Source organism: Brevundimonas sp., assembly GCF_041648115.1.
Lineage (GTDB): Bacteria > Pseudomonadota > Alphaproteobacteria > Caulobacterales > Caulobacteraceae > Brevundimonas.
On sequence record NZ_JBAZPR010000011.1, the window covers coordinates 1 to 109,089 of the forward strand.

The 109,089-nt window shown below is 66.6% G+C and carries 124 protein-coding genes, 1 tRNA gene and 1 pseudogene (1 of these 126 only partly in view); 70 read left to right on the plus strand and 56 right to left on the minus strand.

The window, feature by feature from the left end; genetic code table 11:
- Window positions 1–297: 297 nt before the first annotated feature.
- The 3 genes from WC597_RS11100 (at window position 298) to WC597_RS11110 (ending at window position 1,859) form a co-directional block, all read left to right on the plus strand.
- Entirely contained in the window at window positions 298–648 is a 351-nt protein-coding gene (locus WC597_RS11100) for a hypothetical protein (protein WP_372693370.1), read from the plus strand.
- 91 nt (window positions 649–739) lie between these two features.
- Entirely contained in the window at window positions 740–1,171 is a 432-nt protein-coding gene (locus WC597_RS11105) for a hypothetical protein (protein WP_372693371.1), read from the plus strand.
- 52 nt (window positions 1,172–1,223) lie between these two features.
- Window positions 1,224–1,859, plus strand: coding sequence for a helix-turn-helix transcriptional regulator (locus WC597_RS11110; RefSeq protein WP_372693372.1), 636 nt, complete (start codon window positions 1,224–1,226; stop codon window positions 1,857–1,859).
- 63 nt (window positions 1,860–1,922) lie between these two features.
- On the opposite strand, the gene WC597_RS11115 is transcribed toward WC597_RS11110, so the two are convergent.
- The 6 genes from WC597_RS11115 to WC597_RS11140 all read right to left on the minus strand — a co-directional run bounded on the left by WC597_RS11115 (window position 1,923) and on the right by WC597_RS11140 (window position 6,021).
- On the minus strand, window positions 1,923–2,396 hold the full coding sequence (locus WC597_RS11115; RefSeq protein ID WP_372693373.1) for an SH3 domain-containing protein: 474 nt from the start codon (window positions 2,394–2,396) through the stop codon (window positions 1,923–1,925).
- An 88-nt stretch (window positions 2,397–2,484) separates the two neighbouring features.
- Window positions 2,485–2,862 carry a hypothetical protein gene (locus WC597_RS11120; RefSeq protein WP_372693374.1) on the minus strand — a complete coding sequence of 126 codons (378 nt, stop codon included), beginning with the start codon at window positions 2,860–2,862 and terminating at the stop codon, window positions 2,485–2,487.
- 61 nt (window positions 2,863–2,923) lie between these two features.
- Window positions 2,924–4,606, minus strand: a complete 1,683-nt coding sequence (locus tag WC597_RS11125; protein WP_372693375.1) for a lysine--tRNA ligase — start codon at window positions 4,604–4,606, stop codon at window positions 2,924–2,926.
- Between the two features lie 52 nt (window positions 4,607–4,658).
- Complete coding sequence (locus tag WC597_RS11130; RefSeq protein WP_372693376.1) at window positions 4,659–5,003, minus strand: RidA family protein; 345 nt, start codon at window positions 5,001–5,003, stop codon at window positions 4,659–4,661.
- A gap of 61 nt (window positions 5,004–5,064) precedes the next feature.
- Window positions 5,065–5,541, minus strand: coding sequence for a hypothetical protein (locus WC597_RS11135; protein ID WP_372693377.1), 477 nt, complete (start codon window positions 5,539–5,541; stop codon window positions 5,065–5,067).
- Between the two features lie 30 nt (window positions 5,542–5,571).
- Window positions 5,572–6,021 carry an Lrp/AsnC family transcriptional regulator gene (locus tag WC597_RS11140; RefSeq protein ID WP_372693378.1) on the minus strand — a complete coding sequence of 150 codons (450 nt, stop codon included), beginning with the start codon at window positions 6,019–6,021 and terminating at the stop codon, window positions 5,572–5,574.
- 57 nt (window positions 6,022–6,078) lie between these two features.
- Between WC597_RS11140 and WC597_RS11145 the strand changes: the two genes are divergently transcribed.
- Window positions 6,079–7,443 carry a D-amino acid dehydrogenase gene (locus WC597_RS11145; protein ID WP_372693379.1) on the plus strand — a complete coding sequence of 455 codons (1,365 nt, stop codon included), beginning with the start codon at window positions 6,079–6,081 and terminating at the stop codon, window positions 7,441–7,443.
- A gap of 341 nt (window positions 7,444–7,784) precedes the next feature.
- Here the strand turns inward: WC597_RS11145 and WC597_RS11150 are convergent, their stop codons facing one another.
- Entirely contained in the window at window positions 7,785–8,030 is a 246-nt protein-coding gene (locus WC597_RS11150) for a hypothetical protein (RefSeq protein ID WP_372693380.1), read from the minus strand.
- A 71-nt stretch (window positions 8,031–8,101) separates the two neighbouring features.
- On the opposite strand from WC597_RS11150, the gene queA reads away from it, so the two are divergent.
- Window positions 8,102–9,307 carry a tRNA preQ1(34) S-adenosylmethionine ribosyltransferase-isomerase QueA gene (gene queA / locus WC597_RS11155; protein ID WP_372693381.1) on the plus strand — a complete coding sequence of 402 codons (1,206 nt, stop codon included), beginning with the start codon at window positions 8,102–8,104 and terminating at the stop codon, window positions 9,305–9,307.
- A 248-nt stretch (window positions 9,308–9,555) separates the two neighbouring features.
- On the opposite strand, the gene pdxH is transcribed toward queA, so the two are convergent.
- Complete coding sequence (pdxH, locus tag WC597_RS11160; protein ID WP_372693382.1) at window positions 9,556–10,230, minus strand: pyridoxamine 5'-phosphate oxidase; 675 nt, start codon at window positions 10,228–10,230, stop codon at window positions 9,556–9,558.
- A 110-nt stretch (window positions 10,231–10,340) separates the two neighbouring features.
- On the opposite strand from pdxH, the gene WC597_RS11165 reads away from it, so the two are divergent.
- Entirely contained in the window at window positions 10,341–11,075 is a 735-nt protein-coding gene (locus WC597_RS11165) for a DnaJ C-terminal domain-containing protein (RefSeq protein WP_372693383.1), read from the plus strand.
- Window positions 11,076–11,083: 8 nt separating this feature from the next.
- A complete protein-coding gene (gene aroC / locus WC597_RS11170) occupies window positions 11,084–12,169 on the plus strand; it encodes a chorismate synthase (RefSeq protein ID WP_372693384.1) in 1,086 nt (361 codons plus the stop codon).
- A gap of 3 nt (window positions 12,170–12,172) precedes the next feature.
- On the opposite strand, the gene WC597_RS11175 is transcribed toward aroC, so the two are convergent.
- Window positions 12,173–12,319, minus strand: coding sequence for a hypothetical protein (locus tag WC597_RS11175; protein WP_372693385.1), 147 nt, complete (start codon window positions 12,317–12,319; stop codon window positions 12,173–12,175).
- 99 nt (window positions 12,320–12,418) lie between these two features.
- On the opposite strand from WC597_RS11175, the gene WC597_RS11180 reads away from it, so the two are divergent.
- Window positions 12,419–12,760 carry a VOC family protein gene (locus WC597_RS11180; RefSeq protein ID WP_372693386.1) on the plus strand — a complete coding sequence of 114 codons (342 nt, stop codon included), beginning with the start codon at window positions 12,419–12,421 and terminating at the stop codon, window positions 12,758–12,760.
- Between the two features lie 4 nt (window positions 12,761–12,764).
- On the opposite strand, the gene WC597_RS11185 is transcribed toward WC597_RS11180, so the two are convergent.
- The 3 genes from WC597_RS11185 to thiE all read right to left on the minus strand — a co-directional run bounded on the left by WC597_RS11185 (window position 12,765) and on the right by thiE (window position 16,098).
- A complete protein-coding gene (locus WC597_RS11185) occupies window positions 12,765–13,646 on the minus strand; it encodes a hypothetical protein (protein ID WP_372693387.1) in 882 nt (293 codons plus the stop codon).
- 49 nt (window positions 13,647–13,695) lie between these two features.
- On the minus strand, window positions 13,696–15,381 hold the full coding sequence (locus WC597_RS11190; protein WP_372693388.1) for an ATP-binding protein: 1,686 nt from the start codon (window positions 15,379–15,381) through the stop codon (window positions 13,696–13,698).
- A gap of 63 nt (window positions 15,382–15,444) precedes the next feature.
- On the minus strand, window positions 15,445–16,098 hold the full coding sequence (gene thiE / locus WC597_RS11195; protein ID WP_372693389.1) for a thiamine phosphate synthase: 654 nt from the start codon (window positions 16,096–16,098) through the stop codon (window positions 15,445–15,447).
- 119 nt (window positions 16,099–16,217) lie between these two features.
- Between thiE and WC597_RS11200 the strand changes: the two genes are divergently transcribed.
- From WC597_RS11200 to WC597_RS11225, 6 genes are all read left to right on the plus strand, one after another.
- Window positions 16,218–16,403 (plus strand): bacterioferritin-associated ferredoxin, encoded by a 186-nt coding sequence (locus tag WC597_RS11200; RefSeq protein WP_135195182.1) that lies wholly within the window; start codon window positions 16,218–16,220, stop codon window positions 16,401–16,403.
- 144 nt (window positions 16,404–16,547) lie between these two features.
- Window positions 16,548–17,057, plus strand: a complete 510-nt coding sequence (bfr, locus tag WC597_RS11205; protein ID WP_372693390.1) for a bacterioferritin — start codon at window positions 16,548–16,550, stop codon at window positions 17,055–17,057.
- Window positions 17,058–17,112: 55 nt separating this feature from the next.
- Window positions 17,113–17,673 (plus strand): tryptophan-rich sensory protein, encoded by a 561-nt coding sequence (locus WC597_RS11210; RefSeq protein ID WP_372693391.1) that lies wholly within the window; start codon window positions 17,113–17,115, stop codon window positions 17,671–17,673.
- A 99-nt stretch (window positions 17,674–17,772) separates the two neighbouring features.
- Window positions 17,773–18,339: an elongation factor P gene (gene efp / locus WC597_RS11215; protein ID WP_159845246.1), complete on the plus strand. Its 567-nt coding sequence runs from the start codon at window positions 17,773–17,775 to the stop codon at window positions 18,337–18,339.
- Window positions 18,340–18,443: 104 nt separating this feature from the next.
- Complete coding sequence (locus WC597_RS11220) at window positions 18,444–19,247, plus strand: inositol monophosphatase family protein (protein ID WP_372693392.1); 804 nt, start codon at window positions 18,444–18,446, stop codon at window positions 19,245–19,247.
- A gap of 53 nt (window positions 19,248–19,300) precedes the next feature.
- Window positions 19,301–20,329 (plus strand): glycerophosphodiester phosphodiesterase family protein, encoded by a 1,029-nt coding sequence (locus tag WC597_RS11225; RefSeq protein WP_372693393.1) that lies wholly within the window; start codon window positions 19,301–19,303, stop codon window positions 20,327–20,329.
- Between the two features lie 13 nt (window positions 20,330–20,342).
- Here the strand turns inward: WC597_RS11225 and WC597_RS11230 are convergent, their stop codons facing one another.
- Entirely contained in the window at window positions 20,343–22,214 is a 1,872-nt protein-coding gene (locus WC597_RS11230) for an ABC transporter transmembrane domain-containing protein (RefSeq protein ID WP_372693394.1), read from the minus strand.
- Window positions 22,215–22,365: 151 nt separating this feature from the next.
- Between WC597_RS11230 and rpmE the strand changes: the two genes are divergently transcribed.
- Entirely contained in the window at window positions 22,366–22,590 is a 225-nt protein-coding gene (gene rpmE, locus WC597_RS11235) for a 50S ribosomal protein L31 (protein WP_159845257.1), read from the plus strand.
- 160 nt (window positions 22,591–22,750) lie between these two features.
- The gene (locus WC597_RS11240) at window positions 22,751–24,313 is read left to right on the plus strand and encodes a murein L,D-transpeptidase (protein WP_372693395.1); all 1,563 of its coding nucleotides are present in this window, start codon (window positions 22,751–22,753) and stop codon (window positions 24,311–24,313) included.
- A 9-nt stretch (window positions 24,314–24,322) separates the two neighbouring features.
- Here the strand turns inward: WC597_RS11240 and WC597_RS11245 are convergent, their stop codons facing one another.
- Together WC597_RS11245 and WC597_RS11250 are read right to left on the minus strand one after the other, a co-directional pair.
- Window positions 24,323–24,823 carry a DUF1465 family protein gene (locus WC597_RS11245; protein WP_372693396.1) on the minus strand — a complete coding sequence of 167 codons (501 nt, stop codon included), beginning with the start codon at window positions 24,821–24,823 and terminating at the stop codon, window positions 24,323–24,325.
- 109 nt (window positions 24,824–24,932) lie between these two features.
- Window positions 24,933–25,136: a DUF1192 domain-containing protein gene (locus tag WC597_RS11250; protein WP_372693397.1), complete on the minus strand. Its 204-nt coding sequence runs from the start codon at window positions 25,134–25,136 to the stop codon at window positions 24,933–24,935.
- Between the two features lie 88 nt (window positions 25,137–25,224).
- Here WC597_RS11250 and WC597_RS11255 point away from each other — a divergent pair, with 88 nt between their 5' ends.
- Window positions 25,225–26,196, plus strand: coding sequence for an NAD(P)H-quinone oxidoreductase (locus WC597_RS11255; RefSeq protein WP_372693398.1), 972 nt, complete (start codon window positions 25,225–25,227; stop codon window positions 26,194–26,196).
- On the opposite strand, the gene WC597_RS11260 is transcribed toward WC597_RS11255, so the two are convergent.
- On the minus strand, window positions 26,193–26,801 hold the full coding sequence (locus tag WC597_RS11260; protein ID WP_372693399.1) for a beta/gamma crystallin-related protein: 609 nt from the start codon (window positions 26,799–26,801) through the stop codon (window positions 26,193–26,195). The two genes, WC597_RS11255 and WC597_RS11260, sit on opposite strands and share 4 nt — an antisense overlap.
- Before the next feature lie 220 nt (window positions 26,802–27,021).
- Between WC597_RS11260 and WC597_RS11265 the strand changes: the two genes are divergently transcribed.
- Window positions 27,022–27,687 (plus strand): DUF1013 domain-containing protein, encoded by a 666-nt coding sequence (locus WC597_RS11265; RefSeq protein WP_135195170.1) that lies wholly within the window; start codon window positions 27,022–27,024, stop codon window positions 27,685–27,687.
- A 74-nt stretch (window positions 27,688–27,761) separates the two neighbouring features.
- Here the strand turns inward: WC597_RS11265 and WC597_RS11270 are convergent, their stop codons facing one another.
- Complete coding sequence (locus WC597_RS11270; RefSeq protein WP_159845273.1) at window positions 27,762–27,935, minus strand: YdcH family protein; 174 nt, start codon at window positions 27,933–27,935, stop codon at window positions 27,762–27,764.
- Between the two features lie 116 nt (window positions 27,936–28,051).
- Here WC597_RS11270 and WC597_RS11275 point away from each other — a divergent pair, with 116 nt between their 5' ends.
- The 6 genes from WC597_RS11275 to WC597_RS11300 all read left to right on the plus strand — a co-directional run bounded on the left by WC597_RS11275 (window position 28,052) and on the right by WC597_RS11300 (window position 32,585).
- Window positions 28,052–28,651, plus strand: a complete 600-nt coding sequence (locus WC597_RS11275; RefSeq protein WP_372693400.1) for a UbiX family flavin prenyltransferase — start codon at window positions 28,052–28,054, stop codon at window positions 28,649–28,651.
- Entirely contained in the window at window positions 28,651–29,115 is a 465-nt protein-coding gene (locus tag WC597_RS11280; RefSeq protein WP_372693401.1) for a TIGR02444 family protein, read from the plus strand. Before WC597_RS11275 ends, WC597_RS11280 begins: the two co-directional genes overlap by 1 nt.
- 35 nt (window positions 29,116–29,150) lie before the next feature.
- Window positions 29,151–29,375, plus strand: a complete 225-nt coding sequence (locus tag WC597_RS11285; protein WP_159845282.1) for a YdcH family protein — start codon at window positions 29,151–29,153, stop codon at window positions 29,373–29,375.
- Between the two features lie 179 nt (window positions 29,376–29,554).
- The gene (locus WC597_RS11290) at window positions 29,555–30,196 is read left to right on the plus strand and encodes a M23 family metallopeptidase (RefSeq protein WP_372693402.1); all 642 of its coding nucleotides are present in this window, start codon (window positions 29,555–29,557) and stop codon (window positions 30,194–30,196) included.
- A gap of 86 nt (window positions 30,197–30,282) precedes the next feature.
- Window positions 30,283–31,230: an ABC transporter ATP-binding protein gene (locus tag WC597_RS11295; protein ID WP_372693403.1), complete on the plus strand. Its 948-nt coding sequence runs from the start codon at window positions 30,283–30,285 to the stop codon at window positions 31,228–31,230.
- Complete coding sequence (locus tag WC597_RS11300) at window positions 31,227–32,585, plus strand: ABC transporter permease (RefSeq protein WP_372693404.1); 1,359 nt, start codon at window positions 31,227–31,229, stop codon at window positions 32,583–32,585. The genes WC597_RS11295 and WC597_RS11300 overlap by 4 nt, the downstream gene beginning before the upstream one ends.
- A 229-nt stretch (window positions 32,586–32,814) precedes the next feature.
- Here WC597_RS11300 and rpsU read toward each other — a convergent pair whose 3' ends face one another.
- Window positions 32,815–33,075 carry a 30S ribosomal protein S21 gene (gene rpsU / locus WC597_RS11305; protein WP_135195633.1) on the minus strand — a complete coding sequence of 87 codons (261 nt, stop codon included), beginning with the start codon at window positions 33,073–33,075 and terminating at the stop codon, window positions 32,815–32,817.
- A gap of 201 nt (window positions 33,076–33,276) precedes the next feature.
- On the opposite strand from rpsU, the gene WC597_RS11310 reads away from it, so the two are divergent.
- The gene (locus WC597_RS11310) at window positions 33,277–33,924 is read left to right on the plus strand and encodes a COQ9 family protein (RefSeq protein WP_372693405.1); all 648 of its coding nucleotides are present in this window, start codon (window positions 33,277–33,279) and stop codon (window positions 33,922–33,924) included.
- Between the two features lie 189 nt (window positions 33,925–34,113).
- On the opposite strand, the gene WC597_RS11315 is transcribed toward WC597_RS11310, so the two are convergent.
- Together WC597_RS11315 and purE are read right to left on the minus strand one after the other, a co-directional pair.
- Window positions 34,114–35,196 carry a 5-(carboxyamino)imidazole ribonucleotide synthase gene (locus WC597_RS11315; protein WP_372693406.1) on the minus strand — a complete coding sequence of 361 codons (1,083 nt, stop codon included), beginning with the start codon at window positions 35,194–35,196 and terminating at the stop codon, window positions 34,114–34,116.
- A complete protein-coding gene (purE, locus tag WC597_RS11320) occupies window positions 35,197–35,688 on the minus strand; it encodes a 5-(carboxyamino)imidazole ribonucleotide mutase (protein ID WP_372693407.1) in 492 nt (163 codons plus the stop codon).
- A 183-nt stretch (window positions 35,689–35,871) separates the two neighbouring features.
- Between purE and WC597_RS11325 the strand changes: the two genes are divergently transcribed.
- On the plus strand, window positions 35,872–36,435 hold the full coding sequence (locus WC597_RS11325) for a GGDEF domain-containing protein (protein ID WP_372693408.1): 564 nt from the start codon (window positions 35,872–35,874) through the stop codon (window positions 36,433–36,435).
- A gap of 22 nt (window positions 36,436–36,457) precedes the next feature.
- Here WC597_RS11325 and WC597_RS11330 read toward each other — a convergent pair whose 3' ends face one another.
- The 4 genes and pseudogenes from WC597_RS11330 to WC597_RS11345 all read right to left on the minus strand — a co-directional run bounded on the left by WC597_RS11330 (window position 36,458) and on the right by WC597_RS11345 (window position 41,045).
- Window positions 36,458–38,260, minus strand: a complete 1,803-nt coding sequence (locus WC597_RS11330) for an autotransporter domain-containing protein (protein WP_372693409.1) — start codon at window positions 38,258–38,260, stop codon at window positions 36,458–36,460.
- Window positions 38,261–38,491: 231 nt separating this feature from the next.
- Complete coding sequence (serA, locus tag WC597_RS11335) at window positions 38,492–39,721, minus strand: phosphoglycerate dehydrogenase (protein ID WP_372693529.1); 1,230 nt, start codon at window positions 39,719–39,721, stop codon at window positions 38,492–38,494.
- Window positions 39,722–39,856: 135 nt separating this feature from the next.
- Window positions 39,857–40,384: pseudogene (locus tag WC597_RS11340) on the minus strand (HAD-IB family phosphatase); the annotation flags it as partial.
- Between the two features lie 121 nt (window positions 40,385–40,505).
- Window positions 40,506–41,045 carry a hypothetical protein gene (locus WC597_RS11345; protein ID WP_372693410.1) on the minus strand — a complete coding sequence of 180 codons (540 nt, stop codon included), beginning with the start codon at window positions 41,043–41,045 and terminating at the stop codon, window positions 40,506–40,508.
- Window positions 41,046–41,272: 227 nt separating this feature from the next.
- On the opposite strand from WC597_RS11345, the gene WC597_RS11350 reads away from it, so the two are divergent.
- Genes WC597_RS11350 through WC597_RS11360 form a run of 3 tightly spaced genes read left to right on the plus strand, consistent with a single transcriptional unit; the run spans window position 41,273 to window position 42,814 of the window.
- Window positions 41,273–42,196, plus strand: a complete 924-nt coding sequence (locus WC597_RS11350; protein ID WP_372693530.1) for an Hsp33 family molecular chaperone — start codon at window positions 41,273–41,275, stop codon at window positions 42,194–42,196.
- Between the two features lie 40 nt (window positions 42,197–42,236).
- Entirely contained in the window at window positions 42,237–42,518 is a 282-nt protein-coding gene (locus WC597_RS11355) for a type II toxin-antitoxin system ParD family antitoxin (RefSeq protein WP_372693411.1), read from the plus strand.
- Window positions 42,515–42,814, plus strand: a complete 300-nt coding sequence (locus WC597_RS11360) for a type II toxin-antitoxin system RelE/ParE family toxin (protein WP_372693412.1) — start codon at window positions 42,515–42,517, stop codon at window positions 42,812–42,814. The genes WC597_RS11355 and WC597_RS11360 overlap by 4 nt, the downstream gene beginning before the upstream one ends.
- 4 nt (window positions 42,815–42,818) lie before the next feature.
- Here the strand turns inward: WC597_RS11360 and phoB are convergent, their stop codons facing one another.
- The 6 genes from phoB to WC597_RS11390 form a co-directional block, all read right to left on the minus strand.
- A complete protein-coding gene (phoB, locus tag WC597_RS11365; protein WP_135195153.1) occupies window positions 42,819–43,511 on the minus strand; it encodes a phosphate regulon transcriptional regulator PhoB in 693 nt (230 codons plus the stop codon).
- A 20-nt stretch (window positions 43,512–43,531) separates the two neighbouring features.
- Complete coding sequence (gene phoU, locus WC597_RS11370; protein WP_346496427.1) at window positions 43,532–44,257, minus strand: phosphate signaling complex protein PhoU; 726 nt, start codon at window positions 44,255–44,257, stop codon at window positions 43,532–43,534.
- Between the two features lie 4 nt (window positions 44,258–44,261).
- Window positions 44,262–45,212 carry a phosphate ABC transporter ATP-binding protein PstB gene (gene pstB, locus WC597_RS11375; protein ID WP_372693413.1) on the minus strand — a complete coding sequence of 317 codons (951 nt, stop codon included), beginning with the start codon at window positions 45,210–45,212 and terminating at the stop codon, window positions 44,262–44,264.
- A 4-nt stretch (window positions 45,213–45,216) separates the two neighbouring features.
- Window positions 45,217–46,521: a phosphate ABC transporter permease PstA gene (gene pstA / locus WC597_RS11380; RefSeq protein ID WP_372693414.1), complete on the minus strand. Its 1,305-nt coding sequence runs from the start codon at window positions 46,519–46,521 to the stop codon at window positions 45,217–45,219.
- Window positions 46,514–47,944 (minus strand): phosphate ABC transporter permease subunit PstC, encoded by a 1,431-nt coding sequence (pstC, locus tag WC597_RS11385; RefSeq protein ID WP_372693415.1) that lies wholly within the window; start codon window positions 47,942–47,944, stop codon window positions 46,514–46,516. Before pstC ends, pstA begins: the two co-directional genes overlap by 8 nt.
- A 139-nt stretch (window positions 47,945–48,083) precedes the next feature.
- Window positions 48,084–49,481, minus strand: a complete 1,398-nt coding sequence (locus WC597_RS11390; protein ID WP_372693416.1) for an ATP-binding protein — start codon at window positions 49,479–49,481, stop codon at window positions 48,084–48,086.
- Window positions 49,482–49,627: 146 nt separating this feature from the next.
- Here WC597_RS11390 and WC597_RS11395 point away from each other — a divergent pair, with 146 nt between their 5' ends.
- The 7 genes from WC597_RS11395 to ychF all read left to right on the plus strand — a co-directional run bounded on the left by WC597_RS11395 (window position 49,628) and on the right by ychF (window position 55,693).
- The gene (locus WC597_RS11395; protein WP_372693417.1) at window positions 49,628–51,916 is read left to right on the plus strand and encodes an ATP-binding protein; all 2,289 of its coding nucleotides are present in this window, start codon (window positions 49,628–49,630) and stop codon (window positions 51,914–51,916) included.
- Window positions 51,917–52,050: 134 nt separating this feature from the next.
- Window positions 52,051–52,692 carry a 50S ribosomal protein L25/general stress protein Ctc gene (locus WC597_RS11400; protein ID WP_372693418.1) on the plus strand — a complete coding sequence of 214 codons (642 nt, stop codon included), beginning with the start codon at window positions 52,051–52,053 and terminating at the stop codon, window positions 52,690–52,692.
- 82 nt (window positions 52,693–52,774) lie between these two features.
- Window positions 52,775–53,035 carry an antitoxin MazE-like protein gene (locus WC597_RS11405; RefSeq protein ID WP_372693419.1) on the plus strand — a complete coding sequence of 87 codons (261 nt, stop codon included), beginning with the start codon at window positions 52,775–52,777 and terminating at the stop codon, window positions 53,033–53,035.
- Window positions 53,032–53,358, plus strand: a complete 327-nt coding sequence (locus WC597_RS11410) for a type II toxin-antitoxin system PemK/MazF family toxin (RefSeq protein WP_372693420.1) — start codon at window positions 53,032–53,034, stop codon at window positions 53,356–53,358. The genes WC597_RS11405 and WC597_RS11410 overlap by 4 nt, the downstream gene beginning before the upstream one ends.
- Complete coding sequence (pth, locus tag WC597_RS11415) at window positions 53,355–53,975, plus strand: aminoacyl-tRNA hydrolase (protein ID WP_372693421.1); 621 nt, start codon at window positions 53,355–53,357, stop codon at window positions 53,973–53,975. Before WC597_RS11410 ends, pth begins: the two co-directional genes overlap by 4 nt.
- A gap of 52 nt (window positions 53,976–54,027) precedes the next feature.
- Window positions 54,028–54,528 (plus strand): copper chaperone PCu(A)C, encoded by a 501-nt coding sequence (locus WC597_RS11420; RefSeq protein WP_372693422.1) that lies wholly within the window; start codon window positions 54,028–54,030, stop codon window positions 54,526–54,528.
- 70 nt (window positions 54,529–54,598) lie between these two features.
- Window positions 54,599–55,693, plus strand: a complete 1,095-nt coding sequence (gene ychF / locus WC597_RS11425; RefSeq protein ID WP_372693423.1) for a redox-regulated ATPase YchF — start codon at window positions 54,599–54,601, stop codon at window positions 55,691–55,693.
- Here the strand turns inward: ychF and WC597_RS11430 are convergent.
- On the minus strand, window positions 55,686–56,225 hold the full coding sequence (locus WC597_RS11430; RefSeq protein ID WP_372693424.1) for a hypothetical protein: 540 nt from the start codon (window positions 56,223–56,225) through the stop codon (window positions 55,686–55,688). The genes ychF and WC597_RS11430 overlap by 8 nt on opposite strands.
- A 111-nt stretch (window positions 56,226–56,336) precedes the next feature.
- Between WC597_RS11430 and WC597_RS11435 the strand changes: the two genes are divergently transcribed.
- Both WC597_RS11435 and WC597_RS11440 read left to right on the plus strand, forming a co-directional pair.
- A complete protein-coding gene (locus tag WC597_RS11435; protein WP_372693425.1) occupies window positions 56,337–58,547 on the plus strand; it encodes a TonB-dependent hemoglobin/transferrin/lactoferrin family receptor in 2,211 nt (736 codons plus the stop codon).
- Window positions 58,548–58,586: 39 nt separating this feature from the next.
- Window positions 58,587–59,570, plus strand: coding sequence for a DUF6607 family protein (locus WC597_RS11440; RefSeq protein WP_372693426.1), 984 nt, complete (start codon window positions 58,587–58,589; stop codon window positions 59,568–59,570).
- 60 nt (window positions 59,571–59,630) lie between these two features.
- Here the strand turns inward: WC597_RS11440 and WC597_RS11445 are convergent, their stop codons facing one another.
- Window positions 59,631–61,064 carry a hypothetical protein gene (locus WC597_RS11445; RefSeq protein ID WP_372693427.1) on the minus strand — a complete coding sequence of 478 codons (1,434 nt, stop codon included), beginning with the start codon at window positions 61,062–61,064 and terminating at the stop codon, window positions 59,631–59,633.
- 72 nt (window positions 61,065–61,136) lie between these two features.
- The gene (locus WC597_RS11450; protein ID WP_372693428.1) at window positions 61,137–62,126 is read right to left on the minus strand and encodes a helix-turn-helix transcriptional regulator; all 990 of its coding nucleotides are present in this window, start codon (window positions 62,124–62,126) and stop codon (window positions 61,137–61,139) included.
- Between the two features lie 91 nt (window positions 62,127–62,217).
- On the opposite strand from WC597_RS11450, the gene WC597_RS11455 reads away from it, so the two are divergent.
- Window positions 62,218–62,442, plus strand: coding sequence for a hypothetical protein (locus tag WC597_RS11455; protein WP_372693429.1), 225 nt, complete (start codon window positions 62,218–62,220; stop codon window positions 62,440–62,442).
- Window positions 62,443–62,446: 4 nt separating this feature from the next.
- Here WC597_RS11455 and WC597_RS11460 read toward each other — a convergent pair whose 3' ends face one another.
- From WC597_RS11460 to WC597_RS11495, 8 genes are all read right to left on the minus strand, one after another.
- Window positions 62,447–63,553, minus strand: coding sequence for an acyltransferase family protein (locus tag WC597_RS11460; RefSeq protein ID WP_372693430.1), 1,107 nt, complete (start codon window positions 63,551–63,553; stop codon window positions 62,447–62,449).
- 51 nt (window positions 63,554–63,604) lie between these two features.
- A complete protein-coding gene (locus WC597_RS11465) occupies window positions 63,605–64,009 on the minus strand; it encodes a DUF1801 domain-containing protein (RefSeq protein WP_372693431.1) in 405 nt (134 codons plus the stop codon).
- A 5-nt stretch (window positions 64,010–64,014) separates the two neighbouring features.
- Window positions 64,015–65,448, minus strand: coding sequence for an NAD(P)(+) transhydrogenase (Re/Si-specific) subunit beta (locus WC597_RS11470; RefSeq protein ID WP_372693432.1), 1,434 nt, complete (start codon window positions 65,446–65,448; stop codon window positions 64,015–64,017).
- A gap of 13 nt (window positions 65,449–65,461) precedes the next feature.
- Window positions 65,462–65,728 (minus strand): hypothetical protein, encoded by a 267-nt coding sequence (locus tag WC597_RS11475; RefSeq protein ID WP_372693433.1) that lies wholly within the window; start codon window positions 65,726–65,728, stop codon window positions 65,462–65,464.
- Window positions 65,725–66,072 carry an NAD(P) transhydrogenase subunit alpha gene (locus WC597_RS11480; protein WP_372693434.1) on the minus strand — a complete coding sequence of 116 codons (348 nt, stop codon included), beginning with the start codon at window positions 66,070–66,072 and terminating at the stop codon, window positions 65,725–65,727. Before WC597_RS11480 ends, WC597_RS11475 begins: the two co-directional genes overlap by 4 nt.
- On the minus strand, window positions 66,072–67,211 hold the full coding sequence (locus WC597_RS11485; protein ID WP_372693435.1) for a Re/Si-specific NAD(P)(+) transhydrogenase subunit alpha: 1,140 nt from the start codon (window positions 67,209–67,211) through the stop codon (window positions 66,072–66,074). Before WC597_RS11485 ends, WC597_RS11480 begins: the two co-directional genes overlap by 1 nt.
- Window positions 67,212–67,350: 139 nt before the next feature.
- Window positions 67,351–67,623: an aa3-type cytochrome c oxidase subunit IV gene (locus WC597_RS11490; RefSeq protein WP_372693436.1), complete on the minus strand. Its 273-nt coding sequence runs from the start codon at window positions 67,621–67,623 to the stop codon at window positions 67,351–67,353.
- A 77-nt stretch (window positions 67,624–67,700) separates the two neighbouring features.
- Window positions 67,701–69,494, minus strand: a complete 1,794-nt coding sequence (locus WC597_RS11495) for a M3 family oligoendopeptidase (protein WP_372693437.1) — start codon at window positions 69,492–69,494, stop codon at window positions 67,701–67,703.
- Between the two features lie 97 nt (window positions 69,495–69,591).
- Between WC597_RS11495 and WC597_RS11500 the strand changes: the two genes are divergently transcribed.
- Both WC597_RS11500 and WC597_RS11505 read left to right on the plus strand, forming a co-directional pair.
- The gene (locus WC597_RS11500; protein WP_372693438.1) at window positions 69,592–71,361 is read left to right on the plus strand and encodes a DUF4153 domain-containing protein; all 1,770 of its coding nucleotides are present in this window, start codon (window positions 69,592–69,594) and stop codon (window positions 71,359–71,361) included.
- Between the two features lie 106 nt (window positions 71,362–71,467).
- Window positions 71,468–72,919, plus strand: coding sequence for a sigma-54-dependent transcriptional regulator (locus tag WC597_RS11505; RefSeq protein WP_372693439.1), 1,452 nt, complete (start codon window positions 71,468–71,470; stop codon window positions 72,917–72,919).
- A gap of 14 nt (window positions 72,920–72,933) precedes the next feature.
- Here the strand turns inward: WC597_RS11505 and WC597_RS11510 are convergent, their stop codons facing one another.
- From WC597_RS11510 to WC597_RS11530, 5 genes are all read right to left on the minus strand, one after another.
- A complete protein-coding gene (locus WC597_RS11510) occupies window positions 72,934–73,419 on the minus strand; it encodes a DUF805 domain-containing protein (protein WP_372693440.1) in 486 nt (161 codons plus the stop codon).
- Between the two features lie 52 nt (window positions 73,420–73,471).
- Window positions 73,472–73,858: a hypothetical protein gene (locus tag WC597_RS11515; protein WP_372693441.1), complete on the minus strand. Its 387-nt coding sequence runs from the start codon at window positions 73,856–73,858 to the stop codon at window positions 73,472–73,474.
- Window positions 73,859–73,870: 12 nt separating this feature from the next.
- A complete protein-coding gene (locus WC597_RS11520) occupies window positions 73,871–74,146 on the minus strand; it encodes a DUF2312 domain-containing protein (RefSeq protein ID WP_135195123.1) in 276 nt (91 codons plus the stop codon).
- Between the two features lie 195 nt (window positions 74,147–74,341).
- Window positions 74,342–74,467, minus strand: coding sequence for a type B 50S ribosomal protein L36 (gene ykgO / locus WC597_RS11525; protein WP_008263184.1), 126 nt, complete (start codon window positions 74,465–74,467; stop codon window positions 74,342–74,344).
- A gap of 203 nt (window positions 74,468–74,670) precedes the next feature.
- Window positions 74,671–74,747, minus strand: a tRNA-Ala gene (locus WC597_RS11530).
- Window positions 74,748–74,939: 192 nt separating this feature from the next.
- Here WC597_RS11530 and WC597_RS11535 point away from each other — a divergent pair.
- On the plus strand, window positions 74,940–76,223 hold the full coding sequence (locus WC597_RS11535; protein WP_372693442.1) for a lytic murein transglycosylase: 1,284 nt from the start codon (window positions 74,940–74,942) through the stop codon (window positions 76,221–76,223).
- 659 nt (window positions 76,224–76,882) lie between these two features.
- Here the strand turns inward: WC597_RS11535 and cysS are convergent.
- On the minus strand, window positions 76,883–78,334 hold the full coding sequence (gene cysS / locus WC597_RS11540; protein WP_372693443.1) for a cysteine--tRNA ligase: 1,452 nt from the start codon (window positions 78,332–78,334) through the stop codon (window positions 76,883–76,885).
- Between the two features lie 107 nt (window positions 78,335–78,441).
- Here cysS and folE point away from each other — a divergent pair, with 107 nt between their 5' ends.
- From folE to WC597_RS11575, 7 genes are all read left to right on the plus strand, one after another.
- On the plus strand, window positions 78,442–79,056 hold the full coding sequence (gene folE, locus WC597_RS11545) for a GTP cyclohydrolase I FolE (protein ID WP_372693444.1): 615 nt from the start codon (window positions 78,442–78,444) through the stop codon (window positions 79,054–79,056).
- 168 nt (window positions 79,057–79,224) lie between these two features.
- Window positions 79,225–79,659: a biopolymer transporter ExbD gene (locus tag WC597_RS11550; RefSeq protein WP_372693445.1), complete on the plus strand. Its 435-nt coding sequence runs from the start codon at window positions 79,225–79,227 to the stop codon at window positions 79,657–79,659.
- Window positions 79,660–79,802: 143 nt separating this feature from the next.
- Entirely contained in the window at window positions 79,803–81,620 is a 1,818-nt protein-coding gene (locus tag WC597_RS11555) for a gamma-glutamyltransferase family protein (protein ID WP_372693446.1), read from the plus strand.
- 233 nt (window positions 81,621–81,853) lie between these two features.
- Window positions 81,854–82,180 (plus strand): hypothetical protein, encoded by a 327-nt coding sequence (locus WC597_RS11560; protein WP_372693447.1) that lies wholly within the window; start codon window positions 81,854–81,856, stop codon window positions 82,178–82,180.
- On the plus strand, window positions 82,155–82,382 hold the full coding sequence (locus WC597_RS11565; protein ID WP_372693448.1) for a hypothetical protein: 228 nt from the start codon (window positions 82,155–82,157) through the stop codon (window positions 82,380–82,382). The genes WC597_RS11560 and WC597_RS11565 overlap by 26 nt, the downstream gene beginning before the upstream one ends.
- Before the next feature lie 35 nt (window positions 82,383–82,417).
- Window positions 82,418–83,272, plus strand: a complete 855-nt coding sequence (locus tag WC597_RS11570; RefSeq protein ID WP_372693449.1) for an aldo/keto reductase — start codon at window positions 82,418–82,420, stop codon at window positions 83,270–83,272.
- A gap of 18 nt (window positions 83,273–83,290) precedes the next feature.
- Window positions 83,291–83,947: a Pr6Pr family membrane protein gene (locus WC597_RS11575; RefSeq protein ID WP_372693450.1), complete on the plus strand. Its 657-nt coding sequence runs from the start codon at window positions 83,291–83,293 to the stop codon at window positions 83,945–83,947.
- Here the strand turns inward: WC597_RS11575 and WC597_RS11580 are convergent.
- Complete coding sequence (locus WC597_RS11580; protein WP_372693451.1) at window positions 83,944–84,318, minus strand: retroviral-like aspartic protease family protein; 375 nt, start codon at window positions 84,316–84,318, stop codon at window positions 83,944–83,946. The two genes, WC597_RS11575 and WC597_RS11580, sit on opposite strands and share 4 nt — an antisense overlap.
- 55 nt (window positions 84,319–84,373) lie before the next feature.
- Complete coding sequence (locus WC597_RS11585) at window positions 84,374–84,637, minus strand: hypothetical protein (protein WP_372693452.1); 264 nt, start codon at window positions 84,635–84,637, stop codon at window positions 84,374–84,376.
- 175 nt (window positions 84,638–84,812) lie between these two features.
- On the opposite strand from WC597_RS11585, the gene WC597_RS11590 reads away from it, so the two are divergent.
- Window positions 84,813–86,342, plus strand: a complete 1,530-nt coding sequence (locus tag WC597_RS11590; protein WP_372693453.1) for a UbiD family decarboxylase — start codon at window positions 84,813–84,815, stop codon at window positions 86,340–86,342.
- A 1-nt stretch (window position 86,343) separates the two neighbouring features.
- On the opposite strand, the gene WC597_RS11595 is transcribed toward WC597_RS11590, so the two are convergent.
- Window positions 86,344–86,628: a hypothetical protein gene (locus WC597_RS11595; protein WP_372693454.1), complete on the minus strand. Its 285-nt coding sequence runs from the start codon at window positions 86,626–86,628 to the stop codon at window positions 86,344–86,346.
- A 227-nt stretch (window positions 86,629–86,855) separates the two neighbouring features.
- On the opposite strand from WC597_RS11595, the gene WC597_RS11600 reads away from it, so the two are divergent.
- From WC597_RS11600 to WC597_RS11640, 9 genes are all read left to right on the plus strand, one after another.
- Window positions 86,856–87,788 (plus strand): DUF3829 domain-containing protein, encoded by a 933-nt coding sequence (locus tag WC597_RS11600; protein ID WP_372693455.1) that lies wholly within the window; start codon window positions 86,856–86,858, stop codon window positions 87,786–87,788.
- A gap of 100 nt (window positions 87,789–87,888) precedes the next feature.
- Entirely contained in the window at window positions 87,889–88,521 is a 633-nt protein-coding gene (locus WC597_RS11605; protein ID WP_372693456.1) for a hypothetical protein, read from the plus strand.
- Window positions 88,522–88,622: 101 nt separating this feature from the next.
- On the plus strand, window positions 88,623–90,392 hold the full coding sequence (locus tag WC597_RS11610; protein ID WP_372693457.1) for a M14 family metallopeptidase: 1,770 nt from the start codon (window positions 88,623–88,625) through the stop codon (window positions 90,390–90,392).
- A 3-nt stretch (window positions 90,393–90,395) separates the two neighbouring features.
- Complete coding sequence (locus WC597_RS11615; RefSeq protein WP_346496343.1) at window positions 90,396–90,803, plus strand: MAPEG family protein; 408 nt, start codon at window positions 90,396–90,398, stop codon at window positions 90,801–90,803.
- A 52-nt stretch (window positions 90,804–90,855) separates the two neighbouring features.
- Complete coding sequence (locus WC597_RS11620; protein WP_372693458.1) at window positions 90,856–92,202, plus strand: TldD/PmbA family protein; 1,347 nt, start codon at window positions 90,856–90,858, stop codon at window positions 92,200–92,202.
- Window positions 92,199–92,993, plus strand: coding sequence for a 3'(2'),5'-bisphosphate nucleotidase CysQ (locus tag WC597_RS11625; RefSeq protein WP_372693459.1), 795 nt, complete (start codon window positions 92,199–92,201; stop codon window positions 92,991–92,993). Before WC597_RS11620 ends, WC597_RS11625 begins: the two co-directional genes overlap by 4 nt.
- A gap of 95 nt (window positions 92,994–93,088) precedes the next feature.
- The gene (locus WC597_RS11630; protein ID WP_017505336.1) at window positions 93,089–93,334 is read left to right on the plus strand and encodes a DUF4170 domain-containing protein; all 246 of its coding nucleotides are present in this window, start codon (window positions 93,089–93,091) and stop codon (window positions 93,332–93,334) included.
- A 67-nt stretch (window positions 93,335–93,401) separates the two neighbouring features.
- Window positions 93,402–93,614 carry a hypothetical protein gene (locus tag WC597_RS11635; RefSeq protein WP_372693460.1) on the plus strand — a complete coding sequence of 71 codons (213 nt, stop codon included), beginning with the start codon at window positions 93,402–93,404 and terminating at the stop codon, window positions 93,612–93,614.
- A gap of 169 nt (window positions 93,615–93,783) precedes the next feature.
- The gene (locus WC597_RS11640) at window positions 93,784–94,203 is read left to right on the plus strand and encodes a hypothetical protein (RefSeq protein WP_372693461.1); all 420 of its coding nucleotides are present in this window, start codon (window positions 93,784–93,786) and stop codon (window positions 94,201–94,203) included.
- A 41-nt stretch (window positions 94,204–94,244) separates the two neighbouring features.
- Here the strand turns inward: WC597_RS11640 and WC597_RS11645 are convergent, their stop codons facing one another.
- Window positions 94,245–94,910: a tyrosine-protein phosphatase gene (locus tag WC597_RS11645; protein WP_372693462.1), complete on the minus strand. Its 666-nt coding sequence runs from the start codon at window positions 94,908–94,910 to the stop codon at window positions 94,245–94,247.
- Window positions 94,911–94,990: 80 nt separating this feature from the next.
- Between WC597_RS11645 and WC597_RS11650 the strand changes: the two genes are divergently transcribed.
- Genes WC597_RS11650 through lpxK form a run of 4 tightly spaced genes read left to right on the plus strand, consistent with a single transcriptional unit; the run spans window position 94,991 to window position 99,802 of the window.
- Window positions 94,991–96,820, plus strand: a complete 1,830-nt coding sequence (locus WC597_RS11650) for an ABC transporter ATP-binding protein (RefSeq protein WP_372693463.1) — start codon at window positions 94,991–94,993, stop codon at window positions 96,818–96,820.
- On the plus strand, window positions 96,817–97,500 hold the full coding sequence (locus WC597_RS11655; RefSeq protein WP_372693464.1) for a lysophospholipid acyltransferase family protein: 684 nt from the start codon (window positions 96,817–96,819) through the stop codon (window positions 97,498–97,500). Before WC597_RS11650 ends, WC597_RS11655 begins: the two co-directional genes overlap by 4 nt.
- On the plus strand, window positions 97,497–98,789 hold the full coding sequence (locus tag WC597_RS11660; protein ID WP_372693465.1) for a 3-deoxy-D-manno-octulosonic acid transferase: 1,293 nt from the start codon (window positions 97,497–97,499) through the stop codon (window positions 98,787–98,789). The genes WC597_RS11655 and WC597_RS11660 overlap by 4 nt, the downstream gene beginning before the upstream one ends.
- Window positions 98,786–99,802 carry a tetraacyldisaccharide 4'-kinase gene (gene lpxK, locus WC597_RS11665; protein ID WP_372693466.1) on the plus strand — a complete coding sequence of 339 codons (1,017 nt, stop codon included), beginning with the start codon at window positions 98,786–98,788 and terminating at the stop codon, window positions 99,800–99,802. Before WC597_RS11660 ends, lpxK begins: the two co-directional genes overlap by 4 nt.
- Here lpxK and WC597_RS11670 read toward each other — a convergent pair.
- Window positions 99,787–101,112, minus strand: a complete 1,326-nt coding sequence (locus WC597_RS11670) for an amidohydrolase family protein (protein WP_372693467.1) — start codon at window positions 101,110–101,112, stop codon at window positions 99,787–99,789. The genes lpxK and WC597_RS11670 overlap by 16 nt on opposite strands.
- A 114-nt stretch (window positions 101,113–101,226) precedes the next feature.
- On the opposite strand from WC597_RS11670, the gene WC597_RS11675 reads away from it, so the two are divergent.
- Window positions 101,227–101,919, plus strand: a complete 693-nt coding sequence (locus tag WC597_RS11675; protein WP_372693468.1) for a murein L,D-transpeptidase catalytic domain family protein — start codon at window positions 101,227–101,229, stop codon at window positions 101,917–101,919.
- Between the two features lie 3 nt (window positions 101,920–101,922).
- On the opposite strand, the gene WC597_RS11680 is transcribed toward WC597_RS11675, so the two are convergent.
- From WC597_RS11680 to WC597_RS11695, 4 genes are all read right to left on the minus strand, one after another.
- A complete protein-coding gene (locus WC597_RS11680; RefSeq protein WP_372693469.1) occupies window positions 101,923–102,243 on the minus strand; it encodes a type II toxin-antitoxin system RelE/ParE family toxin in 321 nt (106 codons plus the stop codon).
- A gap of 169 nt (window positions 102,244–102,412) precedes the next feature.
- Window positions 102,413–103,687, minus strand: a complete 1,275-nt coding sequence (gene purD / locus WC597_RS11685) for a phosphoribosylamine--glycine ligase (protein WP_372693470.1) — start codon at window positions 103,685–103,687, stop codon at window positions 102,413–102,415.
- A gap of 62 nt (window positions 103,688–103,749) precedes the next feature.
- Entirely contained in the window at window positions 103,750–104,181 is a 432-nt protein-coding gene (locus WC597_RS11690; RefSeq protein ID WP_372693471.1) for a hypothetical protein, read from the minus strand.
- A gap of 15 nt (window positions 104,182–104,196) precedes the next feature.
- On the minus strand, window positions 104,197–104,358 hold the full coding sequence (locus WC597_RS11695) for a hypothetical protein (RefSeq protein WP_372693472.1): 162 nt from the start codon (window positions 104,356–104,358) through the stop codon (window positions 104,197–104,199).
- A 64-nt stretch (window positions 104,359–104,422) separates the two neighbouring features.
- Between WC597_RS11695 and xseA the strand changes: the two genes are divergently transcribed.
- From xseA to argS, 6 genes are all read left to right on the plus strand, one after another.
- Entirely contained in the window at window positions 104,423–106,018 is a 1,596-nt protein-coding gene (gene xseA / locus WC597_RS11700) for an exodeoxyribonuclease VII large subunit (protein ID WP_372693473.1), read from the plus strand.
- 65 nt (window positions 106,019–106,083) lie between these two features.
- Window positions 106,084–106,569, plus strand: coding sequence for a signal peptidase II (gene lspA / locus WC597_RS11705; protein ID WP_372693474.1), 486 nt, complete (start codon window positions 106,084–106,086; stop codon window positions 106,567–106,569).
- Window positions 106,570–106,739: 170 nt separating this feature from the next.
- Window positions 106,740–107,306 (plus strand): DUF3035 domain-containing protein, encoded by a 567-nt coding sequence (locus WC597_RS11710; RefSeq protein ID WP_159849999.1) that lies wholly within the window; start codon window positions 106,740–106,742, stop codon window positions 107,304–107,306.
- Window positions 107,307–107,381: 75 nt separating this feature from the next.
- On the plus strand, window positions 107,382–107,825 hold the full coding sequence (locus tag WC597_RS11715) for a PaaI family thioesterase (RefSeq protein ID WP_372693475.1): 444 nt from the start codon (window positions 107,382–107,384) through the stop codon (window positions 107,823–107,825).
- A 108-nt stretch (window positions 107,826–107,933) separates the two neighbouring features.
- Window positions 107,934–108,614 carry a Tat pathway signal sequence domain protein gene (locus WC597_RS11720; RefSeq protein WP_372693476.1) on the plus strand — a complete coding sequence of 227 codons (681 nt, stop codon included), beginning with the start codon at window positions 107,934–107,936 and terminating at the stop codon, window positions 108,612–108,614.
- Window positions 108,615–109,089, plus strand: partial view of an arginine--tRNA ligase gene (gene argS, locus WC597_RS11725; RefSeq protein WP_372693477.1) — the start only. 1,328 nt of this gene lie beyond the right edge of the window; only the first 475 of its 1,803 coding nucleotides appear in the window; the start codon lies at window positions 108,615–108,617; the stop codon falls past the right edge of the window.

Below are 109,089 nucleotides of genomic sequence, written 5' to 3' on the forward strand. Positions count from 1 at the left end.
CGATCCCACTGCGCATCGTCGAGTTCGTAACGCTTCACACCCATCAAAGACCTCCGCCAACACGGAGACCTATGAATCACGCATCAGGACGCTCGGGAATCACTGAATGTCGATTGGGCCTAGGCGCCGGCCGCCTGCGCACCGATTCGGCCGGGATCCCCACAAATGCTGAACTTCACCGCCATCCGTATGGCGGCGCTTCAACGCGCGATTGCCGCACTTATGAAGATACCTCTACCAAGCATGGTTAAGACGTGATAACCATAAGTCTCTCGTAACCTTATCTGAGGGGCTTTCATGGACCGCACTGAAGTCGTCACCAGCGTTGCTGGCGACCTGCACGCTACCGAACTCGCGATCGACGCCGCGATCACCCAGGCGACGACGCTGGTTCAATCCTTCATCGGCGCCCGCGCCGCGCTTTCGCTGTCGCCCGTCAGCGGCACGGTCGCCCAGGCCAAGGCCATGGAAACGATCGCCGCCCTGTCGGCTGCGCGCGAGTCCATCGTCGCCTGCCACGCCGAACTGCAAAAAGACCACCGCCGCCTCGGCTACGGCACCTACGCTGCTGGTCCTGTGGCGAAGCCGGACGACTGGCTGGACCCCAAGTCCGCCCTCACGCCGACGCATCTGCACCGCGTCGCGTGAATTCTTGGTAAGCTTGGCTTACCGAGATTTCAGTTTGATCTGACTTCGGTCATTATCGCCCCTGCGCATTTCTGCGTGGGGGCGATTTGTCATGCTCAATATCGCTTATGCGATCATTGGCGCGGTCTTCATGGTCGGCATGGCGCTGTTTGCCTTTCTCAAAGGCGGTTCAGCCGAACGCGCAGGCGCAGGCGCTTATTTGTTCGCCTGGTTTGCGACCATCGTGATGCAGGAAAACAGCGGCTTTCGTGGCGTTCCCGTGGGAATGTTCCTCATCGACCTGGCGCTATTGGTCGTCTTCATCGGAATAAGCTGGCGGTATCGCCAATCCTGGCCAGTATGGGCAAGCGGCCTGCAACTGATTGCGGTCATGTCGCACATCATGATCCTTACCGGACAACCGATCATGGTGGGATCGCTTTATACAGTCGTGAATCTGATCGGCTATCTGATCATCATCTGCATTATCATCGGCACATTCTACGCTTGGCAGGAACGCCGAGCGGCTGCGATGAATAGGTAGAAATTCCTAACTCCCCATCGTATCCTGTGGGCGAATCGGTCGCCGGGACGCCATGCCGCTATCACACGCCAAACTGTGGAAGGCCGTCGACAGCCTGGCGCGGCGCGAGGGCCTAACGCCGTCTGGCCTCGCCCGCCGCGCCGGTCTGGACGCCACCAGCTTCAACCCCTCCAAACGCTTTGGCCCCGGCGATCCACCGCGTCCTCGCTGGCCATCGACCGAAAGCATGACCTTGGTGCTCCAGGCGACCGGGGTGTCGCTCTCCGACTTCGCGATCCTGGCCGATGATGCACCGGATAGACCCACCACCGTTCCGCTTCTCGGTTTGGCCAAGGCGGGACAGGACGGATTTTTCGACGATGCCGGCCTGCCGATGGGGGAAGGCTGGGACCAGACCGACTTGCCCCGCGCCAAGGACACCCTGTTCAGCCTGAAGATCACCGGCGAGTCCATGTCGCCGCTCTATCGCGAGGGCGACCGGGTCATCGTCGATCAGGAGGCGACGCGCGTACGACGCGGCGACCGGGTTGTGGCCCGGCTGACGACCGGCGAGACCGTCGCCAAGGAGGTGACCAGCCTGACCAGCCGTGCGGTCACCCTGTCATCAATCAATCCAGAATATCCGCCCCGCGTCGTGCCGCGTCGCGAAATCGAATGGATGGCCCGCATCCTGTGGGTCAGTCAGTAAGCGCCAGCAGAAAGCCCCGCCCGGCGAACCGGACAGAGCTTTCGATGATCTTGGGTGAAGAGACTAGTTGGCCGAGACGTAGTTGGCGTTCACCCAACCGCCGCCGGCGATCTGAACCCACTCGCCTTGCGAACCGATGGCGGTGAAGGGCTGGCCTGCCGACAGGGTGCCCGCCTGGCGATAGTTGGTGCCGGGACCGCTGCGGATACGCAGGTTGGACGAGGCGCGATATTGCGAGCCGTTCGACGTGGCCGCGGCACGCGTCCGCTGCTGGTTACAGCCGATGTATGAACCGGCCGCGGCGCCAGCGCCCGCACCGACGATGGTGCCGGCGGTGCGCTCGTTACGCGCCAGGTTGGAACCCACCACGCCGCCGACGACGGCGCCGATCAGGGCGCCCGCACGCTGGCGACCACCGGGGGCGTCGCAGTTGGTCACGCCATTGGCTTGAGCCTGGGCGGCCATAGGTGCGGCCGTCACCATGGCGGCCAGAGCAGCAGCCGTAGCCAGACCGGTCTTGAAAATCTTGTTCGACATAACTCTTCTCCTGTCAGCGCGTTTGCCGATGAGGGGAGAATGCCTGGACGAACCTGAAGGCTCCCGGAGCTTCGCCGTTATTTTCGGTTCATCTTTGCGAGCGCGCGCTCCTGCGTCGCTCGATCAACCGACGCGCCGCATTCGTGTCCCGCTCGATCAGGTGTTTGCGCCTTGCGAATTGAAAGTCCAGCACGCGCGCCCACAGATGCAGCAACCGATCGTGGGTGACAAAGACCGTCACCGCCTCCACCTCGGGCGGCGTTCCCCAAGCCTGCGCCAATTTCGCCAGATGCTGGACAGTGGCATCGTCGGTCATGGGCTCGCATTCGACGATCCAATCCCAGGCGCAGAGGTCGGGTCGCTCGGTGACCAGGCCAACCGTCGCCTCCAACACCTTGTCGGCCGACCCGGCAGAAACCAGGTCCAACCACAGGATCCGCGCTTGCTCGTCGATCTCGTAACTCAACTCGCCTCCCCGGCTAAGCCGTCGATCCCAAAGCCTACGAGTTACCAATCCTGACCAAACGTCAAGATTGCGCCAGTTCTCCGTTCGCCCCGGCCTCGATCAGTGCGATGGTCTGCGGCAACCCGTAGATGGCCGCGAACGAGCCGAAGCGCGGCCCCTGGCTTGCGCCCAGCAAGACCTCGTAAAGCGCCCCGAACCAGGCCCGCAGCGGCTCGAACTCATGCGCCTTGCCCACGGCGTAGACCTCGTTCTGGATCAGCTCGCCATCGGTCGTGTCCGACGGCAGGGCCCTAAGCCGCCCAGCGAGGTCCAGCAGCGCCGCCTTCTCCTTGTCGTCCGGCAGGCGGTAAGACTTCGAGGGCTTCACGAAGTCCTCGTAATAATTCAGTGCCGACCCCATCAGCCGGTCCAGCAACGGCTCGTTCTGCGGCGTCGCCTCGGGCAGGTATTTGGCGAAATAGGCCCACAGGTGGTCCTTGGTCGAGGCGTTGGCCACGCCGACCAGGTTCAGCAGCAGGGCGAACGACACCGGCGAGGTGTGGGTCGGCGGATCGCCCGCATGGATCGACCAGACGGCGTTGTCGATTCGCTTGGCCGGCTCCTGGGTCTTGTAGCTCTCGATGAAGGCCAGATAGTCGTCGATCGCGCGCGGGATGACGTTGAAGTGCAGGCTCTTGGCCGACTTCGGCGACTGGAACATGTACCAGCTCAGGCTCTCCGGCGTGCCGTAGCGCAGCCACTCGTCCATCGTCAGGCCGTTGCCCTTTGATTTAGAGATTTTGCGGCCCTCGATGTCGAGGAACAGCTCGTAGTTGAACCCTTCCGGCGGCGTGCCGCCCAAGGCGCGGCACAGCTTGGAGCTTTCGCGCACGCTTTCGATCAGGTCCTTGCCCGACATCTCGTAATCGACGTCCAGTGCGACCCAGCGCATGGCCCAGTCGGGCTTCCATTGCAGCTTCACATGGCCGCCGGTGACCGGAACCTCGGTGCGGTTACCCGGCTCGCCTGCGGGGTCTTCGAAGGTGATCGTCCCCTTCTCGACGTCGCGCGCCAGCGTCGGCACCTGCAGCACATGGCCAGTGATCGGGCTGACGGGCAGGAAGGGCGAATAGGTGGCGCGGCGCTCCTCGCCCAGGGTCGGCAGCATGATGGCCTGGACCGCGTCGAACCGTTCCAGAAGGGTCAGCAGCGTCGCGTCGAACCGGCCCGATTTATAGGTCTCGGTCGAGGACATGAACTCATAGTCAAAGCCGAAGCTGTCGAGGAAGGCGCGCAGGCGGGCGTTGTTGTGCGCGCCGAAGCTGTCGTGGGTGCCGAAGGGGTCGCGCACACGCGTCAGGGAGAGATGCAGATCCTCTCGCAGCATCTCGGGGTTCGGCACGCCCTCCGGCACCTTGCGCAGGCCGTCCATGTCGTCGGAGAAAGCGATAAGGCGCGTGGGCCAATGGTCGCCGGTCAGGGCGCGAAAGGCGTTGCGCACCATGGTCGTGCGCGCCACCTCGCCGAAGGTGCCCATGTGCGGCAGGCCCGACGGGCCATAGCCGGTCTCCAGGATCACCGGACGCTGCAAAGCGGGAAAAGCCGCCAGAGCTTCATCCGCCTTGCCCGCGTCGATCAGCAGTTTCGCCGCATCCCGCTCGGCGTCGGTCAGACGCTTCTTCAGCACATGGGCCAGCAGATTGCGGGCTTGTTCGAACGGCCAGGACTTGGCCTCGCGGGCGAGGGTTTCGAGGTTCTGCAACATGTTGGCGGTTTGCAGTCTGCATACCGCCCGGTCAACCGCTTAGCCGCAGGGATCAGCCCTTGGCGGCGATCACGATCACTTCGACCAGATAGTCCGGCGACGCCAGTCGGTTCTCGCCCGTGGCGCGGGCGGGGGGATTGGCGGTGTCGACCCAAGCGTCCCAGACGCTGTTCATCGCGTCGAAATCTCCGATGTCGGCCAGCCAGATCTGGGCCATCAGGATTTTCGACTTGTCGCTACCGGCCTCCGCCAGCAAGGCCTCGACCTCGGCCAGAGCCGTCTTCGTCTGGGCGATCACGTCGTCGCCGGGCTCCCCGACCTGGCCGGCCAGATAGATGGTGTCGCCGTGAATGACGGCTTCGCTCATGCGGGCGCCGGGTTGGATACGGGTGATCATGACGGGTTCCTCTGGAGATGCTGTCGCACCTATCGCCGCCAGTTCCTCGCCTGTCGAGCGCTTAGCGGCGGCTGAACCGCGCGACCGTCAGGCCGACGACCAGCGCGCCCGCCCCGACGATCACGGCGTCCTCGATCAGACCGCTGCGGGTCTGGCCGATGCGGGCCATGGCCTTCTTGCGACCGGCCAGCGTCAGATAGGCCAGCGGCACGGCGGTCGCGACGGCGACGCCGGCGCCCAGCTTCTCCTTGCCACGCGGCGCCAGGGCCGATCCCGCGATGCCGGCGCTCATCACCCGCGCCAGCAGGCCCAGGAAGACCGTGCGGTCGGGCGCCGACTTCATCTTGTCGCCGAACAGCTCGCCTACGCCCATCAACAGCGCACCGAACTTGAACAGGGGTTGGTTCAGCAGGAAGACCCGCCCCGGCGTCGGCTTGTGCGCCAACTCGGCCGCCGCGATGGCCGCCATCGGGGTCATGGATCGGGCGCTGGCGACAGCGCCGATGAGAGCGGAGGGCAACAGTTCGGTGATTTTCATCCGGTCTGAACACCGAAAGGCGGCTGGGGTTCAGCCGCGCGCCGCCAGGACGTTTCGGATCGCCAGGCTGGAGTGGATGCGCGACACCCCCGGCAGGCGCGACAGCACGTCCTTGTGGATCACCTCATAGGCGGCGATGTCGGGCGCCACGGCGCGCACGATATAGTCGGCCTCGCCCGCCATAAGATAGCAGTCGCGGATTTCCGGGTGGTTGCGCACCGCCGCCTCGAAACGGCGCATATGGTCGTCGGTCTGTTTCTCCAGCGTGATCTCCACATAGGCCACCACCCCGTCGTCGGCGTCATTGGCCAGGACGGCGGCATAGCCCCGGATCACGCCGCGCTCCTCAAGCCGTCGCACCCGGCGCAGGCAGGCCGACGGCGAAAGGCCAATTTCAGCAGCCAAGTCCGCATTGCTCACCCGACCATCGGCGCGAAGCCGCTGAAGAATGCGCTGATCGATGGGATCAAGCAGGGTCACAAGTTTCCGCCTTTCGGCCGCAGATAATTGCGCGCAAACCTTATCAGTCGCAGATCATTGCGCAAACAGACAGGATCATCGAACGACGCGAGGGTAACTTACGCGGCGAACAAGAGATTTGCTCGGGGTCTTCATATGCGCGTTCTGGTGCTCGGAGCCGGCGTCATCGGCGTCACCACCGCCTGGTATCTCAGCCAGGCCGGGCATGAGGTCACGGTCGTGGATCGGCAGGCCGGTCCGGCGCTGGAGACCAGCTTCGCCAACGCCGCGCAGATTTCGCCGGGCTATTCCGCGCCTTGGGCCGCGCCGTCGATCCCGGCTAAGGCGATGAAGTGGCTGCTGATGCGCCATGCCCCGCTGATCGTGCGGCCTCGATTGGACATGGCCATGGTGCGCTGGACGGTCGCCATGCTGCGCAACTGCACCCATGATCGCTATGGGCTGAACAAGAGCCGGATGGTGCGTCTGGCCGAATACAGCCGCGACCAGATCGACCTGCTGCGCCGCGAGACCGGCATCACCTATGACGGCCGCCAGCAAGGCACGCTGCAGCTGTTCCGTACCGAAAAACAGCTGGCCGACGTGCACAAGGACGTGGACGTGCTGAAGGCCGCCGGCGTCCCGTGCGAGGTTTTGGACCGCGCCGGCTGCATCGCCGCCGAGCCGGGTCTGGCCGCCTCCGATGTCGATTTCGTCGGGGGGCTGCGCCTGCCGCATGACGAGACCGGCGACTGTTTCCTGTTCACCAACGCCCTGGCGAAGCTGGCGGCGGAGCGCGGCGTGCTCTTCCATACCGGGACCGACATCCAGTCGATCACGACGACGGACGGTCGCGCGACCGGCGCCCTGACCAGTAAGGGCGCCATAACGGCGGATCTGGTGATCCTGGCGCTCGGCTCCTATTCGCCGATGATGGCCAGGCCGCTGGGTCTCGACCTGCCGGTCTATCCGGTCAAGGGCTATTCGATCACGGCCAAGATTTTGGATGCCGACCGCGCGCCCGTCTCCACCGTCATGGACGAAAGCTACAAGGTGGCGATCACCCGCCTGGGCGACCGCATCCGCGTCGGCGGCATGGCCGAGCTGTCGGGCTACAACAACACCCTGCCCGCGCTGCGTCGCGAGACCCTGGCCCATTCGGTCGGCAGCCTGTTCCCCGGCGGTGGTGATCTGGCGGGCGCGAGCTACTGGTCCGGCCTGCGTCCGATGACGCCCGACGGCACGCCCGTGATCGGGGCGACCAAGATCCCCGGCCTGTATCTCAACACCGGCCACGGCACCCTGGGCTGGACGATGGCGTGCGGCTCGGCCCGCGTGTTGGCCGATATGGTCGACGGCCGGTCGCCGGAGATCGAGACACGCGACCTGTCCCTGAATCGCTACGGCGCCTGGGCCGGGGCGTTTGCGCCGGGATACACCTGACATCAGACGCCAGCCGGGCATTTTTACCGTCTACAGTGTCTAATTCGTCTGATCTCTCGGCGTCGGCACCCTGAGGCGCGGACGAGAATTCACCGTCTAGAGTATCTAATCGTCTAATCTGCCGGTGTGGTCGCCGTGAGACGCAGGCGGGAATTGGCCGTGTGGGTTGCCTGAACTTACGCTGTCAAAGACCGGCGGCCATTCTAACGCATGTATAGGGCGCGTTAGGGTAGAGGCCGTTCGGGCGACAAATCCTTTTGGAAATCAAGGACCGGCTCGAGCGACATGCGCTGGTAGCGCGTTCTCAGCCCATCTCGCCTGACAGGACGAACGGAAGTTAGTCAGGAAGCGTCCGGATATTTCCGCCGCATTATCCGGATGCGCGCAGCGCGCACTGATGGTGTCAAAGTAATCCCGGCAGAGATGAGGGACGCGACGACCGCAACGGCGCCAGCGATAATCAGATCGCGAGATATGGCGATCGCCAAACCAAACCCGAACACAGCGGGGAACGCGGCTGCCGAGACGATGAGACGGTCGCGAATGATCATCCCAGCATTTTGTTCTGGGTCGATGAACAAGTTCATAAGGCTCAACTCCGCATTTCACCCACCTTACGTCGTGGCGCACTGCGAACGACGCTCGTATAGAGCGGCCGATGAAGACCGCCGATTTCGATTTCGACCTGCCCGAAGACCGGATTGCGCTGCGCCCGGCCGATCCGCGCGATTCCGCGCGTCTGCTGGTCGTGAAGGGCGACGTGCTGGAGGACCGGGTCATTCGCGACCTGCCGGACTTTCTGCGCCCCGGCGACGCGCTGGTGTTCAACGACACGCGGGTGATCCCGGCGCGTCTGTCGGGCGTGCGGCAGCGGGTCGGACCCGAGGGCGAGACCCTGACGGTCGAGGTGGAGGCGACGCTGCATCACCGCGACGCGCCCGACGTCTGGTCCGCCTTCATGAAGCCGGGCAAGCGGATCAAGCCGGGGGATCGGATCGTCTTCTCATCCCTTCCCCCCTCGGGGGAGAAGGTGGATCGCGAAGCGAGACGGATGAGGGGGTTGCCCGACGCGGGCACGACCTCAATCGCCGAGATCGCGGACATAGCCCCGTCATCCGAGCCCTCCGGGCCCACCTTCTCCCCCGAGGGGAGAAGGATGTTGGAGGCGACAGTCGTTTCAAAGGGTGACGACGGTCTGATCACCTTGACGTTCGACCTGTCCGGCCCGGCGCTGGATGACGCCATCCGCGAGGTAGGCGTCATGCCCCTGCCGCCCTATATCGCCGCGAAACGGCCCGAGGACGACCGCGACCGGTCGGACTATCAGACCGTCTTCGCCGAGCATGACGGGTCGGTCGCCGCCCCGACCGCCGGCCTGCATTTCACCCCTGCCCTGCTCGACGCCATCCGCGCCAAGAGCGTCTCGACCCACGCCGTGACCCTGCACGTCGGCGCCGGCACCTTCCTGCCGGTCAAGGCCGACGACCTGGCCGATCACAAGATGCACAGCGAATGGGGCGAGGTGTCGCCTGAAACCGCCGCCGCGCTGAATGCGGTTCATGCGAACGGCGGCCGCATCGTCTGCGTCGGCACCACTTCCCTGCGTCTGCTGGAGAGCGCGACGGCCGAGGACGGCGAAATCAAACCCTTCCACGGCGACACGGCCATCTTCATCACGCCGGGCTATCGGTTCCGGGCGGTGGATGTGCTGATGACCAACTTCCACCTGCCAAAGTCGACGCTGTTCATGCTGGTCAGCGCCTTTGCGGGCAGCGAGACGATGAAGGCGGCCTACGCCCACGCCATCGCGGACGGCTATCGATTCTATTCCTACGGCGACGGATCGCTGCTGTTCCGCGCCTAGAGCCATCGACGCTTGAGTTGATGCGGGCCTGCAAGGCGTTCATCATAACGGGCACAACGAGGTCACAGCGAACACGACGAGACCGAACGCGCGTCGGCTCGTCTCAACTCCATGTCCAGGCCGTAGATCGATCTGCGGCTTCGCCGCCGCAGGCCATCAAGACGTTCCGAACCGGGCACAGCTCCGTCGTGTTCGCTGTGACCTCGCCGTGACCTTTGTGACGAACCTTGTTCTGAACTGCACTAGCGTCAGGGCCACAGGCGGCCCGACCGCCAGGCCTCGCCGTCGCGCTTGAACCGCAGCCGGTCGTGCAGGCGGAACGGCCGGTCGCGCCAGAACTCGACCGAGCGCGGTACGACGCGCCAGCCGGTCCAGTGGGACGGGCGCGGCACGTCCTGACTATCGAAGCGCGCGGTTTCGCGGCCCACGGCCTCTTCCAGCACGGTGCGATCCGACAGCGGGCGGGACTGGTCCGAGGCCCAGGCGCCGATCCGGCTTTCGCGGGCGCGGCTGGCGAAATAGGCGTCGGCCTCGGCCGCCGAGACCGGCTGGACCGCGCCGCGCACCCGCACCTGGCGACGCAGGGATTTCCAGTGGAAGGTCAGGGCGGCGGCGGCGCAGGCCGCCAGTTCGACGCCCTTGGCGCTCTCGCTGTTCGAATAGAAGGTGAAGCCGCGCGCATCGACATCCTTGAGCAGGACGATCCGCGCATCGGGCAGGCCATCCGCATCGACCGTGGACAGGGTCATGGCGTTGGCGTCGTTCGGCTCGTGCGCGCGCGCATCGGCCAACCATTCGACGAACAGACCGATGGGTTCGGCGCGCGTGAAGATGGTCTCGTCGCCATTAGCGGCCAGGGCGGCGGCGTAGTCGCGGGCGTAGTCCTCACGCGACGGGCTGGGCGGGATCACGGATGCGGTCATGCCGATGATCTAGCCCCTGTGGGTCGTGCTGGGAATGATCGAGGTCAAAAACGGCTGTTTGAGCATCACGGTTAACCGCCCATTGACCCTGATGGGCGAACGGTGACGGCATGAGCGCGCATGGTCACCCCTCCGATGTTTCCGGCGTCCGCGAGGCCCTTTCGACGCTGGGTCTCAGCGGCGATGTCGACGCCGCCGCGCTGAAGACGGCCTTCCGCGCGGCGGTCAAGGCGGCGCGCCCCGACCAGGCCGGCGGCGACGCCGAGCGGTTCCGGCGCGTGATCGCCGCCTATCGCCTGATCCAGGCGCATCAGCCTGCCCGCCCGGCTCTGTCCGCCCCCAAGCAGCGTCCCGCGCCTGCGCCGGTCCTGGTGCTCAGCCCGATGCAGGCCATTGCCGGCGCGCGCGTCGAACTGCAGCTGGGAGATCGGGTGGTGCGGGTCACGGCCCCGAAAGGCCTGCGAAGCGGCGATCATTTGCGGCTGCGGCGCGGCGCGGCGGATGGCGGCGACCTGTATCTGTCGGTTCTGATCCGGCCCGAGGACGGATTGTCGGTCGTCGGCGACGACATCTTCATGACCTGGCCCACGGAACAACGCCTGATGGCCGACGGCGGTCGGGTCGAGATCGAGACCTATGCCGGAACGCGTTCGGCCTGGATAACGGCGGACATGGCCGCGCCGGTGCGGGTTCGCCTGAAAGGCCTGGGCCTGCCGGCGCGCGGATCGCGCGAGGCCGGGCATCTGTTCGTGACGCTGACGCCGTCGTCGGATGTGCCTTCGGCGGCGGAAGACCTGCTGCTGCGGTTCACGCGGGTCTGGACGCAGGAGCGTCTGGCGGCATAAGTCACCGCATGTCGCACAATACCTTCGGCCATCTGTTTCGCGTGACCACCTGGGGCGAGAGCCACGGGCCGGCCATCGGCTGCGTCGTGGACGGTTGCCCGCCGCTGATCCCGATGACCGAGGCGGACATCCAGCCGTGGCTGGACCAGCGCAAGCCCGGCGGCAGCCGCTTTGTGACCCAGCGCAAGGAAAGCGATACGGCGCGCATCCTGTCGGGCGTGTTCGACGACGGCGACGGCCCGGTCACGACGGGCACGCCGATCTCGATCCTGATCGAAAACGAGGACCAGCGGTCCAAGGACTATGGCGAGATCGCCCGCGCCTATCGGCCGGGCCACGCCGACTATGCCTACCAGACCAAATACGGCGTGCGCGATCACCGGGGCGGCGGACGGTCCTCGGCGCGCGAGACCGCCAGCCGCGTGGCGGCCGGCGCCGTGGCCCGCAAGGTGCTGGGCGAAGGCGTCAGGATTCGTGCGGGCGTGGTGCAGATCGGGGCCCACCGGATCGCCCCGGATCAGGTCGATTTCGACGCCGTATCCGGCAATCCGCTGTTCGCCGCCTCGGCCGAGGTCGTGCCCGCCTGGGAGGCCTATCTGGACGGTGTTCGCAAGGCCGGGTCGTCGGTCGGCGCCGTCGTCGCTCTGGAGGTCACGGGCGTTCCGGCCGGCTGGGGCGCGCCGATCTATGGCAAGCTGGATTCCGAACTGGCGGCGGCCCTGATGTCGATCAACGCCGCCAAGGGGGTCGAGATCGGCGCCGGCTTCGAGGCGGCCGAACTGACGGGCGAAGAGAACGCCGACGAGATGCGGCTGGACCTGAACAAGCAGCCGGTCTTCCTGTCGAACAAGGCGGGCGGCGTGCTGGGCGGGATTTCGACGGGCCAGCCGGTGACGGCGCGGGTGGCGTTCAAGCCCACATCGTCGATCCTGACCCTGCGCCAGACGGTTACGCGCGACGGCGAGGAGACGGACCTGCGCACCAAGGGACGCCATGATCCCTGTGTCGCGCTGCGCGCCGTGCCGGTGGTGGAAGCCATGGCCGCCTGCGTCCTGGCCGACGCCTTCCTGAGGCACCGCGCCCAGGTCGGTTAGGCGTCAGCGGGGCGGTCGGGGCGTCGTAGCGATCATCGACTGAAGGGCTGGCGTGCGGCTTGCGGCGGCTTTCAACGGTCGGCCGACCGGCCGCTCGTCCTGCCGCATCAAGGCCATGAGGCCCGTCATTCCCGTCGTCATCACGATCATCGCTCGACTCCTGCAACTGCGAACCGTTTGCAGGTTTGCGCATGTTCGGGCGTCGTGCAAGAGGGATCGGTCGGTGGCGTCGAACTGAGGAGATCAACCGTGCGTGAAGACGGAAAGCTGGACTATCTCGAACTGCCCGCCGCAGACCTGCCCGCGACAAAGGAATTCTACAGCCAGGCGTTCGGCTGGACCTTCGTGGATTACGGCCCGACCTATGCGGCCTTCGATCAGGGGCTGGACGGTGGGTTCGACGCCGACCAGGCCGAACGGACCAAGACGCCCCTGCCCGTCCTGTACGCCCATGACCTGGAAGCCATGCTGGCCAAGGTCGAGGCGGCCGGCGGCCAAATCCTGAAGCCGATCTACGCCTTCCCCGGCGGTCGCCGATTCCACTTCGCCGATCCCGCCGGGACCGAAATGGCGGTCTGGTCCGAGGGCTGACGGCTCAGTGGGCGTCGATGGACTGGCCGATCCGTTCGGCCAGATCCCGGTCGGCGCCGGTGACGCTGGCGATCCAGGCGTGGATTTCCTTTGGGGCGGTCGATCGCTGGAACAGATGTTCCATGGCCAGGCGCCGCCCGCCCTCCGTCACCACCACCGAAGCCCGGCCGCCGGCGCGCACCATCTCGCCGTCATAGATCGGAAACTGCGACGACGGCCCGGCGTAGATCATCAGCAGTGTCTGATCGCCGCGCTGGACCCGATAGATGCGGGCGTCGGCGCCCGCGCGCGCAGGCGTGATCGTCAGGCCGGCCGGCAGTTCGATGCTGAACGGCAAAGCGGCGATGGCTGCGGCGTCGAGCGCGGCAGGCGCAGGCGCAGGCGCTGCGGGTGGCGGCGTCGCTGTGACGGGTGCGGGCGTCGTGGCTTGTGGTGCAGCGGTGGTCGGCGCCGGGCGCGGGGTGGTTGTTGAGGCGGCGGGCGGTTGCGACGTGGCGGGCGCCGTCGTCGCTCGGCCAGGCGTCTGCGTCGAACGTGGCGCCGATGGTGTCGTCGGCGCCGAGCGCGGCGTCGCAGCCGGACTCTGACCGATGGGAGGCAGGGTTTGCGTCGTCGCCCCGCTGGGCGTCTGGGCCGGTCGTTGCGCCGGAGATGTCGTCGGCGCCGGGCGAGGCGTCGCCGCTGGACTTTGACCAATCGGCGGCAAGGTCTGGGTCGTGGTGCGGGCCGGGGCCTGAATCGGCGTCGAACTTGCGCTGGACGAGGCTGGCGGCGTCACGGCCGACGGTGGGGCGCTGTTCAGACCGCGCGTCAGATCGGAAGACGAGCGTTGAGGCGGCGTCGTCGCCTGTCCTGAAATCAACAGAGCAGCGGCAAGGGCGATCATGGGCATGTCCCGACAATCGCGCGGCCGGGGGCCGACCGCAAGCGCGACCTCACGCCTTGGGCAACAGAGCCCAGAAGGTGGCGCCTTCACCCGGCGCCGAGATCACGCCGATGGACCCGCCCTGCAACTCTACCAGCCGCTTGGCCAGCGCCAGACCCACGCCGTGACCCTCGACCGTCGAACGCTCCAGGCCCAGGCGGTTGAAGGGTTCGAACAGTTGGGCCTGCTTCTGGACGGACAGGCCGGGGCCGAAGTCGGTGACCTCGATCCGCACACAGTCGTCCTCACGCAGCGCACGAAGAATGACGCGCCCGCCGGAACTGCCGTATTTCAAGGCGTTGATCGTCAGATTTGTCACCACCTGCGCCAGACGCTGGGAATCGGCGATGGCGATCAGGCCGTCGCCTTCGCACATCACTTCTATGGCGACCTTGTAGGCATCCGGTCGCAAGAGGCAGGTGCGACGCACATCCTCCAGCAGACCCGGAATGTCGGTCGGGCGCAGTTCCACCCTGACGGCGCCGGATTCGGCTCGCGCTACGTCCAGCAAATCATGGGCCAGGGTTTCGACCTGACGGGCGGTCGCGACCAGCATTTCGGACATTTCAGCCTGCTGGGGCGTGATCGGCCCCAGTTGCCCCTGACGCCAGAGGTCGCCGATGCCGATGATGCCGGCGACCGGGCTCTTGATCTCGTGCGCGACGTTGGCGAGCAGACGGGACTTGGCCTCGGACGCCTTTTCCGCACGCTCGCGACCGAGACGCGCGCGCTCGGCCAGCAAATCGCGTTCTTCCAGAAGTGAAGCCACCAGCAGAACCGGCATATAGCCGACCAGCACCAGCATCTGCGCCATCATCACCTGTTCGGGAAGCGATCCTTGACTATAGGGGCCGTGGCCGATCATCGCCCCGCCCACCAACAAGAAGCTGACGACGACGAGGGTGAAGGCTATGCCCGCCACGCCCAACCGCACGGCAATGGCCAGCAACAAGGGCAGCAGCATGAACCCCATGGGAGTGCTGCCCGCAAAGGCGACATACCAGAAGACGGGAATGAGCCCCACCAGGACGGCGGCCTCGACCATTTTCGCCGGTCGAAGAAGTTTTTTGAGCGTGGTGCGCGTCAGCGATAGCCCCATGGAGCCGAGCACGGCGATGCCAAGCGCATGACCGAACCACCAGGTCTGAAACCCCTGCCAGATCTCCCCCTGTCCCATCTGATTCAGGATGACCAAACTGGCCAGCGCCGCCGGGATGGGCGCGATGACGGCGGCGACGAACAGGAAGCTGACGGCGCCATTCAGGCTAGACAGGTTCAGCGTCGGCGAGAACCGCCGCGCCAGTAGGACCGCAGCCACGATCTCGATCATATTGACGATGGTGAAGGCCAGCGCCAGCGCCGGATTGTTGCCTGCTATGATCTCACCGATCAGGATGCTGACGGTCAGAACCCCCGCAAACGTCAGGTCGCTGTTGCGGCCGCGGCTGGTCCGCAACCATACAGCGACCGCGACGCCGCTGGCGCCCCACAGACCTGCGACCAGTCCCGCCGAACGACCATAGGCGATGGCCAGGGCGACGAGGATCGCGACCGCCACTCCGGTCAGCACAGGCACAAGAGGCTGGAAGGGGTGGTGGCCGTCGTTCAGGTCAATCGGCTGCTGGCCAACCTCCGGCGTCGTCGTCGAAGACGAGATAGGCGGGTCGTCGCTGTTGAGCGCGCGGCTCATGATCATGGAACCGTCCCGACCGAATAGAGGCGGGGTAAAAGACCACAGGGTTCCTAATATCCCCTGAAGTCAGAACTTCAACCTTTGATTGAACAACTTGACCGCTTCGGCTGCGCCTTCTCCGTAACCCCAGACGCCGTTGCTGACGGCGACGAAGTCCGCGCCTGCACGCGCCAGCTCAGCGGCATTATCGACGGTGACGCCGCCGATGGCGACGCAAGGGGTCTCGACCGTGTCCTGCCAAACCGTCAGGATTTCCAGATCCGGACGATAGACCGTCTCTTTTGTGTCCGTGGGATAAAAAGCGCCGAAGGCGACATAGTCCGCCCCGCCCTCGGCCGCGTCCCAGGCCAGGTCGCGGTCGTCGTGGCAGGTGACGCCGATCATGGCGTCCGACCCCAGGATGCGCCGCGCCTCGGTGAGCGAGCCGTCCTCCTGACCGATGTGAACACCGTCGCACCCTGTTTCGCGGGCCAGGTCCGGTCGGTCGTTCAACAGGACGGCCACGTCATGGCGACGGGCGATGGGGGCCAGCGCCGCGACCGCCGCGCGGATCGTGGCGTCGTCCGCAGGCTTCAGCCTGATCTGCAGGGCCGCGACATCGCCGGCCGCCAGGGCCTGATCCAAGGTCTCGGCGAAGGCGCTCAGGTCCGCGATCGCGGGCGGCGTGATCAGATACAGCCGGCAAGGTGGTCGGGCGGGGACGGTGGGTGTTCTGGCCATGCCCGTCCTTGCCTCCCCCCGCGACGATCCGTCAATGTTCGAGCCATGCGAACGACTTGCAATCGCCTTATCTCGTGCTATAGCGAACCATTCTCAGTCGATGGAACGTGTAGCGCCTCGTGTACGTCTGTAACTGTAACGGTCTTCGCCAACGTGATGTCGCCCAAGCCATAGAGGCCGGGGCCTGCCGTCCGCGCGACATCTTCGCGCGCAACCAGTGCCAGGCCCAGTGCGCCAAATGCGTCTGCGAGATGCGCCAGATGATCCAGGACAGCCGCGAAGCGTTCGCACTCGCAGCCGAATAGTCCTCAGCCCTTCTCGCGGCCGAAAATCACTCGCACTATCAATGTAGTGATAAAAACTCGCAAATAAACAACGCGCGTTTTACTGTGGTATTGCCTCGCTCGACAGACGGCGAACGCGCCGTGGCGAGACCAAGGACCATGGCCATGAAGGGCGACCCCGCAATCCTGCGCACGCTGAACGCAGTGCTCACCAACGAACTGACGGCAGTGAACCAGTATTTCCTGCATGCGCGCATGTTCGAAAGCTGGGGCCTGTCGCACCTCGGCAACGTAATCTACGAAGAATCGATCGGCGAAATGAAGCACGCCGATATGCTGATCAAACGCATCCTCTTCTTGGATGGCCTGCCGAACCTTCAGGACCTGCACAAGCTGAAGGTCGGCGAGGATCCGATCGAATGCCTGGGCGCCGATCTTCAGCTGGAGCTGGACAGCCGCGCCACGACCGCCGCCGCCGTGACCCAGTGCGAGGAGACCCGCGACTACGTCAGCCGCGATCTGCTGATGAAGATCCTGGCGGATACCGAGGAGCACATCGACTTCCTCGAAAACCAGCACAAGCTGATCGAACTGATGGGCGCGCAGAACTATCTGCAATCGGCCATGAAAGAGATCGTCACCGACAGCGCCGCGACCGGCAACTCTGCCTTCTGACGGAACTCCGGTCCGCTCCGGTCATTAGCCTTTCAGGGCCAAGCTGGAGCGGACCATGACCGATATCGACGACGCCATCGACGACGTTCGCGACGCCGCCAAGGATCTGCTGAACAGCGAGGGACGCAGCGCCGGCCATGTCGTCGCCGGCATCGCCCTGACGGTTGGTTTCGCCCTTCTCGCGCACGGGATCGCGTCGGGGGCGCTGACGCCCAAGCGCAATCTGAAACAGGTCCGCAAGAAGGATCTGCCGATCACCGAAAAGCCGCGCGGCGCCTTCAGCCTGATCCTGCCTGCCGTTTTTTCCGCCACCACCCTGTCGGCGGTGCGGGTGTGGAACGCCCCGTCACGGCCCGAACGGACCCATGCCCTGGGTCTCTGGCTGGCCGCCCAGACAGTAAACGCCATCTGGCTGGGCCTGCGGCCGTCGTCGATGTGGCGTCAGGTGATCGCCGCCATGTCGTCGGCAGGCCTGGCCGCCGCCTTCGCCCACGAGGCGCGCAAGCTGGACGAGGGCGCCGGCAAGATGGCGGCTCCGACCGGATCAGGCGTGCGCTTCGGCAACTTCCTGCATCGCAAGGTGGACGACGCGTCGCGCGAGCGCACGCTGCATTAGGCCCGGCTTGCCCTTTATCGGGGCTTCCTCTAGGGATCGCGCCCTATTCGCCTCGCCCCGACCGGCGCGAGAGCGCAACCCTATTCCCGATGTGACCCCATGAAGATCAACGGCAACACCATCAAGCCCGGCATGGTCCTGCAAGTGAACAACGGCCTGTGGGTCGTCACGAAAGCCAGCCACGTCAAGCCCGGCAAGGGCGGCGCCTTCGCCAACGTCGAGGCCAAGAACCTGGAAACCGGCAACAAGCTGAACGAACGCTTCCGTTCGGAAGACAAGGTCGAGCGCGTGACGCTGGAACAGAAGGACTTCTCCTATCTGTTCGACAACGGCGACAGCCTGGTCTTCATGGACGACGGCACCTACGAGCAGATCGAACTGCAGAAGACCTGGGTCGGCGACGACCGCATCCCCTATCTGCAAGAGGGCATGAAGGTCGTCATCGAGATGCACGAAGAGCGTCCGATCGGCCTGTCGCTGCCGGATCAGGTCGTGCTGGAGGTCGCCGAGACCGAGCCGACGGTTAAGGGCCAGACGGCCTCGTCGTCCTACAAGCCAGCGCTGGCGTCGAACGGCGTCCGCATCATGATCCCGCCCTATATGTCGGCCGGCGAGCGCATCGTCGTCGACACCGAGACCGGCGAATACGTCCGCCGCGCGGACTGACACCGACTGCCGGCCTCATTCGGGGCCGTTCCCTTCCTTGAACTTCTCCGCATGTCCGGGCCAACCAGCGCCTTTTCAGGATATGCGGACCAGGAGATCCGCCGATGGCCCTCGCTTCCGCCCTGCTCCAAGTCATGCTCGACGCGGTGCGCAAGACCGCCCGCCCCATGCTCCGCGACTTCGGCGAGGTCTCGCAGTTGCAGGTCTCGCGCAAAGGCCCCGGCGACTTCGTCACGGCCGCCGACCTGAAGGCCGAGGACACCCTCTACGAACTGCTGATGAAGGCCCGCCCCGGCTACGGCTTCCTGGGCGAGGAGCGCGGCATGATGGAAGGGACCGACAAGTCCCACACCTGGATCGTCGATCCCATCGACGGCACCACCAACTTCATGCACGCCATGCCCCATTTCGCCATCACGGTGGGTCTGGAGCGTCGCGCGCCCGACGGCTCGTCCGAGATCGTCGCCGGCGTGACCTACAACCCCGTCATGAACGAGCTGTTCTGGGCCGAAAAGGGCAAAGGCTGCTATCTGAACGATCACCGCATCCGCGTCGCCGGTCGTCGCGACCTGTCGGAAAGCCTGATCGCCACCGGCCTGCCCTTCATCGGCAAGTCAGGCCACGCCCAGGCCATCAAGGACATCCACGCCGTGGGCCAGCGCGTCGCCGGCATGCGCCGTCTGGGCTCGGCTGCGCTGGATTTCGCCTGGGTCGCGGCCGGCCGCTATGACGCTTTCTATGAGCGCAACCTGAGACCCTGGGACGTGGCGGCGGGCATCCTGTTCGTCACCGAGGCCGGCGGCAAGGTGACGACCATCGAGAACGACGGCGATCCCAAGACGGGCGTGTCCGTTTTGGCCAGCAACAGCGAACTGCACCCGCAGCTGCGCAAGGTGCTGCAGGGCTAAGACCTCAGTCTGGTCGTCATGGGGCTGTCACGCCCCTGCCCTATCCATCGGGCATGATCCGCGCCATCGTCACCGCCCTCGCCCTCCTTGTCGGAACGCCCGCCCTGGCCCAGCCCCTGATCATCGCCCACCGCGGCGCGTCCGGCGAGCGGCCGGAGCATACGCGCGCGGCCTATGAGTTGGCGGTCGAACAGGGCGCGGACGTGATCGAGCCGGATCTGGTGCTGACCAGGGACGGCGTCTTCGTGGATCGGCACGAGAACGAGATCGGCGGCACGACCGACGTCGGCGACCGGCCCGAGTTCGCAGACCGCAAGACGACCAAGACCATCGACGGCGTCCCGACTACCGGCTGGTTTACCGAAGACTTCACCCTGGCCGAACTGAAGACCCTACGGACCAAGGAACGGTTGCCCGCCTTCCGCCCCGGCAGCGCGACCTTCGACGGACAGGAGCCGATCCTGACCTTCGACGAGGTGGTCGCCATCGCCCGCGCGGCCTCAGCGCGAACCGGCCGGACCATCGCCGTAGCGCCGGAGCTGAAGCATCCGACCTATTTCGCCGGGATCGGCCTGCCGATGGAGGACGCCTTCGTCGCCGAACTGGAACGGCTGGACCTGAAGGGCGCGGACGCACCCGTAATCATCCAGTGTTTCGAGGTCGGGCCGCTGGAGCGTCTGGCCCAGCGGATCGACACGCCCCTGGCCCAGTTGGTCAACAGCAGAGGATCCCCGGCGGACCGACCGGACATGACCTATGCCCAGATGATTACGGCCGAAGGTTTGCAGGCCATGGCCGCCTATGCCGCGTGGGTCGCGCCGGAGATGACCCTGGTCCTGCCGCGCGACGCGGAGGGCCGCACGACCACGCCCAGCGCCCTGGTCGGCGACGCCCATGCGGCGGGGCTGAAGGTCGTGATCTGGACCCTGCGAGCCGAGAACGCCTTCCTGCCGGCCGAGCGGCGGCGGGGCGAAGGCCTGGCCGAGCACGGCGACATGGCGGGCTATGCCGCCGCCTTTGCCGAAGCGGGGGTAGATGCGATCTTCAGCGACTTCCCGGCGCTGGCGCTCGCAGGCCTTTAGCCCAAGCGTAGGCCTAACCTGCCCGGAACTGCAGTTCGGCCAGACGCGCATAGAGGCCGCCCTTGGCCACCAGTTGGTCGTGCGTGCCTTCTTCAACCACGCGGCCATCGTCCATGACGACGATGCGATCGGCCCGAAGGACGGTGGCCAGGCGGTGGGCGATGACGATGGTGGTGCGCTCTTCCATGGCCTGGTCGAGGGCGACCTGGACCAGGCGTTCGCTTTCGGCGTCCAGGGCGCTGGTGGCCTCGTCCAGCAGCAGGATGGGCGCGTCGCGGACCAGGGCGCGGGCGATGGCCAGACGCTGGCGCTGGCCGCCGGACAGGCTCTTGCCGCGTTCGCCGAGCGGGGTGTCGAAGCCTTGAGGCAGGGCGTCGATAAAGCCCAGGGCCTGGGCCTTGTCGGCGACGATCCGGGCTTCTTCCAGGGTGGTCGCTTCGCGACCGAAACGGATGTTCTCCAAGGCCGAACCCGAGAACAGCGGCGTTTCCTGGGACACCCAGGCAAAGCGGTCGCGCACGGCGACGGGATCGGCCTGGCGCACATCGACGCCATCGACCGAGACCATGCCGGTCTGCGGATCATAGAAGCGTAGGAGCAGGCGGAAGACGGTGGACTTGCCCGCGCCCGATGGACCGACCAGGGCGACGGTCTCGCCCGGCCGCACGGTCAGGCTGAACCCCTTCAGGGCCGGCAGGTCGGGACGGCCCGGATAGGAGAAGCCGACGGCCGACATCGACACCTCGCCGCGCGGGGGCGTAGGCAAGGCCGTGGCATGGGCCGGGGGCGCGATGCCGGCGACGGCCCGCATCAGCTCCTCGATCCGCTCCATGGCGCCGGCCGCCTTTTGCACGTCGCCCCAGCTTTCACCGAGGGCGCCCACGGCCCCGGCGGCGAACACTGACAGCAGCACGAACTGAAGCAGGGCGCCCGGCGACATGACGCCGGCGACCACGTCCTGAGCGCCCAGCCACAGCACCAGGGTTACGCCCCCGAACATGACGACGATGATCAGAGCGGTCATCCAGGCCCGCGCCCGCATCCGGGTCAGCGAGGCGGAGAAGGCGTCCTCGACCGCCGCGCCGAAGCGGGCGATGGCGCTCTGTTCGCGACCGAAGGCCTGAACCGTCTCGATGGCGTCCACACTCTCGCCGGCGAAGCCGACGGCGTTGGCGAACCGATCCTGGGACGTGACGGTCAGCTTCCTGACCTTACGGCCGAAGATAAAGATCGGCCCCAGCAGGAAGGGCACGATCAGCAGGACGAAGCCGGTCAGCTTGGGGCTGACGAAGAACAGCAAGGCCACGCCACCGATCAGGGTCAGGAAGTTGCGCAGCGCATAGGAGATAGACGTCGTCATCAACGTCTCGACCAGGGCGATGTCCGTGGTCAGGCGCGACAGCACCTCGCCGGTGCGCATATGGGCATAGAAGGACGGGTCCAGCGTCAGGATGCGGCCGAACAGGCCCTTCCTCACATCGGCGATGACGCGCTCACCCGTGCGGGTGACGAAATAGTATCGGGCGGCCGTCGCCAGCCCCAGGAACAGAGCGTTGGCGCCCAGCAGCAGGAACCAGATGTTCAGATTGGCGCCACCGGCCTCGAACCCATGGTCGATGGCCCCGCGCGCAAGGGCGGTCAGACCCAGGGAGGCGGCGGTGGACAGCAGCAGCCAGAAGACCGCCATCAGGGCATGACCCTTGTGCCGCATCGCAAAGGGAATCAGCCGCGCCAGAGGACGGATGTCGCGGCGCTTGGCGCGCTTGGCGCCCGCCTCCGACATCTGGTCAGCCAGCAGGGCGCCGGCGCTGGGCCGCCCTTCTACAGTCGCCACGCCCGAAGCGCGGTTGGCGGAGTGGGCGGATGCGGCGGTGTGATCGGTCATTTCGCCCGCCTCTTGCCCCGGAACGCCCCCCGGTGTAAACGCCGCCCCTCATTCCCGCCGGCCCTTTCCCTAAAAAGGAGTGGGGGCGGGTTTCTCATTTCACGCGCACCGACGGTCGGCATCGTCATCGCGCAGAGACCGGACGACGACCATGAAAGCGGATACGCACCCCGACTATCACTTCATCACCGTGGTGATGACCGATGGCAGCTCCTACCAGACCCGTTCGACCTACGGTAAGGAAGGCGACACGCTGAACCTGGACATCGATCCGTCGACCCACCCGGCCTGGACCGGCGGCAACGCCCACCTGCTGGACCGTGGCGGCCGCGTCTCGCGCTTCAACAACAAGTTCGCCGGCTTCATCAAGAAGTAAGCGCGTCTTGGCTGCGACATGTCGCAGCAAACAGCCTACCAAGGGCGTCGGTCGCAAGGCCGGCGCTTTTTGTTTGGCCGGAACACCGATAATGTGGCGGCGTTCGGGTACCAGGGGCGTCGGCCACGCTGGCCGAAGCGATCGAAGAAGCGGACTGGATATGAATAGACGGCAACTGGGTCTGGGCGTCGCCACGGCGGCCATGACCCTCGGCTCGGCGGCGCGCGCGCAGCAGGTCTTCGTGCAGCGTGGGCCGGAGGCGACCGCCTTCTACAACAGCTTCAACGAACAGATCTCGCGCCTGCCCGCGACCCAGCAGGCGGACGTGCGCGCCTTCTATGAGATGAACGGCTGGCGGCCCGTCTGGAACGCCGAACGGATGCGCGCCCTGAACGCCGCCGCGGCTCGCGCCGATCGCCACGGCCTGTCGGGTGCCGATTATTTCGATTTCGTGGGACTGGCGGCCGATCCGGCCAGCGCCGACCTGCGCACCACCACGGCGGCCATCGGCTATGCACGCGTCCTGGCCGAGGGCAAGGTGCGGCCCGAGACGGTCGAAGACCTGTGGGAGATGCAGAAGAACCGCGTGGACCTGCCACGCGGCCTCAGCGACGCCCTGAGCCGCAATGTGCTGGTCAACTGGTACGACGGCCTGGCGCCCACCGACATCGGCTATCAGAACCTGTCGGCCGGCTATGTCCGCTATCGCCGTCTGGCGGAGCAGGGCGGCTGGCCCGCGTTCGCGCCGGGCGCCACCATCGAACCGGGCAACAGCGATCGCCGCATCCCCGCCCTGATCGACCGGCTGACGGCCGAGGGCGACCTGTCAGCCGCCGACGGCGCACGGCTTAAGGCGCAGGGTCTGACCTACAACGCCGAACTTCAGCGCGCGGTGCAGGGCTTCCAGAACCGCCACGGCCTGGGCGCCGACGGCCGCATCGGCACGGGAACGCAGCGTTCGCTGGGTGCATCGGCCGAGGACCGCGCTCGCCAGATCGCCCTGAACCTGGAACGCCGTCGCTGGCTGAAGCGCGACGTCGCGCCCGAGCGGATCGAGGTCAACACCGCCGCCGCCATCATGGTATATTGGAAGGACGGCAAGCCCGTTCACTCCAACCGCGTCGTCGTCGGATCTGCCGAGAACCAGACGCCCAGCCTGGAGAAGCCGTTCGCCTCGGTCGTGGCCAATCCGCCGTGGTATGTGCCGGCCGGCATCGCGCGCCGTGAAATCCTGCCCAAGGGTCCAGGCTATCTGGCCGCCAACGACATGTATGTGAAGGACGGCACGGTCATCCAGCGCGCCGGCCCGCGTTCGGCCCTGGGCTATGTGAAGTTCGAGCTGCGCGACAGCTACGCCATCTTCCTGCATGACACGCCGTCGAAGGCCGCCTTCAACCTGTCCACGCGTCAGCGCAGCCACGGCTGTGTGCGGGTTCAGAATGCGGTCGAGTTCGCGCGCCTGCTGCTGTCGCCCGATCCGACCAAGCTGGGCCAGTTCGACGCCGCGCAAGACAGCCGAGAGACGACGCGCGTCACCACCGGGCGCGAGATCTCGGTGCGGCTGCTGTACTGGACCGCCTTCGTGGATGGTCAGGGACGCGTGGCCTTCCGCGAGGACGTTTATGGCCGCGACGACAAGCTGGCTCAGGCGCTGGGCATAGGCGTCAACCTGCCCAAGCCGGTCGATGACGGCCGCGCCGACGCCAACGACGTCGGGCCGTAACAGGGGCGATTAGCCTCGGAAGGCGGCTTCCAGCAGGCCCATCTGGCTGAGGACGGCGTTTTCGGGCGCCGTCTCCTGGGCGTCCGCATACATGCGGCGGTCCAGATACAGGGTGCGGTCGAACAGCTTTTCGGAGCGCACCAGATATTCGATCAGGGCGATCGGCAGTTCGGCGTGGCTGGGCTCGGCCTCGATGCGACGCTCGTTCAGGCGATAACGCGGCTCGCAGGCCGTCTCCGGCGTCATGTCGTCCTCGCGCACGGCCCGCTGGACCAGCAGCCACGAGGCGATCTGCATCAGGCGCGTCGTCAGCTTCATGCTCTCGGCCGCATAGGCCAGGGCGGCGGCGCGCGACAGCATCTTGGAATCGCGACGACCCTCTCCGTCCAGATAGGCGGCGGTCTCCTCGACCAGTTCCATGCCTTCGCGGAAGGTGCGGTCGAACAGCTCCGAACGGGCGAAATCGCGCACGGTGCGGCTGCGGTCAGCGAAGGACGGAGCGGAGGTCATTTGAGCTTTGATCATTAGGGAAATGCGATTCCGTCCTGCAATCGGCCCCTGACGGAACCGTTCGCACGAAAGATGCAACGCTCATGCCATGCCAGCGTGCCATTCGCGATCAGGAACCGAAGTTGAAAAGGGCGTCGGCGGCGTTTTTCTTGGAGCGTTTGGCCTCGATGGCGCGGCGAGCGCGGCCCACCTCGTCGTCCAGGGCAGCGATCCGCTCTTCCAGATCCTCGATGGAATAGACGTCCAAGTCCTCGCGCGACAGGGCGCGCAGGGGTTCGCCGCGTTGCGGGCGGGGTTCAATATCCTCGAACATCGTCGTCGCCTTTCCGCGCTGTCATGGCCAAGGCGGCCCAGGACCCTTATCTGAACGCCCGGATACGGACGAATGCAAGGGAAGTGCGATGCGCGTGATCGAGATCGAAGGCGGTTCAGGCCCGGCCGAGGCGTTGAAGATCGCCGAACATCCCGATCCCGTCGCCGGGCCGGGACAGGTGCTGATCCGGGTGCGGGCGGCGGGCGTCAACCGGCCCGACCTGTTGCAGCGTAGCGGCGGATACCCCCCTCCCCCCGGCGCGTCGGACGTGCTGGGCCTTGAGATCGCGGGTGAGATTGCTGACGTCGGCGACGGCGTGACGCGCTGGCGAGTCGGCGACCGGGTCTGCGCCTTGCTGGGCGGCGGCGGCTATGCCGAACAGGCAATGGTGGACGCGCGGCATGTCCTGCCGATCCCTAAGGGTCTCGATTTCATCCAGGCGGCGGTGCTGCCCGAGACCGTCTTCACCGTCTTCGCCAATGTGTTCGAGGGCGGCGGGCTGAAGGCTGGCGAGACCCTGCTGATCCACGGCGCGACCAGCGGCATCGGCGTGACGGCGATCCAGATGGCCAAGGCAGCGGGCGCAAAGGTGATCGCCACCTCGCGCGGGGCGGACAAGGCCAGCGCAGCGAAAGCGTTGGGCGCCGACATCAGCCTGGACGCCTCGGCCGACGATCTTGAAGTCCAGATCAAGGCGGCGGGCGGCGCCGACGTCGTTCTGGATATGGTGGGGCGCGACTACGCCGACCTGAACCTGAACAGCCTGAACGCCGGCGGGCGGTGGGTCGTCATCGCCTCGCTGACCGGGGCCAAGGTCAAGATGGATTTGCAGCGGATCATGCTGAAGCGATTGACGCTGATGGGATCGACGCTGCGCAGCCGTCCCGCTGACGAAAAGGCTCGACTGGCCGCCGCTGTCGAGGCGACGGCCTGGCCGTGGGTGGCGTCACGCCAAGTCAGACCGCCGGTTCAGGCGGTCTTCTCGTTGGAGCAGGCCGCCGATGCACACGCCGAACTGGAAGCCGGCGGGCACATCGGCAAGATCGTCCTGAGCGTCTAGTAGCGCCCGTCGCCACGTACGGGGCGCATGGACGAGATGTTGTCATTGAAGCCGCCGCTCAGGTTGCGGATGTCGCCTTCGACGACGCGGCAACGGCCCCGGAACTCGGCGTCGGTGCAGACTTCCCAGCGACCCTCGACGCGGATCGAGCTGATCCGATCGTTGAAGGGGGTGCGGCCCAGGTTGCGATCCTCGCTGGTGAACTCGCGCGAGGCGCCGCGGAAGTTGGAGTTTTCATAGACGGTGATGGACGAACGGCCCCAGCCGCCGCCATTGCCGCCGCCCCAGCCGGGGCCGCCGTTTCCGGGTCCGCCGCCGTTCCCCGGCCGACCAGGCTGGCTGTCCTCATAGTCGCCACGGAAACGGCCGCAGACCAGAAGCCCGTCGTCGTTGTTGATCTCTTCGTTGCCGCAGCGCGCCAGTTCGATGGACGTGCCGCGAATCTGGCCGCGAACGGTGCGACAGTCGGCATAGAGCCGACCGCGATTGGTGTAGGCCTCGGTGCAGGACTGGGCGTAACTGCCGCGCGGCGCGACGCGTTGCGCGCTGTAATCTTGGCCCGAAGCCATGGCGGCCATCATCGCCGCCCCAAGCAGAATGGACATGGTGTTTCTCCTCTCCCGAAGCTGAAAAGCTTCATTACCGTAGAGGTTGCGTCAAGGCGGATGAACCGTTGCTGTATAGGATTGTCGGGCGGCGTTTTCTTTTCGGGCGAATAGGCCTATATCGACATCATACGCGCCCGGTCGAAAGGCCGGGCGCCGTCGTATCCAACGCCAGCCGAAGCCCCATTCGGCGGCTTAACAACACCGGGACGAACGCCCCATGAGCGACATTCTGATGCCGAAGGCCACTGCGGTCTGGCTGGTCGACAACACTTCCCTCAGCTTCGAGCAGATCGCCGATTTCTGCGGCCTGCACCCGCTTGAAGTCCGCGGCATCGCCGACGGCGACGTGGCGCGCGACATCCGTGGCGTCGATCCCGTCACGGGCGGCCAACTGACGCGCGAAGAACTGGACAAGGCCCAGGGCGACGAAAACTACCGGATGAAGGCCATCGTCAGCCGTCACGCCGAACTGATGAAGTCGGCCAAGCCGGCCCCGAAATATACGCCGGTCTCGCGTCGCCAGGACCGCCCGGACGCCATCGCCTGGTTCGTGCGCAATCACCCGGAAGTGACCGACGCCCAAATCGCCAAGATGCTGGGCACCACCAAGTCCACCATCGAGAGCGTGCGCAACCGCACCCACTGGAACAGCGCCAACATCAAGCCGGTCGATCCCGTCACCCTGGGCCTGGTCGGCCAGCTGGCCCTGGACGAAATCGTCAAGAAGGCCGCTGACAAGAAGACCAAGGACGACCTCAAAAAGGGCGGCGGCACCATCCAACCCGTCGAACAGGTCGAGGCCGAGCCCGAGTTCGTGCCGGAAGCTCGTCAGCGTCCGACCGCAGAACCGACCGCAGCCTCGGTGTTCGGCACCAAGGACTGATCCTCGCTTCACGAAACGAAAACGGCCCCGGAGAGCGATCTCCGGGGCCGTCGTCGTTTTCGGGAGGTGGGACGCTAGTGCGCACGTGCCTCCAGACTGGTGATTTCTTCCTTCAGCCGAAGCTTCTTCTGCTTCAGCGCCCTGACCTGCAACGGATCCGTGGACGGGCGGGTAAGCTCCTTCTGGATGGTCTCATCCAGACTACGATGACGATTACCCAGTTCGCGAATACGAGCCTCGATGGTCATGGCTTGCGCCTCCTCAGGTTAGGGACCAGTAGAGTGAGCGCCCGGTTTGGCAGGCTGTGGAATCACTTTCCAGTGACAGCCCGTCTCGCCGGACCCCACGGAGGCTGACCCCAAAAATGGTCGATGATGTGAACGGAGCCATACGGAACCCGCCCGCCCGGATGGTGGTCGGAATTTCAGGGGCTTCCGGAGCGATCTACGGCGCGCGCATGCTGGATGCGCTGAACGACCTGGGCGTCGAAAGCCATCTGGTGGTGACCAAGGCCGCCCTGCTCACATTGTCGCAGGAGACGGATCTGTCGCCCGACGACCTGACGTCAAAGGCGTCCGTCGTTCACAAACTGGCCGATGTGGGCGCGACCATCGCCTCCGGCTCGTTCCGTACACTGGGCATGATCGTGGCGCCCTGCTCGGTCAAGACGATGAGCGAGATCGCCACGGGCGTGACCTCCAGCCTGCTGACGCGCGCGGCTGATGTGACGCTGAAGGAGCGGCGGCCGCTGGTGCTGATGGTGCGCGAGACGCCGTTCCACCTGGGCCACCTGCGCACCATGACGGCCCTGACAGAGATGGGGGCCATCATCGCCCCGCCCCTGCCCGCCCTCTACGCCAGGCCCGCGTCGATCCTGGAGATGGTGGATCAGTCGGTCGGGCGGACGCTGGATCTGTTCGGCCTGGACTGGGGCGCGGTAAGGCGCTGGGAAGGCCTGAAATAATGCGTCTGTGGGATTGGGCGGTGACGGCCTATGCCGCGCCGGGCGTTGGAGAGGCTTGCCTGGCGCTACAGGACAACAGCGAACAGAATGTGCCCGTCCTGCTGTGGTCCGCCTGGGTCGCAGTGACCGGCCGCAAGCCGGATGCAGAGACCATCGAGGCCGCCTGCGACACCGCCCGCGCCTGGGACAGCGTCGTCGTCGCGCCCCTGCGTTCGGTGCGCCGCACGCTGAAGGCCCCCATCCCCGACATCGACGACGGTCCGCGCGAGGCGGTTCGAAACCGCATCAAGGCGCTGGAGCTTGAGGCGGAAAGACACTTGCTGGAGGCGTTGGACGCGCTGGCGCCCGAACCCTCAGGTCCGGCCCGGCCGGCCATTGAGGCCCTGATCGCCACGGCGCGGGTCTGGGCCTCCGTCACGCCACGACCGGCGCTGATCCGTCTTGCCGACGCCCTTCCGGCTTGACGACGGCTTGGCTATAAGCGTCCGGGGATGACACGATGAACGACGACCTTCCAGACATCAGCGAAGAGGAAGCGGCGCTACACGCCCGCGTCAAACTGCTGCGCCAGGAACACGCCGATCTGGACGCATCCATCGACGCCCTGAGCCTGGCCGCTGTTCCCGACCAGCTGATGCTGGCCCGGCTGAAGCGCAAGAAGCTGGCGCTGAAGGACGAGATCGTGAAAATCGAAGACGAGATTCTGCCCGACATCATCGCCTGATCGGGCCTGATCCAGGACGGCAAGGCGCGGGTTCCCCCGTGCGACCATCCGCCGCCCCGCCACAGCCCCAAAGTCGCCCCAGCCGATAGGCATAAGCCGGCCTTTCCACGGAACGCCGTGCGCCGTCGGGCGCCGCGTGCCTTCATTCCAGAGCGTAAAGACGCTGGAGACGCCGCCGAATGCGACGCCTGCTTACCAACGCGCCATTGGCGCTGTGCAAGACCCTTTTGATCCACTCCGGCCAGACGGCCGCCTTCGCCGCCGTGGCCGTCTTCGCCGCCGCCGCCGCCCCCAATGCGGCCCGTGAAGCCGCCCCCCCGCCGCCCGCCCAGATCGCCATCCCCGTCGCCCCGCCGGTCAAGGCCGAGGTCGAAAAGGCCGGTCCGATCACGCGCCAGATCGCCTTTTCCGCCCCCGTACGCGGCTATGCAATCAACTCTGCCTTCGGCCTGCGCAAACTGGCCATCGAGGCCAGGGCCCGCGCGCACAAGGGCGTCGACATCGCTGCGCCGAAAGGCACGACCGTCTTCACCGCCGCCGAAGGCGAAGTCGTCCGCACAGGTTTCGACCCTGAGGGCTATGGCAACTTCATCGAGGTGCGCCACCCCAACGGCATGAGCACCCTGTATGGCCACCTCAGCCGCATCGACGTGGCGAACGGCGACGCCGTGACGATGGGCCAGCGCATCGGCCTGGTCGGATCCACCGGCTATTCCACCGGGCCGCACCTGCATTTCGAAGTCCGTCGAGACGGCGCCCAGGTGAACCCGACCAAGGTCGTCGATCGCCATTTCGAAGTCACGGTCAAGCCCAAGGCCTGACGGGCGACTTGGACGAACTTTCCGATTGCCGCTGGCCTCCGCGCCGCCTCGCTTGCTAGGCTGACCGTCACAGGACGGGGGGCGACATGGCGGCGTTGACGCTGGACGGCGTAGGCAAGCGGTACGGCGATTTCGACGCCGTGCGCGATCTGAGCTTTCAGGTCGAGAAGGGGTCGATCTGCGGCTTTCTGGGGCCGAACGGGGCGGGCAAGACCTCGACCCTGCGGATGATCCTGGGCCTGCAGCCGGCGACGTCGGGACGGATCGAGATCCTGGGCGCCGACGACGGGCGCAAGGTGCGCGACCGGATCGGTTTCCTGCCCGAGGAACGCGGCCTCTACAAGAAGATGACCCCCGTCGAGGCCATCAGCTTCTTCGGCGCCCTGAAGGGCCTGCCGGTCGCCGAGGGCAAAAAGCGCGCGAAGGCCATGCTGGAGCAGCAGGGCCTGGGCGAGGCGCAAAAGAAGAAGATGAAGGAGCTGTCCAAGGGGATGGCGCAGAAGGTGCAGCTGATCGCGTCGGTCGTGCATCAGCCCGAGTTCGTGATCCTGGACGAACCCTTCTCGGGCCTGGACCCGATGAACCAGCAAGGGCTGGAGGCCATGATCCGCGACTTGGCCGCCAACGGCGCCACGGTCCTGTTCTCGACGCATGTGATGCAGCACGCCGAACGGCTGTGCGACAAGGTCGTGCTGCTGGCGCGCGGGCGAAAGGCGTTCGAGGGTACGGTGGATCAGGCCAAGGCCACCTCGCCCCGCTTTCTCGATCTGGACGGCGCCATCAGCGCGGATGCCGCCGCCGCCCTGCCCGGGGTGGCGGGGGTCGAGACACTGTCTGACGAAGACGGCGTGCGCCGGCTGAAGATCGCCCTGTCGCCCGGCGCAGGCGGCCAGGAGACGTTGAAGACGGCCTTCCTGAACGGGCTGGACGTGCGCGGCTTTGCGTTGAAGGAGCCGACGCTGCACGACGCCTTCATCGGCCTGACCGGCGACCATCCCGATCAACCCGTCGTTCCCGCAGAGGCCGTCCGATGAACCGCACCCTGCTGATCGCGCGACGCGAATATATCGCCTATGCCAAGACCGTCGGTTTCTGGCTGTCGCTGCTGGCGTTTCCGCTGTTCGCCGTTCTGGGCGGCGGCATTCCCCTGCTGATCCGTTCGGCCGAGCCGATCAAGGCGGTGGCGGTGATCGAGGAAGGGCCGGCCGCGACGGGCCTGGCCGCCGCCGTCCGCGCCTCGTTGCAATCCGATCTGGATCGCCAGAACGAACGCCTGCGCGAGGCCGCCGAAAAGGGTCAGGCCGGCGCCGGGCGCGCCGTCGCATCCATCAGTGGGCCCAAGATCCGTCTGGTCGCCGCGCCGCCCGCCATCGCCGATGCGACCGGCCCGGCGCGCGACGCCGCCATCAAGGCCGCGCTGGACAAGACGGCGCCCAAGGACCGCCGTCTGGACGCCGTGGTCTTCCTGAACCGCGTGGACGGCAAGCCCGCCGCCCAGGTCTGGACCGCCCGCGCCACCGACAACGACGTGTCCAGTTTCGTTCGCACCGCTTTGCGAGACGCAAGACGCACCGAACTTCTGACCGCCGCCGGTGTGGCACCGGCTGTGGCTCAGGAGGTTCAGACCTTTCGGCCCGAGGTGAAGGCGTTTTCGCCCAACGCCGCCAGCGGGGGCGAGGTCTCGATGCGCGACCGCATCCCCTCCTTCATCGGCCTGGGCGCCGGGTTCCTGCTGTGGTCGCTGGTCATCACCGGCGCCTCAATCCTGCTGAACAGCGTGATGGAGGAGAAGTCGAACAAAATCCTGGAGGTGCTGCTGTCCTCCGCCTCGGCGACCGAGATCCTGACGGGCAAGGTGCTGGGCGTGGCGCTGCTGACCCTGACCGTCATGGGGGTTTGGGGCGGGATCGGGACGTTCAGCCTGCTGTCGGCCTCGCCCGAGACGGCGGCGACCATCGGCGAAGTGCTGCTGCACGACGGCCTGATCTTCTACTTCATCGCCTATATGGTCGGCGGATACCTGATGTATGCGGTGCTGTTCGCGGCCATCGGCGCCTTCTGCGAGACGCCGCGCGACGCCCAGACGCTGATGGGGCCGATCATGATGATTCTGGTCGTGCCGATCCTGGTCATGCAGATGGCGCTAACCAGCCCGGACGCGCCGGTGGTCAAGGTGCTGTCGTGGATCCCCTTCTTCACCCCCTTCCTGATGAGCGCCCGCGCGCCCAGCGATCCGCCGCTGATCGAGATCATCCTGACCCTGATCGGCATGTTCGCGACCGCCGCCTTGATGGTCTGGATCGCCGGGCGGGCCTTCCGCGCAGGCGCGTTGTCGGACGTGAAGCTGAGTTGGAAGAGCTTCGGAAGAGCGATCACCGGGCGGACGTAGGGGGCCAATCCGTCTCCTCCCTATCGCGCAGCGATGGGGAGGTGGCGCGGCGCGTCTTCGCGCCGTGACGGAGGGGCTCTTCTTACCGCATCACAGGCGCCAGTGGGACTTCAAGAGCCCCTCCACCACGCTACGCGCGGTCCCCCTCCCCGCTTCGCAGGGAGGAGACAAAGAAAAAGGCCGCTTCCCGAAGGAGGCGGCCTCAAATCTTTTGGCTTACGCCAGAGTCTTACCGGCTGCCGCCACCGGCGCCAGCGCCGGGAACGCGCGGCTTCGGCGCTGGCAGCAGGCCCTCGCGCTGCATGCGCTTGCGGGCCAGCTTGCGAGCGCGACGGATCGCCTCGGCCTTTTGACGGGCGCGCTTTTCCGACGGCTTTTCATAATGCACGTGGCGCTTCATTTCACGGAAGCTGCCTTCGCGTTGCATCTTCTTCTTCAGGGCTTTGAGCGCTTGATCGACGTTATTATCGCGAACGAAAATCTGTACCAGGTTGAACTCTCCTTTGGCCGCCCGCCGCGTCCTGTGAGGGAGACGGGCGAACAAAATAAAATCGTCTTCCGAAAGTTAAGGCTCTCGGATGAAGGCGCGCTGATACACGAGCCGCCCCATTCTGTCCAGATCGCCTGTCCAGTTCGTCGCGACCATTCTTCAAGGCTCGAAACGCCGCAACGACAGGCGTATGATCGCCACATGACCGAGCCGACAGACTGGGCCGACCGGACCGAACAGACCGTGCTGGACGCCGCCATCGCCCGCGCGCCGGCGCTGGGTTGGAACGCGCGTCTGGTGCGGGAAGCGTGCGAGGCGTGCGGCCTGTCGCGCGGCGACGAAGAACTGCTGCTGCCCAACGGCGCGCGCGATCTCGCCGCTTTGCTGTCGCGCCGCCACGACGCGCGAGCGCTGGCGGCCTTGGGCCAGATCGACGCCAAGTCGCTGAAGATTCGCGAGCGAATCGCCCGCGCCGTGTCCGAACGAATGGAGGCCGGCGCCGCCGACCTGGAGGCCACGCGCCGCTGCGCCGCCTTCCTGGCTTTGCCCATCAACGCCGACCTGGGGCTGAAACTGGCGTGGGAAAGCGCGGACCACCTGTGGCGCTGGGCCGGGGACGAGGCGACCGACTGGAACCACTATTCGAAGCGCACGATCCTGTCGGGGATATTGATCCCGGCACTGACAATGCGCTGGTTCGACGGCCGCGAGGCGGCGGAAGCCTTCGTCGCGCGGCGGATCGAAAACGTCATGGCGTTCGAGAAGTGGAAGGCCGGCAAGGACTTCGACGCGCCGTTCCGCCGGGTGAGCGATGCGCTGAGCCGGATGCGATACGGGGCGCGGACTTAGTTCTCTCTTCTTTCGTCATCCTCCGACGAGCGCAGCGAGATCGGGGGACCCAGCGGCGCGCGTGAGCGCGAACCTGTCGCGGACAGGGTTGTCAAACAGGAAGCAGCGGACGCATCGCCTTCGGCGCCGCTGGGTCCCCCGGTCTGCGCCGCGAAGACGCGGCTTGCCGGAGGATGACGAAAGAAGAAGTTAGACCGTCCCCAACACCCGATTCACATGCGCCATCTTGCGGCCCGGCCGCGCTTCGGCCTTGCCGTAGAGGTGCAGGCGTTCGTCGGACTTGGCCGACAGCTTGCGCCAGTCTTCGACCTCGTCGCCCAGCAGGTTGGTCATTTCGATGCGGGCGTGGGCATTGGTGGGGCCGAGCGGCCAGCCGGCGACGGCGCGAATATGCTGTTCGAACTGGTCGCAGACGCAGCCGTCCTGGGTCCAGTGGCCGGTGTTGTGGACGCGCGGGGCGATCTCGTTGACCAGAAGGACGTTGTCACCGAGGTCGAACAGTTCGACGCCCAGGACGCCGACGTAATCCAGCCCGTCCAGAATCGCCTCGGCGATGGCGCGGGCGCGGACCTGGGTCTTTTCGTCCACGGCGGCGGGGGCCAGGGTCGTGCGCAGGACGCCGCCCTCGTGACGGTTCTCGCCCAACGGATAGACCGCCATATGGCCGTCACAGTCGCGAGCGGCGATGACCGACAGTTCGCGCACAAAGGTCGCCTTGGCTTCCAGAATGGCCGGACGGCCGCCCAGGCTTTCCAGGGCGGCGGGCGCGTCCTCGATGGCGTGGATCCAGACCTGGCCCTTGCCGTCATAGCCTTCGCGGCGGGTCTTCAGCAGAGCCGGTACGCCCAGGGTCGTCAGGCCGACGACCAGATCATCCAGCGTATCGACGACGGCGAAGGCGACCGTCGGGGCGCCGACGGCGTTCAGGAAGGTCTTCTCGTCCACCCGGTCCTGCGACACGCGCAATGCGGTCGGTCCCGGCGCGACCAGGGCGCCGGCCTCGGCCAGGCGTTCGATGGACTCGGCGGGGACGTTCTCGAACTCGAAGGTGACGACGTCGGCGGCGCGGCCCAAGGCGGTCAGGGCGTCGGGATCGTCATAGGCGGCGACGATCTGATGCGCCGAGACGCGGCCCGCCGGGCTGTCTGCCTCGGGATCCAGGATGACGACGTCGAAGCCCAGGCGCGAGGCGGCCTGGCTCAGCATCCGGCCCAGCTGGCCGCCGCCGATGATGCCGAGGGTCGAACCGGGGTGAAGCGGAAGCGTGGGCACTCAGTCCTCGACGGTTTCGGCGATGGAGTCGGTCTGGGCGGTGCGGAAGGCGGCCAGGCGTTGCGCCAACCCTTCGTCCGACAGGGCCAGGATCTGGGCGGCCAGGATTCCGGCGTTGGCGGCGCCCGCCTCGCCGATGGCCAGGGTGGCGACGGGCACGCCGGCCGGCATCTGGACGATGGACAACAGACTATCCATCCCCTTCAGGGCCTTGGACTGAACCGGCACGCCCAGAACCGGCAATTCGGTCATGGAGGCGGCCATGCCCGGCAGATGGGCGGCGCCCCCGGCCCCGGCGATGATGATCTTGTATCCGGCGGCCTTGGCGCCCGTGGCGAACTCGACCAGGCGCTGGGGCGTGCGGTGTGCGCTGACGACCGTGGCCTGCCAGGCGACGCCCAGTTGGTCCAGGCGGTCGGCGGCCAGCTTCATGGTCGGCCAGTCGGACCGGCTGCCCATGATGATCGCCACCGGCGGTGCGGAAGTCGCCATGTCTGTAAGGCCCCTCGCGGAAAGGCGCCCGTTACAGCACGCGGGTGACGCCCGCAACCGCACGCGGGCGGTTTCACGCCTCCAGGCCCTTATTGTCGGCCTTCAATGTCGGCGGATCACGCTCTACCATTGTTCGACCGCGCGACGCAGACTGAGTCGCGCCTTCGGAGCCATCCCTGCGCCGTGACCGACGTGGCCGAACACGACCTGACCGCCGAGATCGAGCGCCTGCGCGTCGAGCTGGAAGCGTGGAAGACGCGCGCCGCCGCCGCCGAGGCCGCCGCCGACCACGATGTGCTGACGCCCGCCCTGAACCGGCGCGGTTTCGTCACCGCCCTGCATCGCACCATGGCCTATTGCCAGCGGCACGGGGTGCCGGCGGTGCTGCTGTATCTGGACATGGACGGGTTCAAGAGCGTCAACGACCGGCTGGGCCATGCCGCCGGCGATGCGGCCCTGGTGGCGGTGGCGGAGCTGTTTTTGGCCAATCTGCGCGAGTCGGACGCCGTGGGCCGGCTGGGCGGCGATGAGTTCGCGCTGCTGATGCTGCATGCGGGCTACGAAGAGGGCCGGGCCAAGGCGCGGCAACTGTCAGAGGCCCTTAAGACCGAAGGCTTCGTCTGGGACGGACAAAAGACCGAACTGGGCGGTTCGTTCGGCGTACGCGCCTGGGACGGCCATACCGACGCCGAGACCTGGCTGACCGAGGCCGACGCCGCCATGTGGGTGAGGAAGAAGGGGCGCTGAGGCCCCTTCCCGCCCCGGCCGCCTAGAGCGGCAACGTCAGCTGGATGCCGCCCAGGTGGCTGTCGGCGCGTTCGCCGAAGCGGCCGCGATAGGACACCGTCACCTTGACCGGCCCGACAGCCCCCTCGACGCCCGCCGACGCCAGGAACTGACCGCCGAACGGATCGGCGATCTCGCGCGACTGCACCTGGGCCGGGTTGTTGAAGATGCCCACGCGCACCGGGTCGGAACTGTCGTCCAGGGCGTCGCGATAGCCGCCTTCTGCGAAGACGCCGAACCGGCCCATTTCGGCCTCGGCGCGCAGGGCGACTTCGCCGGTCAAGGCCTTCACCGTGCGGTCGCCATATTGATACTGGGCAGCCACGCCCTGCTCATAATAGCCGTCCACGTCGCTGGAGACATAGGCCAGGGCCGCGCGGGGCGACAGGGCGATGCGGCCCATGTCGAACCACATCCCGCCCTGCAGGCGCGCGCCGGTGCTGAGCGCCCGCGTCTCGGCGGTATGGACGATGGGGGCCAGGCTGGTGGTGCGTTGGATGTCGTCGATATTGTCGCGCGCCACGCCGACCGCGGCGTTCACGAACACATCGCCCGAGCGCCAGCCGCCATAGACGTCCAGGCCAAAGGTCTCGACGTTGAAGTTCAACGCCTGGCTCTCGACATCGGTCTTGCGCGCGGTTCCGGCCAGGCCGAAGCGCCAGTTCGCCGAGGGTCCGGCCTCCAGCGCGATCCGTCCACCCCAACCGTTGCTGGAGGAACTTGTCACTGAACCGCGTGCGTCCGTATCGACGCTGTCGATCAGGGCCGCCGTGGTGACCAAGACGCCGGCTTCCCAGGCCTCGCGGCCCGACAGAGCCTCGCCGGCCGCGTCCAGGGCGTCCTCGCGGTGGCGATAGGTGGTCTCGCCCTGCAGCGTCGATTGGGCGCCGATGTCGCCATAGTAGAGGTAGTCGGTCGCCAGTTGCGCGATGATCCGATGCCCCGCCGCCGTCGGGTGGACGCCGTCGAAGTAGAAATAGCTGTCGGGGTTGGAGCAGACCGTCACGCCGTTGAAGCAGGGCTGGGTGATGTTGGTGATGCCGAACTGGCCCGGATTGGCGGCCAGGGTGTCGCCCACCTTGAACAGGTCCATCATGACGATGTTGCTGCCGGGCTGCGCGGCGGCCGTGGTCGTCAGGCCGGTCTGCAAGGCGGTGTTGAAGGTGGTGACGGCGAAATCGGCCAGGGGAGCCGCCGTCGTGCCGCGGAACTGAGGCGTCAGGCTGAGCTTGGGCAGGTTGGTGACCAGGATGGTCCCCGCGCCGGCGCCCGCAACGGTGTTGACCAGGGTGTTGATGTTGGCCGCGGCGGTCGTGGCGACCGGCGTGATGGCGGCGACCGGGCTGGCGGAGGCGCCGGCGGCGGGCAGGCCCTGGAAGATGTCGTTGGCGCCGCCCAGCACGCTGACCAGATCGGTCGAGCTGAACCGGCCGCCCGAGGCGGTGTAGCGCGACAGCTGGTTCAGCATGCCGAACGGCACGCCGGCCGAGGCGTCGGTGCGCGAGCCGCCGAAGGCGTAGTTGATGCTGCCCGCCACCGAGCCGTTGAAGTTTGCGGCGTTGAAGCCCAGCAGTTCCACGAACGTCGGCCCATTCGAGAACCGGCGAGCGTAGGGCGGCGACGGCGGCTGTGTTCCGCCCGAGATCAGGAACAGGTTGCCGTTGTCGCTGAGACTGTCGCCGAAGACGACGAGACGGCTATAGGTCTGGGCCGAGGCCGACCCCGCAAAGGCGCAGGCGGCGAGCGCAAGAGCGGCGACGGCGCCGCCGGTGATGAAGCGTGACATATGGAATCCTCCCGCAGCCGTCGTTGTTGCGGCCGTTGAACCGGAGGATGCGCCAGTTGGCGCAGAGCGCAAGATGCCGTCGGGGAAGGACCGGGCGAAAATCGCTCAGCGTTCGCATTATTTTCCTTCTCCCTGAGGGAGAAGGTGGCCCGCAGGGCCGGGTGAGGGGTTACGGCGCCGATCGCGTCGCACAGCGTAACCGCTCACCCTTTCCCGCCGGGAGTGGGCGGGCTATTGCAAGGTGCGGAATTTCAGCGTGCCCGGCACCGTTTTCAGCTCACGCAGGGCCTCGGGATCGTAGTCCCGGTCCACGTCGGTGATGACATAGCCGGTGCGTTCGTCCGTCTTCAGATGCTGGCCCAGGATGTTGAGGCCCGCCGCCGCCAAGGCGCGGTTCAGTTCCGCCAAGACGCCCGGCTGGTTTCGGTGAATGTGCAGGATGCGGTGCGTGCCGGACACCTCGGCCAACTGCACGTTCGGCAGGTTGACGCTGAAGGTCGTGTCGCCCCGGTTCAGATAGCCCAGCAGCCGCTCGGCCGCGAACTCGGCGATGGCCTCCTGCGCCTCCTCGGTCGAGCCGCCGATGTGGGGCGTCAGGATCATGTTGGGCAAACCCTGCAGCGGGCTTTCGAACGGATCGGCGTTAGTGCGCGGCTCTTCCGGGAAGACGTCCACAGCGGCGCCGGCTACCCGGCCCGAGCCCATGGCCTGGGAGAGGGCGCCGACATCGACGACATGGCCGCGCGACAGGTTCAGGAACAGCGCGCCCTCCTTCATCCGGGCGAACTGCGCCGCGCCGAAGATGTCAGCGTTGTCCTTGCGACCATCGACATGCAGGGTGACCACGTCGCTTTCGCCCAGCAAGGCGTCCAGCGACCGCATCCGCCGGGCGTTGCCCAAGGCCAATCGCTCCGAAAGGTCGTAGAACAGCACCCGCATCCCCAAGTTCTCGGCCAGGACCGACAACTGGCTGCCGATGGCGCCGTAGCCGACGATGCCCAGGGTCTTGCCGCGCAGTTCCTTAGAGCCGGTCGCAGACTTGTTCCACTTGCCGACGTGCATGGCCGCCGACTTGTCCGCCACGTCGCGCATCAGCACGATCATCAGGCCGATGGCCAATTCGACGACCGAGCGCGTGTTCGAATAGGGCGCGTTGAAGACCGCCACACCGTGATCGGAGGCGGCGTCCAGGTCGATCTGGTTGGTGCCGATGCAGAAGGCGGCGACGGCCATCAGCTTGTCGGCCTCTTCCAGCACCCGGCGGCTGACCGTGGTCTTGGAGCGGAGGCCCAGCACATGGACGCCCTTGATGGCGGCGATCAGGTCGTCCTCGTCCAGAGCGCCCTTGACCGTCTCGACCGAATACCCGGCCTCCTCCAGCCGTTCGACGGCGGCGGGGTGGATATTTTCCAACAGCAGCATCTTCATGCGGCTGCGAGGGAAGGACCAGCGGCCGACCAGGCCCTCGGCGTGCAACACCTCGTCCAGGGACGCGGCCTCAGCGTCGGCGACTTGAACCACCGGCGCGCGGCGCACGACCTCGGTGAAGGCGTAGAAGGCGTCGGCGGCGCCGGCGATCTTGACCTCGGCATCGTTCCAGCCGTCGCCGATCATGACCACTCGCCCCGACAGGTTCAGGGCGTGGATGGCGGCCGGCTTGCCGTTGGCGTGCGACAGGGGATTGGCGTCGTCCACGCCGATCACGCGGTCGTCGGCGTCATAGACCAGGTCGTTGCACAGGATGCGGTCGGGCGAGACGCCCAGTTCCTCGGCGACCGGCGCGATCACCTCGCGGAAGCCGCCGGAGATGATGATCACCTTGCCCTTGTTCTGCTCGAAGAAGTTCAGGTTGCGGCGGACGGACGCCGTCAGATGATCCGAAGCCGTCTGCGCCAGGGCCGCGACATGGGCACGCGTCAGGGGCAGCAAGGCCAGACGACGGCGCAGGGCCTCGCCGAACTCCAGCTCTCCGGCCATGGCCCGATCGGTCAGGGCGGCGATCTGTGCGCGCGTCTCGGTCGCGCCCGGCGCATCGACCAATGCGATGTCGGCCAGGGCCTCAAGGGTCTCGAAATCGACCAGGGTCGAATCGAAGTCGAAGATCAGGGTGGGGCGCGCGCTCATGGCCGGCGTCTTAGCGGCCTTCGCGCCTGCGGCAAAGCCAAGCCGTGCTGATGATTGGGCTCAGTTGCGCTTAAACCTTGCCGCCCGTCGCGATTTTCACACGGCGGGCGGCAAGAAAATATCAGAAGCGGACGATGCGGCGCACGCGGCTGTCGGGACGACGGCTTTCCAGCACGGCCGCGCCGACAGCGGCGGCGATGGTGGCGACAGCCAGAAGCGCCCCACCCTCACGCGCATGATCGCGGGCATAGGCGCCGGCGTCGTCGGCGTAACGGCGCGCGGTCTTGCCGTGCTTCTTCAGCGCCTTCTTTGAGTCCTTGCGGGCGGAGCGGAACCATTCGTCGGCCCGGTCACGCGCGTCATAGGCGGCGTCGGCGGCGCGATGGCGCACATCGCGCGACAGTTCACCGGCGCGCTCGCCCGCATCCTCGGCCCGGTGACGGAAGGCGTCGACGGCGTCATGGAAACGGTCGCGCAGTTCCGACGTATCCACCCAGCCGCGCGGGTCGATACGGGTCTTGATGCGCTGATAGCGGGTCGGCCCGCTGCGTTGTGTCAGATAGACGACCGCGACCGCGCCCAGGACGACGGCGGCAAGGCCGCCTGCCGTGATGCCGGGATGTTTGCGAATCTCTTCGATCGGATCGATATCGCGGAGCATCGGCAGAACCTCTTTGGTGGTGATGGCGTGGGTGATCGGCGGAACGGCGGCTCCGCTTGTGCGAAAAGAGCGAACCGCGCTGAAAACGGTTCCGTCGCATGCGGCAAAGCTGCACAAATCCTCACAACCAACGCGCGGTCGCGCCCGAATGGATCAGCCCTTATCATCGGGCCTTCGGGCGCCTACATAGCCGCGATCCCGAAATGAAGTCGACAAAGGACCTCGCCGTGACCGATCACGCGCCTCACACTCCCGTTTCCGACGATCTGGCCGCCGCCTTCCAGATCGAGGGCTGGCCCGTGCGCGGTCGCCTGGTCCGCCTGGGCGCGACGATCGACAAGATCCTGGCCGCCCACGCCTATCCCGAGCCGGTCGCCGCCCTTCTGGGCGAGGCCTGCGCGCTGGCGGCTCTGATCGGCTCCAGCCTGAAGTTCGAAGGTCGGCTGCTGGTTCAGGCCCAGGGCGACGGGCCGGTGCGCTATGTCGTCGCCGACTATGGCACCGACGGGTCCTTGCGCGGCTATTGCCGTTACGACGAGGCCGAGGTCGCCGAGGCGTCGGGCGGGTTCGCCCGTCCCGGCGCCCGGTCGCTGCTGGGCCAGGGCGTCTTCATCATGACGCTGGACCGCGGCCCGGACTTCGAACGCACCCAGGGCATCACCCCCATCGAAGGCGAAAGCCTGTCGCTGGCGGCCGAGCACTATTTCCAGCAATCGGAACAAGTGCCGACCAAGGTGCATCTAGCCGTCGGTCAGGTCCAGTCCGAGACGGGCTCGCAGTGGCGGGCCGGCGGGGCGATGATCCAGATCATCGCCGGCGACGACGCGCGCGGCTCGACGGAAGAGGTATGGGACCGCACCCGTGCCCTGTTCGGCACCCTGGGCGACGACGAACTGGTTGATCCGACCATATCGCCCGAGACGCTGCTGTTCCGTCTATTCCACGAGGACGGGGTGCGGCTGGAAGGCGCGCGGCCGCTTTCGGCCGTCTGCCGCTGCTCACGGGGTCGCATCGCCTCGGTCCTGGCCTCGTTCGACCCAGCCGAACGCGCCGAGATGCTGGAGGACGACGGCAAGATCCGCGTCACCTGCGAATACTGCGCGACGGTCTATGCGCTGGACCCCGACGAAGTGGTCGCCGAACAGATCTGAGCCGGTGGCGGCCTGGGTGGTTTTGTGAGAGGATCGCACCATGGCCGCCATCCGCAAGATAACCGTAGAACTGCCCGAGGAGACCGCGCGCGAGATCGACGCCAAGGTCGCCTCGGGCTTTTCCGAAACCGCCGAAGCCTATGTGGTGGAGAGCGTGGAGAGCTACCTGCTCGGCCAGAACCCGGACATCGCGACCTGGGTGCGCGAGAAGGTCAGGCCTGCCTACGATGCGTGGAAGTCGGGTGACGAGCCGGGCGTTTCGGCAGAGGAGGCCTTCGCCGGGCTAGAGGCTCGCTATCTCGCCAGAAAGGCCGCGGGTTGAGGCCGTGGCGCCTGGTCTTTTCGCGGCGCGCCCTTGCCGACCTCGACACCATCTACGACTGGATCGCTGAAAACGCAGGGCGGAAGACCGCCGACCGTTACACGGAAAGACTTCGGTCGTTCAGCCTTCGCCTGACGCACTATCCAATGCGTGCGGAAGTCCGGGACGATATCTTGCCTGGCGTGCGTCTGATCGGCTTCGAGAAAAGCGTGACCTTGGTCTTTGTCGTTGATGAAGACAAAGGCGAGGTTCGTATTCTGCGCCTGCTCTATCGCGGACAGCAGATCGAAATCTGACAGATCAGCCTTCCAGGTCCAGCGAATAGCCGGCCGAGCGGACCGTGCGGATCGGGTTGGCGCTTTCGTCGGCGATGGCCAGGGCCTTGCGAAGGCGTCCGACGTGGACGTCGACGGTGCGCGCCTCGACATAGACGTCCGAGCCCCAGACGGCGTCCAGAAGCTGTTCGCGGCTGAACACCCGGCCGGGGTGCTGCATGAAGTGGTCCAGCAGGCGGAACTCGGTCGGGCCGAGGTGCACTTCCTGGCCCGAGCGCTTCACCCGGTGCGAGACGCGGTCGATGATGATGTCGCCGTGGTTCAGGCGGTCGTCGGCCAGACCCGGACGGATGCGGCGCAGAACGGCGCGGATGCGGGCGATCAGCTCGACCATCGAGAAGGGCTTGGTCAGATAGTCGTCGGCGCCGGTGTCCAGGCCCCTCACCCGGTCGCTCTCTTCGCCGCGCGCCGTCAGCATGATGATCGGCAGATTGCGCGTCTCGGCCTTGCCGCGGATGCGGCGGCAGACCTCGATGCCCGACAGTTTGGGCAGCATCCAGTCCAGCAGGACCAGGTCGGGCAGGCGCTCGTCGATCTGGAGCATGCCCTCCTCGCCGTCGGCGGCGACGGCGACGTCGTAGCCTTCCTTTTCGAGATTATACTGAAGAAGGGTCGCCAACGCGTCCTCGTCTTCCATCACAAGGATATAGGGCTGCACGTCGGGACTCCGGTCTCAGGTCAATGAGTCGAAAGGTTCGGCGTCGGATCGGAATCCTCGGCCGTGGGCTGGGCGCGCGGGCGTTCGCCCACGATGTCTTCGCCCGTGATCTCGTAGTGGACGGTCTCGGCGATATTGGTCGCGTGGTCGCCGATCCGCTCCAGGTTCTTGGCCATGAACAGCAGATGGGTGCAGGCGCCGATCGTGCGCGGATCGCCCATCATGTAGGTCAGTAGTTCGCGGAACAGGGCGTTGTAATGCTCGTCCACCTCGTCGTCGGTCTGCCAGACGGCGACGGCGCGATCGAGCTCCGAGGCGGTGTAGGCGTCCAGCACGTCGCGAAGGCGGGTCGAGACCAGCCGGCCCATCCGCTCAATCGAGCGGGTCAGGGGCTGCATCGGCTCGCCCTCGGCCAGGATCAGGGCGCGCTTGGCGATGTTCTTGGCCAGGTCGCCGGTGCGCTCCAGATCCGTGGCGATCTTCATGGCGCCCAGGGTGCGGCGCAGGTCGCTGGCGACCGGCTGACGCAGGGCGATCAGGCGAATGGCCTTCTTTTCGATGTCGCGATGCAGGGCGTCGAGCTTGAGGTCGCGCTCGACCACCGCGCGGGCCAGGGCGATATCGCGCCGGGCGACCGAATCGATGGCGTCCGCGACCTGGGCCTCGGCGAGGCCGCCCATGCGGGCGACCTCGGCCGTGATCTGGTTCAGCTCGTCGCCGTAGGCTTTGACCGTGTGCTGGTTCATCGGATTAGCCGAAGCGTCCCGTGATATAGTCGAGCGTGCGCCGTTCGCGCGGATTCTGGAAGATGTCTTCCGTATCCCCGGTCTCAACCAGACGGCCCATGTGGAAGAAGGCGGTGCGTTGCGACACCCGTGCGGCCTGGGCCATCGAGTGGGTGACGATGACGATGCAGAAGCGCTCACGCAGTTCGTCGATCAGTTCCTCGATCCGCGCCGTCGCGATGGGGTCCAGGGCCGAGCAGGGCTCGTCCATCAGGATCACTTCGGGGTTAACGGCGATGGCGCGGGCGATGACCAGACGCTGTTGCTGACCGCCCGACAGGCCCATGGCCGACGATTGCAGGCGGTCGGCGACCTCTTCCCACAGCCCGGCGCGCTTCAGAGCCTTTTCAACGACCTCGTCCATCTCGGCCTTGGAAGAGACCAGGCCGTGGATTTTCGGGCCATAGGCGACGTTCTCATAGATCGACTTCGGGAAGGGGTTCGGACGCTGGAACACCATGCCGACGCGGGCGCGCAGCAGCACCGGGTCAATGGAGCGGTCGTTGATGTCCTCGTCGTCCATCGCGATCCGGCCCGTGACCTTGGCCCCGGCGATGGTGTCGTTCATGCGGTTCATCGTCCGCAGGAAGGTCGACTTGCCGCAACCCGACGGGCCGATCAGGGCCGTGACCGTCTTGTCCGGGATATCCAGCGAGACGTCGTAGAGCGCCTGCTTGCCTTCATAGAAGACCGAGACGTCGCGCGCAGCGATCTTGATCGGGCCGACAGGCGGGCTGTCCACGACGGTGGCGTTCGACACGGGCGTTGCGTCTTCGAGACGCGGCTCGGCGGCGGCGCGGCCCTTGGACGGCGTGACCTCGGGCAGGACCTGGCCGCCCATGCGCGGGGTCTCAGTCGGGTCGACCGGACCGGCGCCGGTCTGGTCTTCGGCGGAGCGGAAAATACGGAATTTCATTCTCTTACCACCGGCGCTCGAAGCGCCGCCTCAGGATGATGGCCGCCGCGTTCATGATGATCATGAAGACCAGCAGGACGATGATCGCCGCGGCGGTGCGTTCGTGGAACGCCCGCTCCGAGGCGTTCTCCCAGATGTAGATCAGCGAAGGCAGCGCCCCGACCGGCTGGTCGATGGCCGCCGGCACGCCGGGCACGAAGCTGACCATGCCGATCAGCAGCAGCGGCGCGGTTTCGCCCAGGGCGTGGGCCATGGAGATGATGGCGCCGGTCATGACGCCGGGCATGGCCAGCGGCAGGACGTGGCTGAATACCGTCTGCGTCTTGGAAGCGCCCATGGCCAGGGCCGCCTCGCGGATCGACGGCGGCACCGCCTTCAAGGCCGAACGGGTGGCGATGACCAGGGTCGGAAGCGCCATCAGGGCCAGGACCAGACCGCCCACGATCGGACTGGCGCGCGGCAGGTGCATCCAGTTGATGAACAAGGCCAGACCCAGCAGGCCGTAGACGATCGACGGCACGGCCGCGAGGTTGTTGATGTTGACCTCGATGATGTCTGTCAGCCTGTTCTTGGGTGCGAACTCTTCCAGCCAGATGGCGGCGCCCACACCCAGCGGAATGGCGATCAGGGCCGTGACCATCAGCATCAGGGCCGAGCCGACCACGGCGCCGAGCACGCCCGCCAGCTCGGGCTGGGTCGAGTCGCCGTTGGTGAACAGGGCGGTGTTGAAGTGCGAGCCGATCACGCCCTCGGCCTGCATCCGGTCCAGCCAGGCGATCTGCTGATCGGTCAGGCGGCGCTGATCTTCAGGGGTATCCCTGGAGATTTCGCCCTTCAGATACAGGTCGGCGTCGTCGGACAGGGGGACGGCCAAGGGCACGGTTTCGCCGATGACTTCGCTGCGCTTGGACACCAGATCGGCGGCGACGAACTTCAGTTCCGACGAGAACAGCCGCTTCATCTGCGCGGCCCTGGTTCCGGCCGCGTCGTCCTGAACGCCCATGCGGGCCAGCTGCTGCTCGGCCGCCAGCTGCTCGAAGTTGGAGCCCTGGGGATAGGCGCGGTCGATGCGGGCCGGGTCCATATAGACCGGCACGGTCACCGTGTGGGTGTAGAAGGCCGTGTGGCCCTGTTCGACGATGCGGACCAGCAGGACCGCCAGGAACAGCATGGCGGCGGCGATGGCCAGGCGACCATACCACTTGAAGCGGGTTTCCTTGGCGTGCCGACGCTTCAGGCCCGCGCGCAGACGATCCAGCCGCCCCTTGGCGGCCACGCCGTCGATCCGATCGGGGGTCGCGTCAGTCATATTGTTCCCGATAGGTCTGGACGATCCGGTGGGCGATGATGTTCAGCACCAGGGTCACCAGGAACAGGGTCAGGCCCAAGCCGAAGGCCGACAGGGTCTTGGCGCTGTTGAACTCCTGGTCGCCGGTCAGCAGGGTCACGATCTGCACGGTGACGGTCGTCACGGTGTCCAGCGGATTGAAGGTCAGGTTGGCGGCCAGGCCCGCGGCCATGGTCACGATCATGGTCTCGCCGATGGCGCGAGACACGGCCAGCAACAGGGCGCCGGCGATGCCCGGCAGGGCGGCGGGCATCAGAACCCGCTTCACCGTTTCGGACTTGGTGGCGCCCATGGCGAACGAGCCGTCACGCAGCGACTGGGGCACGGCGTTGAGGATGTCGTCGGACAGTGACGAGACGAAGGGGATCAGCATGATGCCCATCACGGCGCCGGCCGTCAGGGCCATCTGGTTCTGAACCAGCGACAGATAGAGGCCCAGTCCGTCCAGAGGCCCGCCGATCAGGAACAGGCCGATCTCGTTGAAGAAGACCCGCAGCAGCGGCCCCACCGTCAGGGCGGCGAAGAAGCCGTAAACGACGGTTGGCACGCCAGCGAGAATCTCCAGCAGCGGCTTGATCACCGCGCGGGTCGTGCGGCCGGCGTATTCCGACAGATAGATGGCCGACAGCAGGCCGATCGGCGCGGCCACGCACATGGCGATGACCATGATCAGCAGGGTGCCGGCGAACAGGGGCACGGCCCCGAAGGCGCCCGACGACCCGACCTGATCGGCGCGGATGGCGATCTGGGGGCTCCACTGGGTTCCGAACAGGAAGTCGAGGATCGGCACCTTCTGGGAGAAGCGGAAGCTGTCGAAGGCCAGGGAGGCGATGATGCCCAGGGTCGTCAGGACGGCGATGGCCGAGCAGACGAACAGGGCGCCGTAAATCCAGCCCTCGACCCGGTTGCGGGCGCGGGTATTCGGTTTGATCTGGGTCAGCGCGAACAGGCCGCCCAGGATGGCGGCCAGAATGGCGGCGACGCCGCCGCCCCAGGACAGGGTGCGCTCGATACGGACCATGCGGCGCGCCTCGACCGGCAGATGCTCGGCCAGCGGGCGCTCCCAGATCTGCAGGGCAGGTTCGCCACGACCGACGCGGTGGGCGTCGGCGAAGAAGGCGTCGCGGCGGAAGTGATCCAGAGATTCGACCGCGTCAGGCGTGCCGACAGCGGTCAGCTGACGCTGAAGCGGCGTGGCGAAGACCGAGGCCAGGATCAGCACCAGCAGGGCGGGCGCGGCGACCCAGATCAGCGCATAGGCGCCGTGCTGGCCGGGCCGGGAATGGGGTTTGGCGCCGACCGCGCGACGACGCGCCAGCTCGCGTCCGCCAACGAAGGCGGCCGCGCTCAGCGCGATGAGGATCAGCAGGTAAATCCAGATCATTCGAAGTCCGAAGCGCCGTGCGCGAATCGGCGACGGTCCTGAACATCGGGACCAACGCGGCGCGACTACTGCCTGTGAATGGTCAGCGGATTACGACGGGTCGATGACAGTTGGGTGACAGCGACAGGCCCTTGCGGGTCTAGCGCCGTTCGACCGGCTGGGGGAACCAGGCGGTGAAGGCTGCGCCCATGCCGGGCGCGCTTTCGACGACCAGGCCGCCCTGGTGACGGTTGATGATGTGCTTGACGATGGCGAGCCCCAGGCCAGTCCCCTGCCGCTCGCCGCTCTTCTGGCCTTCGACCCGATAGAAGCGCTCGGTCAGGCGTGGCAGGTGTTCGCGCGCCATGCCGGGCCCGTGATCCCGCACGGTCACGGCGGCGTAGGAGATGCCGGAGGCGCGGTCCGGGGTGACCAGCGGAAGGCGCGTAGCCCCCGGCATGCGCGCCGCCCAGGCTTCGTCGAACGACAGGTCCGAACGGACCGAAATCTCGACCGTCCCGCTCCGTGACGAATATTTGACGGCGTTGTCGAGCAGGTTCTGCACGACCTGAAGGATCTCGTCGCGATCCCCGCTGATCGACGCCCTCGCCTCCCCCTGGTCCAGGGCGATGACGATCTCCTTTTCGCGCGTCAGCACGCTGATGGCGTCCACCACGTCCGAGGCGGCGCGGTCCAGATCGACCCGCCCCGACGGCGGAATATGCTCGTTCAATTCGATGCGGCTGAGCGACAACAGGTCCGCCACCAGACGACCCATCCGGTCCGCCTGGGCCGACATGATGTCCAGGAATCGGTCCCGCGCGGCGACGTCGTCGCGGGCATGGCCCTTCAGCGTCTCGATGAAGCCGCTGAGAGAGGCCAGCGGCGTGCGCAGTTCGTGGCTGGCGTTGGCCAGGAAATCGACGCGCATCATTTCCGTGCGCCGGGCGTCTGTCTCGTCGCGCAGGATCAGCAGGGCCAGTTCCGCCCCTGGCGCCGCGCCGGTCTGGACAGACAGAGGCCGCGTCCACGCGCGCCAACGTCGATCCCTCTGACCGCCCGTCGCATAGTCCGTGGTGCGCGCCGTACCGCCGAACAGGGCCTCGTCCACCGCCTCCAGCACGCCAGGTTCGCGAATGACCTGAACCAGCAAGGCGCCCTGACGCTGGATACGCAGCAGGTCGCGCGCCGCGCCATTGGCCATGACGATGCGTCGGCCGGCGATGTCGTCCGGTTCGCCCCCGCTGACAACCAACACGGGATCGTCCAGCGCCTCGAACACACGGTCCAGCAGATCGCCGTTCACCAGATCCGTCGAAGACTCCACCGGCCCGCCGTCACTCGCGGCCGGAGCCGTCGTCGCCGTTTCCGATACGTTGAGAAGCCAGGCCGAAGCCGCCACGACCACGGCGCCGCCGACCAGCCAGTTCGCCAGCTCGGGATGCAGGATCGCCAGGATCAGCAAGATCACGATGGCGATGCCGATACTGGCGCCCACCGTCCAGAGCCGCGAGGTGGAGACCGGCGCGACGGGCGATGGCGAGACTTCGTAAGGCATGGAGTAGGAGCGACCTCGTTCTGGAACGCGTTTTGCGATCCTTGCACGGATTCTGTGACGGCGCTCCGACAGCCTGCCGATTGAAGAAGCTTCGCCGCACGGTTTATTTAGGATTTTCTGCGATTGTGTCTCCAAGGGGAGGCCTCGTGGACCGCATCATCTTTTGCATCACGCGCGATCACGACTGGCGGATCACTGTGTTTGCGGCCCTGATCTGTCTGGTCGGTCTAGGCGTTTCGACCCGCTTCATGCAGCGGATGAGCGTCCGCGACCCTCTGCGCCGCAGACGTGCAGTGTTCATGGCGACCGTGATCGGAGCGCTGTCGATCTGGGCGACCCATTTCGTAGCCATGCAAGGTTTCATCGCCGGCGTGCCGGTGCGCTACGACCTGTTTCTGACACTGGCTTCGCTCGGCGTCGCCCTTGCCATGATCGGCCTGACCATCGGCTCCACCATGATGGGCAAGGGCAGGATCTGGCGCGTCCTGGCCGCCGTGATCGCCGTCGCAGGCGTCGGCGCCATGCATTATCTCGGTATGGCCGCCATCAAGGGCCCGGCGCATATCAGCTGGGATCCCGGCATGGTGGCGGCTTCCATCATCGGGGCCATGGCCATCGGATGCACGACCGCCTTCTTCTATCATCGCGGCGGCGTATTGCGGCTGTTGGTCACCGCCACCGGCCTGTCGATGACGGTGATCGTGCTTCATTTCGTCGGCATGGCGGCGATCAGCATCACGCCCGACACCACGGTCATGATGGATCAAGGCATATCGTCCGAGGCCATGCGCGTGCTGCTGGGCGCCATCCTGCTGCTGATCTGCGGCGTCGCAGGCGCTCTGGGCGTGATGGCCTATATGTCGCGTGCGACCGCGCTGCGCCGCATTCGCGAGGCGGTCGACGCCATGCCCGACGGGCTTGGATTCTATGATTCGAAGGATCGGCTGGTCCTGTGGAACGCTCGCTATGCCGAGGTGAACCCCGAGCTTGAACCCCATCTCATCGTCGGTTTGTCTTTCCGCGAGGCCTTGCGGATCGGCATCGACGAAGGCCGATACGCCGAGGCGCTGGGGCGCGAAGAGGAATGGCTGAATGAGCGGATGCAGGCAAGGCGTCATCTGTCGTCCAACAGCGAACAGCAGATCGCCGGCGGCCGCTGGCTGCGCATCCAGGACCGCCGCACCTCGGAGGGCGGTACGGTCACGGTCTGCAACGACATCACAGACCTGAAACGCGACGCACAGGCCCTGGCCGAGGCCCGCGACGCCGCAGAGGCCGCCAACGTCGCCAAGAGCCAATTCCTGGCCAATATGAGCCACGAGATCCGCACGCCCCTCAATGGCGTGATCGGCCTGTCGCAGGCTCTGTCCAAGACCGAACTGACGTCCGACCAGCGCGAAATGCTGGATCTGATGCAGGCTTCAGGCAAGACGCTGCAGACCCTGCTCAGTGACATCCTGGATCTGGCCCGCGTCGAATCGGGCAAGCTGGAGCTGACCGAGGACGCGTTCGAACTGGCGACCGTCGTGCGTGAGGCGGCTCAGCTCTATGCCGAGAACGCCCGCGAGAAGCATCTGGATTTCCACATCGACATCGATCTGGAAGACGATGTGTGGGTGCTGGGCGACGCGGTGCGTCTGAAGCAAGTGCTGACCAATCTGATTTCCAATGCAGTGAAGTTCACCAGCCAGGGTTTCGTCGGGCTGATCGTCCAGCGTGGCGTGGATCAGGACCGCCGTCCGGTGCTGCGCTTCACCGTCGAGGACAGCGGCATCGGCTTCGACGCCGCAACCCGCAGCCGGTTGTTCAGCCGATTCGAACAGGCCGACGGCGGCATCACGCGCAAGTTCGGCGGCTCGGGCCTGGGCCTGTCCATCTGCCGTCAGCTGGCGGAAATGATGGGCGGCGACCTGGGATGCGAAAGCGAGCCGGGCGGCGGGGCCGCCTTCATCTTGACCCTGCCGCTGAGACAATGCGAAGCTCCCAAGAGCCGAGAGCCTCTGGCTGTGGAGACCTATGCCGACGACGATCAGCGCGCGGTACGGGTGCTGGTGGCGGACGACCATCCGACCAACCGCCGCGTCATCGAACTGATTCTCGCCCAGACCTCGGTCCAGATCGTGATCGCGGAGAACGGCGCCCAAGCGCTGGAGGCCTTCCGCGCCGGCGCGTTCGACCTGGTCTTGATGGACATGCAGATGCCGATCATGGACGGGCTGACGGCGACGCAGGAGATTCGCCTGCACGAGACGACGATGGGGCTAGGCCGCACGCCTATCGTCATGCTGACCGCCAACGCCATGCCCGAGCACGTCGCGGCTGGGCGCGCGGCAGGCGCCGACCACCATCTGGCCAAGCCCTTCAACGCCGCCGAACTGCTGGGCATCGTCGCAGCGCCCGCTTCGCTGCTGAAGGACCGGGCGCAAGCGGCTTAAGCGGAACCTTTGACGGTTGCGCCCTGGACGTGATGCGTGTAATAGCCCGCGCTCTTGAATTCGAGGGTTCATCACCCCCGCCGCGAGAGCCTACGAGTTGGCGCGGCGTTTCCGTTGTTGTTGAGGCGAGCCACATGGCCGAGATCATTCTGAACGTGGACGTCCGCGATGGCGTCGGCACCGGCGGCGCTCGCGCTGCGCGTCGCGCTGGTTTCGTGCCGGGCGTCCTGTACGGCGGCGAGCAAGCCCCCGTCGCCATTTCGGTGAACGAGAAGGACTTCCGCAAGTCCCTCTACACCGGCAAGCTGCTGGGCCACCTGGTGACCCTGAAGTACGGCGACGAGACCCAGCCGGTCATCGCCAAGGACGTGCAGTTCGACCCCGTGTCGGACCGTCCCCTGCACTTCGACCTGATGCGCGTCGACGCTAAGGCCCCGGTCAAGATCGAAGTGGCGGTCCACTTCGCGAACGCCGACGAAGCCCCGTTCTCGCGTCAGGGCGGTTCGCTGGAAGTCGTGCGTCACGCCGTCGAGATCCTGGTCCGCGCCGACCAGATCCCGGAAGAACTGGTTGTCGACCTGGCCAAGGCCGAGATCGGCGACACCATCCGCATGTCGGACATCAACCTGCCCAAGGGCGCGGAAGCCACCATCACCGACCGTGACTTCGTGATCGCCACGATCAAAATCTCGTCCGCCGCTCTGTCGGAAGCCGCCGACGAAGCCGCTGACGCCGCCGAAGCCGAAGTCGCTCCGGTCGAGAAGACCGAAGACTGATCCTTCGTCTCTTCGAGAAGATTGCGCCCCGCCCGGTTCGCCGCGGCGGGGCTTTTCTTTGCCCAAGGTTGCGCGGTCGCAGGTGGCGCGCTACCTTTTCGGCATGAACCTGCACACGGCGCGGCCGGACAAGTACAAGCGCTATCGTGAGCGCAAGAAGGCCGCCGGCCTTAAGCAGGTCCGCGTTTGGGCGCTGGACCCCGACGCTCCCGGGTTTCGTGAACGCCTGATGGCGGATCAGGTCCGCATACGCGACAGCGAAAGCGAACGCGCCACCGTCGCCTTCATCGAGGCCATGTTGATGCAGGATCTTTCCGAGGACGATGCGACGGAAGCCTATTGAATCGCGGCGACATCATCACCGTCGCGGTGTCAGGCGACCACGGCAAGCCTAGACCCGCCGTCGTGGTCCAGGCCGATATCGTGCAAACCGGCACAATCCTGGTTTGTCTGATGACCAGCGACACGGAAAAGACCGCTCCCTATCGTCTCCTGCTGCAACCCACGCCTGGCAATGGCTTGAGAAAGCCAAGCCTTGTTCAGGCGGACAAGATATATCCAATCGCTCTCGCACGTTGCGGCGAGGTGATCGGCTGCCTTGACCAAACGGAACGCACCATGCTCGACCTTCATCTGCTTTTCGTTCTGGGGCTGGGCGCGGAATGATCATCATCGCTGGGCTCGGCAATCCGGGCGGCAAATACGAGAAGAACCGCCACAACATCGGCTTCATGGCCGCCGACGAGATTTCGCGTCGCTGGCGCTTCGGTCCCGAGCGCGCAAAATTCCAGTCGATCGTCAGCGAGGGCCAGGTCGAGACGGCCGATGGCCCGGTCAAGGTGCTGTTGATGAAGCCCCAGACCTATATGAACGAGAGCGGTCGGGCCGTTGGCGAGGCGGCGCGCTTCTACAAGATCAAGCCGTCCGAGATCATCGTCTTCCATGACGAGATCGACCTGGCCCCCGGCCGGTTCCGCATGAAGACCGGCGGCGGGGCGGCCGGCCAGAACGGCGTGCGCAGCCTGATCAGCCACCTGGGCGCCGACTTCCGCCGTGCGCGCATGGGCATCGGCCATCCGGGCGAAAAGGAACTGGTCATGCCCCACGTGCTGGGCGACTTCCACAAGGCTGAGCAGCCTTGGCTGGACGCCATGCTGCAAGCCTGCGCCGACGCCCTGCCCTTCGCCGCCGCCGGCGACGACGAACGCTATCAGGGCGAGGTCTTGCGCCTGGCCCCTGCACCCAAGTTCAGCCCGCGCCAAGCCGCGCGCGGCGAGCTTTGAGAACCCTGCCCGCCGCATTTGCCCGATCCACCCCTGTGAAAGATTCGACGACATGAAAATCCAGTTCGCCCTCGCCGCCGTCGCCCTATCTGTGGCGGCCTGCAACCAATCCGAACAAGCCAAGACGCCCGCAGCGGATACGGTCGGTCCCGTCGCGACGGCCGCCGTCGTCGTCGCAAGCGGGGCCTGGTGTCGCCCATCGCCGAACGGCGCCAAGGCTGGTGGCTGCTACGTCACCCTCAAGGCGGCGGCCAATGACCGTTTGACGGGCGGTTCGACGCCCGCCGCCGGTTCGCTGCAGGTCCACGAGATGAAGATGGAAGGCGGCATGATGAAGATGGCCGAACTGAAGCAAGGCCTGCCCCTGCCGGCCGGTCAGGCTGTGGCCTTGGCGCCGGGCGGCAACCACCTGATGCTGATCGGCCTGACCGCGCCGCTGGTGGAGGGCGCGACGGTCCCGTTGACGCTTCAGTTCGCCTCGGCCCCGGCCGTCACGGTGCAGGCGGCGGTGCGCCAGCCGGAGATGGCTGGCATGGATCACGGCGCGCATTGACCTCAGTTGAAGCGCGAGCCTGACAAACGGATCGGAACCCGCTAAAGGCTCGCGCCTCACGAGGAATACCATGGCCCTTAAAGTCGCGATCGTCGGCCTGCCCAACGTCGGCAAGTCCACTCTGTTCAACGCCCTGACCAAGACGGCGGCGGCCCAGGCGGCCAACTACCCGTTCTGCACCATCGAGCCGAACACCGGCGACGTGGCTGTGCCGGAGCCGCGTCTGGACGCCTTGGCCGAGATCGCCGGGTCCAAGGAGATCATCCCCTCGCGCATCACCTTCGTGGACATCGCCGGCCTGGTGCGCGGCGCGTCCAAAGGCGAGGGCCTGGGCAACCAGTTCCTGGCCAATATCCGCGACTGCGACGCCGTGGCCTTCGTGGCCCGCTGCTTCGTCGATGACGACATCACCCACGTCGAGGACCGCATCGATCCGATCGCTGATCTGGAGATCATCGAGACCGAGCTGATGCTGGCCGACATGGAGAGCCTGGAGCGCCGTCGGCCACAGCTGGAGAAACGCGCCAAGGGCGGCGACAAGGAATCCGGCCTGACGCTGAAGCTGGTCGACCTGGCCCTGGCCCAGTTGAACGCCGGCAAGCCCGCCCGCACCGCCGAGGTGTCCAAGGAGGACGCCAAGGCCTGGCACATGCTGCAACTGCTGACCGCCCTGCCTGCCCTCTATGTCTCCAACGTCGAGGAAGGTTCGGCCGACAAGGGCAACGACCTGTCCGACAAGGTCGCCGCGCGCGCCGCCCAGGACAACGCCAACTCGGTCGTCATCTCGGCCCAGATCGAGTCCGAGATCGCGGTGCTGGACGACGAGGAGCAGAAGGAGTTCCTTGAGACCCTAGGCCTGGAAGAACCCGGCCTGAACCGCCTGATCCGTGAGGCTTACAAGCTGCTGGGGCTTCAGACCTATTTCACGGTCGGCCCCAAGGAAGCCCGCGCCTGGACCATCCCGGTCGGAGCCACCGGCCCGCAGGCCGCCGGCGTGATCCACACCGACTTCGAGAAGGGTTTCATCCGCGCCGAAACCATCGCCTACGACGACTTCGTCTCCCTGCGAGGTGAAGCCAAGGCGCGCGAAGCCGGCAAGCTTCGCGCCGAAGGCAAGACCTATGTCGTCAAGGACGGCGACGTGATGAACTTCCTGTTCAACTAGGCGGCGCGACGGGCGGGGTCTCGGCCCCGTCCGGCTTCATCATCTTTTCCAGCGGATTGGCGGGATCGGGCGCACGCGGCGAGCCGGGGCAGCGCGCCAGTTTTACCGTCGTCATGTCCCGGTCGATGTAGGTCAGGTTCATCACGTCGCCGGTCGTGCTCATATGCACGCGCTCGGTCCTGGTCTGGCCCTGGGTCGCGCATCTCAAGGCCGCGACATAGCCCGAACCCGTCTCGTCGATGCTGGCGATATCGCAGTTGTGCCCATAGGCGTCGAACCGCAGCGGCGTCAGGGTGATCGGGCTGCGCTCGCCCTGAGGCTGGGCGCACCATTGTGGATTGGCCGCCCACACCCCCACGAAACTACGCGGCCCGCGCGACGCCAGAGATGACGGCCCCTTCGCCTCGACCTGCTGCATCGCATCGGGCGTGCGCAGTGGCGCGGCAGGCTCGTTGGGCGGATTGACCTGATGATCGCCGCAGGCGGCCAGGGCGACGATGGCGGCAACCATCGGGAACAGGGCTGTTTTCATCACGCCACAACGTCACGGCCAAGGTTCGGGTTCAAAACCGCACAGTCATTGCGGTTGATTCTGATAGTCGTTCGCAGTAACACGCCCGCCAGTCATCAAGCGGGGCCATTCATGCGTAACCTTCTCCTCCTCTCCACCGCCGCAGCCGCCTTCGGTTCGGCCCTGATCGTCCAGCCCGCGTGCGCCGAAGCGCCCGCAGCGGCGCCGGCGGCCGAAGTCGATCCCGTCGTGGTCATCGGCACGCGCTCGCAGCGTCTGGCCTCCAATACGCCGGCGACGGTCAGCGTCATCGACGCCGCCCAGATCGAGACGATGCTGGCGACCGACATCAAGGACCTGATCCGATTCGAGCCGGGCGTCAGCGTCCCCACCTCCCCTGCGCGTTTCAGCCTAGCCCTGTCCGGCGCAGGCCGCGACGCCAACTCCGGCTTCACCATTCGCGGAATGGGCGGAGACCGGGTGCTGATCATCAACGACGGTGTGCGCCTGCCCAACGGCTTCTCCTTCGGGGCCCAGGCGGTCGGTCGTGGCGGTTACAACGACCTGGACCTGGTCAAGTCTGTCGAGATTCTGCGCGGCCCGGCCTCGGCGCTTTACGGGTCTGACGGCGTCGCCGGCGCGGTGGCCTTCACGACCAAGGATCCGTCCGACTTCCTGATCGGCGACAAGAGCTTCGGCGCGCGCGGTCGCGTGGCCTACAACTCCGCCGACGAAGGCTGGACCGAGGGCGTGGCCTTCGCCGGTCGGTCGGGATCGCTGTCGGGCCTGTTGGCCTATACGCGTCGCGATGCGCAGGAGACCGAGAACAAGGGCTTGGTCGGCGGCGTCGGCGCCACCCGCACCGAACCGAACCCCCAGGACTTCAGCTCCAACGCCATACTGGGCAAACTGGTGTGGGAGGTGAACCCGAACCACACGCTGCGCCTGACCTATGACCATCTGGATTCGGAGATGGACGGCGATGCGCTGAGCAGCCGCTCGGCGACCGTTTTGGCGGTCACCGCCCACGATGAGACCCAGCGTGACCGCGTCAGCGCGGACTGGCGCTTCCAGGACTTCGCCGGCCTCAGCGACGGCTCGGTCTCCTTGTATTGGCAGGACGCCACCACGCGTCAGTACACGTTCGAGGACCGCATCCCGGCTGTGGACCGCGTCCGCGACACCACCTTCGACAACACCGTCTATGGCTTCGCGGCCCAAGGCGCCCGGGTCTTCGGCGAGGGCAGCGCCATTCAGCACCGCGTCACCGTCGGCGGCGACTGGTCGATGACCAGACAAGAAGGCATCCGCGACGGCGTGACCCCGCCGGTGGGCGAGACCTTCCCCATCCGCGCCTTCCCCAAAACCGAGTTCCAGCTGGCCGGCCTGTTCGTGCAAGACGAAATCGAACTGCTGGACGGCGCGCTCAGCATCATCCCCGCCGTGCGCTACGACTGGTATGACCTGTCGCCCAAGGTCGACGCCCAGTTCCCGGCGGCGGCTTCGGGCCAGAGCGACGATCACATCTCGCCCAAGCTGGGCGTGGTCTATTGGACCGGCGCGCACCTGGGCGTCTTCGCCAACTACAGCCTGGGCTTCCGCGCGCCGTCGCCGATGCAAGTGAACAACTTCTTCGAGAACCCCGTCTTCGGTTATCGCTCGATCCCGAACCCGAACCTGTCGCCCGAGACCAGCGAGAGCTTCGAGGCCGGTTTCCGTCTGCGCGACATCGATGTGGCGGGCGGCAAGATGCGGCTGAACACCACCGCCTTCGCCACCCATTATGACGACTTCATCGACCAGGTGGTGGTCAGCGGCACGGGCGTCCCCGGCGTAGATCCGCTGGTCTATCAGTACGTCAACCTGACCGAGGTGGACATCAAGGGACTGGAAGCGCGCACCGACATCTATTGGGACAATGGCTTCAGCCTGATCGGCTCGGCCGCCTATGCCGAGGGCGAACAGACGACCAACGGACGTCGCTCCGAGCTGGGCAGCATCGATCCGGTCAAGGTGGTCGCCGGCCTGAACTATGCCGCTCAGTCGGGCGTCTGGGGCGGTTCGGCGACGGTGACGTGGTCCGGCAAGAAGGACGCAGCGACCTATGGCGGTCTGTCGTGCGGATCGGCCTGCTATCTGGGCGACAGCTTCACCCTGCTGGACCTTACGACCTATTGGAACGTGACGGAGCGGGCGACGCTTCGCGCCGGCGCCTTCAACGTCTTCGACGAGACCTATGGCTGGTGGAGCGACGTGCGCGGCCTGTCCGCCACATCCACCGTCAAGGACGCCTACACGCAGCCGGGCCGCAACTTCGGCGTCTCGCTGACCCTGCGCCTGTAAGCGATCATGAAATCTTCCCACACCTCAAGGAGCCGCCGGATGCGCGCCATACTGATCGCCGCCGCCCTGTTGACGGCCGCCGCACCGACCGCACAGGCCCTCGATAACGGAGCCGCCGTCCAGGCGGCTCCGGCCTCTGCGCCCGCTAGCGCTTTCGAACGGGATCGCCAGTCGATCCTGGCCCAGGCCGGCCAGTACCGCGTCCACTTCGACATGCGCGAGAACGTCAGCTTCCGCGCCGACTACGACCCGCTGGAGGAAAAGCTGTCGGGCGGCAGCGAGATCGTCCGCGTGGTCTATGACAAGGGCGACAAGATCAGCCTGCAGCACATCCTGGTCATGGAGCACGGCGGCCAGACCGTCGTGGTCAAACACTGGCGCCAGGACTGGGCCTATCAGCCCCGGACGGTCCTGACCTATGCCGGGCCGAACCAGTGGACCCTGACGGCGGTGCCGGAAGCCGAGCGCACCGGCGCCTGGTCCCAGACTGTGTGGCAGACCGACGATTCGCCCCGCTACGGCGGCGTCGGCCATTGGACCTATGACAATGGCCTGTCGGCCTGGACCTCGAACGCCACGTGGCGGCCACTGGCGCGTCGCGATGCGGTGCGCAACCCGGTCTATGACCGCTATCTGGGCACGAACCGCCACATCCTGACGCCGGACGGCTGGGTCCATATCCAGGACAATATGAAGATGTCGGGCAAGGCCGGGGGCGAGCCGATCGCCATCGTCCAGGAAGACGTCATCAACACCTATGATCGCTCGACCAGCTATTCGCCCCAGGCCGGCGACGACTACTGGACCGAAACTCAAGGCTTCTGGTCCGCCGTGCGCGACGCCTGGGACGCCGCCATCGCCGCCCATGACGGCATCCATCTGCAGGAGATCGGCGAGACAGGATCGGTCACCGGCACGCCGCTGATGGACCTGGCGCAACAGATCGCGGACGGCGAAACGACCGAAGCCGAAGCCGTCGCCAAGGCCCGCGTCCTGATCACCGAGGCCACGACGCCGCGCTGACCATCCCCCAGCGCGGAGCGTGAGACGGCGGCCGGTTTCTCCGGTCGCCGTTTTTTCGTTTCAGCTCAGGACGATGCGGCCATTGTCTAAGCGGAAGGCCACGCCGGTTCGTTGGAACAGGCGCGCGATCACGGCGGACGGATCGGCCGCGCCCTGATCCAGCAACCGTTCCACGTCCCCGCGCAGCGACGGATCGCGCGATGTCCGCGTCAGAGCCGTCAGCCATTCCTCGCGGCTCAGCACGCCGTCCGGCTGACGCAGCAGGGGTTTCAGGAAGTCGAGCCAGTCGCCGCCCATCCGCTGTTTCTGCGCGCCCTCGGCCGTCATGGCGAAGACGGCGCCGCACGCATAATAGGCGCGGTGTTCGCCGCGCGCGCCCGCCTGCGCCACCGGCTTCCTGGCCAAGTTCACACAGTCGTCGATCTCGGACTGAAGCTCGCTGCGGGCGTCATAGGTGGGGTCCAGACGCTTCAGCGCCCGCACCGCCATCAGGTCGGCCCCGCCCTCGGTGATCCAGGCCTCGTCGGCGAACTGATAGCGGACGGTCTGGCCCAGCCAGAAATGCGCCGCCTCATGGCCGATGAACCAGCGCGACCGCTCCATGATGTCGGGCTGGGCCGTGGTCACGCCCCGCCCCTCGAACGACATGACGATCAGGCCGGGAAGGACGCTGCCGCCCATGCTGGTCATCCGTTCGGTCGGACCGTTCCAGGCCACCATGACGATGGGGGTGTCGCCGCCGGAGCCGGGCGCGCCCAGCCGATCGCGGTAATATTGGCCGACGCGCGGGGCGAACCCTCGAATCTCCTCGCCAATCCAGGGCGGCAGGTTGGGGTCGATCACGGTCGACAGCCCCTCGCCCGGCGTCACGGTCGCCTCGCCCAGCAAAACGTAGCTGCGCTCGTCCATGGTGGTCAGTTGGTCATGCCGACGGCCATTGAACAGCACCGGCCCACTGTCGTCGCGCCACGTCACGCGCGACGACCCGCCGTCCAGCGTCACCCGGTTCAGGTCGTCCGGCACCGCCTCCGCCGCCTGGGCCGACGGCAGGGCGAAGACGTCCAGTTGCCGCGTCGGCAGGGCGACCGCGCCGTTGGAGAACAGCAGGGTCGGATACTCCGCCTCCAGGTCCACCGCCTGCGGCCTGACGCGGAACCGCACCTCGCGCGGCACGGGCCCGCCGTTCGTGCTGCGGATGATGTCGTAGTGACCGCGTCGCTCCATCACCATGCCCGGCGTCTGCACCGTCCACTGGCGAGGCCGCCAGGGCTGACGTGAATCCGTCTCCAGCGCCGAGTCCATGAAGGCCCAGACCGGAACGTCGCGACCGAACCGATAGTCGATGTTCAGATGGTCGCCGTCGCGGGTCACGGTCACCTGGGGTGCGCTTTCATCCAGAACGGCTTGCCGCGAGACGATCGGGCCCGCCGCACAGGCGCCGCCCATGAGAACGACAGCGGCGATGGCGGACGAAGCGAAGGCGTGGACGCGCAAAGGCGATCTCCTGAAGGATGGTCGGCGCGAAGCCTAGCGGTGCTGAACGCGCCGCGTCAGCTTACGGTTTCGTCAGGCTGAGGCCCGTTCCAGAGCGCGACCCGCCACCGCCAGTTCCCCGGCCATGACTGCCTTCAGCCGTTCCGGGGCCAGGATCTGCGCCTGCTCGCCCCAGGTGAACAGATGCCAGGCCAGTTCGCGCATGCCCGACGCGCGAAACCGCACGACGACGGCGCCGTCCGCCTGATCCTCGAAACTCTGGGTCGGATGCCAGCGCCAGCTCTTCGCCTCGGTCGCGCCCTGGGGCGTGATCCGCAGCACCACATCCTCGATCTCGTCCTGATAGATGCCGAAGGACTGGCTGGCGAAGACGCTCAGGTCGAAATCCGCGGGCGGGACGGCCAGCCCCTCCTGCGGCGCGACATGGCTCATCCGGTCCAGGCGGAAGGTCTGGATACGGCCGGTCTCGCGGTCGGCGGCGACCAGATAGTTGGCGCGGCCGAACATGACGCCGCATGGGGCGACGCTGCGCCGGCGCGGCTCGGCGCCCGGCCGCGAATAGGTGAAGCCCAGCGGCTGCTGCGCCAGCACGGCGCCGCGAATGGCGGTCAGCATGGCCTCGTCCGCAGAGGGGCGCGGCCCGGCCTGGACGGCGATGGTCTCGGCCCTGACCAGGGCCTCAAGGTCCGGCGCCATCCGGTTCAGGGTGGTAGACCGCATCGCGGCTTTCAGCTTGCGCTCCAGCCCCTCCAGCGCCGTCGCCCGCGCCGGTTCGCCGGCGGCCCGCAGGGCCGATGCCGCCTTGGACAGTTCCAGCATTTCGGTCGCCGTCGGCGCCTGTTCGAAGGCCGACAGGCCGCCACGGATACGCCAGCGTTTCGATGGCGGGTCCGACACCTCGTCCACCTGGGGGAACAGCATCATGACCGCGTCGCGCATCCGCTCGGCGGTGCGGCGCCCCACCCGCATGTCGCGTGCCATTTCGTCGATGGACAAGCCTTCGGCGCTGGCGGCCATGCGCCGCGCCAGTTCGATCACCATCGCCGCCTTGTCGTGTCTCATTGCGGCTCCCGATACCTACGTCCGTTTCTGACGCAACACTGCTCCATAACCCAATCATCGACAAGAGGCCGTCGCTTCAGGAGATCACATCATGGCTCGTTTCCAACCTACCCAGACGATCAACGCCAGCCGCTATATCATCGTGCCGTGCGAGGCCGACGGCTCGTCCGACCTCGCCGTGATCTGGGATCGGCTGGAGGAACAGGTGGTGGACGTCATCTCGGCCGCCGCCAGCAGCCGCTACTCGGACGAGGACATGCTGTGGGACGAAGGCCGTGCAGGCGACATGCCCTCGGAATGGCGGATGGCGGCCTAAAGGCTCAGGCCGCTTTCGGCTTGGTCCAGCGGTCGATCATCCGCTGCGCCGGCTGTTCGACCAGTCGGTGCGCGACGACCGCGACCGCCACGATGAAGCCGAACATGGCGACGGCGAACAGGTCGTTCAGCCAGACCGAGCCGAAATCGATGCGTCGCACAGGCACCCAGTCCAGCTTCCTGGCCACGATCATCATTACGGTCAGAATGAACATGTGGACCATGTAGATAGCGAACGACCACCGCCCCAGGGTGACCAGCGCCGGATGATCCAGCACGCGTGACAGGGCGCCGTCCTCGCCCGCAAAGACCCAGATCAGGACCCCGAAGACCAGGGTCACGGCGACGGTGATCGGCCCCTGGGCATAGCCGATGAAGATGCAGGCTGCGACGATGGCCGCGACCTCCAGCGCCGTCGCGGCGCCGCCCTTGAGCCGAGGAATGCGCGTCCACAGCCCCTGAAGTAGGCAGCCCAGGAAGAAGCCATAGACCGCGCGCGGCACGGCGAAGTCATAGGTCGTGTTCATCCAGCGCCGGGCGTAACTGACAACCAGCACGCCCCCGATGATCGCCAGAACCAGACCGATCCAGCGGAACCGTTTCGGCGCAATCAGAACCAGACCGGCGAAGATCAGATAGCAGGCCCATTCCGCGCTGAGCGTCCAGGCTGGCCCGTTCCAGGTCAGATAGGGATGCACATGCCAGGCCTGGATCATCGCCAGGTTGGTGAAGATCGCCTCGATCGACCGGTCCCGCGTGAACGGCGGGGCGCTGTCGAAGTGGAACACCAGCCGCGCCAGCTCCAGCCCGACGAAGGCCGCCAGCATCAGCAGATGCAGCGGCCAGATCCGCCCGAACCGCCGCACCATGAACCGCCCGGCGTCCCGCCCCGACTTCAGCCGGTTCGCATAGGCATGGGCGATGACGAAGCCCGACAGCACGAAGAAATAATCGACGAACAGATAGGAATGCTGGACGAAACCCCAATCGCGCCAGTGACTTGCCACCGGCATGTGGAACATCACCACCAGGATGGCGCACACCCCGCGCAGGGAGTCCAAGGCCTCGAAACGGCGATGGGCGACGGGGACGGGTCCGGACAATGTGTTCACGGACGCGTGATAGCGCCGGTCAAGGTTGGGCGATAGGGGGCTGGTGAGACTTCAGTCAGAACCGGCCTTGAGCGCTCGAACAGCATGATCGCAAAGGTCCCGCAGGACCGTCTGATCGACATCCTCAAGGCGCGCGATGTAGAGGCAGCCGACGCCGGCCTTCACCTTGCCGAGGCAGGGGATAAGCTGCGCCCGCTCAGGAAAATCGCCTGACACATACAGGACCAGATTGGCTTTTCTTGGTGAAAAGCTGATGAGGGGCCAGCCGCCCTTCGGTCCACCTGTATTGCCGAATCCGACGATGGACGGTCCCCACAGGACGGCCGGTTCGCCGGTGATCTCCGCCATCATTGCAGCGACGGCTTGAGCGTCCGACCGTCGGCGTGGGTCTTCGATCCTGGACAGGAAGTCGGCAACCGAAGCGTCGGTGGGGCCGGTCTTAGGCGTGCTGGTCATGGTCCCTACAGCCCCTTCACGATCCCCTCGACCATCTTCTTGGCGTCGGCGAACAGCATCATGGTGTTGTCGCGGAAGAAAAGTTCGTTCTCGACGCCCGCATAGCCCGAGCCCATGCTGCGCTTGATGAACAGGACGGTGCCCGCCTTCTCCACGTCCAGGATCGGCATGCCGTAGATGGCGCTGGTCGGGTCGGTCTTGGCGGCGGGGTTGGTGACGTCGTTGGCGCCGATGACGAAGGCGACGTCGGCGGTGGCGAACTCGGCGTTGATGTCCTCCAGCTCGAACACCTCGTCATAGGGGACGTTGGCCTCGGCCAGCAGGACGTTCATGTGGCCCGGCATCCGGCCGGCGACGGGGTGGATGGCGTATTTCACCTCGACGCCTTCCTCCTTCAGCTTGTCGGCCATTTCGCGCAGCGCATGCTGGGCCTGGGCCACCGCCATGCCGTAGCCGGGGACGATGATGACCTTGGACGCATTCTTCATGATGAAGGCGGCGTCCTCGGCCGAGCCCTGTTTTACCGGACGCGTCTCCTTGGCGCCGGCGGGACCGGCCGCCGCATCGCCGCCGCCGAAACCGCCCAGGATGACGCTGATGAAGCTGCGGTTCATGCCCTTGCACATGATGTAGCTCAGGATCGCGCCCGACGACCCGACCAGGGCGCCGGTGATGATCAGGGCAATGTTCTCCAGCGTGAAGCCCAGGGCCGCCGCCGCCCAGCCGGAATAGGAGTTCAGCATCGACACCACGACCGGCATGTCGGCGCCGCCGATGGGGATGATCAGGGTCGCGCCCAGCACCAGGGCGATCAGGAAGACGCCCCAGAAGGCCCAGGTCGCCGCGCCGTTGGTGCCGATCAGGATGCCGATCAGCAAGACCAGGCCCAGCGCCAGACCCACGTTGATCAGGTGCCGCGCCGGCAACATGATCGGCGCGCCGCTCATGTTGCCGTTCAGCTTGGCGAAGGCGATGACCGAGCCGGTGAAGGTGATAGCCCCGATGGCGACGCCGAGGCTGAGTTCGATGATCGACAGGGTCTTGATGCCCGTCCCGTCGTCGGACAGGATTCCGAAGGCCTCAGGCGCATAGACGGCGCCGATGGCGACCAGACAGGCGGCCATGCCGACCAGGCTGTGGAAGGCGGCGACGAGTTGCGGCATGTCGGTCATGGCGACGCGCTTGGCGATCAGCGCCCCCGCACCGCCGCCGACGATGACGCCGCCCGCGATCAGGGCCAGGGTCACGGTGTCCAGCGCGCCTGTTGTGCCGAGCGTCAGCAGGGTCACGCCAATGGCCAGGGCCATGCCGATCATGCCGAAGGTGTTGCCCTGGCGGCTGGTCTCGGGGCTGGACAGGCCACGCAGCGACAGGATGAACAGGACGCCCGAAACCAGATAGGCCAATGCGGCCAAAGACGCTGTAAGCGATGCGTTCATCACGCCCCTCCCCTCAAGACGTGCGCGCCAGCCGCCACAGGGCGGCGGCGATGAACAACGGGCCGATAAAGAACAGGGCCCATTCGAAGACGCCCAGCGGCCGGTCCTGCGTCACGACGCGAACCAGGATGGCCGAGAAGACCAGGGCGATGCCGCAGTCGTGCAGCCGCTGGCGCTTGATCGGGACCTTGGTCCCGAACCAGCCGTACAGCCACAGGCCGAACCCGACGCCAGTGGCGACCCACGAACCGGTGATGGCGATCTGCGCGGCGTCCGTCACGAAGACGCCTCGGGAGCGGCCTTGGGCGCCGGCCGCTCCTTCTTCTTGTACATGGCCAGCATCCGCCGGGTGACCATGAAGCCGCCGAAGATGTTGACGCTGGCCAAGGTGACGGCGACGACGCCCGCGCCCTTGGCGATCCAGGCGCTGGGGCCAGTCGCGTCACCCGACACGGCGGCCGCCGCGATCAGGCCGCCGACGATGATGACGCTGGAAATGGCGTTGGTCACGGCCATCAGTGGCGTATGCAGGGCCGGCGTCACGCTCCAGACGACGTAATAACCGACGAAGATCGCCAGCACGAAGATGGCCAGGCGGAAGACGGTGGGATCGACGTGTTCCATCAGTTTACTCCCTTGAGACCTTCATGCACGACGGCGCCGCCGCTCGTGACCACGGCCGCCTTCAGGATCTCGTCCTCCAGATCGACCGTCAGCACGCCGTCCTTGATCAGCAGGCCGACGAAGGCCGACAGGTTGCGGGCGTAGAGGGCGCTGGCGTCGGCGGCGATGCGGCCGGGCAGATTGGCCCAGCCGACGATGGTGACGCCGTTCGCAGTGGTCACCACCTCGTTCAGCTTGGAGCCCTCGACATTGCCGCCCGCCTCGACCGCCAGGTCGATAATGACCGAGCCCGGCTTCATCGAGGCGACATGGGCGGCGGTCAGCAGCACCGGCGCGGCCCGGCCGGGGATCAGGGCCGTGGTGATGACGATGTCCTGCTTGACCACGTGGGTCGCGGTCAGATCGGCCTGTTTGGCCTGATATTCGGGCGACATCGGCTTGGCGTAGCCGCCGGCGGTCTGGGCGTTCTTGAACTCCTCGTCCTCGACGGCCAGGAATTTGGCGCCCAGGCTCTCGACCTGTTCCTTGGTGGCGGGGCGGACGTCGGTGGCGGTGACGACGGCGCCCAGCCGCCGTGCCGTGGCGATGGCCTGAAGCCCGGCGACGCCCACGCCCATGATGAAACATTTGGCCGGGGCGACCGTGCCGGCCGCCGTCATCATCATGGGGAAGCCCTTGCCATAGGCGTTGGCCGCCTCGATCACCGCCCGATATCCGGCCAGATTCGCCTGGGACGACAGCACGTCCATGACCTGGGCGCGGGTGATGCGAGGCACGAACTCCATGGCGAAGGCGGTGGCGTTGGCGCCGGTCAGGGCCTCGACCGTGGCCTTGTCACGCCAGGCGTCCAGCATGGCGATGACGATGGCGCCGGGCTTGAGCGCGCTGGTCTCCTGGGCCGTGGGACCGCGCACCTTCAGCACGATGTCGGCGCCGTCCAGCACGGCGCGGGTGTCCGGCTTCACCGTTGCGCCGGCGGCTGTGTAGTCGGCGTCGGGAATGGAGGAGCCCAGGCCGGTCCCGGCCTCGACCGTAACGGTCGCGCCCAGGGCGATCAGCTTCTTGACCGTCTCGGGCGTGACGGCGCAGCGCGTCTCGCCTTCGCGACGTTCACGGGTGACGGCGATAGCGACGGCCAAGCGAATCCCCTCGTTCTTCTCGTTGAACGAAGGTTAGGCCGTTCCGGCGCAAGCCGTCAAAGCACGGTTATGCCAAAGCTTGGCGAGGTTGCGTGATTTCAGACCGCCGCAGCAGGAAACGGCGCAACCGATGTAGGGATCAGTGCGCAGCGCCCGGCTTGGACTTCAGCGCCACGAAGCCAGCGCCCCCCAGGACGACCGCGCCGATGACGGCGGCCATGAAGCTGCCGCCCGGATGGAACCACAGGGTCAGGAACAGCAGCAGGACCGCGATGCCCAGACTGCCCCACTTGGCCAGGTTCAGGAACAGGCGGTAGGTCGAGACCTGCTCGCGCACTTCCATATGGCCATGCAGATAGGCTTGCGCGTCGGCGTCGGCAGGTGCGTTGGCGGTGTCGTGCAGGTCGGCCATGCGTTAAATCCCCTCGTCGTTATCGCGGACTTACACCGAGGCGCCCGCCCCGCTCAAGCCCGCAGTCAGCTATCGTATCAGCCCAGCGCCTCGAACTGATCCACCAGACGTTCCAGCCTCTGGCAGCCCACGCTCCAGAAGGCCGGGTCGCGCGGGTCCAGGCCGAACGGCTTCAACGCCTCGACATAGGTGCGCGATCCGCCGCCGGCCAGCAGTTCGCGATACAGCGGCGTGAAGCCCTTTGGATCGTTGCGCCGCGCCTCCATCAGGGCCGCCACCAGCAGGTCGCCGAAGGCGTAGGCGTAAACATAAAAGGGCGAATGGACGAAATGGCTGACGTAGGCCCACCAGTGTTCATAGCCGGGGTTCAACTTGACCGACGGCCCCAGCGAGGCGGCCATCTCCTCCAGCCACAGATGGTTGATGCGCTGCTGCGACACCTCGCCCTGCAGGCGCTCGTCGTGGAATCGGGTCTCGAAACGGTGGAAGGCGATCTGGCGCACGACGGTGTTCAGCCCATCCTCGATCCGGCCGGCCAGCAGGCCGCGCTGCTCGGACTTCGGCGCGGTCGCCAGGAGACGATCAAAAGTCAGCCCCTCGGCGAAGATCGACGCCGTCTCGGCTAAGGTCAGGGGGGTGTCGGCCAGAAGCGTGCCCTGATCCGCGGCCAGGGTCTGGTGGACGCCGTGCCCCAACTCGTGCGCCAGGGTCAGGACATCGCGCCGCTCGCCCATCCAGTTCAGGAAGACATAGGGGTGGCGGTCAGCGGTGACGGGGTGGGCGTATGCGCCCGATTGCTTGCCCGCCCGCGCTCGGCCGTCGATCCACGGCTTGTCGAAGAAGCCGCCCGCCCGCTCGGCGAAGTCGCCGCCCAGGTCCGAGAAACTGTCCAGCACGATCTCGCGCCCCTGGGTCCAGGTGAAGGCGCGCGGCGCAGTGGTCTCGATTGGGGCGTTGCGGTCCCAGTGATCCAGCCGCGCCTTGCCCATCGCCTTGGCCTTCAGCGCATAATAGCGATGCGACAAGCGCGGATAGGCGGCGGCGACAGCCTCGGCCATGGCGTCCACGGCCTCGCCGTCAACCTCATTGCCCAGGTGGCGGCTGTCGGCGGGGCGTTTGAAACCGCGCCAGCGATCCTCCATCGCCTTGTCGGCGGCGACGGTGTTCAGCACCAGGGCCAGGGTCGGAGCACGGGCGGCCAGAGCTTCCGACAGGCCCTCGGCGGCGGCCTTGCGGCGCGCGGGCTTGGCGTCCGACAGGCGGTTCAGGGCCTCGGCCAGGGTCAGGCTCTCGCTGCCCGCTTTCGCACGCAGGGCGGCCAGTTGCTCGTCGAACAGACGCGGCCATTGGGCGGTGATCGGCCCGCGCTCGGCGATGAAGGTCTCCAGCTCGGCCGACAGTTCATGCGGTTTCATGGCTCGCACCCGACGCAGCCACGGCCGCCAGCGCGCCGCGCCGTCGTGGGCTGTCAGGGCCGCCTCCAGCGCCGCATCGTCGATCTGGTTGATCTCCAGCGTCAGCCAGACGGTGGGGGTGGCGATGGCGGTGATCTTCTCACGCACATCGGCCTCGAACCCCTGCGCCGTCGCATCGTCGCGCGCGGTCGAGGCCGACAGGAAGGCGTAGGCGCCCAGCGCGCCCAGCACGTCCGACGCCTGCTCATACAGGTGGATGGCCCGGTCCAGCACGGCCCCCAGGCTGGCGGCGTCCTGTTCGGCGGCCAGCTTCCCCTTCAAGCCATTCAGCGAATCCACCAGACCCCGCGCCTTTTCCAGGTCGCCCGCGACCTTGGCGTCGTCGCGCGAGGCGTAGAGGTCGGTCAGGTCCCACAGCGGGGCTTCGGTGCTGGGCGTCTTGAAGGGAGCGTTCATGATCCCTGTTCTGGGGATGTCGGACGACGGCTGCAACCTTCCGCCACGCTTTCTCGACGATGCCGGCCGTGCAATCCTGCGTTTTGGAGACATGTGAATGACCGAGACGACGCATCAAGATACCGGCCGCACAGGCCTGGGCGGGACGTCCGGTCTGTTCGCGATTCGGTTGGCGACCGGTTTGGTCCAAGGCTTGGCGCTTTATCTGCTGTATCTGGCGGCCGACAAGAATGTTTGGCCCGAGACCCAGCCGGCCCTGTTCGGCGCCCTGGCCCTGGCGGCGGGTTATGGTCCCGTGGTCGTGCTGGCGGCGGCGGGGCGGATCAAGCCGCTGGCCCTGGCCCTGTGGACGGGCGTGGCTGCGGTGGTTCTGGCCTTGCTGGGCGCGCATGACGTGGCGCGTCAGTCGGCGGAGACCTTCCGTCAGGCGCCCTTCCTCAGCTTCCCCGTGCTGGCGTTCGGCACGGCGGCCCTGTTCATCGCCCATCACCTGATCGTCCCGGCGATCCGCGAACGGCGCTGGATCGTCGACTATCCCGAGTATTTCGACGTGGCCTGGAAGGCCGGGGTGCAACTGGCCCTGTCGCTGGGCTTCACCGGCGCCTTTTGGGTGCTGCTGCATCTGGGCGCGGCCCTGTTCAAGATGATCGGCCTCAGCTTCCTGCAGGACATCCTGCGCGAAGCCTGGTTTTCCATCCCCGTCACGGTCCTGATCTTCGCAACGGCGGTCCAGCTGACCGACGTGCGCGACGGCCTGATCCGGGGCGTGCGGACAGTGGCCCTGATGCTGCTGTCCTGGCTGCTGCTGGTGATCACCGTGCTGGTCGGCGGTTTCCTGGCGGCCCTGCCCTTCACCGGACTGGACGGTCTTTGGGAGACGCGCAGCGCCACGGCCCTGGTCCTGTCGGCCGCCGCCGCCCTGATCGTGCTGATCAACACGGCCTATCAGGACGGGCGGCCGGACAATCTGCCGCCGGTCGTGCTGAAATACGGCGTGCGCGTCGCCTCGGTGCTGATCGCGCCCCTGGTCATCCTGGCCCTATGGGGGCTGGGCCTGCGGATCGGCCAGCACGGCCTGACGCCAGACCGGATCATCGCCGCAGCCTGCGCCCTGGTCGGGACGGTCTATGGCGCGGGCTATCTGCTGGCGGCAGCGAAGCCTGGCGGGTGGATGAAGCCGCTGGAGCGGACCAATATCGTCGCCGCCGTCCTGTCGGTCCTGGTCATCCTGGCCCTGTTCAGCCCCCTGGCCGATCCCGCGCGGATGTCGGTGAAGGATCAGATCGCGCGGCTGGAACGCGGCGCGGTCTCGGCGCGAGACTTCGACTATGATTTCCTGAGGTTCGAGAGTGGCAAGGTCGGGACAGCCGCGCTGGAGACATTGACGCGATCCAACGATGCCGAGACCGCACGCCTGGCCCGCGCGGCCAAGGCCAGAACCTACCGATCCGGCGACACGCCCAAGGCGCGTCGGGATCGCGCGGCGGCCGTTCGGCTGCAATCTGTCCCAGGCCAGACCATACCGGCTAGCTTCACAGAACAGTTGGAAAGCCAGGCGGACCAGTTGTTCGCTTGCACGACTGATAGTCCATGCACCGTGCGGGCGCTGGATCTGGACGGCGACGGCCGCCAGGATTTGTTGGTCGCGACGACGCGATCGGTCGTGGCGTTCGGCCAAGACATAGAAGGACAATGGCGCAACGTCGGGCAGTATAGGGCCGCGTGCAGTCGCAATGCCGAGGCCTTGGACGCCGCCCTTTCGACAGGAGTGGTCACCGCCCCAGGCGCCCTGCCCGATCTGGTCCTTGGCGGTCAGAAACTGCAAGCAACGCCTGAGATTCGGTGCGACAATCCCAGCGCTCGTTAACGACGCAGACACCATGCCCCATCACCCGATTTTCACCTCGACGGCCTAGAAATCGTCCCGAAACGGGTCATCCGCGTTGTGGATGGGCAAAGCACAAGGGGCTTTCATGGCCAAGACCATTCTGGTCGTTGACGACGATCCGACCCAGCGCCGGCTGATCCAGGCCGTGCTGGAACGGGACGGCAACGCCGTGGTCCATGCCGCCAGCGGCGGCGAGGCCATCGACCGGATGGTGCGCGGCGGCGGAGCCGACCTGATCCTGCTGGACATGGTCATGCCCGAGATGTCGGGGCTGGAATGCCTGGCCGAACTGCGCAGCGCCGGGATCAACGAGCCGGTCATCGTGCTGACGGCCAACGGCGGCATCGACATGGTGGTCAAGGCCATGCAGGCCGGGGCCCAGGACTTCTTCGTCAAGCCGGTCGGGCCGGAACGCCTGTTGGTCGGGGTCCGCAACGCCATGCAGATGAAGCGTCTGACGGCCGAGGTCGGCCGCCTGACCAAGCGCGTCCAGGGCCGCACCAGTTTCGACGACATCGTGGGCGACAGCGCGCCGATGCGGATGGTCAAGGCGCTGGGCGCCCGGGCCGCCAAATCCTCGATCCCCGTCCTGATCACCGGCGAGAGCGGCGTCGGCAAGGAGGTCATCGCCCGCGCTCTGCACGGCGCCAGCGACCGGGCCGGCAAGCCCTTCATCGCCGTCAACTGCGGCGCCCTGCCCGCCAATCTGATCGAGTCCATCCTGTTCGGGCACGAGAAGGGCGCCTTCACCGGCGCCGTGGACAAGACGCTGGGCAAGTTCCGAGAGGCGGACGGCGGCACGCTGTTCCTGGACGAAATCGGCGAACTGCCGCTGGATATGCAGGTCAAGCTGCTGCGCGCGCTTCAGGAAGGCGAGATCGACCCTGTCGGCGGCAAGCGGCCGGTCAAGATCGACGTCCGCATCGTCTCGGCGACCAATCGCGACCCGGCCCAGCAGGTCAAGGACGGCGCCTTCCGCGAGGACCTGTTCTATCGCCTGAACGTCTTCCCGATCGAGGCCCCGTCGCTGCGCGAACGGCGCGAGGACATCGCGCCCCTGGTCGATCATTTCATCGCCCGCTTCAACGCCGAGGAAGGCAAGCGGATCGCCGGCTGCGCGCCCGAAACGTTGGCGCTGCTGCAAGGCTTCGACTGGCCCGGCAATGTGCGCCAGCTGGAGAATGCGGTGTTCCGCGCCATCGTCCTGGCCGATGCGCCCTTCCTGCAGCCGCACGATTTCCCCGCCGTCTCGGGCGTCGCCGCCCCCATGCCGGACGCCCAGCCGCTGTATGCCGCCACGGCCGCCAGCGCCCACGCCGATCACGCCAGCCAGGCGGACCAGCCGATTCGCATCCTGGACGACCGCGGGCATCTGCGGACGCTGGAAGACATCGAACGCGACCTGATCCAGCACGCCATCGAGGTCTATGCCGGCCACATGAGCGAGATCGCACGCCGCCTCGGGATCGGCCGCTCGACCCTGTATCGCAAGGTCCGCGAACAGGGCCTGGAAGGTCAGCTGAAGGAAGCGGGATGAGGCTAGATCGACGGCTACCCGTACCGGTTCGCCGTCTTCGTCCCATCAAGCAGCAGCAGCACGACCAGACCAATTAGGCTGGCGATGTAGAGCATGTTGTTGAGGAAGAGACCGAGAAACAGGGCTATCGGCGGGTTCGGATTATTGAGGACGCTGTTCATCAAAATCGGGAATAGCGCCAGCCCGATCAGCAGAAACACGATGGGCGGCAGTCCCCAATAGCCCGGCCTGCCCGTGTCATGCAGACGCCTTGTCACAGCCGCAGAGAGCAGAGCGGCGGCGATCAGCACGACCCCGCCCACTCCGCCGATCATGAGGGGTATGTTCGGCATATCCGCCGTACCCATGAGCAACCCCATCATCGCCAGGTTCATCGCAACCGCCACTCCGATGAAAGCCAGGACGAAAACCAGAATGGCGTATGGCCAGAACTGCGCCCGTCCATCTCGCCCAGAGAAATCGGTCAGTCTCGACAAGTTTCTCGGTATGGCTTGCAGCATGCGATCATCCCCCTGCGCCCAGGCTAACGCCATCCAGCGTTCGAGACCACGGTCATTGCGATGGCTCTTTCGGCTTCCTGCCCCACCGCCGTTTCGGCTCCTCACCATTGGCCTTGGCGGTGATTTCCTTGAGCTTGAGGCCCTGCATGGCCGATAGGGCCTGACCCGGCGCGCCCTTTTCGGGGTCGGCGAAGGCGCGGCCGTGGGTCTTGACGCGCTCGCTGACGGAATCGAGGAATTCGCCCTCCCATTCGGACAGAGAAACGCCCGCCTTCTCTGCCGAGCGGCGGGCGCGTTTCAGGGCGTTCAGCGCGGCGCGTTTGGCCGCCTCGCGTTGTTGCTCGAAGGGACTAGGCGCGGCCTTCTTAGAAGCGCCATCGCCTTTAGGGCCGCCTGATCGCGACAGCCCGCCTCCTGGCTTGAAGAGGGTGCGCTTCAAGCCGGGTCAGCCTCAGATCTCGCCGAGAGCCGACAGGTAGAGGTCCAGGATGGCGTCTTCTTCCTGGCGCTTGGCCTTGTCCTGCTTCCTGATGCGGATGACCTTGCGCAGGATCTTGACGTCGTAGCCCTCGCCCTTGGCCTCGGCGAAGACTTCCTTCATGTCGGTCATGACGGCCTGCTTGTCCTCTTCGAGGCGTTCCAGGCGCTCGATGATGGTGCGCAGGCGGCCCTGGGCCGTCGCGTTTAGAATGTCGGGACCACCGTCGAAGGACGCGTCGTCAGCCATGAGGGATACTCCAGAAATCAGGCGCGGACGCTAACCATGCCGACAGGTGCGACTCAACCGCGAACACGAAAAAGGCCGCGGACAGAAATCCGCAGCCTGTGGATCATCGTCTCTCAAGCGCGCTATCGCCCTTCGGGCTGCTTGAGCGCGACCCAGCGTGTGCACGCCGCCGAGGCGGCGCGCAGCAAACGCTGCTTAGCCCTGCTTCGCCTTGAAGCGCGGGTCGGTCTTGTTGATGACGAAGACGACGCCCTTGCGACGCACGACCTTGCAGTCGCGGTGGCGGGTCTTCAGGGACTTGAGCGAGCTACGGACCTTCATGGTCGGACGTCCTGAGAGAAACCAATAAGAAAGCCGCTGACCCGGTCGGATCGCGGCGGAGGGCGGTCGTATAGAGAGAGGGGTTCGTAAGGTCAACCCGCCAAAGGCCAAAACCGCATGAAACCCAGGCCCAGCCTGCCTGGCGACGCATTTCCTCTCACGTGCTCAAGTAGCGCGAAGCGCGATAGCACGCTCAAAAAGGATGGAGGCCTGACCTCCGAGTCGAACGGAGGGTTTACGGGGTTGCACGCCCGCCGCGTCGCCACTCCGCCATCAGGCCGTCAGAGCTTGTGCGTCATTACGCTACACACGCTTAAGTCGTCCAATATAAAGGTGGTTAATACAGTGCATTGCACCCGAGCCGGGAGAAGCAAGGCAACGCTTTCGCCTCACAAGCGCTTTATGGCCGTGAAAAGGACATTCGCGCGGATGTCATTTCACGTCTGACCTCGGGGGCTTTAGTTTGAATCTCATGCGCTTTTCCTATCGCCTTCTCCTCATCGGCTGCGTCTCGGCCTGCGCCCCCATGTTGCCCGAGCCGCAGGTGGGTCTGCCGACGCCGCAGCCCCAGCCGCAACCGGGCGCGCCCGTCACGTCCCCTGCCCCCGCGCCGCAGACGCCGCCGCTAGCCGCCTATGACCAGCAAGGATTCGAGGGTTGGAAACAGGGGTTCCTGGCGCGCAAGGGCGGCGCCCGCCGCGCCGACTACGCCCGCGAACTGGACGGCCTTGCGCCCGATCCGACGGTGATCCGCCTGGACCGAAACCAGCCGGAATTCTCCAAACCCGCCGGCGCCTATATCCAGAACGCCGTGACCCCGGTGCGAATCGCCCAAGCCAAGCAGCGAATCGACCGGGTGCCGTGGTCGGTGGTGCAGCGGTTCGGCGTGCCCAGCGAAATCCTGGTCGGGGTCTGGGCGCAGGAAAGCGCCTTCGGGCAAGTCCAGGGCGACTATGACGTCATCCGCTCGCTGGCGACCCTGGCCTATGACGGTCGCAGGCGGGATTGGGCCGAGGGCCAGCTGAAGGATGCGCTGGACATCGTTGTGGACGGCCGGCGCGACCGTGCAGGCCTGAAGGGCAGCTGGGCCGGGGCCATGGGCCAGACCCAGTTCATGCCCGACAACTATCTGCGTCTGGGCGTGGATCAGGACGGCGACGGCAAGGTCGACATCTGGGCCGACGACGCCGACGCCCTGGCGTCCGCCGCCAACCTGCTGGCCCAGGCCGGCTGGAAGCGCGGCCAAGGCTGGGGATACGAAGTCACCCTGCCCTCCGGCTTCGACTATGCCGAGGCGGAAGGCCCGAAACACAACTGGGCCTATTGGGCGGCCAAGGGCGTGCGCCTGGCCCAGGGCGGCACGCCGAACGGGGCCGAGGCCCTGGAAGAGGCGACCATCCTGCTGCCGCAGGGCGCGAACGGTCCGGCCTTCCTGGCCCTGCCGAACCATTATGTGATCCGCCGCTATAACAACTCGGTCAGCTACGCCCTGGCCATCGGCCTGACGGCGGACGGGATCATGGGCAAGCCGGCCCTGACCAAGACCTGGCCCAACGACCCGTCGATGTCGCGCGAGCAGCGGATCGGGGCGCAGCGCGCCCTGACCCAGCTGGGTTACGACACCCAGGGCGTCGACGGCGTGATCGGGTCCAACACCCGCGCGGCCCTGCGCCGCTGGCAGGTGGCGACGGGCCGGACCGCCGACGGCTATCTGACGCCGACGCTGGCGGATGAGCTGGTCCGCCGGGCGGGCTGAGGCTGTAAATCCGGGCATGGTTCGGCGCTCCTGCCTTTCACGGGCGGAGGGGATGGAGGGCTGGGCGGAGCGCCGGGCCTTCGCCCGGAGTTGGTTTGTGTTGTTACCGTTTCGACGAAGGGTTGACGCTCCGCGCGGGTGGTTGGCCTGCAAGCTCGGGGCGTCGAGCGGTGGCGGTCTTATCGCCTAACCCCATAAGCCTGCGACGGGTCGGCAGGGTCTGCGAAACCCCGTCCCGAGTGCGATCGAGTATCCCCCTCGACCCTCCGACACCGCTCCATGAGTCGATGTCAGCGCGAGCCGTTTCAGACCCGCTCCCGTTCCATCCGCTCCCGCCGCCGCAAGGTCGCAGGCCAGGCGAGCCCTCCGGTGCGACGGGACGGGTGTAGAATACGCGCGTTTCGGAAGGGGGATGGGAGACGGGGGACATAAATTGCCAAGCGATTGGATTCGCTGGGAATGAACCAGCGGCATTGTGATGGCTAGAGCCAAATCGGCGCTATGCGTTCCTTCTCCCCTTGAGGGAGAAGGTGGGGCCGGAGGCCTCGGATGAGGGGTATCTGTCCGCCTCGAAACGGTGAGGAAGAAGCTGCGGAACCAACCCCCTCATCCGTCTCGCTCCGCGAGCCACCTTCTCCCCCGAGGGGAGAAGGGAAGATTCAGCCCTTCATCCGCCAGGTGGCGCCTTCGGGGCCGTCCATGACGACGACGTTCAGGGCGTTCAGGCGGTCGCGGATGCGGTCGGCCTCTCCCCAGTTCTTGTCGGCGCGAGCGGCGGCGCGTTGGTCCAGCAGGGCCTCGACCTCGGCCTTCAGGTCGGGATCGCCGCCCTCGAACCAGGCGTCCGGCGTCAGCGACAGAACGCCGAGCAGGCCGGCGGCCTCTGCAAGGCTCCAGCGGGCCATGGCGACCTCGTTGATGTCGGCCTCGGCGTCGTTCAGCAGGTCGCGCAGAGCGTTTCCGAGACCGAACAACTGGGCGATGGCGCCCGGCGTGTTGAGATCGTCCTCCAGCGCGTCCAGCACCGGATCCAGGGCGTTCTCGGCCAGCTCCATCTCGGCCTCGTCCAGCGTGGCGAAGTCGAAATCGGCCAGGGCCGCGTCGGCGTCGCGCAAAACGCCATAAAGACGATCCAGGTTCTTGCGGCTCTGATCCAGCAGGCCCTGGTTCCAATCCAGCGGCTGGCGATAATGAGCGCTGAGCAGCGCCCAGCGCACGACCTCGCCCGGCATGGCCTGGACCAGATCGTGCAGCAGCAGAACGTTGCCGACGGACTTGGACATCTTCTCGGCGTCCACGGTCAGGAAGCCGTTGTGCATCCAGTAGCGGGCGTATGCGTCATGGGCCTGATCTTCATGGGCGTGACCGTGGGCGCAGACGCCCTGGGCGATCTCGTTCTCGTGGTGGGGGAAGACCAGGTCGATGCCGCCGCCGTGGATGTCGATGGGCAGACCCAGGGTCTGTTCGATCATGGCCGAGCATTCGATATGCCAGCCGGGACGCCCCTCGCCCCAGGGCGACGGCCAGGACGGCTCGTCGGTCTTGGACGGCTTCCACAGGACGAAGTCGTGGGGGTTTTTCTTGTACGGCGCGACCTCGACGCGGGCGCCGGCGATCATGTCGTCCAGGTTCCGGCCCGACAGCGCGCCGTAGGCTTTGTAGGACGAGACGTCGAACAGAACGTGACCCTCAGCCGCATAGGCGCAACCGGCGTCGACGATGGCCTGAATCTGATCGACGATGGCGGGGATATAGTCGGTGACGTGGGGGGCCAGGTCCGGCGGACTGACGTTCAGCAGGCCCATGTCGGCGAGATAGGCGGCCTCGTAGCGGGCCGTGACATCGCCGATCGGCACGCCCTCGCGGGCGGCCTTCTGATTGATCTTGTCGTCCACGTCGGTGACGTTGCGGGCGTAGATCACATGATCCGCTCCGTAGGTCCGGCGCAGCAAGCGCACCAGGACGTCGAACACCACCGGCGGGCGGGCGTTGCCGATATGGGCGTAGTCATAGACCGTCGGGCCGCAGACGTAGAGGGTCACCCGGTTTGGATCGCGCGGTTCGAACAGGCGCTTTTCACGGCGCAGGGTGTCGTGGATGTGCAGCGGCATAGGAGAGGTGGACTTCGTTTTCTTGCAGGACGGAGGGTCCGTCCCATATAGCGGCCTGACATATAGTCTATCGTTTATAGAGGCGCCTGCCTCAACGGATCGAGTTCATGAGCGTCATCCCCGCCAAGCCCGTCCTCGTCAGCGACGACACAGTTCAACGCCCGTCGCGCGAACAGGCGCTGGAGGCCGTGCGGACCCTGATCGCCTGGGCCGGCGACAATCCGAACCGTCCGGGCCTGATCGACACGCCAAAACGGGTGGTGGAAGCTTACGGGGAATGGTTCGACGGCTATGACGCCGATGCGGGCAAGGAGCTGTCGCGCACCTTCGAGGACGTGACCGGGTATGACGACATGGTCATCCTGCGCGACATTGAGGTGGAGAGCCATTGCGAGCACCACATGGCCCCCTTCCTGGGCAAGGCCTATGTCGCCTATCTGCCCGGCGAGAAGGTGGTCGGCATCTCCAAGCTGGCGCGGGTGGTCGAGATCTATGCGCGGCGCCTGCAGAACCAGGAAACCCTGACCAACGACATCATCGACGCCATCGAATCGCATCTGCAGCCGCGCGGCGTGGCGGTGCTGGTGGACGCCGAGCATCAGTGCATGACCACGCGCGGGGTGCATCACCGGCACGTTTCGACCATCACGACCCGCTTCACCGGCGCCTTCAAGGACGATCCTGCCCTGGCGGACCGTTTTTTGAAGCTGGCCAAGGCATGAAGCCCGAACTCGGGGACGACTGTCGCGTATAATTGACGTTCGGGAACGGCAGATCGTTTAGAACCGCTTTACAAGCCCGCATCGGGACGCCAAGAACCGAACAAGCCTTCGGGCGATCCATAGGGAAATGTCGGCGCGGATTGCAGCCGGCGAGTAACGGAGACGAGCATGGCTGCGAAGATCGGCGGTTCCGGTGGGGACAAGCACACGATCGAACAGACGGCGGATATCAACATCACGCCGTTCATCGACATTCTGCTGGTGCTCATGATCATCTTCATGGTCGCCGCGCCGATGGCGACCGTCTCGATCCGTCTGGACCTGCCGCCGGCACAGCCGCCCACCAATCCGACCGAGGAAAAGGAACCGGTGTACATCACCATCCAGGACACCGGTCAGCTGTTCATCGCCGAGAACCAGACCTCGATCGACAACCTGGCGGCTGATGTCTGCACGGCCCTGGGCGGCGGTTCCTGCCAGGAAGAGCGCGTCTTCGTCCGCGCTCAGCCGGAAGTGAAATACTCGCAGTTCATGGAAGTCATGAACAAGATGCAGGAGAACGGCTTCTTCAAGGTCGGTCTGCTGAACGAAGACATCGAATAGGACGTTCGTCCGTTCAAGAATTTTGGCCGCGTTCCGAGAGGAACGCGGCCTTTTTCTTTGCCGGCATGATCTGTGAGATTGGGGCTTGCCGGATCGACGTGACACCCCCTTGATGCCGCATCGGTTGTTCGAGGAGTTCGCCCATGCGTCGTCGCACCTTCTTGTCCGCCCTGCCCGTCGGGATGCTGGCCACGACCGCAGCCCAGGCGCAGCAGCCCGCGCCGGCGTCAGCGCCCCCTGCCCCTGTCCGTCCCGCCGATCCCTATGCCGGCGTTGGCATCGGCGACCGGATTTCGGGGCCGAAGTTCATGGGGCGCTCCACCGTCTGGGGCGCAAACGGGGCGGCGGCGACCGCGCATCCGGCGGCCAGCCTGATCGGCATCGACACCCTGAGACGCGGCGGATCGGCCATCGATGCGGCCATCGCCATCAATGCTGCTTTAGGTTTCCTGGAGCCGGTGGCCAACGGCATCGGCGGCGACGCTTACTGTATGCTGTGGGATCCGAAACAGAAGAAGGTTGTCGGCCTGAACGGATCGGGCGCCAGTCCGCGGGCCTTGAGCCTGGAGACGGCGCGCTCCAAGGCCATCGACGGCTATCTGCCCCGCTATGGCGCGGTGACGGTGAACGTGCCGGGCACGGTGGACGCCTGGTGGAGCGCGCATCAGCGGTATGGGAAACTGCCGTGGAAGGAAGTGCTGCTGCCGGTCGCTGAACTGTGCGAACAGGGCGTGCCCGTGCCCCAGGTCATCGCCTACTATCTGGAACGCAACATGGTCGCCTTCGACCGGGGCCAGATCCCGATCGAGGAAAACGAGAACCGCAAACGCATCTGGGCTGCGAACGGCGCGACGCCGAAAGTAGGCGAGATGTTCGCCAATCCCTTCCTGGGCAAAACCCTGCGGATGATCGCCGAGGGCGGGCGCGACGCCTTCTACGAGGGAACGATCGCCGATCAGATCGAGGCCTATTTCAAGCGAATCGGCGGCTGGATGACCCGTGCCGACCTGGCCGCCCACCACACCGAATGGGTCGAGCCGATCCAGACCAACTATCGCGGCGTGGACGTCTTCGGACTGGGTCCGAACACGCAAGGCCTGAGCACCAACCAGATCCTGAACATCTGCGAGCAGTTCGACCTGAAATCGATGGGCTTCCAGTCCGCCGCCTCGCTGCACGTCCAGGCCGAGGCCAAGCGGCTGGCGTTCGAGGACCGGGCGCGCTGGTTCGCCGACGACCGCTTCTCCAAGACGCCGGTCGAATGGCTGAACTCCAAGGCCTACGCCGCCGAACGCGCCAGGCTGATCCGGCCCGACCGGGTCATGGACCGCGTCATGCCGGGCGACGCCCCGCACCATGGCGACACCACCTATTTCAGCGTCGCCGACAGCGACGGGATGATGGTCAGCTGGATCCAGTCCAACTATCGCGGCATGGGCTCGGGCCTGGCGGCCGACAATGGTTCGGAGCCGCTGGGCTTCATGTTCCAGGACCGGGGCGAACTGTTCGCCCTGACCGACGGCCATCCCAACATCTACGCGCCGGGCAAGCGGCCCTTCCAGACCATCATCCCAGGCTTCGCGGTCAAGGACGGCGAGCCCTGGATGGCGTTCGGCGTCATGGGCGGCGCCATGCAGCCCCAGGGCCAGGCCCAGATCATCATCAACATGGTCGACTATGGCCTAGAGCCACAGGCGGCGGGCGACGCCCCGCGCTGGCAGCACTACGGCTCGTCCGAACCGACCGGCCAGCCGCAGGAAGGAACCGGCGTCCTGCATCTGGAAAGCGGCGTGCCCGAGGCGACCAAGGCCCAGCTGCGCGCTATGGGCTGGACCCTGGGCGAACCGGACGGCGGCTTCGGCGGCTATCAGAACGTGATGATGCAGCAGAACCCCGGCGGCCGCTGGACCTATGGCGCGGCGACCGAGATGCGCAAGGACGGCGTCGCCCTGGCCTATTGAAGGCTGGACGCCGGGTCGCTCGGCGCTAAGGTGTGGCGGGGTTCTGCCCCGCCAGAGGCCGTCTCGGCGCGACGCCCGGTCACGGGCGCGGTCAACCGCAAAGGGTCGGCCTCTCGTGTTTGGTCACAAGAAGGACGCCCGGCGCCGGCCGAAAGGCAAGCCGTGGACGGGCCATGCGGGCTTTGAGCCCCCGCCCCTCCGCGGCGGCGCCGGGCATCCCGATCGGAGGATGCATGTTCGATTCCTGGGGTCTGTCGGCCGTCGCCGTCGTCGTGGCAGTCGCTGTCGCCGTGGCGATGCTGAGCGGCCGTCGGCGCGTCAGGATCAACGCCTGGCAACGCGGGGCCCTCTATGTGGATGGTGTCTATGAGCGTCTGCTGGATCCCGGCGTTCACTGGCTGTGGAAGACCGGGCGCAATCTGCATGTCCAACCGGTCACTCTGGATCGTCAGGTGCATGTGATCCGCGCCGACGTGATGTCGTCCGAACGGATGGCTCTGAGGCTGTCTGCGGCCCCGGCTGGACGACAGCATCGTGGTGCATCTGGACAATCTGGATGAGCGTGACCTGCTGATCGAGATGGACCCGGCGACGTTTCATTTCACAGACCACTATCGCGACCATCCCATCGTGCTGGCGCGGATCGCGACGGTCGATCCGGTCTGGCTGAAGGCGGCGCTGGACAGGCGATGGCGGCGGGTCGCGCCGAAAAGACTGGTGAAACAGCATCCGCGTCTTACCGGAACGGGGTCGGGCGCCTAATTACACCCTCCCTGAACGCAGCGAAGGCGCGCCCCATGGCCTATGGCGACCAACCCACCATCACAGTCGATGGAATCGAAATCCCCCTGCTCGGTTTCGGCACCTGGCAGCTGGAGCCCGACGATGCGCGGCGGATGGTCGCCGAGGCGTTGCGGATCGGGTATCGCCACATCGACACGGCCTGGATCTACAAGAACGAGCAGGCGGTGGGCGAAGGCATTCGCGACTTTCTCGATTCTGGGAGCGTGGCGCGCGAGGACCTGTTCCTGACGACCAAGATCTGGGTCGAGCATTTCACCCATGACGCCCTGCTGAAACAGGCCGAGGAATCGGCGGCCAGCCTAGGCACGACGCCGAACCTGTTGCTGCTGCACTGGCCCAAGACGACGCCTTCGTTCGAGGAGACGCTGGGCGCCCTGAACGCCGCCAAGGATCGGGGGCTGACCAAGTCGATTGGCCTGTCCAACTTCCCGTCCAAGGAGTTCCGTCAGGCGCAGGGCCTGTCCAAAGCGCGGTTGCTGACCGATCAGGTCGAACATCACCCCTATCTCGGCATCGATCAACTGGTCGCGACGGCGGCCGAACTGGGGTCGTCGATCACCGCCTGGTCGCCGCTGGCCCAGGGCAAGATCGCCGACGACGCCACCATTTCCGAGATCGCGGCGGCGCACGGCAAGACCAATGGGCAGATCACCCTGCGCTGGCTGATCCAGCATGGCATCATCGCCATTCCGCGCACGACAAAGGAAAGCCGGGCGCGCGAGAATTTCGACATCTTCGACTTCGCCCTGACGGACGAAGAGATGCAGCGGATGGATGCGCTGGATCGCGGCGAAAGACTGGGCGACTGGCTGGACCCGGCGTTCGAATGGGACAAGACTGGCGCCTGATCGACGACGGAGGCGCCCGTGCTGCGTGCAAGAGACCGGCCCAGGCTGTGGCGTTCGACCTTCGCGGTCGTCGGCTGGGCCGCGCTGGCGCTTCAATATATTCTGATGGTTGGGCCCGAGCCGCTCCAGGCGATGCCGGGTCTGACCGTCAACTTCTTCAGCTATTTCACCATACTGACCAATGTCCTGGCGGCGCTGGCCCTGACCGCGCCGCTCGTTCGGCCTGAAAGCCGGTTGGGGCGATGGGCGGCCAGCGAGGGCGTCCGGGCAGCCCTGGCCATGTATATCGCCGTGGTCGGCCTGACCTATCATTTCCTGCTGTCGCACGTGTGGGATCCGCAGGGGCTGGCGTGGCTGGCCAACGGCCTGCTGCACTATGTGATGCCGATCGCGGTGGTGCTGGACTGGCTGATGTTCACGCCCAAGGGCCTGTTGCGGTGGCGCGATCCGGTGAAGTGGTTGGCGTTTCCGGTGATCTATACCGGCTGGACGTTGATCCACGGCTTCGCTTCAGGCTGGTGGCCCTACTGGTTCATGAACGTGCCGGCGCTGGGCTGGGCCAAGACCGGCTTCTGGGCCGCAGCCATGCTGGGTCTGTTCCTGGTGGTGGGACTGGCGCTGGTGGGGCTGGATCGGGTGATGGGACGCGCAGCCGTTATGAAGTCTGAAGGCTAAGCCGCCCTTATCTCCACCTGACCAGAAGCGCCGTCATAGACCAGACGGTGTTGGCGCAGAAAAGTACGGCCCAGGATCAGCTTGTGCCATTGATCGCCCGCCTGCAGCCGCACGCCGGTGAAGGGCTGAAACAGCAAACGGTCCAATCCCGGCACATAGACCCTAGCGGTATAAATGTAGGCCCGGTGACGACCGCCGACGCCGCTTATCTCGCCCTCGTCGGTGATGGGCAGACCAAGCATTTTCGCCAGATCGTCGTCTATGCAGTCGCCGCCGGCGCCCGTATCGATCAGAGCTTTGACCTGTTTATGCGCCAGATCGGGTTTGCCATCCGTCCCCACGCGCGCCTTCAGTCCGATATCGACACGCAAGGTCGGCCCCAACTCGACCAGCAGGTCGGTCGGGCTTCGACCGTTCGCGCCGCGCCTAAAGCCGGCCTGTGTCGAGAGCATGGGCAGGCGTGAAGATCATACCACCCGTCAACTGCACCGCAGCCGGGGCACCGAGCTGCCGGATCAGATAAGGCCCGGCATCAAATCGCTCGACTGCGGCCGAGGCCGCCGCTTCAAAATCGGCGTAGGCGTCGACGTAGGCTCCATTGCGGAAGACGACCCAGGCGCTGGGATGGTCGGCTTCCAACTCGCCTTTCATCCTTTCGAACGAGGCGATGTCGTCATGCAGAACGGTCATCGAATTTCTCGTACTTGAGCGACATATCGATCCAAAACTTCACACGGAAGTTTGTTTCTCGTGTGGAAGATTACGCGAGTCGCCTAGCCTTGGGTTAACTCGCGTTAACCATTCTGTGGATGAACGCCTGGCCGAACCACGTGACAGGCCCTGCGCAGGGCTTTAGGCGGATCACATGGCCTACAAATCCCTGCGTGACTTCATCGACCAGCTGGAAGCCAAGGGCGAGTTGGTGCGGGTGTCCGAACCCGTCTCCACCGTGCTGGAGATGACCGAGATCCAGACCCGGTTGCTGCGGAACGGCGGGCCGGCGGTGCTGTTCGAAAAGCCGGTCATGCCCGACGGCACGATCAGCCCCATTCCCTGCCTGGCCAATCTGTTCGGCACGGTGAAGCGGGTCGCCATGGGGGTGACGCTGGAGGGCAAGGACCGGACGACGGCGGGCGAGCTGCGCGAGGTCGGCGAGCTGCTGGCCTTCCTGAGGAACCCGACGCCGCCGCGCGGCCTGGGCGATGCGATGGAGATGCTGCCGCTGATGCAGACCGTCATGTCGATGCGGCCCAAGACGGTGAAGAAGGCGCCGGTGCAGGAGGTGGTGCTTAAGGGCGACCAGATCGACCTGACCGCCCTGCCCGTCCAGTCGTGCTGGCCCGGTGAGCCGGCGCCCCTGATCACCTGGGGCCTGGTCGTGACCAAAGGGCCGTCGGACGACCGCGAGGACGACTTCAACCTGGGCATCTATCGGATGCAGGTACTGGGCAAGGACAAGGCCATCATGCGCTGGCTGGCCCATCGGGGCGGGGCGCAACACTATGCCCGGCACAAGAAGGCCGGAAAGCGCGAACCCCTGCCCTGCGCCGTCGTGCTGGGGGCCGATCCGGGCACGATCCTGGCGGCGGTGACGCCGGTGCCGGACACCCTGTCGGAATATCAGTTCGCCGGCCTGATGCGGGGCGCCAAGGCCGAGCTGGTCGCCTGCAAGACCGTGCCCCTGATGGTGCCGGCCCAGGCCGAGATCGTGCTGGAAGGCCACGTCCTGCTGGACGAGTTCGAGGACGAAGGCCCGTATGGCGACCACACCGGCTATTACAACTCGGTCGAGAAGTTCCCGGTGTTTCAGGTCAGCGCAATCACCATGCGCCGAGACCCCATCTATCTGACCACCTTCACCGGCCGTCCGCCGGACGAGCCGAGCGTGCTGGGCGAGGCGTTGAACGAGGTCTTCATTCCCCTGCTGCGCCAGCAGTTTCCGGAGATCACCGACTTCTGGCTGCCACCCGAGGGGTGCAGCTATCGGATCGCCGTGGTGTCGATGAAGAAGGCCTATCCGGGCCACGCCAAGCGGGTGATGCTGGGCGTCTGGAGCTATCTGCGCCAGTTCATGTACACCAAATGGGTGATCGTCGTGGACGACGACATCGACGCCCGCGACTGGAAGGACGTCATGTGGGCCATCTCGACCAAGATGGACCCGGCGCGCGACATCACCGTGATCGAGTCGACGCCCATCGACTATCTGGACTTCGCCTCGCCCGAGAGCGGGCTGGGCTCCAAGATCGGTCTGGACGCCACCGACAAATGGCCGCCCGAGACCAAGCGCGAATGGGGCGAGGAAATCCGCATGGACGACGCGGTGATCGAGCGGGTTTCCGACATGTGGGACCGGCTTGGCCTGCCCGGCGACAGCGCGCCGATCTGGAAATAAATCAGGCGGGACCGGCGGCCGCGCCGAGGACGCCCAGGATCGCCACAACGGCGCCGACATAGTTGATCCGCGACCGGGTATAGGACCGCAAGCGGTCCTTGCCGCGTATCAGCCGCACGACGAAATAGACGAGGGTGTGAACCGCGTAGAAGACGATCACCGGACCCACGAAAAGCGCACCGAGCGCCTCGCCCCAATAGCCGACCGAGACCATCTGGGCGGCGGCGACGCCATTGAGCAGCAGGGCGACGACGAGGGTTAGGGCGATGGCGATGATCTGGTGCATGACGGGTCCGAAGCTGACGGCGATGGGGAAGCAATGCGGTCAAGCTTGATTGGCTCCCAACAATCCAAAGGCGAATTTCTGGCCGCCCGAAAGCTTTGGCGGGTCAATAACTTGCGATTTATTCGCAGTTAATTGGCGGTTTTCTGCGAACCCAACCTTGGCCGTGACGTTGTCCTTGTCCACTCCGGCCAAGCTGAACCTTGGCCGGTCCAGGAAGGGAAAATCACATGAAGTCTCGGACAGCTGTAAGCGCCATGGCCTTGGTCTGCGCGATGACGATGGGCCTTGCGGCCTGCGGACAAGGCGACGCCAAGGGCGGGGCCGATGGGAAACCTCAGTCGGTCAGCGCCGCGACGGGCAACGAGGCCACGCAGCAGAAGCAAGGTCTCTATACCGAAGGCTTCAACAAGCTGATCGACGAGCACTGGGGCGTGCCGGAAAACTTCGACAGCTACCAGAAGCTGGATATCCCGAACGCCAGCACGACCAGCTCGATCTCCTTCCCCGAGAACATCACCACGCTGGAAACGGCGATCGAGAAGCTGAAGGAAGGCAAGGCGCTGTCAGGCGGTAACCAGAGCCGACGCACCGATGCGGCGGTCGATAAGCTGCTGCCGCAACTGGAGGCCCTGCTGGCCCAGTGGAAGACGCTGGACCCCTATTATGAATCCCGCGCCTATCGCGAAGACGGTCTGGCCAAGGGCAAGACGGCCCACGCCGCGCTGATGACGGCCTATCAGGGCGCGATCGCGGGGATCAGCGAATTGGATGCGGCCCTGAGCGATTATCAGCGCGCCAGCAATGCGGCCAAGATCGAGGCCTTGACCAAGTCAGGCCACCCCGCCGAAGCCAGCCTGATCGACGCCATGCAGAAGGCCGATCTCTTCACCACCGCCGTGATCGAGGACAATGCAGCCGAAGCGGATCGCCTGCTGCCCGAATTCGTCGCCGCAGCCGCCAAGCTGCGCACGGCCGAAGCCGGCCTGCCTGCAGACGATGAGAACAAGTCGGAGTTCGGCTCCATCGCCGGCTACGTCGACTCGATGATCGGCTCGTGGCGCGACTACAAGCAGAGCCAGAGCGACTATGAGCGCGAGAGCATCGTGGACGACTACAATCGCGCCATCGATCGCATGAACGACGTCGAAATGCCCGCCTGATGAGATCGCCGCCTCCGTCGCTCGCAAGTGACGGAGGCGGCGGACTGGCGATGCGGCGTCAAACGGTCTAGCTATCGCCCCCTGACATCGGGGGATGGCTGTGAGCGCATTCGAATTCTTCTTCAGCTTCTATGGCCTGCTGCTGGGCCTGTCGGTCGCCGAACTGGTGGGCGGGTTCGCGCGGGTGCTGCATGAGAAACAGCGGATCCGGTTCGGCTGGCTGACGCCGATGCTGGCCCTGTTCGTGGCCATCGACATCGCCACCTTCTGGAATCAGGCCTGGGTCATCTTCCGGGGCGCGCCGTTCAACACCTTCGTGCTGATCGTCTCGCTGGCCATCGCCGCGACCTTCTATGTCGCCGCCAGCGTAACCTTCCCGCGCGTCTCGGCCGAGGGCGGCCAGGAGCGGATGAACCTGGACGACCATTTCTGGGCCAACCGGCGCCTGGTGTTCGGCTGTATCCTGGCGGCCAATCTGATCGTCGCCGTGATCGTGATCATCCTGGCCCAGCTCAATCCCGGCTTCGCCCAGGTCGCCAGTTCGGTGCGCCTGTGGGTCGGCGTCGCCATCTTCGTAATCGGCACCGCGACGGCGGCGTTCGCACCCTGGCGCAGGGTGGCGGTCGGAGCCCTGATCGTCGTGCTGCTCTACAGCCTGTGGGGCATGGCGAACTCGGCGGCGCTGCTGCTCAAGGCCGGCGGGTGGGCGCCCGCGCTGGGCGGCGGCGGTTGAAACCTTGTCAGCGCACGGCAATCGGCTCACGAAAGGCCATGCAATCCCCTCTTCTGGTTTCGGCCTTCCTTGCCGCCCTTGCCTGTAGCGTGAGCCCCGCCATGTCCCAGACGATCCCAAACACCGCCCCCTGGGACCAGGCCTTCCTGCCGCCCGCACCCGCTTGGGACGGGGCGTCCAAGGCCCTGTTGCGCGACGCGAGCGACCCGTGGGTCACGGCGTTCGAGGCCGATCCGGCGCATGATTTCAGCCCCGACTACGCCGACACTCGCGCCTGGTTCGACCGTCTGGATCAGGCCAGCGACCTGATCCGCATCGAACAGTTCGGCGTCTCGCCGGAGGGGCGGCCGATCTATGCGGTGATCGCGTCAAAGGATGGGGCTGCGTTCGATCCGGCCAAGCCGGTGCTGATGATCCAGGCCGGCATCCACCCCGGCGAGATCGACGGCAAGGACGCGGGCATGATGCTGCTGCGCGACATCGCGTTTTACGGCAAGGACGCCCTGCTGGACCGGGTCAACCTGATCCTGATCCCGATCCTGAGCGTGGACGGACACGAGCGGGCCAATGCCTATTCCCGACCCAACCAGCGCGGGCCGCGCATCCAGGGCTGGCGCAACACGGCGACTAACCAGAACCTGAACCGCGACTATCTGAAGCTGGACCAGCCCGAGATGCGGGCGGTTCGCGGCCTGATCCTGAAATACCGGCCGGACCTGTATGTGGACGTCCACGTCACCGACGGCATGGATTACCAGTACGACGTCACCTACGGATTCAACGGCGAGGATGGGGCGTTCAGCCGGTCGCCGAACGGTTCGGCCTGGCTGGATTCGATCTTCAAGCCGGCGATGAACGCGGCGCTGGAGCGCGAGGGTCACATCCCAGGCGAACTGGTGTTCGGCATGGATGACGACGAGCCGAAAAAGGGCCTGTCGGACGGCGGCCTGGGCGAGCGGTTTTCGAACGGATGGGGGTCTGCGGCCCATGTGCCCACCATATTGATCGAGAACCACAGCCTGAAGCCGCACGAGCAGCGGGTGCTGGGCACCTATGTCTTCATCGAGGAGGCGATGCGGCTGCTGGCCGATCAGGGCGCGGGTCTGAGGGCCGCGACCGAGCAGGACAAGGCCCTGCGCCCGGCGCAGATCCCCGCCAACTTCGAGGCCGAGGAGACGCCGTCATCCACCCGGCCGTTCAAGGGCATACTGTACGAGATGTACGACAGCCCCGCCTCGGGCCGGAAGGAAATCCGCTGGCTGGGCCGGCCCGATCCCGAGCTGTGGCAGATGCCCTTCTATGGCTCCAAACCGACCCTGACCCTGACGCGGCCGACGGCCTATTGGGCGCCGGGCTATCGCACCGACATCATCGAGCGGTTGAAGACGCACGGGATCGCGATGGAGACGGTGGAGGCGCCGCGCACGGTGAACCTGTCGATGCTGCGTCTGGTCGAACCCAAGCTGGCGACACGGACCAATGAGGGTCACGTCCAGGCCTCGGTCAAGACGGTCGAGGTCGAGCGCCGCGACTGGACCTGGCCCGTCGGCTCGGTTCGGGTGCCGACCGATCAGCCGCTGGGCGACATCGTCGTGCTGTTGTTGGAACCGCAGTCGAGCGAGAGCTTCTTCGCCTGGGGCATGTTCCCCGAGGTCATGAGCCGGGTCGAATATATCGAGGCCTACGCCATCGCGCCGCTGGCGGACAAGATGATGGCGGCCGACCCCGCGCTGAAGGCCGAGTTCGAGGCGAAGGTGGCGTCCGATGCAACGTTCGCGGCCGATCCGCAGGCGCGCCTAGCCTGGTTCTACGAACGCACGCCCTTCTATGACGACCATTATTTGCTCTATCCCGTCGGGCGTGAGGACTGATCGATGACCACGCCGCTGATGTACGCCGTCCAGGCCGCCGCCCTGTGGAGCGGTCTGCTGATCCTGATGATGCTGGTGCTGTCGGGCGTCGTGGTCAGCGGACGGCGCAAGCACATGGTGTCGTTGGGTGACGGCGGAAACGCAGACTTGCTGGCCGCCAGCCGCGCCTTCGGCAATCTGACGGAATATGCGACGCCGGGCATGATCGCCATGCTGCTGCTGGCGGCCGTGGGCGCGCCGGCCTGGATGGTTCACGGGGTGGGCGCGACCCTGCTGGCCGGGCGAGTGATCCATGCGCTGGGCCTGCTGTTTCAGACCGGGCCGTCGCTGGGGCGGGTGATCGGCATGTTGCTGACCTGGGTAGCCCTGTTGACGGCCGCGGTGGGTCTGATCGCCTTCGCGGTGGTCTGACGCCAGGGACGCGACAGGTTGCGGTGCAGCAAGGCGTCCGCCATATCGGGGCATGACTGAAGCCTCCGTTTCCGCCGATCTTCTCAACGACATCGTCCAGGCCGCGCTGAAGGCCGGCGCCGACGCCGCCGAGGCGGTCAGCGCCGATCGCCGGTCCCTGTCGGTCGGGGTGCGCAACGGCAAGCTGGAAGACGTCGAACGCGAGGAATCGCGCGACCTGGGTCTGAGGGTCTTTGTGGGCCAGCGCCAGGCGTCGGTTTCGGCATCGGACCTGTCGCCGGCGACGCAGGCGCGACTGGTCGAACGGGCCGTGGCCATGGCGCGTCTGGCGCCGGAAGACCCCCATGCCGGTTTCGCCCCCGAGAATCGGCTGGCGCGCGGGCCGTTCGTCGATCTGGACCTGTTCGATCCCACCGAACGCAGCGCCCAGGTTCTGGAGCAGGTGTCGGCAGAGGCCGAGGCCGCCGCTCTGGCCATCACGGGCGTGGCGCGGTCGGAAGGCGGACATGCCGGCTGGTCGTCCACCCGCTGGCGGCTGGTGACCTCGCACGGATTCGACGGCGCCTATGAGGGCTCGGCCTTCTCGCTGGGCGTCGGCGTCATCGCGGAAAAGGACGGGGCGATGGAGCGCGGCGGCGAGAGCCGTTCGACCCGCCACCTGTCCGACCTGCCTGGCGCCGAGCTGATCGGCCGCACGGCTGGCGAACGCGCCGTGGCCCGCGTAGGACCGCGCAAGATCGCCTCGACCACCGCCCCCGTGATCTTCGACAACCGGATGGCGGGCCAGATCGTGTCGCCGGCCATCGGCGCCATTTCCGGCCCGTCGATCGCGCGCGGGACCTCCTTCCTGAAGGAACGGCTGGGCCAGCGCGTGTTCGCCGAGGGCGTCACCCTGATCGACGATCCGTTCCGCCCGCGCGGCATGGGATCCACCCCGTTTGACGACGAGGGCGTGGCGGTCGAGAAGCGCGCCCTGTTCGAGGATGGGGTGTTGAACACCTGGCTGTTGAACAGCGCCGCCGCCCGGCAGCTGGGCCTGAAATCGACCGGCCATGCGTCGCGCGGTCTGGCCGGGCCGTCCGGCGTCTCGACCCACAATCTGCACATGGAGCCGGGCGAGCGGGATCTGGCGGGCCTGATGGCGGACGCCGGGACCGGCCTGCTGGTCACCTCGATGTTCGGGCCGTCGCTGAACGGAAACACCGGCGACTGGTCCGCCGGGGTGTCGGGCTTCTGGTTCGAGAATGGTGTGATCGCCTATCCGGTCAGCGAGGTCACGGTCGCCGGCAAGCTGACCGACCTGTATCTGCGCATCCAGCGCGGGTCGGACCTGGAGTTCCGGGGCGGGTTCAACGTGCCCAGCCTGATGTTCGACGCGGTGGCCATCGCGGGCAAATGATCGATCTGGCCGCCGACCTCGAACTGATCCGCCAGGCAGCCATCGACGCCGGGGCGCTGGCCATCGCCGAACGCGAGGCGGGGCTGAAGATCGAGTCCAAGGTCGGCGGATCGCCTGTCACCAGCGGCGACCTGAAGGTGGATGCCATGCTGAAGGACCGGCTGCTGTCGGCGCGGCCCGACTATGGCTGGCTGTCGGAGGAGACGGCGGACTCGGCCGAGCGGCTGTCGAAACGGCGCATCTTCATCGTCGATCCCATCGACGGGACGGTCGCCTATATGAAGCGGACGCCGTGGTGGTGCGTGCCCATCGCCGTGGTCGAGGACGGCGAGGTCGTCGCCGCCGTCATCCATGCGCCCGAGGTGGACGAGACCTATGTCGCTGTGCGCGGCGGCGGGGCGCGACGCAACGGCCGGCCGATCCACGCCTCGGATGTAGATACGCTGGAGGACGCCTCGATCCTGGGCGATGCGCGACTGATCGAAGCGCCCTATTTCGACGAACCTTGGCCGCCGATGCGGTTCGAGAAACGCAACGCCCTGGCCTATCGGATGGCGCTGGTCGCCGCCGGCGCCTTTGACGCCGCCCTGGCCCTGACGCCGAAATGGGACTGGGACGTCGCCGCCGGCTGGCTGATCGCGACCGAAGCCGGCGCCAGGGTCAGCGACCATCACGGGCGGCCGTGGGCCTTCAACCTGCCCGATCCGCGCCAGGCCAGCCTGGTCTGCGCGGCCCCGATCATCCAGCCGATGATCGTGCGACGCTGTAAAAACGTGCCTTTATCGACCTGAGGCGAGGGCGGAAAAACCCCGCCCCACATTGATTCGAGGGCGTTCTCGGCCTATGCCGCGCGCAAACCTCCTCCCCCCAGCCTTCAGGATTTCCGATGACCGATCAGAACGCCGTCCCGCCGCAACTTCTGCACATCGTCATCGGCGGCGAGCTTCGTCACCTGGGCGAACCCACCTTCCGCGACCTGTCGCAGGTCGAGTTCGTCGGCGCCTTCGGCAGCTACGACGAGGCCAAAAAGGCCTGGAAGGCCCGCGCCCAGGCGACGGTGGACAACGCCCACATGCGCTATTTCATCCTGCACGCCCACAAACTGATCGATCCGCGCGGCGACGCGGCTTGATGCTGCGACATCGGGGAGCCGAACCGGCTCCCCGATCCGACGTTTAAGTCTGTATGCGAGGACGATCATGAACCTGGAACCGCAACAGACCTTTCAACTGGTCAGCCTGCTGGCGGTGCTGGGGCTGTTCTGCTTTTCACTGCGCGACAAGATGAACTACGCGCGCTGGTTCAAGCGGTGGGAGGCCGACCGCAAGGCCCGCCGCGACGCCGAACTGGCCGCCGAGGCGCGCGCGAATGGCGAAGGCGATGAAACGCCTAGAAACGGCCCCTGGGGTTAGGCTGACCTTCCTTGTCATCCTGCCCAAAGGCGCGCCGCTGCCGATAGTCCTGGCGCGGCGCACGAAAGCGAACGCACCGGCATCCATTACCACAATTGACGCAACTTAGACGGGGCACATGCGGCGAGAATACACACGGGAAGAACGCCTACACCGGGCCGCGCACCGCGTGGCGTTGCACATTCGCGGCATGTGGCAAGAGAAGGGAAGCTCTGACACCAGGTTGCTAAATCCGCCACTGATCCCCGACGAACTGGTGATCGCTGGTCGATCCGTCGCTGTCGGCGCCATCTATCGCGAGCATGTCGTTCCCAGGCGGGTGATCGTCGCGGCCTGCCACTCCATGCTTAAGCAAAGCGACAGCGACGCCACCGTCGAAGAGATGGCCGCCTTCATTCAGCAGCACCTGAAGATCGTCTATGTCACGCCTGAAGAGGCCGAGCATCTAAACGCCCCTGGCGTCCGGCAGCACATGCCCGACGAGTGGTTGGCAGGCGGCGATATCTTCATCCGGTTAGAGCGAGCCGGAATCATCTGGGAGACGACATCTGAAGCGGTCCAACACGGTGTGTCGGGGCCTACTGAATGATCGCGCGGGGCGGATGGTCTGGCGACGTGACGGCCTGACGTCTACTCCCGCCGCAGCAGCTTGTCGGTCAGCAGCGTGCCCCACCAGCCGGCCTTGAACTCGGCGCGGATCGCCTTGGGATCGTAGTCGGGGCTGTCGACCCAGTCGATGAAGCTGATCCCTAGAGGTTCGATCTCGGCGACGTATTTCTCCAGCGTATAATCCAGCACGCCCGTAAGCCCTTCGCGCGAGTGCAGGTATTTCTTCGACAGCTGTTTCATGGCGACCGAGATCGGTTCGCCCAGATGGAAGTGGCGATAGAAGACCGCCATCATCCCCGCCCGGTCCGCGCCGGACTTGCAGTGGATCAGCACCGGATACTGGATCGTCCTGAACAGCTCGCGCGCGCGGTGGATGCGCGCCGTCTCGGGCGGATCGCGGGAATCGAGCGGGGCGTCGATCAGGGCCAGGCCCAGCCGCTCGCAGGCCTCGCGCTCCAGCCAGTAATAGCCCTCGTCGCGCTCGCCGCGCAGGTTGATGACCGTGCGCACGCCCTTCTTCTTCCAATAGGCCAGTTGGCGCGGCGACGGCTGGTTCGTGCGCACCAGGTCCGGCCCCAGCCAGTGGGCGTTGGAAAAGACCACGCGCAAAAACGCGTGGTCCACCCAGAAATAATGCCAATGCGCCCGAAAACGGCCCATCGCGGTCGAGAGGTCGAAGCGCGCCATGCCCGCCAGATAGCGATCCGCAGCCGCCGCGTCACCTGTCCCGGCTTGACTTGAACCGCAAGCCGTCCGACCGAGAGCCGATGATCGCCCCCGCCTCCGAGTCCATGCCCCTGCGCGCCCTGCTGGCGCGGATCTGGCGCGACTATCTGTCCAAGCACAAGGGGTCGCTGATCCTGTCGGTGCTGTGCGCGGCGACGACGGGCCTGCTGACGGCGGCGCTGCTGAAGCTGCTGGAGCCGGCGATCAACGGCCTGTTCCTGGGCGGGACGAAGCCCATCAGCATCTTCGGCATCTTCAGCTTCCCCGCCGACAAGGCGGTGATCGGGATTCCGGCGGCCATACTGGCGGTGGCGATAGCGCGAACCCTGGCCGCGCTGGGCCAGGCGGCTTTGGTCAATCGGCTGGGCCACACCATCGTCGGCGACATCCAGATCCGCCTGTTCGGGGCCATGATCCGCGCCGACCTTGCCCGGTTGCGCAGCCAGCATTCGGGCGGCTTCGTCTCGTCGGTGCTGTTCGACGCCAATATGGTGCGCGAGGCCTTCACCTCGGGCGTGGTCAACTACACCCAGAACCTGCTGACCCTGATCGCGGTGCTGATCTATATGGGGTTCATCGACTGGCAGCTGACGATCGTCGTGCTGCTGGGCGTGCCGCTGGTGGCGCTGGTGCTGCGCCGGTTCGGGCGCAAGACACGCAAGGCCGCCGTCGGCGCCATGGCCGAGACTGAGAACCTGTCCACCGCCCTGATGGAGAACCTGGACGGGGTTCGCCTGATCAAGATCGAGAACCGCGAGGCCGCCGAACAGGACCGCGTCGCCGAGGTGGTGGCCCGTCGCCAGCGCCACGTCATCAAGGGCGCCAACGCCCGCGCCTTCGCCGGCCCTTCCAGCGACCTGATCGCCTATATCGTCGTCGCCGCCGTCATGGCCTATGCGGGCTGGCGGGCGCAGTCGGGCGAGATGACGGTGGGCGGGTTCGCCGCCTTCATCGGCATGCTGCTGGCGGCCGGTCAGGCCCTGCGTCAGGTGACCAATCTGGCGACGGTGATGAGCGAAGGTTTCACCGCCGCGCGTCGCCTGTTCGGCGCCCTGGACATCGAGGCCGAGATCCGCGAGGCGCCCGACGCCGCGCCCCTGGCTCCTGGCCCGGTCGAGGTGGTGCTGGACCAGGTGTCGTTCGCCTACGCCCCCGGCGGGGCGCCGACGCTGGATGCGGTGTCGTTGCGGGTCGCGCCGGGCGAGACGGTGGCCCTAGTCGGGCCGTCGGGCGGGGGCAAGAGCACGATCCTGAGCCTGCTGCCGCGCTTCTATGACGTGACGAGCGGGGCGGTGACGATCAATGGGCGCGACGTGCGGTCCCTGCGCATTCACGACCTGCGCGACCATATCGCCCTGGTGACGCAGGAGCCCTTCCTGTTCGATGACACCATCGCCGCCAACATCGCCTATGGCCGGCCGGGCGCGACGCAAGCCCAGATCGAGGAGGCCGCCCGATCCGCCGCCGCCCACGACTTCATCACCGCCTTGCCGCAAGGTTACGACACCCGCGCGGGCGAGGCGGGCCTGCGTCTGTCGGGGGGGCAACGCCAGCGGATCGCCATCGCCCGCGCCTTCGTCAAGGACGCGCCGATCCTGCTGCTGGACGAGGCGACCAGCGCGCTGGACACCGAGAGCGAGGCCTTGGTCCAGACGGCGCTGGAACGACTGATGCAAGGCCGCGCCACCCTGATGATCGCCCACCGCCTGTCCACCGTCAGGAACGCCGACCGCATCTATGTGATCGAGGCCGGCCGGGTGGTCGAGGAAGGGTCGCACGACGCCCTGGTCGCCCAAGGCGGCCTCTATTCGCGCCTGGCCCGCCAGCAGTCGCTGGACGGCGTTCAGCCCACGGTCGAGACCGTCGCGTGAGGCCGCTGCGCATTCCGGCCGTCCAGGCCAGCCTGTCCTTCATACTGGCCCACTGGATGCAGTTCTGCTTCGCCACCATGCGCTGGACCCATGAGAACCAGGGCGTGGCCGAAGGGGTCTGGGCCAAGGGCGGCGGCGTTCTGTGCGCCTTCTGGCATTCACGCATCGGACTGTCGCCGGCGTGCTGGCCGCTGAACCGGGCGCAGCCGGCCAAAGCGTTGATTTCCCTGTCGGCCGACGGTCAGTTCATCGCCAAGGCCGTGGCGCGCCAGGGCTTTCCCGCCATTCGGGGTTCGTCGTCGAACAAGGACAAGGCGGACCGGGACAAGGGCGGATCGCAGGCGCTGCGGGCTGGCCTGCGTCAGTTGAAGATCGGCGCCCTGGCCATCACGCCGGACGGCCCGCGCGGCCCGGCGCGCCAGATGGCCGAGGGCCTGCCGATGATGGCCAAGATTTCCAAGGCGCCGACCCTGTTCATCGGCATGTCGTGCAGTCCGGCGATTCGGCTGAAAAGCTGGGACCGGGCCATCCTGCCCCTGCCTTTCGCCAAGGGGGCCATCGTCTGGGACGTCGCCGACTTTCCGACCGTCGACGACCTGGAACAGGTTCGCCAGGACTGGGCCGCCCGGCTGAACGCCGTCGAGGCGCGGGCCGATGCGATCACGGGCCTCAAACCGTGACGCCGCCGCCGCTGATCGCCTATCGGCTGGCGACCCGCGCGCTGGAGCCGTTGGCGCCGCGCCTGCTGGACGCGCGCGCGCGGCGGGGCAAGGAAGACCCCGTGCGGGTGGACGAGCGGATGGGCTTCACCCGGACCGAGCGACCGGCGGGCGATCTGGTCTGGCTGCATGGCGTCAGCGTGGGCGAGAGCCTGTCGCTGCTGCCTGTGGTCGAGCGGTTGGTCAAAGCGCGGCCGGACCTGACCGTGCTGGTCACCTCCAGCACCGTGACCTCCGCCCACATCCTGGCTGAACGGCTGCCCGTGGGCGTGATCCACCAATATGCACCGGTCGATGCGCCAGGCGTGGTTGATCGGTTTCTGGACCATTGGCGGCCGAGCCTGGCGGTCTTCGTCGAGAGCGAGCTGTGGCCGAACCTGTTGCTGGAGGCGAAACGGCGGGACGTGAAACTGGCCCTGGTCAGCGCGCGCATCACCGAAAAGACGGTCGAGGGCTGGGCGCGGTTTCCGGCCTCGGCGCGGGCGTTGACCGGCGCCTTCGATCTGGTCCTGCCCCAGGATGCGGTCTCGGCCCAGCGGTTGGAGCGCCTGGGTGCCCGGATCGACGGCCTGGTGAACCTGAAGCTGTCCGGCGAGGCCCTGCCGCACGATCCCGCCGCCTTCAGCCGTTTGAGCGCCGCCATCGGCGACCGGCCGGTGATCGTCGCCGCCAGCACCCATGAGGGCGAGGAAGTCGCCATCGTGCGGGCGTTGGACAAGCTGGGCGACCGCGTCTGCCTGATCCTGGCGCCGCGCCATCCCGAGCGGGGGACGCACATCGCCCAGGCCCTCCAGCGCGAGGGATACGCCTTCGCCATGCGTTCGCGTGGCGAGACCATCGGGCCGGACACCGACATCTATCTGGCCGATACGCTGAACGAGATGGGCCTGTTCCTGCGGCTGGCCGATGTCGTGGTGATGGGCGGGTCGTTTGCGCCCGCCCTGGGCCTGCCGCCGGTCGGGGGGCACAATCCGCTGGAGCCGGCGCGACTGGGCAAGCCGACGATCACGGGGCCGGATGCGTCCAACTGGGCGCCGGTGACCTCGGCCCTGTCGGAGGCGGGCGGGCTGGTTCTGGTTCAGGCGCCGTCGGACCTGCCGGGCGTGATCGAACCGCTGCTGAGCGATCTGAACGCGGCCAAGGCCATGGGCGAGCGCGGACGACGCGCGGCAGTCGAGGCCGGCGGCGGGCTGGAGCGGTTGTGGGCGCTGCTGTCGCGGATAATGCCGCAGAGGCAGGCCCGGCGATGAAGCTGAATACGCCGCGCTGGTGGTATGTGCGCGACAGCAAGCACGCCCGGATGACGCGCACCGTGCTGAAGCCGCTGGGCTGGATTTGGGCCGGGGTGACGGCGCGTCGGATCGCGCAGACGGTTCCGGTCGACCCCGGCTGCGCGGTCATCTCGGTCGGCAATCTGACGGTGGGCGGATCGGGCAAGACGCCTGTGGCGCGCGAGACCCTGCGGCTGCTGCGGGCGGCGGGGGTGGAGGCGCAAGGCCTGTCGCGCGGATACGGCGGGCGGCTGGAAGGTCCGGTTCGGGTCGATCCTCAAATCCATACGGCCGAGGATGTCGGCGACGAGCCGCTGATGCTGGCCCAGGGTTCGCCGGTCTGGATCGCGAGGGATCGTGTGGCGGGCGCCCAGGCGGCGGTCGCAGGCGGGGCGCAGGCCCTGGTGCTGGACGACGGCCACCAGAACCCGGCGCTGAGGAAGACCGTCAGCCTGATCGTCGTGGACGGCGAGACGCGCGGCGACGAATGGCCGTTCGGGGACGGATCGGTCTTTCCCTCCGGCCCGATGCGCGAGCCGTTGAAGGCGGGGCTGGCGCGCGCCGACGCCGTGGTGGTCATGCTGCCGACCGATGTCGAGGACGCCGATCCCGAACTGCTGGCGGTGTTCGGCGCCCTGCCTGTCTTCGTCGCGCGCCTGACGCCCGAAGGGCCGCCGCCGTCCGGGCCTCAGGTCGGGTTCGCCGGCATCGCCAAGCCGTGGAAGGTCGAGCGGTCGCTGAAAGCGGCCGGCTGCGACCTGGCGGACTTCGTCCCCTTCCCCGACCATGCGGCCTATAGCGCCGAGAACATGAAGTTCCTGACCGACCGCGCGGCCGTCTATGACGCGGGCCTGGTCACGACGGAAAAAGACTGGGTCCGGCTGACGCCCGGCCAGCGCGCGCATGTCACGGCCTGGCCGGTCGTCGCCCGGTTCGAGGATGAGGCGGCTTTCGCCGCCTTCCTGACGAAGCGGATTCAGTCGGCGCGATAGACCACGCCGGACTTCATCACGAACCTCATCCGCTCCAGCTCGGTCACGTCCGTCAGCGGATCGCCCAAGACGGCCACGATATCGGCGGGCATGCCCGGCGCGATCTTTCCGGCCTCGTTCGAAATCCGCAGGTGTTCGGCGGCGCCGACGGTGGCGGCCTGGATGGCCTCCAGCGGCGTCAGGCCGGCGCGGACCAGAAGCGCGAACTCCTGGGCGTTGTCGCCGTGGGCCGAGACACCGCTGTCGGTGCCGAAGGCGATCTTGACCCCGCCCTCATGTGCGCGGCGCGCCATGTCCAGCATCTTGGGACCGGCCTCCAGCGCCTTGGCGGTCTGGGCGGGGGTGAAGAAGTTGTTCGGGCCAGACGCGACGCGGGCCACGAAATCGCCGGCCAGCAGGGTCGGGATCAGCCAGGCCCCGTTCGACTTGAACAGACGGATCGACTGGTCGTCCAGATAAGTGCCGTGTTCGATGGAATCGCCGCCCGCCCGCAAGAAGGCGTTGATGCCATCGACGCCGTGGGCGTGGGCGGTGACCTGACGGCCCATCCGGTGGGCGCTTTCGACGATGGCGCTCAGCTCGGGATCGCTGAACTGCTGGTTCAGGCCGGCGGCGGTGTTGGACAGGACGCCGCCCGTCGCGGTGATCTTGATAATGTCGGCCCCGGCGCGAACCTGGGTGCGGACGGCGCGCATGCAGTCCTCAGGCCCTGAACAGATGCTCTCGGACGACAGCAGGTGCATGACGTCCTCGCGATAGCCGTTGATGTCCCCGTGCCCGCCGTGGATCGACACCGACGATCCCGCCGCGATAATGCGCGGTCCCGGCACGTCGCCGGTCTTCACCGCATTCCTCAGCGCGAAGATGGCTTCGTTCGAGGCGCCCAGATCGGCGACCGTCGTGAAGCCGGCCATCAGGGTGCGGCGCGCGTAGCGTGCGCCGACCATGGCCTTGTCCGCATCGGACAGGGTGACCTGTTCCAGCCGCCCATTCGGGTTCTGCTGGCTGGTCAGGTGGACGTGGCTGTCGATCAGTCCGGGCAGGACGAAGGCCTGTCGCAGGTCAACGATCTGGCCTTGAGAGGCGTCGCCGACGAAGCCGTCGCGCACTTCGACGACCTGGTTCCCTCTGATCACGAGAGTTTTATCGCGCTGCACAACGCCGTTCGACGGGTCGGCCAGCAACCTTCCGGCCTCGACGAACGTTGTCGTGAGTTCGGACGAAACCCCAGCACCCGTGGGGCTTTGCTGAGCCTCAGCGCTCATGGCCGACGCCATCAGCGCCGCCAGTGCGATTCCGAAACGCTTCATCGTTTTCTCCCCGCGACACGTTGGCCGCAAAAATGCCCCACAAGGCTCAGGTTGCCTCGCCGGTAACCAACTGAAACAAACACGCCTCAAGACCAACCGCAACGAGGGCGTCGCATGCGGCTATCGAGACGAGGGCTAATTCTGGGTGGATCGGCCATGCTGGCGGGATGCGCCAGCGCAAGCGCCACGGCGCCGCTGACCACGGCTCAGACCGGAGCCCCGATCGCGATGCCTCAGGTCGGATTGCCGACCATCGAGACCACCGCCCTGACGCCCCCGCCGCTGGATCCGCGCGGTCATGTGCGCAAGGAACTGATGGAGCACGCCATGACGGCGCTGGACACCCATCACCGCCACCTGCCGCTGCGCGACCGGATGTATCTGGTCGATTTCAAGAAATTCTCGGGCGAAGAGCGCCTGTACGAAGTCGATCTGGTCGCCGGCGAGGTCAAGGTTCTGCGCACCTGTCACGGTCGCGGCTCGGACCCCAGCCATACTGGGTTCGCCCAGAGGTTCTCGAACACGCCGGATTCGAACATGTCCTCGGTCGGGGCCTACGCCACCGCCGGCGCCAACTGGGGCGCGCAGCAGGGGCCGAACGTCCTGCTGGACGGACTGGAATACTCCAACGACAAGGCGCGCGAGCGGGCCATCATTATCCACGGCGCCGACTATGCCGACCCGGACTTCCTGGCGCGCGAAGGCAAGCTGGGCCGCAGCTACGGCTGTTTCTCGGTCGCCCACACCGACCTGCCAGGCTTGCGCGAACGCATGGGCGAAGGCCGGTTGCTGTTCGCAGCGGCTTAAGGCTTAGCGCTCGGGCCGTCGAGCGGAGTGGCGAATGGTGACGACCTCCACCCGATCAGGCAAGATCGCGTATCGGATCAGATAGGGCTTCACGAGAGTCAGTTCGCGCGTTCCGTGGATTGCCGGTCGTCCTCTGTCGGCAAAATGCGCGAGACTCTCGGCAGCCGCCTTCAATCTAATGAAGAAGCGGGCCGCTGCGGCTGGGTTGAAGTCGGCGATGTAGAGGCTGATATCCTCAAGGTCGCTCAGCGCCTGATCCGTCCAGACGACTAGCCGCATTTGGGCCGGGGCAAAGGATTGGCTGTCGACCAGGATTCGACCCATCGCATGACGGTTTCATTATCGACGACCCGTCCTGCCGCTGCGTCCGCCAGACCCCGCAAGGTCGCCGCCTCGTCCGCCGCGTCGTCAGGCGTCGAAAACAGATCTTCGTCATCGTAATCGATTGCAGGATCAGCCATGGGCGAGACCCTATCACACCCCGCCGATACGGTCAGCCCCGCTCCAGCGCCCGCCAGCCGATGTCGGAGCGGTTGAAGCCGCCGGGCCAGTCGATCTTCTTGATGGCAGCATAGGCGCGCTCGCGGGCCTGGGCGATGTCATCACCCTCGGCGCAGACGTTCAGGACGCGACCGCCAGAGGCGGCCAGCAACCCGTCGTCGCGGCGCTTGGTCCCTGCATGGAAGACCTGGACGTGGGGGCCGAAGTCCTGATCAGCGCCGCGGATGATCGAACCTTCCAGCGGGCTGTCGGGATAGCCCTTGGCGGCCATGACCACGCAGATCACCGTCTGAGACTTGAAGGCCGGCGACGCCAGGCCCGAGACGTCGCCGCGCGCGCAGCCCAGCAGATAGGGGACGATATCGCCCGCCATCCGCATCATAAGCACCTGACATTCCGGGTCGCCGAAGCGGGCGTTGAACTCGACCACCTTAGGCCCGTCCTCGGTCGCCATCAGACCGGCATAGAGGACGCCGCGATACGGCGCGCCCTCCTCGGCCATCTTCTTGATGGTCGGCTGGACGATCAGGTCGTCGGCCTGCTGCACCAGGTCGGGCGTGAAGACGGGGGCGGGCGAATAGGCGCCCATGCCGCCGGTGTTCGGCCCCAGGTCGCCGTCGAAGGCGCGCTTGTGGTCCTGGGCGCCGCCGAACAACAGGGCGCGCTGGCCGTCGCACAGGGCGAACAGCGAGCCCTCCTCGCCGTCCATGAATTCCTCGATCACGACGCGGGCGCCGGCCGCGCCGAACCGGCCGCCCAGCATCCGCTCGATCTCGGCCTCGGCGTCGGGGCGGTCGGGGCTGATGGCGACGCCCTTGCCGGCGGCCAGACCGTCCGCCTTGATGACATAGGGCGGCTTGAACACGTCCAGCGCGGCCTTGGCGTCCTTGACCGTATCATAGACGCCGTAGCCGGCGGTCGGGATTTCGTGGCGTTCGAGGAAGGCCTTGGAAAAGGCCTTCGAGGTTTCCAACTGCGCCGCCTTGGCGGTGGGGCCGAAGCAGGGGATGCCGGCCGAGGCCAGACGGTCGGCCAGACCGGCGGCCAGAGCCACCTCGGGCCCGACGACGACCAGGTCGGCCTTGATCTCGCGCGCCAGGGCGGACAGGCCATCGGCGTCGTCGGCCTTGACGGCGCGAAGCTCGCACAGTTTCTCGATGCCGGGGTTGCCGGGGGCGGCGACCAGGCGCGTGACGAGCGGCGACTGGGCGATCTTCCAGGCCAGGGCGTGTTCGCGGCCGCCCGATCCGACGAGAAGAATGTTCATGAGACCGGGCAATGACCGGCCGTCGCCGGCCGGTCAAGCGCCCGTCGGGCTTAACGCCGAATTCAGCGTGCAGGCGGCGTCCAGGCCGGCAGGGCCTGAAGCTGGCCCGGCGTCAGATCGGTGACCAGATCCCTGTCGCCGTTGCGGTCGATCGGGGCCACGTCGGCGATCGGCACCAGCACCTTCATATCGCCCGGCCCCTCAAGCTCGACCACCAGATGGGTCAGGGCGCCAGAGGCGTCCAGCACCAGGGTTTCGACATCGCCCAGATCGACGTTGGCGCGCGAATACAGGTCCGCATCCTCCAACTGGTCGCGGGTCATGTTGAAGGCCAAGGCGGCGTTCGTCGCCGCCGTGTCGGCCTGTTGGTCCGGCAGGGCGACGGGCGCGGCGCCCGGCGCGGGCGCCTGGACGACATCGTCGTCGCGATCCGAACAGGCGGCGACGGCGCCGGTCAGGCAGAGGACGGCGGCGAGCGGAATGAGACGGTTCATGCGTTTCCTGACGGTCTAGAGCAGGGCCGAGACGACATAGACGCCCAGCCCCAAAAGAATGATGCAGCCGATGATCAGCCACGGGCTCATGGCGCCGCCGCCTCCGGCGCGACGTTCGAGGTCACGCTCATGCGGGTCCTGGTCGGACGGATCGGTTCCTTGCGGGTCGGCGGCCATGAAAGTCGAACGGCGCGGCGCGCGCGGCGTTCCCGCGCGGATCGACGCAGGCTAAGATGGTTGGATGAGCGACGACTCCTATGTGTTCGAGGGACCGGCCGAGGCCCCTGCCCCGCGCGACAACAATCCGCCCCTGTCGATCTCGGAGCTGTCCTTTGCGCTGAAGCGCACGCTGGAGGACCGGTTCGGCCATGTGCGGCTGAGGGGCGAGATCTCCAAGGTCAACCGCCACGCCTCGGGCCACATCTATCTGACGCTGAAGGACGACAAGTCGGCCATCGACGGCGTGGTGTGGAAGGGATCGGCGCGCGGCCTGGGCGTCCAACCCGAGGCCGGGCTGGAGGTCATCGTCACCGGAAAGATCACCTCCTATCCGGCCCGGTCGTCCTATCAGATCGTGATCGAGAGCATGGAGGCGGCCGGGGCCGGCGCCCTGCTGGCCCAGTTGGAGCGGCTGAAGCTTCGCCTGCGTGAGGACGGCCTGTTCGAGCCGGGCCGCAAGAAGGCCCTGCCCGCCTTCCCCGCGACCATCGGCGTGATCACCAGCCCGACCGGCGCGGTGATCCGCGACGTGCTGCACCGGATCGCCGAACGCTGGCCCTGCAGGGTCATCGTCTGGCCCGTGGTGGTTCAGGGCGAGGCCGCCAGCGGCCAGGTGTCGAACGCCATTCGCGGGTTCGACGCCATGACGTCGGACGGGCCGATCCCGCGCCCGGACCTGCTGATCGTCGCGCGGGGCGGCGGGTCGGTCGAGGATCTGTGGTGCTTCAACGACGAAAGCCTGGCGCGCACGGTGGCGGCGGCGCGCATCCCCATCATCTCGGCCGTGGGGCACGAGACGGACACGACCCTGATCGACTTCGTGTCGGATCGCCGGGCGCCGACGCCCACGGGTGCTGCCGAAATGGCGACGCCGGTTCTGGCGGACCTAAGATACGCCGTCGCCGACATGGATCGGCGCATGGTCCAGGCGGGCGGGCGGCTGATCGAGGATCGGCGCACGCGGCTGCGGGCCGTGGCGCGCGGCCTGCCGGCCCGGCCGGAAGATCTGCTAGCCCTGGCGCAACAACGGCTGGACCATGTTTCGAGCCGGCTGGGCTCGGGGCTGCAACGCAACGTCGCCCTGCACGAGCGGCATCTGGCGGTGACAGGCGGCAAGCTGAGCCCGGCCCTGCTGCGGACCCGGATCGAGCGCGGCCAGGACCGGCTTCGCGGCGCGGGCGACCGGCTGGGCGCGGCGCTCCAGGCGGGCGTGGCGCGCGGCGAACGGCGGCTGTTGCAGGTCTCGGCCCGCCTGTCGCCCGAGCCGCTGCACCGACGGCTGGATCAGCGCGAGGCCCGGCTTGCGGCCGTCGGCGCACGGCTGGACGGCGTCATGCCACGTCGGCTGGAGCGAGACGCCGACCGTCTGGCGGCCCTGTCGCGAGCGCTGACGACGCTGGATCCCGGACGACCCAAGCCCGGATTCGCCCGTGTCGAAGATTCGGACGGCGGCTGGATCACTTCGGCCAAGGCGCTGGAGGCCGGTCAGGCGGTTCGGCTGGTGTTCGGCGACGGGGCGCAGCCTGCTGTCATCGACGGCGGCGAACCCCGCCCGGCGGTGCCGCGTCCGATCGCCAAGCCCAAGCCGCCTGCGGCCGGTCAGGGCAGTCTGTTCTAGGGCGACCTGTTCCGGGGCGCCGTTTTCCGCTTCGCCCCGGCGCCGCTTCCTGCTAACCGCGCCGCATGAAGATCACGCGCCTCGCCGTCACCGCCTATGTGTTCGCCCTTCTGATCATCGTCCTGGATCAGTTGACCAAGGCCTGGATCATCAGCGGCGTGATGCTGCAGGAGGTCGGGCGCGTCCCCGTCCTGCCGCCGATCCTGAACTTCAGCTGGGTCGAGAACACCGGCGTCAGCTTCGGCCTGTTCGGCGGTGGCGAAGCGCGCTGGGGCCTGGCGATCTTCTCCATCCTCGTCTCGGCGGGCCTGGCCTGGTGGGCGACCCAGTCGAACCGTCGCCTGCTGATCACCGCCATCGGTTTCGTCATGGGCGGGGCGCTGGGCAATGTGATCGACCGCATCCGCTTCGGCTATGTGGTCGACTTCATCGACTTCTCGGGCACGGGCGTCTTCCCCTGGGTGTTCAACGTCGCCGACAGCGCCATCACCATCGGCGTAGTCCTGCTGATTCTGGACAGCCTGATCTCCGACAAGCCCGCGAAAGCCTGAAGCGGCTTTCCATTTTTCGAGCCTGATTCACGGCCTCGGCGGGATCGCCGCCTCGGCCGATCAGGCTCCGAGGTTGGCGTAGCCCCCGAAAAGTCGTAATCACCCCGTCTTCACTATGCCAACAACGCCCTTGCGGCGTTTCGTGCATCAGCCGACCAGAGCCTGAAACCATGCGTATCCGCAGTGTCGCCGTCCTGACCCTCGTCGCCTCCTCCGCACTGGCCGTCTCGGCCTGTGGCAGCCTGAAGCAGGGCATCGGCCTGACCAAGGTCGTGCCGGACGAGTTCGTCACCGTCTCCACCGCCCCGCTCAGCATTCCGCCCGAGTACGGCCTGCGTCCGCCCGCACCGGGCCAGCCGCGCCCGCAGGAACTGGCCCCCGAAAGCGCTGCGCGCCAGATCCTTCTGGGTCAGCGCCAGGCCGTCACCCGCACGCCGGGCGAGCAGGTCCTTGTGGCCCAGGCCGGCGGCGAACAGGCCGATCCCCTGGCCCGCTACGTCGTCGATGACGAGTTCGGCGACCTGGCGCACAAGGACGAAAGCTTCGCCAACCGCCTGATGTTCTGGCGCAAGGACGACGCCTCGACCCAGGCCCCCACCACGCGTCAGACCGCCGAAGGCCAGAAGACCATCGACGCCACGACCGAGGCCGCACGCCTCCAGGCTCTGACCGGCGGCCAGCAGGCCATCACGATCCAGCCGCGCCGCAGCGGCGGTTTCAAGCTGCCCGGCCTGTAGGACCGGAAGCCGACGGACGCTTGCCACGGCGGCGTCCGTCCTTATTGTAAACGGACTTGATCAGGAGCCGTTTGCATGACCGAACCCAACGACATCGCCGCCCTGTCCGGGGTCGAGCAGCTTCGCCTGGGCCTGAACGGCGGTTTTATCGCGCCCATCGCCCGCACCGTCGGTTTCGAATTGACCGAGGTCGAGGAAGGCCGCGTGGTGTTCGAGGCCATCCCCACCGCCGCCGTCTACAATCCGCTGGGCACGGTTCACGGCGGCTGGATCGCGACGGTTCTCGATTCCGCCTGCGGCTGCGTGGTCCATTCGACGCTGCGACCAGGCCAGACCTATACGACGCTTGAGCTGAAGACCGTCTTTCACAAGGCGCTGAGCGCAGGGACGCCGGTGCGGGCCGAAGGGCGGATCGTCCAGGCCGGTCGCCGCGCCGCCTTCGCCGAGGCCGATCTGCGCGGGCTGGACGGCCGGCTGTATGCGACCGCGACCTCGACCTGTCTGGTCATGGACCGCTAAGCGCAGCGAAGGTTTGCCGCGCCTCGCTTTAGCCGCTATCAGCGGCGAGCGTTGATGATCGGCCGCCGATCATCGTGCGCCCTCTCTCGCTGTCGGAAAAATAAGCTGATGCGTCGCGTGTTCACCGCCCTGGCCGCCCTCTCGATTGCGGCCTCCGTCCTGCCCGTCGCCGCCGAGGCCCAGATGTCTCAACGCCAGCGCGGCGGACAGCAGCGGCCGGCGTCGGGCGAGCAAGCCGCCCCCAGCCGTGCGCCGCGCATCGCGCCCTTGCGCCGCCGCGCCAACGCCGGCCCATGCCCCTATGTGAAGATCCTCTACGAGGCGGCTCGCTACGTCGAACTGGAGGGGGGGCGCGCCGCCATTTCCAACGTCGGCTATACCGGCGAGATCGAAGGCATTTCGTCGGACTGCGTATACCGCGAGGCCGATCCGATTCGCGTCGATATGAATGTGCTGTTCAACCTGGGGCGTGGGCCTCAGGCGACCGGCGACCAGCGCACCTATCGCTACTGGATCGCGGTGACCGAGCGGAACAACGCCATCCTGTCCAAGGAATATTTCGACCTGCCGGTGAACTTCGCGGGCCAACAGACGGCCTCGGTCAACGAAGAACGCACCATCGTCATCCCCCGCGCAGGCGTGGACACCAGCGGCGGCAACTTCGAGATCCTGGTCGGTTTCGACGTGACGCCGGAAATGGCCGAGTTCAACCGCTCCGGCAGCCGCTTCCGCGTCAACGCCGGCGCGACGCCGGCCGCCCCCGCCCCTGCCGCCGCACCGAGCGAATAAATGGCTGATCTGAAGACCGTCCTTAGCGAAGCGGTCGCCGCCGCCTTCGCCGCCGAAGGCGTGGATGCGGCCCTGGCGCGCGTCACCCCGTCGGACCGCCCCGACCTGGCCGACTTTCAATCCAACGGCGCCCTGGCCGCCGCCAAGGCGCTGAAGGCCAATCCGCGCGAACTGGCGACCCGGATCGCCGACCGCCTGACGGCCGATCCGCGCTTCACCTCGGTCGAAGTGGCGGGGCCGGGCTTCATCAATCTGAAGCTCTCTGACGCGCTTCTGTCCGAACGCGCCGCCGAGGTCGCGGCCGACGCCGAGCACGCCGGCGCCGCCGTCGTCGCCGATCCGCGCAAGGTCGTCATCGACTTCGGCGGTCCGAACGTGGCCAAGCCGATGCACGTCGGCCACCTGCGCAGCGCCATCATCGGCGAGAGCCTGAAGCGGCTGTTCCGTTTCCGCGGCGATCACGTCACCGGCGACG

Bases quoted from the DNA above. Each gene is read 5' to 3' on its own strand.
- WC597_RS11130 (WP_372693376.1), bottom strand. From the start codon at position 5,003: ATGATCACCCGTATCCAACCCGGCGCCCGCATGAGCGAAGCCGTCATT.
- WC597_RS11710 (WP_159849999.1), top strand. From the start codon at position 106,740: ATGCGTATCCGCAGTGTCGCCGTCCTGACCCTCGTCGCCTCCTCCGCA.
- WC597_RS11400 (WP_372693418.1), top strand. From the start codon at position 52,051: ATGGCCGAGATCATTCTGAACGTGGACGTCCGCGATGGCGTCGGCACC.
- WC597_RS11165 (WP_372693383.1), top strand. From the start codon at position 10,341: ATGAGCGCGCATGGTCACCCCTCCGATGTTTCCGGCGTCCGCGAGGCC.
- WC597_RS11645 (WP_372693462.1), bottom strand. From the start codon at position 94,910: ATGGCGCGCTTCGACCTCTCGACCGCGATGGGCCGTTTTCGGGCGCAT.
- WC597_RS11150 (WP_372693380.1), bottom strand. From the start codon at position 8,030: ATGAACTTGTTCATCGACCCAGAACAAAATGCTGGGATGATCATTCGC.
- WC597_RS11310 (WP_372693405.1), top strand. From the start codon at position 33,277: ATGACCGAGCCGACAGACTGGGCCGACCGGACCGAACAGACCGTGCTG.
- WC597_RS11510 (WP_372693440.1), bottom strand. From the start codon at position 73,419: ATGCTGCAAGCCATACCGAGAAACTTGTCGAGACTGACCGATTTCTCT.
- WC597_RS11115 (WP_372693373.1), bottom strand. From the start codon at position 2,396: ATGTCGAACAAGATTTTCAAGACCGGTCTGGCTACGGCTGCTGCTCTG.
- bfr (WP_372693390.1), top strand. From the start codon at position 16,548: ATGAAGGGCGACCCCGCAATCCTGCGCACGCTGAACGCAGTGCTCACC.
- WC597_RS11290 (WP_372693402.1), top strand. From the start codon at position 29,555: ATGCGACGCCTGCTTACCAACGCGCCATTGGCGCTGTGCAAGACCCTT.
- WC597_RS11210 (WP_372693391.1), top strand. From the start codon at position 17,113: ATGACCGATATCGACGACGCCATCGACGACGTTCGCGACGCCGCCAAG.
- WC597_RS11490 (WP_372693436.1), bottom strand. From the start codon at position 67,623: ATGGCCGACCTGCACGACACCGCCAACGCACCTGCCGACGCCGACGCG.
- WC597_RS11430 (WP_372693424.1), bottom strand. From the start codon at position 56,225: ATGAAAACAGCCCTGTTCCCGATGGTTGCCGCCATCGTCGCCCTGGCC.
- folE (WP_372693444.1), top strand. From the start codon at position 78,442: ATGAGCGTCATCCCCGCCAAGCCCGTCCTCGTCAGCGACGACACAGTT.
- WC597_RS11280 (WP_372693401.1), top strand. From the start codon at position 28,651: ATGCGTCTGTGGGATTGGGCGGTGACGGCCTATGCCGCGCCGGGCGTT.
- WC597_RS11295 (WP_372693403.1), top strand. From the start codon at position 30,283: ATGGCGGCGTTGACGCTGGACGGCGTAGGCAAGCGGTACGGCGATTTC.
- phoU (WP_346496427.1), bottom strand. From the start codon at position 44,257: ATGAACCAGCACACGGTCAAAGCCTACGGCGACGAGCTGAACCAGATC.
- aroC (WP_372693384.1), top strand. From the start codon at position 11,084: ATGTCGCACAATACCTTCGGCCATCTGTTTCGCGTGACCACCTGGGGC.
- WC597_RS11220 (WP_372693392.1), top strand. From the start codon at position 18,444: ATGGCCCTCGCTTCCGCCCTGCTCCAAGTCATGCTCGACGCGGTGCGC.
- WC597_RS11465 (WP_372693431.1), bottom strand. From the start codon at position 64,009: ATGACCAGCACGCCTAAGACCGGCCCCACCGACGCTTCGGTTGCCGAC.
- WC597_RS11595 (WP_372693454.1), bottom strand. From the start codon at position 86,628: ATGCACCAGATCATCGCCATCGCCCTAACCCTCGTCGTCGCCCTGCTG.
- WC597_RS11260 (WP_372693399.1), bottom strand. From the start codon at position 26,801: ATGTCCATTCTGCTTGGGGCGGCGATGATGGCCGCCATGGCTTCGGGC.
- WC597_RS11390 (WP_372693416.1), bottom strand. From the start codon at position 49,481: ATGCCTTACGAAGTCTCGCCATCGCCCGTCGCGCCGGTCTCCACCTCG.
- WC597_RS11570 (WP_372693449.1), top strand. From the start codon at position 82,418: ATGGCCTATGGCGACCAACCCACCATCACAGTCGATGGAATCGAAATC.
- WC597_RS11100 (WP_372693370.1), top strand. From the start codon at position 298: ATGGACCGCACTGAAGTCGTCACCAGCGTTGCTGGCGACCTGCACGCT.
- WC597_RS11535 (WP_372693442.1), top strand. From the start codon at position 74,940: ATGCGCTTTTCCTATCGCCTTCTCCTCATCGGCTGCGTCTCGGCCTGC.
- cysS (WP_372693443.1), bottom strand. From the start codon at position 78,334: ATGCCGCTGCACATCCACGACACCCTGCGCCGTGAAAAGCGCCTGTTC.
- WC597_RS11690 (WP_372693471.1), bottom strand. From the start codon at position 104,181: ATGAACCGTCTCATTCCGCTCGCCGCCGTCCTCTGCCTGACCGGCGCC.
- WC597_RS11630 (WP_017505336.1), top strand. From the start codon at position 93,089: ATGACCGATCAGAACGCCGTCCCGCCGCAACTTCTGCACATCGTCATC.
- purE (WP_372693407.1), bottom strand. From the start codon at position 35,688: ATGGCGACTTCCGCACCGCCGGTGGCGATCATCATGGGCAGCCGGTCC.
- WC597_RS11105 (WP_372693371.1), top strand. From the start codon at position 740: ATGCTCAATATCGCTTATGCGATCATTGGCGCGGTCTTCATGGTCGGC.
- queA (WP_372693381.1), top strand. From the start codon at position 8,102: ATGAAGACCGCCGATTTCGATTTCGACCTGCCCGAAGACCGGATTGCG.
- WC597_RS11175 (WP_372693385.1), bottom strand. From the start codon at position 12,319: ATGATCGTGATGACGACGGGAATGACGGGCCTCATGGCCTTGATGCGG.
- WC597_RS11245 (WP_372693396.1), bottom strand. From the start codon at position 24,823: ATGACCTCCGCTCCGTCCTTCGCTGACCGCAGCCGCACCGTGCGCGAT.
- lspA (WP_372693474.1), top strand. From the start codon at position 106,084: ATGAAGATCACGCGCCTCGCCGTCACCGCCTATGTGTTCGCCCTTCTG.
- WC597_RS11230 (WP_372693394.1), bottom strand. From the start codon at position 22,214: ATGACCGATCACACCGCCGCATCCGCCCACTCCGCCAACCGCGCTTCG.
- WC597_RS11635 (WP_372693460.1), top strand. From the start codon at position 93,402: ATGAACCTGGAACCGCAACAGACCTTTCAACTGGTCAGCCTGCTGGCG.
- WC597_RS11560 (WP_372693447.1), top strand. From the start codon at position 81,854: ATGTTCGATTCCTGGGGTCTGTCGGCCGTCGCCGTCGTCGTGGCAGTC.
- WC597_RS11330 (WP_372693409.1), bottom strand. From the start codon at position 38,260: ATGTCACGCTTCATCACCGGCGGCGCCGTCGCCGCTCTTGCGCTCGCC.
- WC597_RS11285 (WP_159845282.1), top strand. From the start codon at position 29,151: ATGAACGACGACCTTCCAGACATCAGCGAAGAGGAAGCGGCGCTACAC.
- WC597_RS11680 (WP_372693469.1), bottom strand. From the start codon at position 102,243: ATGGGTCGAATCCTGGTCGACAGCCAATCCTTTGCCCCGGCCCAAATG.
- pstC (WP_372693415.1), bottom strand. From the start codon at position 47,944: ATGATCTGGATTTACCTGCTGATCCTCATCGCGCTGAGCGCGGCCGCC.
- ychF (WP_372693423.1), top strand. From the start codon at position 54,599: ATGGCCCTTAAAGTCGCGATCGTCGGCCTGCCCAACGTCGGCAAGTCC.
- WC597_RS11600 (WP_372693455.1), top strand. From the start codon at position 86,856: ATGAAGTCTCGGACAGCTGTAAGCGCCATGGCCTTGGTCTGCGCGATG.
- WC597_RS11520 (WP_135195123.1), bottom strand. From the start codon at position 74,146: ATGGCTGACGACGCGTCCTTCGACGGTGGTCCCGACATTCTAAACGCG.
- WC597_RS11610 (WP_372693457.1), top strand. From the start codon at position 88,623: ATGTCCCAGACGATCCCAAACACCGCCCCCTGGGACCAGGCCTTCCTG.
- WC597_RS11650 (WP_372693463.1), top strand. From the start codon at position 94,991: ATGATCGCCCCCGCCTCCGAGTCCATGCCCCTGCGCGCCCTGCTGGCG.
- WC597_RS11715 (WP_372693475.1), top strand. From the start codon at position 107,382: ATGACCGAACCCAACGACATCGCCGCCCTGTCCGGGGTCGAGCAGCTT.
- WC597_RS11615 (WP_346496343.1), top strand. From the start codon at position 90,396: ATGACCACGCCGCTGATGTACGCCGTCCAGGCCGCCGCCCTGTGGAGC.
- WC597_RS11185 (WP_372693387.1), bottom strand. From the start codon at position 13,646: ATGATCGCCCTTGCCGCTGCTCTGTTGATTTCAGGACAGGCGACGACG.
- WC597_RS11590 (WP_372693453.1), top strand. From the start codon at position 84,813: ATGGCCTACAAATCCCTGCGTGACTTCATCGACCAGCTGGAAGCCAAG.
- WC597_RS11355 (WP_372693411.1), top strand. From the start codon at position 42,237: ATGGCCGCCATCCGCAAGATAACCGTAGAACTGCCCGAGGAGACCGCG.
- thiE (WP_372693389.1), bottom strand. From the start codon at position 16,098: ATGGCCAGAACACCCACCGTCCCCGCCCGACCACCTTGCCGGCTGTAT.
- WC597_RS11495 (WP_372693437.1), bottom strand. From the start codon at position 69,494: ATGAACGCTCCCTTCAAGACGCCCAGCACCGAAGCCCCGCTGTGGGAC.
- WC597_RS11300 (WP_372693404.1), top strand. From the start codon at position 31,227: ATGAACCGCACCCTGCTGATCGCGCGACGCGAATATATCGCCTATGCC.
- WC597_RS11250 (WP_372693397.1), bottom strand. From the start codon at position 25,136: ATGTTCGAGGATATTGAACCCCGCCCGCAACGCGGCGAACCCCTGCGC.
- WC597_RS11450 (WP_372693428.1), bottom strand. From the start codon at position 62,126: ATGAGACACGACAAGGCGGCGATGGTGATCGAACTGGCGCGGCGCATG.
- WC597_RS11550 (WP_372693445.1), top strand. From the start codon at position 79,225: ATGGCTGCGAAGATCGGCGGTTCCGGTGGGGACAAGCACACGATCGAA.
- WC597_RS11270 (WP_159845273.1), bottom strand. From the start codon at position 27,935: ATGACCATCGAGGCTCGTATTCGCGAACTGGGTAATCGTCATCGTAGT.
- pth (WP_372693421.1), top strand. From the start codon at position 53,355: ATGATCATCATCGCTGGGCTCGGCAATCCGGGCGGCAAATACGAGAAG.
- WC597_RS11620 (WP_372693458.1), top strand. From the start codon at position 90,856: ATGACTGAAGCCTCCGTTTCCGCCGATCTTCTCAACGACATCGTCCAG.
- WC597_RS11505 (WP_372693439.1), top strand. From the start codon at position 71,468: ATGGCCAAGACCATTCTGGTCGTTGACGACGATCCGACCCAGCGCCGG.
- ykgO (WP_008263184.1), bottom strand. From the start codon at position 74,467: ATGAAGGTCCGTAGCTCGCTCAAGTCCCTGAAGACCCGCCACCGCGAC.
- WC597_RS11720 (WP_372693476.1), top strand. From the start codon at position 107,934: ATGCGTCGCGTGTTCACCGCCCTGGCCGCCCTCTCGATTGCGGCCTCC.
- WC597_RS11345 (WP_372693410.1), bottom strand. From the start codon at position 41,045: ATGCTCCGCGATATCGATCCGATCGAAGAGATTCGCAAACATCCCGGC.
- WC597_RS11435 (WP_372693425.1), top strand. From the start codon at position 56,337: ATGCGTAACCTTCTCCTCCTCTCCACCGCCGCAGCCGCCTTCGGTTCG.
- xseA (WP_372693473.1), top strand. From the start codon at position 104,423: ATGAGCGACGACTCCTATGTGTTCGAGGGACCGGCCGAGGCCCCTGCC.
- WC597_RS11440 (WP_372693426.1), top strand. From the start codon at position 58,587: ATGCGCGCCATACTGATCGCCGCCGCCCTGTTGACGGCCGCCGCACCG.
- pdxH (WP_372693382.1), bottom strand. From the start codon at position 10,230: ATGACCGCATCCGTGATCCCGCCCAGCCCGTCGCGTGAGGACTACGCC.
- rpmE (WP_159845257.1), top strand. From the start codon at position 22,366: ATGAAAGCGGATACGCACCCCGACTATCACTTCATCACCGTGGTGATG.
- pstB (WP_372693413.1), bottom strand. From the start codon at position 45,212: ATGAAATTCCGTATTTTCCGCTCCGCCGAAGACCAGACCGGCGCCGGT.
- WC597_RS11240 (WP_372693395.1), top strand. From the start codon at position 22,751: ATGAATAGACGGCAACTGGGTCTGGGCGTCGCCACGGCGGCCATGACC.
- WC597_RS11265 (WP_135195170.1), top strand. From the start codon at position 27,022: ATGAGCGACATTCTGATGCCGAAGGCCACTGCGGTCTGGCTGGTCGAC.
- WC597_RS11125 (WP_372693375.1), bottom strand. From the start codon at position 4,606: ATGTTGCAGAACCTCGAAACCCTCGCCCGCGAGGCCAAGTCCTGGCCG.
- WC597_RS11110 (WP_372693372.1), top strand. From the start codon at position 1,224: ATGCCGCTATCACACGCCAAACTGTGGAAGGCCGTCGACAGCCTGGCG.
- WC597_RS11470 (WP_372693432.1), bottom strand. From the start codon at position 65,448: ATGAACGCATCGCTTACAGCGTCTTTGGCCGCATTGGCCTATCTGGTT.
- WC597_RS11275 (WP_372693400.1), top strand. From the start codon at position 28,052: ATGGTCGATGATGTGAACGGAGCCATACGGAACCCGCCCGCCCGGATG.
- WC597_RS11255 (WP_372693398.1), top strand. From the start codon at position 25,225: ATGCGCGTGATCGAGATCGAAGGCGGTTCAGGCCCGGCCGAGGCGTTG.
- WC597_RS11135 (WP_372693377.1), bottom strand. From the start codon at position 5,541: ATGAAAATCACCGAACTGTTGCCCTCCGCTCTCATCGGCGCTGTCGCC.
- purD (WP_372693470.1), bottom strand. From the start codon at position 103,687: ATGAACATTCTTCTCGTCGGATCGGGCGGCCGCGAACACGCCCTGGCC.
- lpxK (WP_372693466.1), top strand. From the start codon at position 98,786: ATGAAGCTGAATACGCCGCGCTGGTGGTATGTGCGCGACAGCAAGCAC.
- WC597_RS11675 (WP_372693468.1), top strand. From the start codon at position 101,227: ATGCGGCTATCGAGACGAGGGCTAATTCTGGGTGGATCGGCCATGCTG.
- pstA (WP_372693414.1), bottom strand. From the start codon at position 46,521: ATGACTGACGCGACCCCCGATCGGATCGACGGCGTGGCCGCCAAGGGG.
- WC597_RS11500 (WP_372693438.1), top strand. From the start codon at position 69,592: ATGACCGAGACGACGCATCAAGATACCGGCCGCACAGGCCTGGGCGGG.
- WC597_RS11480 (WP_372693434.1), bottom strand. From the start codon at position 66,072: ATGGAACACGTCGATCCCACCGTCTTCCGCCTGGCCATCTTCGTGCTG.
- WC597_RS11555 (WP_372693446.1), top strand. From the start codon at position 79,803: ATGCGTCGTCGCACCTTCTTGTCCGCCCTGCCCGTCGGGATGCTGGCC.
- WC597_RS11455 (WP_372693429.1), top strand. From the start codon at position 62,218: ATGGCTCGTTTCCAACCTACCCAGACGATCAACGCCAGCCGCTATATC.
- efp (WP_159845246.1), top strand. From the start codon at position 17,773: ATGAAGATCAACGGCAACACCATCAAGCCCGGCATGGTCCTGCAAGTG.
- WC597_RS11420 (WP_372693422.1), top strand. From the start codon at position 54,028: ATGAAAATCCAGTTCGCCCTCGCCGCCGTCGCCCTATCTGTGGCGGCC.
- WC597_RS11695 (WP_372693472.1), bottom strand. From the start codon at position 104,358: ATGGCCGCCGACCCGCAAGGAACCGATCCGTCCGACCAGGACCCGCAT.
- WC597_RS11625 (WP_372693459.1), top strand. From the start codon at position 92,199: ATGATCGATCTGGCCGCCGACCTCGAACTGATCCGCCAGGCAGCCATC.
- WC597_RS11190 (WP_372693388.1), bottom strand. From the start codon at position 15,381: ATGATCATGAGCCGCGCGCTCAACAGCGACGACCCGCCTATCTCGTCT.
- WC597_RS11585 (WP_372693452.1), bottom strand. From the start codon at position 84,637: ATGACCGTTCTGCATGACGACATCGCCTCGTTCGAAAGGATGAAAGGC.
- WC597_RS11225 (WP_372693393.1), top strand. From the start codon at position 19,301: ATGATCCGCGCCATCGTCACCGCCCTCGCCCTCCTTGTCGGAACGCCC.
- WC597_RS11670 (WP_372693467.1), bottom strand. From the start codon at position 101,112: ATGAAGCGTTTCGGAATCGCACTGGCGGCGCTGATGGCGTCGGCCATG.